Source organism: Mesorhizobium sp. M3A.F.Ca.ET.175.01.1.1, from assembly GCF_004791945.1.
Classification (GTDB): domain Bacteria; phylum Pseudomonadota; class Alphaproteobacteria; order Rhizobiales; family Rhizobiaceae; genus Mesorhizobium.
Genome location: NZ_SRTP01000007.1, coordinates 1 through 115,343 on the forward strand (window position 1 = coordinate 1; position 115,343 = coordinate 115,343).

The following is a 115,343-nucleotide window of genomic DNA, read 5'->3' on the forward strand; positions in this document are numbered from 1 at the left end:
GGGCGAACACCTCATTCGGGTCGCGCCCGGCAAGCAACTGGTCCAGAAGTTCTTTCTCGATAGCCATGTGATGATTCTCTCCTTTCCATCATCATGGCCTCGCGCACAGAATTCCTGACAGTCCCAAGCCACGCTCTCCGCCGGCATGAAGCCCGCGGCGAGCAATGAAGGGATCGCGAAAATGCGCTTCTTCATGCGGTTCCAAACCTCCCATATCCATGCACCTTTGGGTGCCATTCAAAAAAGCCGCCGCACTCCGGCTTGAGGCTACAGGCGCCGCACTCTTCAACATAAGCACGCTTCCAATCCGAAATTGTCGAAGGTGCAAATGACCGGTAGCGCATTGGAACCGTACAGTGCGGGAAGTTGTATAACTCAGTCCGAATGCCTCTGCCGACAGCGAAATCCAGCGCTTTGGCGATGTGCTCGAACCCGGTTGAACTGTCGAAGAATAGTGAACTCCAGTTCTGCCGTCCGTAGCCGATATTTTCGAGCTGCATGATGGCCCACACCTCGATAAAGGGAAGGGCCGTGGTGACGAGCTTGGCGAGGTTTAGCAGTCCAGGCGCGTTCGGCTTCAACAGCACCGTGCGCAGCTCGATCCGGGCGCCGGCCTCGCAGAGTAGTGCCAAATTTGGTCGAAGTTGCGCGAAGGCGCCCGACTTGCCGACGATCTCATCGTGAATCGCGCTATCGCTGGAATAGCAGGGGACACCCCATAGGATCCGCGTCATGTCCAGCGCGCGGAGGGCCGACACGTCGGTGCGGTCGAAATGCTGGCCATTGGTCAGGATATGAAAGTGAACGTCCGGCCTAGCTTCCATCGTCCGGCTGAGGAAGCGCAACAGGTCAGCTTTGAACAGGGTCGGCTCGCCACCTGAGAGGCCGATAGTTGACTGTTCTGGTGCCAGCATCACGGCCGTCTCGAACAAGGGGAACATGTCGACGTGATGTTTCTTTGGAGGCTGGGAGCACATCACGCAGAGCTGATCGCAGCGCTCCGTTACCAGCAAGGTGTTATGCCGCGAATTCGCCCGGATCAGCCGATGCGCCGTTTTACGCGCTGGCACCACGAATATCGTGTCGCCATCCAGCTCGGACGGGTCGACTCCGAAGAATTTTAACGTCCCTCTAATACCCGAATAGGTGGCCGCTTCGCCGTCAACGCGATCCAGGGCCACCTCGTCGGGATGAAGTGGGCCGGTAAGAGAAGAGAGGCCTTCAAACGAGCGCAGCCTCACGACGTATGGCTCTGAAGCTTCGGCATCGATTTTGAGCCTGAGCGGGATCATGCGAGTCGCGGGACCATGTGATCCCCCCAAGAAGGTACTCGTGCCCACTTTGCTACCGAGTTGCGCGCCGGCTCGTCGCTGCGTTGGATCACCTCGAGGATCTTGTCGAACAGCGCCATGTGGCGCCCGCAAAACCAAGTGTCGCTTCGTGGACCATCAACGCGACCTGAACGGGATAGGTCGTCGACAATGTCGGATCCGCAGAAGGGCTGATAGGCGCAGTGAATACAATCCGGCTCGAAGTTGTTGAGAGAGGCTTGGTTGAGGAGCCGCACCTTCTCGCTATCAAGGCCGGTCGCGACCTGGCCGACCGACAAATCGACACGGCCGATCCGCGAGAGCATCCGCGCCTCATCGGTTGGATAGAGCCGCCCGTCATGGTCGACAACGAGATAGTCGGAGGCGAAGAAATTGGGGTTTCGCAGGTCGACGTGCTCGTCGACGCCAGACCTCAGGAACCGCCTCAGGCTTTGGCTGAAGTAGTATTCCTCGACATAACGCCCCGTGCGGTGGTTGCGGTCGATCAGATAGTCGATGAAAGCCGAATGGAAGCTGTTCCATTTGGCGACGGCGTTCGGATCGCTCTTGCGCCTGCGCGCAAACCCCTGATGGTTGATCGGGCGAAGGTAAATCGAGCGCATTCCATGACGTTCGAAATTGTCAACCAGCTCGTCGAAAGCCGGCGGTCGATCGATATCGATCGTTGGTAATGCAGAGACTTTGCTCGGTCCTAGGCGCCGGACCGCTTCCGCCAGATTTCCAAGGAACGCGTCTGTTGCTGCGGGTTCATGTGTACGCTGGCGCTCATGCGTCGCACGATCACCGTCAAGCGAAGTGCTGACGAAGGTGTCGTCGGCCTCGAGGAACGCCCATTCGCGCTCGCCTAGCCGCTGCAGGTTTGTACATACAACGAATTGGCTGCCGGGGAAGGTTGTGCGGGTAAAGGATCGAACACGTTCGAGCAGATCGATCCGCAATAATGGCTCGCCGCCTTGAAACTCGATTTTCACCCGTGGTCCCGTCATGCTGCCAATAAGCCGGAGGACGTGTTCGAGCGTGTCTTCGCTCCAATCGAAGCCCGACGCCGATTCCGGCGCGCGGGAGACCTGGCAGTAGTCGCAGGTCAAATTGCAACGCAGCGTCGGCACCAGAATGAGATAATCGAGCGCTCTCTGCGTGGCTTGTCGAGCGGTCCAGCGATACGCGAACCCGATCCAGTCAGCGTCACCCTGCTCTTGAAAAACATGGCCATTGGTTTGCAGGAAGGCTTGGTCGGATTTAGAAAGGGCGCCGGTCGCATAGCGGTCGAGAAATGACCGATCACCGAAGAAGAATCCGCCGGTGTCGTCGGCAAAGAAGAGCGTGCCCGCGCCCGCATCCCTGAATTTCAGCGGCCAAATCGTCATCTGCTGGTGACTGCCTCGATCAGGCTCCGCCGCAGAGGCAGGGTTTCGACATAGATTTTCTCGCGGTAAACAGCATACGAGATCTGCTTCCTAAGGTCGTTTAGGTCTAGGGCGGCAGCGGGCGCGACCTGAACGCCGGTGCTCGACGCGCGGAAATCCAGGTTCGGGTATTGGGATTGAAGGCGTAGTAGCGCCCCGTCCACAAACCGGTGCAAAGTGGGTGGAATCTCAATTGTTACTTGATCGGATTTCTCGCCCATTACCCCGTATCCCCCGAAACGCCCAGCGCCATTATACAGCCAATCTAAGGGCCAAAAAATGCAGTTGGGCCATAATATATAAGTTAAGCAGACGTTTTATCGAAGTGTGGTTTTTCTGTCGAACGTGGAGCCGAGGGTCTCTCACTCGCTGTGCGCGGTTGGCAACGTGTTGGAGGCTTTGTGGGCTCCGTCGCCAATCCGCCTCAGCCGACGACGGCAGATATTTGTCGAATGCTAGTGGCGCCAAAGACATTCCAACAGGGCGCCGGTATCTGGCACGAGGCCTCAGCGGTCAGGATCGACTGAGAAGTGCAAACGCCGGCATTTTTTTGTAACTGACCAGGTAACAGGAAAGGCCCCGACATTATCGGGGCCTTGATTGGTGCGGCGGTTTCTCACCACCCTACGGTTGCTCCCGTCTCACGACCTGGGGATAGCTCGCCAGCTTGGATTTCGCGTGACTGCCCACTCTCTAACCCGCAGAACCGCGAGAATGTCGAAGCCAATTTTCAGTGCTGTTTTCATTTGAGCCTCCATCGTTGCATCAAGGTCGGGAAACCAGAGAATGCAAGGCCAGAGAATGAGCAGCCACGTTGCGACGTCCTGAATGGCGATACCCAGAGACACGAGTGCCGAGCTCTGAATTCGTCAACTGAAAAGTAAGTTGCTGATCCGCGGTATGCAAGGCTTACCCGCGGCCGTGCCTCGCGATCCAGGCCACCCGGCAACGATCCAACAGTATCGTCTCTGCCCAACCGTTGGCCATTTTTCCCCAAAACGTCTCTGTCTGGGATTTTCCCAAAGTGAGCCGAAATAGCGTCGACGTTTCCGAGGCTTAGTTTTGGCATTTGGTCTACAGTTCGAGTCCCTTGGGAACCACCATTCAGTCCGCCAGTTTTGGCGGCTTTTCGACCGTCTCAGAATAGTGTCGACGTTTCCGTGGGTTCGCGGCGCCTTGACGGCAACGCTTGGCGGAGACGCCGCCTTCTCTGCGCAGAATGGCTCGATTTTGAGCCTTCGTCTCTGCGGGCCCATTTCCGTAGCCAACTATTTGGAAAAGCGATGCTCGCCTGATGCTCGAATCAAAGGCCGAGGAGGGCAGCCTGATCGGTCCAGGCGAGGGGGAGGCCGGAGAGGCGCGACAGCCTGTGGGCCGTGAGTTCGATCGGCTGGTTGCCGGCGATGATCCTGGACACGATCTTCGGCGACAGAAACGCCATGGGCAGCAGCCTGCTGACCTCGGAGACAGTGGTTGCGTTCAAGCTGGCGATCTCCGTCAGGCTTCGGCCAGAGCCATCGGTGAGTTGATGAAGGTACAGCTGGGAGCGGTGGACGACGTCGATCAACGCAGCGTTCGGTTCAGCGCTGTTGGACAAGGTATCGCCTAAAACGATGCGCATCTCCACACCGCGTCGCTTGATGTCGAACGGGCATGTGATCGACAGCTTCTCAGCACCGCCATCAGATCGCAAAGCTCTATCGAGCAGATGTTCGGCAAGTGCCCTGCAATCGAGGTCGATGGTCAGGGCCTTCTGACCAAGGGCGATGCGGCGGGCGAGTTTCTGCAGCAGCGATCGCTTAGCGTCAGCAGTTTCGGAGCTCCAAGCAGCCGTGGCCTCGGCCGCGCGACGCATCGCATATTGGATCTCGCCGGAACCTCCCCACCGCTGAATCAAATCAGCGACTTGGCTGTGATCGCTGAGAATACGATTCAGCTGATGCTCAACGACTGATTCAACCGCATCGGCGGGTAGGCGCCATCCGTCGGAGTTGCCGCGTCGCTGATCAACGAACTGTCTTGAGACGTAGTATCGATAGCGAACGCCGCGCTTGTTGGGGCATGCACCGATCGAAGTTTCTCACCATGTTCGTCGAAGAGAAGTCCGGTGAGAAGATGCTGCTGAATGACGTTCGATGTGCTCCTGCGGCGCGGTGCCTGAGATGCCAAGAGCGCCAGCGCCTCATCGAACACCGGACCGGCTATGATCGGCTCGTGCTCGCCGCCGTGGACTTGATCCTTGTGCTTGATCTTGCCGATGTAGATCGGGTTCGACAGCAGATGATAGAGGTTGCCCCGGCCGAATGGGGCTGTAACCGCAATTGAGCCATCCTGGCGTTCGCGGGTTCGCGTTCTGAGTGGCATCTCCGGTGGGACGATGGAGCGCCCTGCCCTACAGCGGCTGCTGCAGGACATCCGCGACAGGAAGGTGGATGTCGTGGTCGTCTATAAGATCGACCGCCTCACCCGCTCGCTGATGGACTTCTCGAAGATCGTCGATATCTTCGACGCCAGTTCGGTGTCCTTCGTCTCCGTCACCCAGGAGTTCAACACCACCACATCGATGGGCAGGCTGACGCTCAACGTGCTTCTGTCCTTCGCGCAGTTCGAGCGCGAGGTTACAGCCGAACGCATCCGCGACAAGATCGCAGCCTCCAAGAAGAAGGGTATGTGGATGGGCGGTGTCGTGCCACTAGGCTATCGCGTGGAACACCGCAAGCTTGTCATCGACGACGCCGAGGCGAAGATCGTTCGACACCTCTTCGACCGCTATCTTGTTCTGAAGTCAGTCCGCGATCTTGCCGCTGAGGCTGCACGCGAAGGCCGGCGGGGTGTGGAGTTGCTGCTCATAGGCCGAAGAACCTCGGGCCGGACCAATGCGCGCCGGTGATCTTGCGCGCGATCGACGATAGCGAGGGATAAACCTTGGCCTCAAAGACGAAGCCATCCTCGATCACGTCGACGACGTGGGTCTTGCCGTTCCAGTCCCGGACCAACCGGGCGCCTGGCAAAACTTGTTTGCGCTTTGGCGCGCTCGTCACCTTGATGTCGTCGGCGACGACGTTAGCTTGGCTGTCGCGGTCGGCGAACTTCTTCTCTACCCGATCTATGGCGGACCTGAGCATGCGACGCGTCTCGGTGGAAAATCCACCGAGACGCTTTGCCTGAAGATGCCAGGCTGCTGCCCTGATCAGAAGTTCACGCCTGGCACCCTTTGGTGGTGAGCAGTTGTAGATCTTTTCCCATCGGGCCGTGAGTTCCTCGCGCGAGAGGTCGCCCAAGGCGGCGACCTCTGCTTCAATGTCGGCCTTGGCGGGCATGAGGCTCAAGCGCCCTTCGTGCTATCATCGATACGATACCGGCGGACCCCGTCCTTCCCGACATCGCTCACCAGGTTGAGGCCGAGCTTCTTCTTGACGACGGCCGACAAGAACCCCCGCACCGAATGCGCCTGCCAACCGGTGATCTCCATCAGCATCTCGATCGTGACGCCCTTGGCTAACCGAAGCTTCTTCAGCACTAGGTCCGATTTGCTCTGCTTGGTGTAATTGCGGGGCGCCGCCTTCGGTGGCTTTGCCGGTGCCGGCTCCGCCTCTGCTTCACGAGCTTTCTTTGTGGGCGACCTCGGTTTCCTCGCCGGCTTTGCCGAGGAAGGCGGTGCATCCCAGATTTGCTCATGCGCCTCCGGCGGGATTTGAAGCTTGTCGTTGTCCGATTCGGTGCCTTGATCGGTGCCGAGTGCCACCATGGTCGTTCTCCTCAGTTTGAGGCGTCGGCCAATCCGGCGCCTGTACTGACTTGAGCCCGCCTAGCGGGCTGGAGAGACCTTGATCTAGGCGAAGGCGAAAACCGCCTGCCTGGTTTACCCACAGCAATGCTTGCGTGCGCAACGAAGTCCAGGGGAAGGTGTGGCAACTCTGCATTTGTGTCGGCTTAGTGGGCAAGTGCTGTTTCGGTCTCGGCGCTGCCTAGTTCACCGCCTGGTTTCTTCGCTTGCAACAGCCGCTCGTGGGTCTCCGTGATAATGATACCGTGTAGTGCTCCAACCGACGGCAGCTGACCGCTGCTCATGTACATAGTTGTGGACCGCCGGATGACAGCTGCAGCTAGGTGGAAAATCTTCTCGAGTTCAGAACGGATTTCTGCTACGCAGTCGACGATTCGGGGAAATCATGTCGAATCAAACAGTCGTCAGCTTATTTTCCGGCATAGGTGGTTTTGAGGTCGGCTTCGCGAAGGCGGGCCTCCAGACGTCGCTGATGTGCGAAAAGGATCCCGTGGCGCAAGCGGTCTTGCGAAAGCATTTCCCGGAGATCAATCTCGTCAATGACGTGACCAAGATGACTGAGCTTCCTGTTTGTGATGTTCTTGTCGGCGGATGGCCGTGTCAAGATCTGAGCCAAGCTGGACGGATGGCTGGCATGCACGGCAGCCAGTCAGGGCTTGTCTCGCATGTGTTTAGGTTGCTCGACGCAACACCGCAGAAGCCAAATGCCATAGTTCTTGAGAACGTTGCGTTTTCACTGAGTTTACACAAGGGCAAGGCTGTAAGTTACGTAACGTCTGAGCTGGCCGCACGCGGTTATCGCTGGGCCTATCGTGTACTCGACACACGTGAATTCGGACTCCCGCAAAGGCGCCGGCGAATCTTCATTGTCGGAATGCTGGAAGGTGACCCCGGTAATCTCCTCTTTGATGGTATCGATCAAGTCGCTTCCGAAGGTCGGCCGGCAACGAACATCGGTTTCTACTGGACGGAAGGCAATCGCGGCGTAGGCTGGACCATCGACGCCGTGCCGCCATTGAAGGGGGGGTCGGGCCTCAGCATACCGTCTCCGCCCGCGATTTGGACAGTAGAGACCGGGCTGTTTCAAACACCTGGGATCGAGGACGCGGAACGTCTCCAGGGTTTCGCTCCTGGTTGGACCGCCTCTGCGCAGTACGTGACGAAAGGCGACCGTCTCCGGTGGCGCCTCGTCGGCAACGCAGTGAGTGTTCCGGTCGCGACATGGGTAGGAAAGCGACTTGCGACTTCGGAAGGACGCGGGCTCGCATACCAAGAAAATGGCACCGAGACGCATTGCCAGCACACCGCGGCGTGGGGTGGGCCGAAGCAAGCGTCTCGCTATATCCCCAGTGCCGGCCAGGGTCCACGCGATAACCAACGCGTTTCCCTCGTGAGTTTTGGCCTGAAGGACGCGAAGACGTTGTCAGTACGAGCCGCCCAAGGCTTTCTTCGCCGGTACATAAAGAGCGGACTAACAAAGAACCAGGAGTTCGCTCGTGCGCTCGCCGCCCATTGTGGCTTCGAAGAGGTCCCAACTTAATTGCGGTGATATTGCCGATTCATCCGATAGCGCTCAAGTCCCCTGATTAGCGAAACCATGAAAGTCCGCACGCGCCTAAACTTCTCGGTCATATCCTGGGTGCTGAATTGAGAGCCCACGGTCTCGAACGTTTCAGTGCCATGAGCTAGCGTGTTGCGCATTTGCCTAATAAGGGCGAGATCGGACCCGCCAAGACAAGATCGTGGAGGTCGCCACGGGCTCCCGATACGAGTGACGAACCGCAACAACTCTTCGTTGTCGACATTTCCAGTAAAGGGCAAGCGATGCAGATCCGATCTCCAATCGACGACGCCTGGCACAAACCTCGCTACATCACGAATGAGCCCTTCGTAGTTGGTACCCTGAGTAAGGCGATCCCGAAAGTGCGCACGAGCGATCTCTTCCCGCCAATAATCCTTCAAGGCTGCGAAGCTGCCGACGTTTGCGAGGATTTCCTGGCGCAGCTCAACTAGTGCCTCGCGGGCTCCGAACTCGATGCAGTTGTAGATCATGATGAAAGCGGAAGCACGAGATGCCGTGATCGCGGCTGTCGCTCGATAGAATCTGCGTCCGGGTACATGGTGCAACCGTTCGAGCGACTGCAAGGACCTCAAATATTCAGACACATCCCGAGCGCGGACGCGGAAGCGCTCCTCAACGCACATTTGAGCGACCCAGTAAGCTGTCACGAACGTACTCGATCCGGCCTCGAAGTTTTGGGGCACTATTGCTTGCATCCGTTCGAACGAGCTCTTCGAATTGCCCAGAACGAAGCCACGTGTCGGATGGCGCCTTGAGCGCAGGATTATCTCGCAAAGCCAGCGCCGTTCCAACGGCGATAGCCTCGAAACGGACGCGGGGAACGCGCTTTCCGCCATCGGGCCGATACAGGGCCTTCGGATAGTACTTGCGGATAAATTGCATTGTCCGCTCGAATTCCGCCTTCATCTGCAAGAGGCGCGCTTCGTCTGCGGACTTGTTCAACTCGTCCATGTTGGAATCCAAGAATTTCCTTACATCATGACGAAAAGACAGATAGCGATCACAATAGATGAAAAAGCGAGTAACTAACTCCTGCCGCTCACTACGGGCGTCGACACCTTTCGCCATATAGGGGGTAAGGCTTTTGAAGAGGTCCGAGGCAGCCTCTTCGATCACTAGATCAAGAAAGGGACCTCGATAGACACCCTTGCGTATCTCCGCGTCCTCAAGTCGCTTGCCGGACGTGTTAAGCCGTCTAAACAACTCAACCCGAGTGCTTTCGTCCGTCCCTTGATCAAGAACGAACGAACGGATTGGCGTATTGTTAAGGCGTCGTTGCACCGAAGGCGGCAAATCGGAAAAGCGATATCCGTTCAAAACGTCGAGCTTCTCCAAGCCACTTAGGGCGAAGCCGTCTTGTAGGTATCGCACCAAGCTTCTGATTCGCTGTGAACCGTCGACGATCTCAAGGCGCCCCTCGACATCGTAGAGAAAAATCGGTGGAACTGGCACTCGCAGAATAAGGCTTTCGATGAAGTAGGAGCTCTGTTCCTCGTTCCACGAGAGGCTTCGCTGGTATTCGGGAACGTAGATTTCGCCTTCTGCCTCGGCCTCCTCGCGGAACTTCGACACCACCAGTTCAACGGAAAAGTCTGTGACGACGTACCGCGCCTCTCGACGTACGTCATCGACGATCGCTGCAACCTCGTCCGGATCGGCTAATTGCACCAAAAGATTAGACATACCAATTGCGCCCCTCAGTATGGATTGCTGTCCGACTCTGGCATTATTACCAGCTAGTTGAGCCAAGCGCAGCGCAAAGACATTCTCTGGCGACGCAGCAATTAAGGAATGGATCGTGAAGGCTTATGCCCGGGATGGACGGATATTGGACGCGGAGTTCGATCTCGAAGAGACGGGCGGCGGGATTGATATCGTGCTACATTCAAATGGGGGTGTTTCCCGTGGCAAACCTGCCTACAATCCGGACTACATTGAGGCCCTAGAGACTATATTGGGGCGCCTCGCAGCGCTTGATGCCTCGCTTGATGGGATCTGGGTCGATAGTAGAGCACTTTCCAACCTTAATCAGGACGAACGCCAGGTCCGGCTAGAGGCGAGCACCTATCCCGTTCGATTGTCGGAAATCACCGATATCAAGCAACTCAGATTGCAAATACGGCGAAGCGTTTCACAGATTGGAATGGCGGCTGGCCAGACTCCCGGGACGGGAAACAAACGAGTGCGTCTCGCGATATCGTTCGAATCGCCTCTCTCGCATTCCGCCGTTGAGATTGAGCTAAGGGGGGGCCTCTTGACGGAGGAGATCTTGGTCGGCTTGCTTGCGACTCAGGGTGAGAACGGCGATGAGCTGCCCCAGCTTACTAATGCCCCTGATCTGAGAATCCCGAACGTACGCAGGGAAGTTTGGAACTTGGTACGCGATGCGACCCCAATAATAAAACATCGGATCAGCCGGTATGTAGAGCGGGGGCCAATCGGAGATACTGTGAAAGCGGCGAATGGCTACCGATGTCAGATATGTGACGTGCTGGGCCAGAGATGGGACGCCTTTATCAAACCGGACGGATCACCCTACGTCGAAGCCCATCATGTTGTATTGGTGTCTACTCTAAGGGGGGACGTGCTGGGGCCACAAAACATAATCACGGTGTGCCCAAACCATCATCGGCAGCTCCACTTCGGTGGCGTCGTCACTCGGGACCTTCAGAATGAATTCGAGTTCGCCTTTCCCAATGGGGTGACGTGTCGGATTAGGAAGTTCATAGCCGAGGCTAGTTGACTGAAAACGCCAACGGCCGCCCGGCTAATGTTCCTGCGAAGCACGCGTCTGTCGCAGCCTTCGCAGAAGGGGATCTAGGTAGCCCCCAGACTTCACGTCGCATTCCCAAAGCACCATTACGTCCCATCCCAGAGTCTGGAGAGCAAGCGTAACCTCGGCATCACGATCTCGATTGCGCCTGAACTTGTCGGTCCAGAAAGCCACTCTAGTCTTCGGCGTTGTGGCGTGGCGACAGTTCGTGTGTCGGTGCCAGAAGCAGCCGTGGACAAACACCGCAAGCTTCCGGCTCGGGAACACGATGTCTGGGCTTCCTGGCAAATACTTGACGTGCAGACGATAGCGCAGGCCGGCGGAGTGAACAGCTTTTCTCACCGTCATTTCGGGGAGAGTGTCTTTCCGCCGCACAGAGCGCATCATTTTGCTGCGTTGCTCACTAGCAGAGGGACGGTCTTCGTCGTTGTGACCGCTGATCATGGCCAGTTCGCTTGCTATAGGAGCAGAGGGGATGCGGCAGGCTGATGCTACCATAAATTCCCCATCTGTATTGTTCCTCTTGTTCGCAACCATGCCAATATCCGACGGTAGCACACTTACTCTCTTTGTTTATTCCCCGACATAATTCCTGCTCGTGCCGGTCACACTTGCGTTGTACCGAACAAGCGTGGAAAGTGTTGTGGGGCCTGATGAAAGCGCAAACTAGCCCCAGGTTGAAGGGTTCCTTTTTCAGGGTGGCGGTGCTGACTGGTCAGGTGGCGGGGGGCTTGCTGCCTCAGGAAGAGTGGGAGAGGAGGCTCGTCGACCACTACCTCCGGTCTGACGGGCCTTACGGTGGTGCAGCGCTTAACTGGTTGGATGCTACGCCCGCCGAGCTCGCCACCGCAATTGGCAGGGAAGACCTGTCGGAAGATGAAGTACAACGAGCGTTCTTGATGCATTTTGATCGCCGGCGGATCCACGACTGGTTGTCCGGCGCGCGCCGACCCGCACTCCACGACGCGCCTTATCCCACCTACTTTCGTTACCTCGTCCTCACATGTCTCGTGTCTGCGACAGATGCGGGCGCCGGTTCCACGCATAACTTCCGGGCCCGGTTGGGTCAACTTCTTGGGTTGGAGGATCAATACAACTCGGTCTCTGGCGTGAACGCCCTCTGGCGCGAACTAGTCCGTTGGTCGGACCGAAAACGGGCACTAGGCGAGCAATTTCGCAAAATTGTTCTTCCGAGCTATGGCAACGCAAACTTGATCGGATACGCCGTCAGGATTGCGTTTCCATCATGGCGCGATCGGAGCTCACTCACCCAGGTCATGCGGGACCTTTCTCCTGACGTTCGTAGGTCCCCTGAGCGACTTTCGCAGGCGCTCACCCGGCAGCGCAATCGGGAACGTTTGACAGACCCGGTTCTAGACGCCTTGGATGAATTCGAGCGGGCGGTGCGATGCCGTCAGCGTATGCTGCTTGGTCACAAATTCTGGCGATTGTCCAGGAGCGTAGAGACGAAGCTCTATGGGCAAGAAAAGGGACCCACGCGTGAGCGGTGGCGCCTGGAAGTTCGCTTTGGCGGGTACGAACAAGACATTGCACAGCTTTCCCTTTTTCGTGGGAGCGGCGTTGTCGACGAAAATCCTTCGTGGGAGGGAGCTCTCCAGGAACTCGGTACCGTTCGGCCGGGCGAGGTACCCAGAGAACTTGCCGAGATGCTCACCCAAGGTGTGCTCGTGCTCACTGAGGAGCCCGGCCTAGTTTGGATGCTGGATGACCAAAGCCCTCCGGACGACGTCAGGGCTGTGGTCGTGGCGCGAAGTGACAGTTTCGCGATGAGCTGGCCACTCAGCACAACCTGGCGACATCTTGAGGGTCAGTGGATGCTCTCAGCGCCGTTGGACGAGATCACGCTATCCCGATTGCGTCGGAAGATGGGGCTTGAGCCCGCCGGAGGCACACGCCTCGTAGATCTTACTTTCGGGGGCGGTGTGAGGACGGACCGCTGCACTTGGCTGGGTCGACCTGGCTTTCTCCCTTCCATCCATGCCTCTTTGTCGAGCGCGGTAAATGTTCGCAGGGTGGAAGGCGCTGACGGGGTCGTCGCTATAGAGGGCTGTCCGCCGTCGTGGCAGTTCCGCGCTGAGACCCCCATTTCGGGCCGTTGGCGAGTCAAGGCTGTCGAGCGGGAGTTTGAAACCGAAAAGGTGGTTCGGTTTGAAGCCGTGGCCCCCGAGCGCCTCGGATTTCCCGAGGCACCGGCTGTGCAGGAGGCAGAGCGCGAAGTTGTCGTGATGCAGCGTTCGATACGACCGATACTGGCGACAAGCGTCGGGGTCGCGGGGCCGCCACCTCCGCTTGAGGATATGCTGGAAGCTATTTACGCCGGTCCCATTCATGGGTGGTCGGAAGCTGATCTTGTGCGGCTACTTCGGCCGCAACTGCCGCACGATCATTTCGTTTGGGATTTTCTTCGTGGTCTCGCGGAGGCCGGCTGGCTCGAGCCTTATACTTTGAAGAGTTGGCGGGCCCGTATTTGGCGATTGCGCTCACCTTATCTTCGATATGCGGAGGGCGGTCGGGTGATAGCCGGCGGCGCGCTGGGCACCTTAGCACGTCGACGCCTCCAGGATGCAGCACAGCTGTTGGGCGGCGAGGTTTCATACCTTCCTGGGGTTTCAAATTGGTCAGTCTCGCTACCGGTAATCGACAAGGTAGTGGCGGCGGATCTTGCACGGGAAACGGGGTGGCCGCTTGAAGTCCTGGGACGCCCCACGCTTTCGCCGGCGCCCCGATGCTGGCCGGAGGAGCCTAGGTCAGGTGAGGGGCGACGGTTAGCCGGGGTATGGTCTTTCGATGCAGGAGTGTTCGCCTCACCCAATCGCGCTCGCGCCAACGACCCGGTGTGTCTTGAGAGGCTTGTACGCGAACGAGGAGATGACCGCGACATCTATCGTGTCGTGGGAAAGGGAGAGGTTTTCCTTTCGAGTTCTAGGACCACTGCAGTCTTGGAGGCTCACCGCCGGCTTGGCAAACCTTTGTTCGAATGGGAGATGGGCGAGTTCCGTCGTCGTGGGCTAACTGGTCACCTCCCGCTGGAACTAAGCCGCTGGCTGGTGACATGCACAAGCCGTGCCTCAGGACCCCTTCCGCTCGCCGGCGGGGGTTGGACATACGTCTATCCCTGTGACACCGAAACGGCCGCTTGGGTCGCAAGCACTCTGGGAGATGCCGTCAGCGTCCCTTCCAACGCGCCAAGTCGGGACCTACTCAATCGCGCGGTCGAGCAACGTCGGCTTGGCCGCCGTCTAGCTTGGTACGAGGTACCTCATCCTTGACTAACTCCGTCTATTTAGGGCGCCCGGCCTTCGACCCCAATCCGATCACACGGATCGACCCAATCGCTCACGCGGAAAATGGGCGTTGGAAGGTCTATGTCGATTGGACGCAAGCCTTTCCCAATGAGGGACGCGTGTTCGCGCCTAGGCTTCCGGGCTTTGCCAGTGGCAACTTGCTCACTTTTGGCGCCGAGGCGAATACTCGCGGTCCCCAGGAGAGGGATCAGTTCATCATCTTAGATCCCAGTCGTGTTTGCGAGGTTCTGGATTTCCGGAACGTCGACGCGGAGGTCGCGCGGGTCCAGATTGTCGAGCGCGGTCTTTCTCGCCTACTACCGGGGACGGATACAGTCGTCGCCGCGCTCGCGGAAGGTGTATGCGTTGTGGTGAAGCTGGTCCGACATCCGGCGGCGAAGCTCTTCGTTGCAGACATGGCTGGCCTTGAGCGTCTCGAGTTGCGTAGGTTTGACGACCGCCTCTTCCAAGGCGATCGGATCGACGGGCACTGGATTTCGGTGCCGGAAGTGTCTGTCGGCCCGGTCGTTGGCGCACTCAACTGGTGTCGCGATGCGGACTTCTTGGATTCCGTGCTCAAGCGCATCCGCAAGCTCGTGCCCCAAGGGCCAGCACCTACTCGCGCCCAAATCTCGCACGTCGTAACACAACTGACGAAAGCCGAGCTTATGCCTGCCGACGGCAGCGATATCGACCCGATGCTCGCCAGGCTCCGAGCATTCGGTCCAGCTCTAAGCAGAAACATCCGAAATCTCGACGAGATTGTCGAAATCGTGGAGGCAATCGAGCCCATTCAGCAGCGCCTTGAATCGGAGCTTTCCGGTCGTCGGAGCGAGCTTGAGGCAGAGATTCGTCGTGATCTTGAGAATCGGGCTCGAAAAGAGATTGAGACGTCGCAGAAGGACCTCCTGGCCAGCCGTGCTGCTTTAGAACGCGAGGTCAGTGATCTAAGGCCCGTGCTAAAAGAACTTGAGGAGGCCGCCGATCTCGCCCGGAACAACGTCGCTGATGCACGAGCTTCTATAGTATGCGAGCTCGGCCATGTCCTGGAACAGCTCGGTGACGCTCCCCCGGACGTGGATGAACCGATCCGCGCGCTCTCATCACGGTTGGCATCACGCCTCAAAGAAACCGCTGAAGGCTTCGAGGTTATCTCCAGCAGCGGTGCTCCTTGGACGAGACCGAGCTTCGCAAGAGTAAGCGCAACGCCGTGGTCAGAGTTTTCCAAGGCCTTGGACTCCGCCGCCCTACGCTCCGGTCATGCCCGCGAGGATCTGATCCTCGCCGACGCTGCTGCTCGGTCGGGCAAGCTTGTCCTGTTGCCTGAGGCCGTTGGGTCCCACTTCGCGGAGTGTTACGCACGCCTGATGACAGGTAGTGACCTTGTACGCCACGCACTCGATCCATCGATGATTGCCGTAGACGACTTGTGGCGACAACCCGGATTCGGCGCGCCGACGGCATTCGCGAGAGCTTGGGCCGCTGCGCGGCTCGACCCGACGCGCTACCGCCTGGTGCTACTCGACGGCGTCCACAGAACGCCTACCGATCTATGGATGCCTACCTTTGCGGACATTCTGGAGGGGGAAAGACGCCCTACAAATCTCCTGGTGTTCGCTACCTTGGGCGGCCCGTTCATCGATGGGGCGAGAGTTTGGTCGGGGATGAAAGCGGCGACCGTACCGCTCTCGCCTATTCGACCGACGCGAGCCACGCCGGAGTTTCTTTCACGCGTGGTAGGTAGACCGTTGGCCATGTCCGTTTTCGAGGCAAACGTCGCGCCGGTTCCGTCGAGGGAAAATATCCTCAAGCTGGTGTCGGATGTTGAGGATGACGACGACGCTGCGGTTCTGGGAACCGTGGTGGCCGTCTATCGCGCGGCTTGGCCGCTCGGATCGGAGGAAGCTGCCGTTGTGGCGATGGCGTTGGCCGGGAGGGGGAACCGCCTCGGGAACGGTCTCCCGCCGAGTGCCTTCGACGCACGACTGGCGGCAGGAGTAAGCTGGTTGGCCAACGCGCTACAGAGCGAATTGTAGGGAGGGACGGGCATGTTAGACCCGTTGGGCGGGTTCGATCGGATCCGAGAGCTTTACATATCGTACCTCGATACGGCCTTCCGTGTCCGCCGAGACGCGTTGACCAAGCGCAGACAGGAACTGCTGCGTACCAGTGGCGCTTTGGTGACGGCTCCTTTCATCGAGCCCGTGCCCCGCTACAAGGCGGCCGACCACGCGTTTGCCGACTTCGTAGATATGGCAGAAGGCAATCCACTATCCCACTTCTCGCATGACGGCAGAAAAGCCTTTGCTGAGTTGGCCGTCTCCGGACTCTTCCCTGGCCTACCTGGGGATGAGGACGTTCTGCGGAAGGGCGTCTTTAAGCCATACCATCACCAAGTGGAAATGCTGGCTCGGGGTGTCCATGCGGGACGGCCAGGTATAGTTACCTCCGGTACTGGTTCTGGCAAGACCGAGTCCTTCATGCTCCCGATCCTCGCCACCATGGCGGAGGAGGCCGTAACGTGGCCTGAGCCGCAGTCGGGCTATCTGAGCGGAACCTGGTGGAAAAACACTCCGAACTCCTTCCGGCTGCATCGGGAATACGAGCATCCCGACCGTCCTAAAGCGCTCCGCGCGCTAGTGCTTTATCCGATGAATGCGCTCGTTGAAGACCAATTGACGCGACTACGAAAGACCTTCGATTCGCCTGAGGCACACAAGGTTATGGATCGACGCTTCGCAGGCAATCGAATATTCTTCGGCCGATACACCGGCGCTACGCCCGTGGCGGGCTGGTTACAGCATCCCAGACGCGCGCATCAACGCTCGGAACAGGAGGCTTCGGCTCGGCGTACGAAACGTGTCGCCGACGCCTTTGTCAGCTACGCCGAGGATCAGGCTCTCGCTCAAGCTCACGATTTAGCTCATGGAGACGAAGATCCTACACGCTATCTCTTCCCCTCGGTCGACGGCGCCGAGTTGATCTCTCGCTGGGACATGCAGGCCTCTCCGCCGGATCTTCTAGTGACCAACATCTCGATGCTGGGCGCCATGCTCTCTCGCGAGATTGAGCAGCCCATCTTTGATCAAACTAGGGCTTGGCTTGAGCGAGACGAGAACGCCTATTTCTTTCTTGTGCTCGACGAGTTGCACCTCGTACGGGGCTCAGCCGGAACGGAGATCGCGGGGCTGCTGAGAGCGCTCGTGCATCGCCTGGGCCTCGACCAGCCCGAAATCCGTCACAAGCTTCGGATCCTCGCGTCCAGCGCCTCACTGCCCCTACAAGGTGACGAAGGAGAGCGGAGTCTCAAATACCTCTTTGACTTCTTCGGACCGCTGGGCACTTATGCGGCGCCGGGGGTTGAAGGTGCGGCTTCCAAGGAAGGCTGGGCGGCCGCCATCGTGCCTGGGCAGCCGGAGATCGACCAGGTGGAGGCCAGGCTGCCACTCGACAAGTCGCCCTTCGAGGCACTTGTGGATCTGATCTCGCCGAGTGGCGACTACGTGGGGGTCGCGGAGCGAAGTAACGGCCTTGACGAAGTGATCGCCCGATGCGCGCGGATTCTGCTTCCAACCAATGCCGCCACGAATACCCCAGCCATCGTCAAGCTTGCTGTCGAGGCCTCTGCAGCTCTTTTGGCAGCAGCCTGCCGTGTGGATGGCGGGACCCAGATGCGCGCAACCGCCGCCGACGAATTAGCGCGTCGTATCTTCGGCGAACCAGCATCAACTTCGATGAAGGCGATGCGAGGCCTCACGCTGCTGCGCGGCCTGGGCGAGCGCCTGAAGACGCTATACGGCGTTGGGGTAGGCGAGGGCATCACGAGTTTCCGAGAGCACATCTTCATCCGAAGCATCGAAGGTTTGTTCGCGACCCCCGTGCGAACCTTAGCCGGGGGCGTCGAATTCGACGGTGTGACGGTCGAGCGCGGCACAACTTATAGTCGTGAGGGCGAAGAGCTCCGCCGCATTTTCGAACTCGTCTACTGTGAATCCTGCGGAGAAGAGTTTGTCGGCGGGCGCAGAGGCGAGAACTCTGCGAACCCAGGTCTGCAGGTCGAACTTCTACCGGCATCCCCGGACCTCGAATCTCTCCCAGAGACTGCAGGTGACGGCAACTACGAGGATCTTAGCTACGAGGACTTCGCGATCTTTTGGCCATCAAGGCGAGTCGCCAAGAAAGGCGAGAATGATGCCGAGGCATGGGTGGAAGCGATGCTCGATACCAGAAACGGAGTCGTCAGCGCCGCTGGCAAGGTCGGCGCCGACAGGATCGAGGGTCGTATTTTCATACTCCCACGCCGAAATGGGGGGGCTGAGCTTCGTGTCCCCGGTAGCGCAGGGCCAAACTGTTGTCCGGCCTGCGGTGCCGACTACCACCCTCGGAGTGCTCCGTTCCGGCGGTCGCCGATACGGAACTTTAGGACCGGCTTCGCCAAAAGTTCGCAACTCGTGGCGACGGAAGTTTTCGAGCTGCTTCACGCAGGCAGAGATGTTGCCAAAGCGGTAGTCTTTTCGGACAGCCGCCAGGATGCATCACGCACCGCACTAGATATCGAACGTAGACACCACCAAGACAGTCGACGTCAAATGTTACTTGAGGCGCTCCGTGAAATCGCTGCGAAGCCAACAGAGCCGATTGAGGAGGTAAAGGCGCGCCGGCTTGAGGCGCTAGCTCGGGACGATGACGTAGAATTCGCAATACTCGATGCGAAGTATGCGGAGCTAAAGCGGCGCGGAGACGCCGATCGTATCCCGCTTGCATCCGTGGTAGAGACGGCGCCTGCCGTAGACACGCCCGCCAGGCGTGACGTCAGTCCGCTGTTGTCGCGCATGGTCGACATAGGGATGCACCCCACCGATGAGATCGGGATCGCGAAGATTCCGGGGAACGTCCCCGCCGCACAGCGATCGTCCCAGTTTGAATGGCAGAACCTGTTCCACCTGAATGGCCATCGAACGGAGTGGACGACGAATGGGGACAGCCTGGCGGTCGGTACCGCGCGGCTAGCCGTCGTCCAAGAACAACGCCCCCTCGTGGACGATGTCCTCTTCTCGAAGACCTACTTCGCCCTTGAGGAGACGGGGCTGGGTTACCCCAGCCTCTTCGCCCGCAAAGAAGCGGATGCTGACCGGATGGATTCCTACCTGCGCGTCTTCGCCGATGCGTATCGTGTGCGCGGCAACAAGTGGGTCGAGCGAAATGACCGTCGGAAGGACTGGCCAAATGCGCACGCAATCGGCACACGTCGGATTCTGGACTTCGCTAGCGCGAGCTCAGGGGGCGACCGTCTGGCCGAGCTCGACGACGTCCTCACGAAACTGAGGTCGCTCGGACATCAGAACGGCTTCATCGAGCCGGAGAAGCTGACGATCCGGGTAGTGGGCAACGATCATCCCTACTTTGAATGCGGGAACTGCTCGCGAGCCCACCTCCACCGGGGCACTGGTTTTTGCACTCGCTGCCTAGAGTCACTTCCAGGGGAGCCGACGGCTCGCGTCTCCGAACTAAGAGCTCGAAACGTGTTGGCCAGACGTGTGGAGCGCAGCGCAGCGGAAGGGCTGGGCGCTTTTCGCCTTCGTTGCGAAGAACTGACTGGGCAGACCAGTTCTCCTGCCGAACGTCTTCGGCGCTTTCGAGGCATCTTCGTAGATGGCGCAGACACGTCGGGGACCGAGCTCAATCGCAGGGCCAAGGAGATTGACATGCTCTCGGTTACCACCACGATGGAAGTAGGGATCGATATTGGGGCGTTGCAGGCCGTCTACCAGGCCAATATGCCGCCGCAGCGCTTCAACTATCAGCAGCGCGTCGGTCGTGCTGGTCGCCGCGGTCAAGCCTTCTCGCTTGTCGCTACCCTGTGCCGAAGCCGCAGCCACGATCTGCACTATTTCGCTCATCCGGAAGCGATCACGGGCGACCCCCCGCCGCCGCCCTTCCTTACAATCGATCACCTTGACATTCCTCTGCGTTTATTAAGGAAAGTCTGGCTGGGTGCTGCATTCGCTAGGCTGCGAGACGCAGCAGGTATCAATTGGCCGGGGGACGACGTCAAACCCGATATCCACGGCGAATTCCTTCCTTGCCAAGTATTCTATGCCGACGACTCTGATTGGCCAGAAGAGCTCGAAAACGCTCTCGTCTGCACGGATGGTGTCAGACGCAGCTTCGCCCGCGTTCTGGGCCTCGGCTCGGCCGAACGAGAAAAGGCCCTGCTGGCGGTCGAGACGGCGTCCGAGTTGATGGCCAACATCCTGTCACTTGCTCAGGCTGGGAGGGCGGCAGAAGGAACGCTCGCGAGCTTTCTGGCCGAGCAGGGGTTTTTGCCCATGTACGGTATGCCAACGCGCGTCCGAGACCTCTACGTCGGCGTCGAAGAGAACGATGTTGGCGAATCTGACTGGGATACCATTGATCGCGAGATGGATCTAGCGATCTACGAATTCGCCCCGGGTCGTTCTTTGGTGCGAGACAAGCGAAAACACACTTCTGTTGGATTCACGCCGCCACTAGGGAGGATCCGTGTTGGGCATCAGGGGCGCGCCTCGATCATCGGAACGGGAACATCGTGGTGGGGAGACACGGCATACATCGCCACTTGTACGATGTGCTCTGCCACAAACAGCTCGGAGACAGGAGTCTTCCAAGCCGTAAACTGCGGCGATTGCCAAGCCGAAATTTCACCCGACGACTTCGAGCTCTACTACCTGCCAGCCGCCTTCAGGACCTCGTTCCAGCCCAGCGCTGTGGATGAGAACGAGAGTGTCCTGACGGTCTGGCGAGAAACGTCCAGCGAGATGGAGAGGCTTGAGGCGAAACCTGTCGACGGGACGAACGTCGCGTTGGCGGCCGGCAGCTCTGCGCGGATTATCCGACGCAATCGAGGTCCGATCGGTGACAACGGGAAGCCTGGAGGTTTCGTCATCCTTGAGGCAGTTCAGAAAGACATCAAGGTTAGGGAGGCGCCGGCTGCTTGGGTGAGCCGTATTCCCCGCCAAGCTGTAGTACCTGATGTTTTGGATAACCCGAAGCGATGGGAGCGGGCCAACGATCCAAGCGGCGCGCCGGTCGAGGCCGAGACTGTCCGGCTTATGTCTCGGAAGAAGACTGACTCACTCTACCTGCTGATGAAGGAGATCCCGCAGGGTCTCGCTTACGATCGGATTGGAAACCGAGATCCATACACCACAAGCATGCGCGCCTCTGCTATCTCCGCGACGCATCTTCTAGTACAGCGTGCAGCCTTGGAGATGGATATCGGTCCCGAGGAATTTGAGGTGCTTGAGCCTCGCCTCCGGGATGGACGCCCATTGCTGCAGATCGCCGACTTTCTTGTTAACGGGGCTGGCTTCTGTCGGCGCCTCGCGAGCGCAGACGGTGATGCGCCGCTTGTCTCACGGTTGCTGGAATCGTTGGTGTATGATCAGAGCGATCGGCTTGTGCAGTCATTCCTCCAGGACGACCACCGTCAAGCCTGCGCCCGGTCTTGCTACCGGTGCATGCAGCGCTACAACAACCGCGGCTACCACGGGCTACTGGACTGGAGGCTCGGAATGGGTTTCATCCGAGCGATGCTCGAATCCGGCTGGACAGCAGGCCTCGACGGGCGCTGGGCTACCCCAGAACTCATGGATTGGCCCCGCTTAGCCTGCGAAGCCGCCGAGGAGGTCCGGCGGCTCGACCCAGACAATCGTCAAGTGGAACATCACGGGCCATTAGATTTACCGGTGCTGTTGAGGCCTCACGGTGATGGCCACGAAGCTTTTGTCATTGTGCACCCGTTCTGGCGACTCGACCACGCCTCAGTCACCCAAGGCCCGCTTGCTGACACCGTCCGATCGGTCCGCAGTCGGGCCCAACATGTCTATTTCGTTGATACGTTTGACGTGGCACGCAGGCCAGTGAAGGCCATCGAGCAAGCTCGGTTACGAACTCCAGATAAAATCTGATGACAAGGTCTGAGCAGCGAGCAAATTGGACGAGCCTCTTAGGGCGGGTACCCACGTGAGAAATGTTCCTGACATTCAGTCTGATCAGGCGCCGTTAACGGCAGCTATGCACCTAAAGTCAGTCACCGGGGCCGATTTCGAAACTTCGCGAAGCGGACACATGCCAGCAGCGAACCGTGAATCGTGGCCGCCCAGCTAGCTTACATTTGGCTAGAGATGCTGTGACAACGGGCCTCGCATGCCGCCACAGATCATGCAGCGGTTGTCGCACTGGTACTGCGGGCGCAAACCGGGTGCCTATGTAGAGGAGGGCGGCTAATCGTTCACATTTAACGAGCATGTCGATTGAAGCTTGCTTGTTACGAGTTAACAGATGGGCTGTGATTGCGACACCAACGTCGTAGGTAGTCAATAGCCAGCCATCACGAGGTAATCCACATGACCAACAAGCTTCTCGAGGGCGCCACACGAAGGACTCTGCTTACTGCCATAGTGGGCGCTGCGGCAGTCATGTTTATAGATCCGCTTCAAGCGTCTGCCGCCGATACTAGCGGTATCCACGGCTTTTTTAATGACGACAGAAATCAATTTGTGGACGTCTGGTTAAATACCAGCGGCGCCCTTACCGTTAAAGTTAGCAATGGCCGACCATGGAGACCAATGTGGGTTGTAATGCATGTCGCGTTCATGTTGGGGGGGCAGGTTGTAGGGAGAAAGGACTATCACGTGTTTTGCCCATCACCCGTTCCGGGTGGTCACGGGAACGAGCGCTGGTTCAAGTATGCGAACCCCGGCTTCGGCGGTGTGACGGAAATTAGCGTTACAACGAACAAAGAAGCCCCTTGGGGGCATCCGTCGGGCGAATGGGAAGTCGATATTTCGGGATCCTCGACGTTTTAGGCCATTTACCTCCTCCCTAGGTTCTACATCAATTGGTTCAGCGTAATCGCTTCCAAACAGTAAACGAAGCACGGGGTGAGGCCCGCGCTTCAAGTCAAAAGATCTTTGTTTTTATCTAGTTGCTTCTTTGACTCTTGCTCAAGCCCTGCGACCTGAACTTTCGGCGCTGAAACCGCAAGGGAGACATGTTGGTCAATCAGACAGGAAGCTCCGATGCACTGATTGAAAATTGCCATCACGAAGAGAGCGCGATAAAAAAGCATCGACATTTCAGCACTCCTCGGCAGAATTAAAAGGCGCTTCCAGTTGTCGAAAGAGGTCTTCGCCGCGGCGGGTTATACGGACCGCCTTGGCCCGAGTTTTGGCATTCGGACGACCGTGGGCCTTTTTACTCTCGACCATGCCCATGGCTTCAAGACCGATAACGACACTGCGGACTGTGGAGGTTGGCTGCCCGATGAATTCGTACAACACGGGCAATACCCACCAACGGCCAGGCCCCACTCCTGCGCCGGGAGGTGCCATCTTCCACTCTTTGTAGACGAGGTCGGCCCAAGGTCTGATGCGAGCGATTTGGCTTACTGCTGCCTCTATTTTTGCTTTGTTGATGTCCAACATCAGCGTGCCGAGTAGTATCTCAGTGATAATAAGTCCAGAGCGCGACCTGTGTACTGGAAGGTCAGAAATCGACAGTCCGAACATGTGGTTGTGTTGTTCGGCAATCCTGGGTTCTAGCGGACCCTTGACAAAAGCTTTATATTTGGAAGCAAGCAGTCTCAGCTTCCTGTTGAGGTCAGCCCGGTCGGATGCCAATCTCTCACTGAAAGAAGAAAAATCGGACGCATCCAGTACCGGCGGATCTGACACGGCGTCAGAAGGTCGTCCCGGTCGAGGTCGACTCCCATGCATGCAGAGCACCTTGGGTTCTCATTCGCATCGCGCCCACTAACCTGCAGACAATTAATCTCAAATCAAGGCCATTTCGTGTGAGCTTGTTAAGTCCGAAGGCAAGCCGAGTCTCTCGGCAGGGGTTACTCCATGGGCATTCTCCTGGATCCCGAAAGCGGAAGGGTAGGCTTCGGCCCGAGGCTCCAGTCATCATCGCGCCTCCATGTTGACATTCCTTGAGGCAATTGGCTGGCCGAAAACTGCCGTTCGGTGGGCAGCGCTCCATCTTCTTCACCGATTTAGGCCGATATAGCGAAAATTCACCGGACTTATGTCGCTCGACACGCTAACAAATGGGGAATTTCGGCGGGGATTGCCGGGGAACATGAAAAAACGCGTCATCTTCGTCATGAACCGATGGGATAGCAGCAAAGGAGGGATACAGACCGTCAATCGCGAGTTGATGCTGGCACTAGCCCGAAGCCGTACGGACCTCGATTGCGTAGCTGTCGTCACTACCGCGGAAAAGGCAGAGGTCGAGCAGGCTTACCTCAACGGCGTGACCCTCATTCACGGGGAACGGGCGGATGACTGGACTCCCGTCCTCATGTCCGAGGAGCTCCGTGCTATCGACAAGGCGTCGGTGCTTGCTGTCGTGGGACATAGTTCCTTTTCCGGTGTCGCCGCGAGCGAACTACGTCGCTTTTGGTTCCGGACGCCTGCGCCGTTCAGTTCATCCATATGGATCCGATGCGGACGGAGGCGGTCAAAGAGGACAAGAAGGATAAATTCGTCGCTGCGCGCGAGGAGAAGCTCAAGGCCGAGCTCGAAATCGCGAAGATCGCTGATATCGTGTTCTGCGTGGGGCCGCGCCTTTTCCGTGTCACCCGCGACATGTTTCTAGCGCATGGCCTTGAGCGTGGACATGTCTATCGTATCGATTGCGGCATGTTTCCTGATCAACAGATCCGCGACGCTCCGCCCGAGCAACCCACGGTGGTTTGCTTGGGACGAACTGAAAGTACCGAGGTCAAAGGGCTCGATATATTTGCCTACACCGCCGGCATGATCGATCAGCAGTGGGCTACCAGCCCGTTGACGAAAGGAAAACACATCAGGCCGCGATACATCGTGCGCGGCGCTGAGGACAATCCGGAGGAGCTTCAGGCGAAGATGAAGACATGGGCCGCCGAGGTCGGCGGAACACCTGAGATTGTTGTTCGGCCGTACACGACCAGCAAGGCCGACTTGAGCGCGGATTTGCGGGGCGCGACCGCGTTCCTGATGCCTTCACGCGAAGAGGGCTTTGGCTTGGTGGCGTGCGAAGCGATGTCATTCGGCGCGCCAATCATTGTGTCGCAGCAGAGTGGGATCGCGGAACTTATTCTCGAGACGGCACAACAGACCGGGCAGAATTTTTCCCGCTGCGTTGTCGAGATGTCGGGAGATCCAAAGGATATCGCAGCGCGGTTCGCGAGCGCGGCGCTTCCGCTTCTGGTCGAAGGCGCTGGGGACGAACTGCTCTACCCGCGCTTACGTGGATACCTAGCCTCCGTATGCTCTTGGGACAAGGCTGCAACTACGTTCATGGAAGTCGTTGAGGCCGCCAGTCAGGCCCGGTCGGCAGCATCAACGAGCTCCGCCACTTCAGAACCTGCGGTCTCAGGCAGCGGGCCCCTCCCGGCAACTTCGAGCGCGCCAGCCACAATCGAAAATGTTCTTGCTGCTGAGAGAGAAGGGCTTATGGCCAAGCAGGGTGTCATCGCCGTCGGTATCAAGCAGGCGATCGTCGTGACGGTTGAGAAGGGCTACAAACCCAATCTTCCCGACAAGCTCGACGGCTTCGAGGTGGTTGTGCGGGAAGTTGAAGAGGTGAAGCTAACATCAACGGAGCCCAGCAGCGGTCACGAACTCTTCGTCAACGGTGAACGGCGGGCAACCGTCGGCCTGTTTGGCATCGACTCCGCTGGTAAGCTTTTTGCGATCACTGTGGCACATGCGTTCCCCGGCAGCTTCCACGATATGATCGAAATCCAGGTCGATGGCCGGCGCATCCCGGCCACCCTCGACATCTTGGAAGAGCACACCGACTGGGCGATCCTCCGTCTGGACACCGGTGATCTGCCGGTTACCCACCGACCCTCGGCGTATCGTCGACCAGGCGCGAAAGCGTTCATCGAGATGCCCGGCAAACAGATCGAGGGCACTGTCGATTCCGTCGATATGACAATGGATTTCGCAGTTGGAGACGCCGAGATCGGCAAGCGAAGGTATGAGGACGTCTTTGAGGTCGCGCTCGACTCCGGGGTCGGCCGCGGAGCTTCGGGAGCGGTGGTATCCGATGAGCAGGGAGAGATGCTTGGCGTTGTCGTAGGGGCGATGGTCAAGGAGGGCGGCGCGATGAGCGTCCTTGCCCGAGACGCGAGTGCGGTTCTCGAGCGCAACAAGCTTTTGCCGGTGACGATCGACGACATGGGCACGCAGCCCCATATCTGCATACTGCTCGACAGCGACGAAGCCGCGAGCGCCGTCTTCGGCAAGCTGGCGCGCGTCAGCCGGTTCACGCGTTCTGGTCGTCTTTACTTCCGTGGGAGAACCTACACCGGAGCCCGCCTCACCTGCACGATATTGCGCGAACTTGGCAGCGTTGCCTCCGCAATCGCCATGACCTCCATGCTAATCGACAACAAGCCAGATGTAGTCTTCATAGTCGGCCGCTGCGCGGGACTTCGACCTGGCCAGGAGGTTGGCGACGTAGTGATTTCGTCAGAAGTTCTCGCCTTTGAACCGAACCTTTCTGGACTTGATATCCGACATTTTCGCCCCCACGTTTCAGTGACGCCGATGGTATTGCAGAATCTCGGATATCAACTCGCTGCTCAGGGCAGGCTAGGGCGCGTCCATGTCGGCCCGCTTGCTTCGGTCAGTATGGTCAGGGAGATGAGCGATGTTGGCGCGTTGGAGACGATCTCGCGTAGCCTAGCGGCGCTCGATGTTGGCGCTGCAGGTGCGGTGCGGGCTGCCAACGCGATTTCAAGCGAGCTGCCAGTTGTCGTCGTCAGCGTTATTGCAGACCTTTTGCACGAAGGAAAAGTTGACCGACCTGATGTCGCATACCAAGCGGCCTCAGTCGTCCTTGAGATGATCTCGCACATCAAGGTCCAGGCGCGAGCGAGGCGTCGAAATTTGATAATTGGCGAGCCTGCGATGTATTAGTGCTCGAACGATAGCGATGGGACCAACCTTCAAAGTCACCAACCAATTCGATTAGATCACAGCCAACGCGGCTAGAGAGATTTCCAAGGCCGTTGCCGCGGATGAGGCCGGACGTTCTGTGACCTCTACATCGTTCAGCAAGCATGAAGTATCTCATCGATCTTGCTCTGCAATCGCTGTCGTATCGCTTGAGCCCCAGCCGTCCCCAGGCGCGCGAGCCTGCAACGAGGAAGAGTAAGTTGCGGATGAGCGAAAAGGCAGCTATTCGCGCTTGCCATCAGAAAGCCGCCGGTCGGCTATCGACCCCTATTTCAGACTACTAGTCTGATCAGGATTAGACGAACGACAGCCTGTGTGTTAAGTTCAAAGTCGGCCTCACGGCCGCCGAGGCGCTTATCGTCCGCTTTCTTGCCGCCCTAAGACCGGCTAGTCCGGTCCCGCTGCATTTCAAGCCATGAACGAACCGGCCGACCGAAGTCGACCGGGCGTTGCCTTCGTACTGCGCCGCTTTCCTGGCATGGCGCCGCCAGAGAAAGCGGAACCAAGTGAGTACCACCTATCACCTGGCGCTAGAGCAGTCCCAGAGCCGCAAAATCTCGTCTTTTGGCCATGCAGAAATCATAGCGCCGATCGTCTGAAAGACCTTTGTAGGCCATGATTTCAAAGGCTGGTGCTTGATCGATTTGGTAGTAGCGCGCGACCTGGTCGTTCGTCATTGTCAAGCCGGTTTTGGCGACGTACGACTTTATTGCGTCGAGCAGGCTCGGATCTTCGTACCCGGCATCAACGCATTGCGCTGCAGCAGGTCCCACATGAAGGATCATGAAAGCCCGCTGGATGTTTTCCTCAGAGTATCCTTTCTGTTTGAGCTCGTCCTTTAGGGCGTCGATCGGTTTCGGCTGTTCCACAGCGGGTTTGCTCCCAGGCCCGCATTCTGTTTGCCTAAAAACATGCCAGGTCCGGCCATTCAGGGTGCCAGCAGATTGGGCGGCGTTATACTTGGCGTTGCATTCCGCCATTGTGAGCGCATGAGCTGGTTGGCAAGGCGCTAAACCTCCCGCCACTAGGGCTAACCAAAAAGCTGACTTGGTGACCACTCCTGTCACGAGACCGAATGGATTTTTCCGGAGCTGTCTACTGTCCTGGGCAATAGCCGTTTTAGCCGAATCTACCTGTCGCCGCAGGCAGCGCCGCATCGAGTTTTCGTCGTAAAACCAAACAGTCATGCTCACCTCTGTCTTCGTAGGGGGGATGGAGCCGCTCGGGCGGCAGAAAGCGATAATGACGAGTATACTCCGTGGAGTATACTCCGCAAACAGCTGTTGTGCGTCCGATGGACATCAGGCAGCTTTTTGCCCGCAATCTTCGTGCGGCCCGAGATGCAAAGGGGCTCTCGCAGGAGGCGCTTGCCCATGAAGCAGGCCTTGATCGGACCTATATCAGCGCGCTGGAGCGCAGCCGCTATTACGCGAGCCTGAACGCGATCGAGAAGATCGCAAGAGTGCTGAAGATCGATCCTGCTGAGCTGCTGCGCAAAGAGCAGGACCTTACACCCGGCAAGTGAGGGGCACCGGCGGCGTCCGTTGGAAGGGCGTCCTATTACCTCGGCAGCAAGGTTCCGGTAGTGGCACTTATTGAGAGCGAGGTCGCTAAAGCTCATTGCGCGTCGGCCGTTGCAGCGAGGGCCTTGCGCCAGCTTGTGAAGGTCTGCTCCAAAGCCTCGCTGCTGAGATGAGCAAGAGGGGCGAGCGCGATCGGCTCGATTTGGTCGGCAGCAGTGCTCAGAGACAGAAGTATTGCCGAAACGCCTTCCAACGTTCTGAGCTCGGGTTCAATGTCGAGCAAGGTTTTCCGAATAACATCGATCTCGCCACAGTGAGAAAACTTGCTCTGTCTCTTCGCCAAGGCGGCACCTCGTTTGCGAACAGACCAATGCTTGCTTTTTAAAGGAAGTCCAGTCGCGCTTTCATTAAAAACGTCAGCGTACGAGAGCCAATCGCATATAATATGCATGGCCGTCGCGCTGCTCCCGACGAGAACCGCGACAATCAATGTTGATTAGCGAATTGAGATGTATGAGGAGAATTGGCTATCTTTGGGATTGCAAAGGCGAAAGTCGCTCGATCTTAAATAGTTGCGGTCCAGACTGAATCGCCCACGACATTGACGGCGGCTTTTGGGCCTTCTATTGGCGCTTTATACCTAATCTGCGCTCAAACGCCGCGAAATGCACAAATCCAAGGAACCGGACCATGACTGACGAAAATCAAACTAACCTGATCGAACTGACGGCTGACATCGTTTCGGCCTATGTTCAGAAAAACGCCGTGCCGGTTGCTGGATTGCCCGACCTCATTGCGAGTGTAAATTTGGCTCTTGCTCAGGTGAACAATCCCCCTCCAGCGCCAGCAGAATTGCAAAAGCCGGCGGTCAATCCGAAGCGGTCTGTGTTTCCGGATTACATCGTCAACCTCGAAGACGGCAAAAAATACAAGTCTCTGAAGCGCAACCTACGCACGGCATACAATATGTCGCCGGAGGAGTATCGTGAGAAATGGGGCTTGCCGAAGGATTATCCGATGGTCGCGCCAAACTATTCGGCGACGCGCTCTGCTTTGGCAAAAACGCTGGGGCTTGGGAGAAAGACAGCACCGGCGCCGGTGAAGAAGGCAGCGCCGAAGCGGAAAGCTAAAGCGTAAGCCTGTTTGCGAGCGAAACGTCGGGGGCCGCCCGAGCGTTGCTCGAGCGGCCGCAGTCTTTTGATGGGCTCAGGTTTTAGAGCCGTCCCTCCCTTTCTGCCTTGTCAAGCCAGAACTCCCTCAAATCGACGACCTGGTTGTCGTCGATATCGAGGACCTCCACGGTTCCAAGGAGCATCTCGGGCGTGCGTTGATATACGATCGTGGAGCGGATCCAAACCACCTCGTCGAACCGTAATAGTGGGCTTATGCGGAAGGTGGCGACGAAAGGCTCATTGGTTGGCTCCCAGTCGGGGAAAAGCGGTCCCCATGTCCGTTTGTCGGGTAGGTCGGGCCGTCGAGTCATATCCTTCAAGTCATCGATAAGAAGCCTGCGATCGTTGCGCCTATAGCCGAAAATGTCCCGCGTGGCGCCATCGATCGAGGGTTTGAAGCTATCGAGATCGAGCCTCCAATACCCTACCATGCCAGGTTTGCGAACGATTGTATCCAGATAGTCCATGGGTGCCTCCTTGGGCTGAAAGAAGGGGGTTGCGGGTCAATTGCGAACCATTCGCTTGATGGAATAGTAGCGGTCGCGCTGGTGCCGCGGCTTGCCAACGCCGAGGACAACGAGTTCGTGACCGGGCACCGGCGTGGTCTCGGCGATCCACTTGAGGTACTGAGTCAGGGCATCGATCTGATCGTCGTTCGACCCATGCGGGAAGGAAAACGCCTCGTCGAGGAAGGCATCGAGGCCAGGCATTGCCTGCCAAAGATGGACCTGCTGACTGTTGATCTGGTTCATGACGGCCAAGAGCCGCTCCAGCTTGGAGGCGGTAGGGTTCATGGCAATGACATTGGCCCCGAGACCCTGCAGCTCGGCCATGAGGGCAGGGCCAAGGGAGGCGGATTCGACCAAATGATGGGTCGGCCTGTAGAGATCGTTCAGCGCTTTTGCGGTGCTCGACAGCTCCGCGTAGTCCATGCGTTTGCGCACGATTTGTCGGAGACAGCTAACGCTTTGGTGCCTCACGAACACTAAGGCCACCGAATAAGATGACTTTGGGTTGGTCGAGGAGGCGACATCCCAGGAGATAATGGTCGGGCCGCCTTGGGGCATACTTTGCACCAAGGGGAAGTCGCTGTGCTTGAGCAGGCCGCCGTCAATGGCGACAGGGCGGTTTTGGTACTGAGTGGCAAAGACATGGGCGGCTGTTTCCCGCTTAAGTTTTGCCAGGACATCCGGCGTATAGATCGTCGGCTGAAGCAACTCGCCTTTCGAGCGGCTGTAGACAAAGTTACCGACTTGATGCCGTTCGTCCTCTTCCGCTTCCAGCGGGAGCACCAATTTGTCGAAGCCATCCGCAATGAGCTTGCCAGACAGGTCGTCTGGATGCGTTCGGTGGGTGATGAGCAGACGCGCACCGGTTTGGGGATTGTTGCGCCGTGTCTTGAGCGTTGTTTCGTAACTCAGTTCCACCCCGTCTCGCATCGCAACGGAGAAGCCCTCTTGGGCCGAGATCGGATCGTCCATGATCAGGAAGTCGGCACCTCGTCCGGTCATGCGGCTCTCGAAGCTGCCGGCAAAAAGGCCACCGCCGGCGGTCGTTTCGAAGTCCATGGCGGATTGGTTGTCTTCCCGCAGGCGGCATTCTGGAAAAATCGCCCGGAAGAAGGGGCTGCGCATGATGGCGATGACCTTCTGCGCCGTCTTTTTCGAAAGGCTGAGCGAGTGGGTGACCAGCATCACCTGCTTGGAAGGGTTGCGCCCCAGATACCAGGCAATGATGCAGACGACACAAAGGGTCTTGAGATGGCGCGGCGGCATGTTGACCACGGCCTCCCAGGCGCGATTGGTGAGGATGTGCGCGCCAATCCAAAGCAGTAGCAATTCGATGTAGGGAAAATGCACGTAGGTGCCTGGCAGCAGCATGCGCAGGCACCGCACGCCGAAGACGACCGGGTCATTGCGGGAGGCTAGTCTCAGATCTTCCTTCGTGGGTTCATTGCTCATGATCGCTATCTTTCGTGGTCTCATCTGCTGCGGGGGTGGTGGGTGCGCTGGTGTTGCTGCGTCCAAACAGCCGTCTTTCGACGAAGCGCTCGAGGAGTTCGGCTTCCTCGGCGCTCACCGCCTCACTTTGCTTGGCATCGCTATCGTGCTGGAACTGCTGCGGCAGCAGCTCCTTGATCTCTTTCAAGGCGCGCACGTCGCCTTTCATGGCTTTGGCGACGAGCGTCTTGACGATCACGGCACGTTTGGTGAGCTTGAGTTCGCGTCCGTTCTCGCGGACCACGACCGACTGCTCGAGCTCGGCGAGGATGCCAGTGGCAAAGCTTTTGGATTTGGTCTTCGGCCGACCTTTTGGATTGCCGGATTGGCCGGGTCGAAACCGACCGTGCTTGGGCGGCTTGCCATAGCCGACGTCTTCATCGTCGTCCTTTTCGCCGCTCATGACGGCGCCCTCGCCGCAATCGTCGAGGTTGCGGGGAGAGGGGATGTTCGGGAGACGAGGGAAGATCGGCCTAGCCGACTTTCAAAAAATAAGGGCATGGCGCTAGTCCTTGGAGCGGCCTTGAAAAATCCCGCGAGACAATAGGGAAGGGCGCGCAAATCTCGCGTCGCAGGGGCTTTATAAGATAAGTTTAAGCTGTTTGACGGAGTGACGATCACCCGCCTGACACGGCGGCTTCGCACAATGATTTTCGAAGCTTGATAGCATGCAGGAATTCTGTTCCAACTGCGTACTGGTTGGCCTTTCTCATGGGTATGAATTTCTAAGAGGCAAGCTTCCGCGGCCGATCGACCACATCGATGGGCGGCTGGTCGAGCTGGCTGATGAAATTATGCCCCGGCCAGCCGGCCGAGGCATCGCTTGGGCGGACGACCCCCGGGGACTTCATCCAAGTCGATCGCCAACCGGTGAAGGGCGGCGCCCTACGAGGCCTCGGGCGGCGTTGGGGCCTTTGTGGCCTCTAGGAGCAAAGGCGCCAGCGGGTCGCGGCTGTCCTTCCGGGCGGCCTTGGCAGCCTTTTCGGCCGCGCTGAAGAGGATGCCGTCGCTGAACCGGACAGCGTCCTTGCCGGTCTCCGCCTGCCAACGGCGGATAGCCAGGTCGACAAAAGTCGGTTCGATCTCGATTCCGATGCAGACCCGGCGCGTGCGTTCGGCAGCAATCAGCGTTGTCCCTGAACCCAGGAAAGGGTCAAAAACGATATCTCCGGGGACACTGGCATCTCGGATCGCGTCGGCCACCATGGCCGATGGTTTTACGGTCGGATGTTCGGCAAGCAGGTGCCGCTCCGGGCCCATGACGTTGACACCGCGATAGTGCCAAACGTTCGAGCGCGAGCGGCCGTGCTTGCCGAGTTCGACATTGTTACGGTGGGGCACACCGGGTCGTTTGAAAATCGCGATCAGTTCGTGCTGCGAGCGAAGGAAACTGCCCATACCCGCATTTGTCTTGACCCAAACAGCCACATTGAGAAGCTCGAGGCCAAGCGACTCGCCAGCATCGATCAAGACAGCGATTGAGCGCCAGTCCATGCACACATAGGCAAGCGCGCCTTCTGACAGACGGGTAAAGAGCGTCTCAAGCGTATCGCAGAGAAAGGCTTGGAACTCCGGGCGGCTCATCTCCCCGGAAGCCATCGCGAACTCACTATGCGCTGGCTTGCCTAGCCCTGACACGAAACCCTGGATCCGAACGTTGTAAGGAGGATCGGTAAAGCTAATCGCCGCCGTTCGAGATTGAAACAAAGCACCTAAGAGTGCTTGATCACGAAAATCCCCGCAGCCGATCCTGTGACCCTTTTCAGCTTCGCCGAGGATCCACAAGTCGCCAGGCCGTGACACAGGAATGTTGGAGACCAGGTTTGCGTCGATATGCTCCTCGACGCCGGATGGGTCATCGACGACCTCGATGGCGGTCTCGATCTCAAGCGTATCAAAGCCGGTTAGTTCAACGTCGTAGCCAAATTCGAGCAGATGGTTCAGTTCGCGGCTCAGCGCCTCTTTGTCCCACTTGCCGCCTTCAGCCAGACGGTTCATCGCTAGGCGAAGCGCTCGCCTATCGACTTCAGCCAGATAAGAGACGTCGATCGTCAGCACATGTGTGAGCTCGGCGCCGGTGGCGGCTTCCAGTCTCGCATGCCCGTCGACGATAAAGCCACCTTGCTCGATGAGCAGGGGAGCAAGCACACCATACTTGCGCACGCTCGCCAAAAGTTTGCGGCGCTGTTCGCGCGGATGGTTGCGCGCGGCAAACGGCGAAACCTTCAGCTCAGCGATCGCGGTGAGCTGCACTTCGACATGATTTTTCATGGGGACGGTACCTCCACTGCGCATGGAGGAGCCCATGCCCCCATATATAATTGGCAGCGGACAAAGAGGCCGCGCTCAAAGGCAGTCCAGGTGCAGAATTTTGCGCTTTTGGAAGGGAATTTTGAGCGGCGTTGCGCAAGAGCAACAAACCGGCCTGTTTTGAGGCCCTAGCGGCAAGTTCGGCAGCCTCACGTTGTCAGTGCATTTCTAGAGGGCAAAGCAGCCGACATTGGACAATGAGCGCCTCACGTCTCGCTGTCTTCTACAATGGAGGCTGGCGGTGGTCGATAATGGCTGTCGCCCGAAATCACAACGTTCGAGCCGGAAATCTGAAACCTCTCAGTAACCAGCGCAATGCGCGACGGCGTTTGGATACGAGCATCGGCATAAACGAAAAAGCACTCCTGGCTTGGCGAATATACGACCCGGCCTCGTGGCCAGTCCTCATATTCGCTCGACAGCAAAGCGGCCGGGAGGTTTCTCGCGCGTAGCCAAGCCGAGCCACGCCGTTTCATCTTCTCCCAAAAGACATAATGGCCGCCTGGATGGGTCAGGAGCTCGCCGTAAGTCTCGGCGCTGGCAAGGTCGAGTGTGTCGGCGAAAATTGCATCATGTCCCTCCCGATCGACCAGAAGCCAGAAATACCCCACCTGTCCGGCCCTGCCACTAGGGTGGTCGCTAACAATCATGTCACCTGACATCTGCCGACCCCAAACTTCACACAGCCGCGGCGCCTCATGCCTGCTTTTGCAAACCCCTTGCTTTTGGGACGAAGTCAAGGCCTCTCCGACAAGTCTGGCCAGGTCAAAGTCGCATAATACGCATTGTCGAATTTCTCGCCTTACGTCGTCTAACCAGGCGCCTCAATTCAATCCGGTCATGAAGCGCCTCAAACAGCGGTCTGGGCCAATCCAAAGTTCGACCGACTGGAATGACGACTTCCACCGCCCTGCAACCCCATCTCCGAAGCGTTGCCGACGCAAATTGGTCGGCGTTCACCGGCCCCCATTGCGCGCTCTCATTTTGTCGCTATGATAAAAAGTGCCATAGATGGAATTAGTATGAAAAAAAACTTCACAACCGAAATTGCGACCACCAAGGATGTCGCCGACGTAGCCAGCCTGCTGAGTTGGGCCTTCGGTTTCAGCAAGGCGCGGTCGCAAGAATACATCGCCAATATCGGGATCGAGACGCTGCGGCTCATGCGCGACGAGGGCGGCCGTCCGGTCGTGTGCGCGGGTCTGCTTCAGACGGCGCATATCTTCCACGGCAAGGCCGTGCAGGCGGCAAACATTATGCATGTGGCGATCGCGCCGGAGCGGCGCGGCCAGGGCATCGCCGTGCCTTTTGTCGATGCTCTCTGCGATGAGGCGAGGAGCAAGGGCGCCGCGATAGCCACGCTGTTTGCCTCGACGCGGCCGGTGTACCGCAAGGCCGGCTTCGAGCTTGCCGGCCATGAGATCGTCTATGAAGCGGCGACGGCGGCATTCCCTTCTGCGAGCCGGCTCGCCTTCGATCGCGTCGAGCTCGACGATCCGCGCCTGGCTGGCGCCTATGACGCCAAGACGCGTGGCGAATCGGGCTTGCTCGCACGCGCCGCCGCCCACTGGAACGAGTTGCGGCGCGCCCCGACTGATGCGCTCGCAGCCTATCTTGCTGAAGGCGAGGTCGCCTATTTGATACTCGACATGGGCGACAAAACCTGCCTGGTGGTACGGGATTGGTTTGCCGCGTCGCCCGAGGCGGCGCAAGGCTTGCTTTCCTTTCTTGCCCGCTTTCGCTCGGTCTATCCGGCGGTGCGCTGGCATGGCGCCCCGCAGGACGATCTGGTGGCGGCGATGCCGGACAAGGGCTGGCGGCTTGCGCGCCAAGAGGAATGGCTGTTGCGAGTGCTCCATCCAGCGACGGCGCTGCGCCAGCGCGGCTATCATGTCGACCAGGCAAAGCTCGCGCTGCACATCGGCCATGCAGCGCTCGAAATCGAAATTCGGCAAGGCGTCGCCGCGGTGCGCGAGGGGTGTGATGCATCCGGCCCGGCCGTGCGCGTGGACCCGCCGGCCTTCGTCCAGCTCTTCACAGGCTTCCGCAGCGGATCGAAACTGGCGCAGTATGGCCTCGTTGCCGGCGACTCGGCTGACATACGCCGCTGTGACCAGTTGTTCGCCGGACCGCCGCCCTGGGTGGCGGAGCATTTTTGAGTATGGTTCTGGACATGCTCGTAGCGGGAATCTTCTGAGGGGTCTTGCATGACACACGCGCTGATAGCCTCGTTGAGAGCAGCGGCGGGCGATATGACGCCGGCGCTGGCGCGCGTCGCCGAGACGGTGCTGGCGCAGCCCGACGCCACCTTGCGCCAGAGCATCACCGAGCTTGCCGAGACATCCGGATCGTCCGAGGCGAGCGTCATGCGCTTCTGCCGCGACCAGGGCTTTTCCGGTTTTCAGGACTTCAAGCTGGCGCTGGCGAAGGAACTCGCGACCGACGAGCGGGCGAGGGACAACGGCCTGCCTTCCGACGACATCCAGCGGCTGGTGGAGACCGCGATCACCTCGCTGCGCGAAACCGAGCAGCTCATCGTCCGGGAAGATATCGCCACCGCCTCGCGCAAGCTGCTGGGCGCGACAACGGTCGAGTGTTTCGGCATCGCCGCCTCCGCCGTCACGGCGCAGTATCTCGCCTACAAGATGACCCGCATCGGCAAATTCAGCCGCGCGCTCGGCGACGCGCATCTGGCCGTGATGGCGGCGGGAACCGCGCAGCCGGGAACGGTGCAGGTGGTGATTTCGAGTTCCGGCTCGACGATTGATGCCGTGCGCGTGGCAGAGCTTGCCCGTTCCAAGGGCGCCTTTGTCATCGGTATCTCGAACCGCTCGAAGAGCCCACTGATTGCCGTCTGCGACCTGGCTTTGATCGCATCCTGGCCGGAGACGCCGCTCACGGGCGGCGCCTTCCCCTCGAAGATCAGCCAGTTGCTCATCGTCGATGCGCTGGTGGCCGAGATGACCAGACAGGATCCGAAGCGGCTGGTCGAGCTCAGCCGCACGGCGGAGGTCGTGAGTGACCGCAGCTTCTGATTTGCCTGTGCTCGCCATCGATATTGGCGGCACCAAGATCGCGACAGCCGAAGTGAGTGGCCGCAGGATCGCAAACCGCCGCCAGGCGCCGACGCCACGCACCGGCAAAGGCGACCATCTGATCGCGGCCATTGCCGGGCTTGCGCCGAAAAGTGGTTTTGGCGCGGTCGCCGTCGCTACCACCGGCATCGTGCGCGACGGCGCGCTGACGGCGCTGAACCCCGAAACCCTGCCGATCGAGGACGGCTATCCGATTGCCTCGGCGATCGAGCGCGCTTTCGGCATGCCGCCGCTTGTCGTTAATGACGCCCAGGCCGCCGCCTGGGCCGAATTCACCATTGGCGCCGGCAAGGGATTTCGCAACTTCGCCTTCTTCACCGTTTCGACCGGCATCGGCTGCGGGCTGGTGATAGATGGCCGGCTGGAAAGCGGCGCCACCGGGCTTGCCGGCCATGTCGGACATACGCGCTCCGAACCAGGCGGCATCCTGTGCGGCTGCGGCCGGCGTGGCTGCCTGGAGACGGTCGCCTCGGGTACGGCCTTGGCGCGGCTGGGCAGCGCGCGCCTGGACCGCAAGGTTGCGGCGCCGGAGCTGTTTGCGGCTGCGGAGGAAGGCAACGCTGCCGCTGCGGGAATCATCGCCGGCGCGGTCGTCGCGTTGGTCGACGCCTTTGCCGACCTGACGGCCTCCGCCGATATCGACTGCTTTGCCGTCGGCGGCGGCGTCGGCCTCGCCGGCGGTTTCATCGAGGCGCTGCAGGCTCGCTCGCTCGACCTGCCGCGCGTCTACCGGCGTCCCATTGTCGCCGCGCGTGCGGGCGCCGATGCCGGCCTGCTTGGCGCGGCGATGCTGGCGCGTTCGACAAAGTCTGACGGAAATTTTCATCGAATATAGCTTCTTGACAAAAATTTTCATCCACGCTTGGTTAGGGGGGTAGTGCTCTTCCAGGAGATGACCCGGTGCAGGCCAAGCAGAGCGATTTGCTCGCCACACTCGATGGAACGCTGGTCGTGTCGTGCCAGGCCGAGTCCGGCCTGCCGCTCGACGCTCCCGGCCACATCGCCGCGATGGCGCGCTCCGTCGTGTTGGGCGGCGCCACCGGCGTGCGCATCGAAGGCGCGGCCAACATCGCCGCCGTCCGCGCCGCGGTCGAGGTGCCGCTCATCGGCCTGATCAAGGTCAGGCGCGACGATACCGAGGTCTACATCACCCCGACGCTCGACGACGTCGCCGCCGTCATCGAAGCCGGCGCCGATATCGTCGCTATCGACGCCACCAGCAGGCCGCATCCGGCTGCGTTGAAGGCGATGTTCGCCAGCATCGCGGCGAGGGGGCGGCTCTCCATGGGCGATGTCGCCACGCTCGATGAAGGCAAGCGCGCGCTCGACGCCGGCGCTGACCTCATCAGCACCACCATGGCCGGCTACACGGACTACTCCAGCGATCAGCGGGGCCCCGCCTTCGCCCTGATGGAGGAATTTGCCCGCGCCGGCCTGCCTTTCGTCGCCGAGGGGCGCATATGGTCGCCGGACGAGGCCGTCCGCTGCTTCGAGCTCGGCGCCCGCTTCATCGTCGTCGGCGGCGCGATCACGCGGCCCGATGCCATTACTCGCCGCTTCGCCGACGTGGTCGCCGCTTGGGGCGCCCGTCCGCAACTGAGAAGGAATCCGACATGATCAAACGTCGCCGCGTCGCCGTCATCGGCGCAGGCTTCATGGGCTCCATGCATGCCGGCATCTTCGCCGGCATGATGGGTGCGGAGCTCGCGGCCATCGTCGACCCCAACCGTGCGCTGGCCGAGGCGGTGGCGGCAAAGGCGACGGGCTGCAAAGTCTATGACAGCCACCAGGCGCTGCTGGCGGCCGAACGCGATCTCGACCTCGTCTCGATCTGCACGCCCGACAACCTGCATCTGGCGCCGGCGGTCGCGGTTGCCGAAGCCGGCATCAACGTCTTCGTCGAAAAGCCGATCTCCTCCAAGGTCGACGACGCCCGGGCCATCATCGCTGCCTGCGAGGCGGCGGGCGTAAAGCTCGGCGTCGGCTACCTGCTGCGCTTCGATCCGCGCTACGCTGCCGCCAAGGAGCTGATGACATCGGGCAAGATCGGCGAGCCGATCCACATCTATGCCCGCCGCAACAGCGCTCGCACCGAAGGCCCGAAGCGCTATGGCGGCAAGCTGCCGCTGGCGCTGCATGTCACCGTCCACGACGTCGACATGGTGCTGTGGATGCTGGAAGGCCAACAGCCGGTGTCGGTCTACGCGCAGCAGACCGACAAGCTGCTGGGTAGCTCCGGCACGCAGGACAGCATCGCGGCAATCGTGCGCTTTTCCGGCGGCACGGTCGTCAATTTCGAGAGCGCCTGGTCGCTGCCGTCCGGCGCGCGCCACATGATCGACGCGCGCATGGAACTCCTGGGCACTGATGGATCCTTCGAGGTCCAGTGCGGCGACAGCGGGCTCTATTTCGCCAGCAACGAGGGGTCGAGCGAGATCGACACTCAGCACTGGCCTCTCATCAACGGCCGCGTCGACGGCGACCTCGCGCGCCAGCTCGGCGGCCTTATCGACTGGCTGGACGGCGCGGCCCTGCCGATCGCCACCGGCCGGGAAGCCCTTCGTTCGCTCGAACTCACCCTTGCCATGATGCAGTCGGCGCAGAGCGGCGAAATCGTGCGCCTCGGTTGAGCTCAATCAAACGAACGGCGCTGTTGCAACGAGGCCCGACGGCCCAAGAATGGGAGACGAAACATGCTGAACAGACGCAATCTACTGATTCTTGGCGCGGCCGCCGCCGCGCTGTCGCTGGCCGCGCCGGCGTCCGCTGAGGACAAGCCGTTCAATGGCGTGCAGATATCGGTGCTGCTCGAGGGCCACCCGACCACCGACGCCATCCAGAAGATGGTGCCGGAATTCAAGGAGAAGACCGGCATCGACGTTGCGATCGAAGTGGTGCCCGAGGCGGACATCACCGCCAAGGAACTGCTTGAATTCTCATCCAAGTCCGGCCGCTACGATGTCGTCCAGAACAACATCATCTACCTGCCGGGCTTCGTGAAGTCCGGCTACATCGTGCCGCTCGACGATTTCCTGACCAAGCACAAGGAGAATTTCGACAAGGCCGATTTCGTGCCCGGCTATTTCAACACCAATGTCCTCGACGGTAAGGTCTACGGCCTGCCGGTCTATGGCGAGAGCACCTTCGTCATGTACCGCAAGGACCTCTTCGAACAGTACGGGCTGGCCGCGCCGAAGTCCTTCGAGGACATCGAGAACGCGGCGAAAACCATCTCGGAAAAAACCAACAAGCAGATCGCCGGCATCACCATGCGCGGCCAGCAGGGCATCCAGGGTGTCTATGTCTGGGCGGGCTATCTGTGGGGCTTCGGCGGCTCCTTCTTCGATGCCGGCGGCAAGTCGGCGCTGGCGACACCTGAAGGCATCGCCGCGCTCGACGCTTTCACCAAGGTCCTCAAGGACTACGGCCCGGTCGGCGTCGCCAATTTCGGTTGGGAGGAAAACCGGCTGCTCTTCCAGCAGGGCAAGGCGGCAATCACGCTCGATGCGACCGTCAACGGCGCCTACAATGAAGACCCGGCCGTCTCGACGGTGGTCGGCAAGGTCGGCTATGTGCCGGTGCCGATGAAGTCGGCTTCGCCCAAGGGCGGCTCGTCCTCGCTAGCCGTGCATTCCATGTATGTCTCGGCCGAATCGAAAAACCAGGAAGCGGCGGCCCTCTTCGCCGCTTGGGCGACCGCCAAGGAACAGCAGCTGAAGTCGATCGAGACCGACCCCAACTCCGGCGTGACCTCGCTCTCGGCGCTCAACAGCGACAGCTTCGGCAAACGCTACGGCGCCTTCAAGGAAGGCATGATCGCCGCCATCAACGCCGGCAACCCGCAATATCTGCCGACAGTCGAGCAGGCGAACGAGATCATCAACAACACCGGCATCGCCGTCTCCAAGGCGCTCGCCGGAACCGCAAGCGCCGCCGACGCGCTGAAGGAAGCTGACGAAGCCAACAACGCTGCGCTCGCCCGCTAAGGGTCGAGTGGCGTGCCCTGCCGCGTGCGCTCCCTGTGCGCGGCAGGGTGAAATTCTCAGGTTGATCCGATGAGACCCGTGGCCGCAGCGTCCGATCCCACAAAGCATTTCTTCCAGCCGATCATCGTCTGCCTGACGGTGGCTTCGGTGGCGCTGACGCTGTTCGTCATCTGGATATCGCTGCACGATCTTTCGCTGATGCGGGCAGGGCGGGAAAAATTCGTCGGGCTCGACAACTACATCCGCTTTCTCAGCGATCCGCGCGCCATGGCCGCGCTCTGGCGCTCGGTGCTCTTCACCACATTGGCGACGGTGATCGAGATCGCGCTTGGTCTTGCGGTGGTGCTCTTCCTCGACCGCGACTTCGCCATGAAGCGGCTGGTGCGCACGCTGCTGCTCGTGCCGATCATCATGACTCCGGTTGTCGTCGGGCTCACCTGGCGGTTCCTGTTCGACCCTGCCACCGGCATGGCGAACTATCTTCTGTCGTTGGGCGGCATTTCCCAGGTCGACTGGCTGGGCAGCCCTCAGATCGCTCTCTTTTCGGTGCTGATCGCCGACATCTGGCAGTGGACGCCCTTCGTCATCCTGCTGGTGATGGCCGCGCTGGAATCGGCGCCGACCGATCCGCTCAACGCCGCCCGCGTCGACGGCGCGCGCGAATGGCAGGTCACCTGGTATGTGCTTCTTCCCATGCTGCGCCGCGCGCTCGCCATCGTCGCGCTGATCCGGGCGATCGACAGCATCAAGGCCTTCGACCTCTTCTACATCATGACCCGCGGCGGCCCGGCGCTGTCGACCGAGACGCTAAACTATTACGGCTACATCGTCGCCTTCACCAATTTCGACATCTCCTACGCATTGGCCATTGCCATCATTCTGACCGTGTTCACCAATGTCGCGCTGCTCACCATGTACAGCGTGCTCTTCCCAAAGACGGGGGACCACTGATGGCCAGGCGCACGCTGTTCTATCTCGGGCTGGTCCTGCTTCTGCTGGCGGTGCTGTTCCCGCTCTACTGGGTCGTCGTCACATCCTTCAAGACGACGCGCGACGCCTTCGCCATCCCGCCGGTCTGGTTGTTCAGCCCGACGCTCGACAACTATCGAACAGTGTTCGCCAATCGCGGCTTCCTGAGCGCGTTCGCCAATTCTTTCATCGTCTCGATCCTGTCCAGCGCGCTGGCGGTCGCCATCGGGTCGGTAGCCGCCTATGGCCTGGCGCAACAGCCGGCGGAGCTGCGGCGCGCTCGCGAAAAATTCATCCTGAGCCTGCGCATCGCGCCGGCGCTGCTCTTCGTCATCCCGATGTACTATCTGGCGACCCGCATCGGCGCGCTGAACAAGCACTGGCTGCTGGTCGCGGCCTATGCCTTCGTCAACGTACCCTTTGCCATCTCGCTACTCATCACCTTCTTCGACGACATCCCTAAGGAATTGCGCGATGCCGCGCGCGTCGATGGCGCGCGCGAGTTTTCGATCTTCTGGCATGTGTATCTGCCGGCCGCGCGCGGCGGCATCATAGCCACGCTGATCCTGTGCGTTCTGTTCACTTGGAACGAGTTCTTCGTGGCATTTGTGCTCACCGGACGCGACACACAGACGCTGCCGGTCTCGATCACCTCGTTCCTCACATTCCAGGGCATCCAGTGGGGCGCGCTCACTGCCGCCGCCACCCTCATCATGCTGCCGATGATCGTGCTCGGCGTTCTTGTGCAGGGACAGATGGTGCGCGGCATGACCCTTGGCAGCGTGAAGGGCTGAAGAACCGATGGCGAAACTTTCTATAAGGTCGGTCTCGAAATCCTATGGCGCGGTCCAGGTGCTGGACGACGTCTCGGTCGAGGTGGAGGAGGGGTCCTTCGTCGTGCTGCTCGGCCCGTCCGGCTGCGGGAAGTCGACGCTGCTCCACGCGGTGGCCGGCCTCAACCCGATCGACTCCGGCACGATCGTCATCGGCGACCGCAACGTCACCAACTTGCCGGCGCGGGACCGCGACGTGGCAATGGTCTTCCAGTCCTATGCCCTTTACCCGACCATGACGGTGGCGCAGAACATCGCCTTCCCGTTGAAGATGCGTGGCCTCGATCGCAGGACATCCGATGAGAAGGTCGCGGGCGTCGCGCGCCTGCTGCAGATCGAGCCGCTGCTGGCGCGGCTGCCGCGCGAGCTCTCCGGCGGCCAGCGCCAGCGCGTCGCCATCGGCCGGGCGCTGGTGCGCGATCCGCGCCTCTTCCTCTTCGACGAACCGCTCTCCAATCTGGACGCGGCATTGCGCACCGAGCTTCGCGCCGAGATCAAGCGCCTGCACCAGTCGATCCGCCGCACCATGGTATATGTCACGCATGACCAGACCGAGGCGCTCACGCTTGCCGACAAGATCGTCGTGCTGAAGTCGGGCCGCATCGAGCAGACCGGCACGCCGCTGTCGCTCTACGACGATCCCGACAACGCCTTCGTCGCTGGCTTCATCGGCACGCCGCGCATGAACTTCCTCAAGGCGGTCGTCGTGGACGACGGCAAGGCGCTGACAACCGGCGAGGCGAGAGTGGACATCTCGCATCTCAAAACGAAGCTGGAGAACGGCAAAACGGTGACTCTGGGCATCAGGCCGGAACATCTCGACGAAAAGCAGGGCGTTGCGCTGCCGCTTGCCGTGGACGTCACCGAGCGCCTGGGCTCGACCTCCTATGTGCATGGCGCGCTGCCGAGTGGCGAGACCGTCGTCGCTGAACGCCGCGAGGACCAGCCCCGCTTCGGCGAGACAATCACGCTGCACTTCCAGCCGACGCGGGCCCGCGTTTTTGACGCTGACGGAAACCGCATCCGCTGACGGAAGGTACACCGTCTGGTAGGGCCCTTGTTCCCGACTTAGGCCCGGCAAGTCCTATTTGCGATCGGGACAGATAACTGTCGCGAGTCTTTACCATGGGCGCGCAACGGGCGCGTGTGACGACGTTCGGGCTAATGATCTCGAGGTCGTGCTCACTCTGCCAAGAACTTCCGCAGCACGTTGGTGGTTAATCTCGCGATGTCGTTGTCATAGCCATTTGACCCCAGGCTACCTGCCCAGCAGATGGAGCCCGTTGAGAACACCTTGCCCCCTCCGGGATGTTCAACAAGAACCACGTCGGCGCGCACGTGGGGGTTTTTGGAACCCTGCTGATTTGGTGCGACTTCCGTGACGCTGTCGAGGCTTGGGAAGAAGAGATCGTTATGTCTGGACGACATCAACACGACCGTGCTGTCGGGCGTCCCGCGCGCTGGATCTACGTGATCGAGCTCATCGCCGGCCGCGCCACCCAACAAATAACCGTGCTCACCCACCGTTTCGCTCGCAATACCCTCGAAAACCCACGCCACCGCTTCGGCATGGCTTTCCGGCGTGCGCGTGAAGCCCGAGGCCGGCCCCCATCCGGCGGCGGCCATGCCAATCCCAAGGAACGGATTTTGGTCACGGCCGCGGTGCCTGTAGGCGCCGCCCATCTCGCCGGTCGAACTGTGATAAAGCTCAGCCGCATGGGAGGTCCAGTTGCGCTGGGCCGCATAGCCGCGCCGCACCTCGATGGCGGTGCGCAGCTTGTTGACGTAACTCGTGACCCAGAAAAATCCGTTGGCTCCGAGATACATCAACTTGCCGCCGTCCTTGACGTAATCTTCGAAAGCGTCGAACTCGGCCGCAGTGGGGTATTCCGGGTGGCTTCCGGTGAGGACCACGTCGTAGCCGTCGAGCAGGCTTTTGCCTAAATTATCGACGTCCTCATCGGTCGCCACGTCGAATTCGATGCCGATGCTGTCCAGCCAACCGGTGATGAAGAAGTCGCCGGAGAAATGTCTCGGTCCGCCCGCCAGCCAGTTGATGTAGTTTGGCTGCACGTTGGTCAGGGGGCGCAACCGCGAAGCATAGATCACCCCGCTATCGTCCGAATGCCGATCGTACAGCGATCTGCCGAGTGAAGGTATCTGCTGAAGAATGGTTTCCGCCTTGTCCAGCACGATCGGAAAACTCATCATCTTTTGATGGGCGATTCCGCGCTCGCCCTCCCAAAGATGCTCGTTGCCATAGGCGAGGTAAGTGTTCGTTGGAGCGACGAACAGGACCCGTTTCCTGACCGCGCCCGGGCGAACATAGAAGGGAATGTAGTAGCTGGTTTCACCCTGGATCAGGCGAACGGCATATATCCCGCTTTCGGCGGGAGCTTCGACCTCGAAGTCCGTTTTCCATTGCGCGTCATCGAGATCGTCATCATGCAGATGCAATGCATTCCACTGCGCCGGGTCGTCGGTCCAGCGGATGGTCTTCTTGTCCCATGCAGGACCAAGAACCGCTCGAGCCGGCCGGTTGAGTAGCCGTCCGTGCCGCCCGGCTCCGGAGAGGTCCACCGCGATGTCGCTGTCCATTTGCCTGGAGAAGTCCCATTGCAGGATAGGCTGCTTCGGCGACGCTCCAAATACAGTGACCTCGGATACGCATCCGTTGAAGCAGTCCGTCGCGCGGCCGTCTTCGGCATGCGCGGCGCCGACACGAAAACGTGCGGCGGATCCTTCCGCTACGACGACCGGCGTCGACCAGCAGCGCGTGCCGGTCTGTTCTTCCGCGGTCAGGCGCAGTACCGCTTCGCCGGGGTCATAGACAGCCTTCAAGAGCACCCAACGCCCCTTGGGCAGCGGATCGGGTGAGGACCCCATCGTGACCGCGCCGTTCGACGACCGCAGATATAGCGCCAACCGGCCGGTCCGATCGAGTTCAAGCATCATGCGAGTGACAGAGCTATCGTCAGAGAGGCTGAACAGCGTCTGGCAAAGACGACCTGGAGCGGTCGGTTTCACCCACAGGCTGACCCCAACACCCTTGGCGAAATCGACCCTCGGCAAGGCAGCATCGACGAACGATCCCGGATGAAGTGCCTGCACCCGGCCGGTGTGCTGACAATTGCTGTTGGATGACACTGGTTCTTCGGCAACCGAGAGACCGGCGGCGCCTTCTTTCATGCCTCGCACGCGCACCAGTTGCGATCTGTAGATGCCCGCAGCGCTGACTTTGATTTCGACATGGTCGCCTGCATCGACGGAAAGCTTATCGGCATAGCCGATCAACATCTTGATCTTCTCCCAACTTGGGTTGCGGCAGACAGGCGGCCAGTTTAGCGCGACGACGAAGATCCGCTTCGGGCAATGAGCGCGTCCGCTATGACCGCGGCTACGAGCACGCCGCCCTGAACGAGCAAGCGCAATTGCGTGCTGGCGTTGATCAGGAACATTCCGTTGGCGATCGAGCCGATGACGAGGGCGCCAAGAATAGCTGCCCAGACACTGCCACGACCGCCAAAAAGGCTCGTCCCGCCGATGACCGCCGCCGCGATTGCCTCCAGCAAGAGACTTTGGTCAGCCGATGCCGGGGAGACGCCCAGCACCCGGGCCGCAGCCACGACCCCGCCGAGCGCCGTCAACATGCCGAGAATCGAAAAGGCCGCCATCTTCATCCAGTTCACAGGGATGCCGGCGCGGCGTGCCGCCTCGCGATTGCCGCCGATGGCGTACAGCCAAATGCCGAACGGAGTTTGGGTTGTGGCGTAGGACAAGATTGCGATCAGGCCCGCGAGCACGGCAACGGTCAGAGGCACGCCTCGGTAAGCATTGAAAATGGCGACAACCGCCAGACTGGCAAAAATGATGGCGACGCCAATGGCCATGGAGCTCATCAAATTCGATGGCAAACCGTAGGCCACTCTTTGGCGGTGATCGTTCAATCGCATGGCAAGGCCTATCAGCCCGACGGCCGCGGGCAAGGCATAGCTGACGGTCGTTGGCAGACGATAAGCGGCCAGGAACTGCAAATCGGTCCCGGCGAGAGGAACAAGGCCGCTTTCTGCCGGAAGCAAAATCAGCAAGACACCTTGCAGCATGAGCGAGAAGCCGAGTGTGACGATGAAGGCCGGTGCGCCGCTATAGACGATCATCGAACCCTGCAGCAAACCGTAGAGGCCGCCGACGGCAATCGCGATGATTAGCGCGATCGACAGCCCGACGTCCATGTTGACGACGAGCACGCCGACAATGCCGGCGCACACGGCCGCGAGACCGGCAACCGAAAGATCGATCTCGGCAACGACCAGTACGAGGACAAGCCCGAGCGCCACGATGCTTGTGGTCGCGATCTGATCGGCAAGGTTGGTCAGGTTGCGCGCTGAGAGAAACACTGGGGATTGCGAGGCAAAGATCGCCCAGATGAGACCCAGCGACAGCAGGACCGGTACGACACGCCATTTTGTCGATAGCGCCTCAAGCAGGTTCTGCCTGAAACTGATTTTCGCAGGCGCCGTTGTGAAAGAAACTTGTCGTCCCGTGGTGTTCATAGCCTGCATCCCTTCAATGGTCTGTGCCGGTTATGGCTGCGACCAGGCTGCTCCTCGTCCATTCCGCGACTGGCCGCTCGGCGGCTTTGCGCCCCAGGCGCAGGACCACGATCCTGTCTGCAATGTCCAACACATCACCCAGGTCGTGAGAGACGAGGATCACGCCCAGACCCTGCTCGCGAAGGCGCGCGATGAGTGCCATGACCTCCGCCCGTTGCGCCACGCCAAGCGCGGCGGTTGGCTCGTCGAGCAGAATCACTCGCGGTTTCGACAGAACCGCGCGCGCGATGGCCACAGACTGGCGCTGGCCGCCAGAAAGCCGTCCCACGGAGACACTGTAGTCCCTGATCTTCACGTTGAGACTGGACAGGGCCGCATGGGCTCGAGATTCCATCAGCGGTCGCGAGAGCTTTGCACCCCGAAGCAGCCCTGAATGCATTTCCCTTCCCAGGAAAAGGTTCTGAACGGTATCAAGATTGTCGCAAAGCGCGAGGTCCTGATAGACCGTCTGAATGCCCAGCTCCGCCGCATCCTGCGGCTTCCTCAGCGATACCTCTCGCCCGTTAAACAGAATCCTGCCCTCGTCGGCGGTAACGATCCCGCTGATGATCTTGACGAGGGTCGACTTTCCGGCGCCGTTGTCTCCGGCCAGCGCCACGACCTCTCCCTCCCGGACGTCGAAATCGACGCCCGAAAGGGCGGTGATGCCGCCATAGTGCTTCCCAATTCCCGCCAGGGACAGGATTGGCGCGTCGTCGTTCACGGCGACCATCTTGTTGCTACCGCTTCTCTGCATCAGCCGCGACAGAAGGCGGAGTCGGCGGCCACGCCTTTGGCGCAGATCTGTTCCTTGGTATAAAGACCGGTGTCGACCACCGATTTCTGAATGTTATCCTTGGTGATGACGCTGTTCGGCGCGTCCACCTCGGGAATGCCTCCCTTGTAGCCGTTGTCGAACGTGGTCGCGACGAGATCAGCCGGTATCTTGTCGCCCTTCATCGCGTGCACGGCCAACTGGACGGCCAGCTTGTTCATCGCGACATAGTCCACAGTCATGTCCATCTCCTGCAGGCCGGCAGCAACGCGCTGCACTCCGGCAAGAGTGGCATCATACCCGCCAAACAGCTTGATCCCCTTGAGCCCGGCGGCTTCCACCGCAGCCAGCGCCGCACCGCCGGTGTCGTCATTCATCGAGAAGATCGCATCGACGCCATTGTGGGTCTTGGTCAGGCACTGATCCATTGCAGTCTGAGCATTGGCCGGGAGCCAAAGCAGCGCATCCGCCTGACAAACGACCTCCAATTTGCCGGCCTTGATCAGCGGATCGAGATATTCGCCAATGCCCTTCACCTGGTCGCCGTAGAACGGAAACTTGGGATCGCCGTAAATCTTCGCCAGCCGGACAGGCTTGCCGGTCTTGGCGTTCATCTCCTCGATTACCTTGGCCGCCGCCTGCGCCTGCTTCTGGCCGATTTCAACGAAAGGGGCGGTCAGGTAGGCGTAGGCAGGCCCGCCAGTGCAAGCGTGAATGGTGCATATAAGTGGGATCCCGGCTTGCTCGGCCAGAGCCAAGGTGCCCGCGGTCTGCATTGGATCGACGGCAACCATCACGATTGCTTTGGCATCGTTGGCGATAGCGGCCTGAACCTGCGAGGTCTGTTGCTGCACGTTGTTTTCGGAGTTGAGAATCTCGACCGTCATTTTCGGCACCAATTCCTTGGCGGCCTTCAAGAAGGCTGGCTTGTCGAACTGCTCGAAGCGGACTGTCGTGAAGTCCGGCATGATAAAGTAGATCTTGCCGGTAAGCTCTTCTGCGGCGGTGGGTGGCGTGAGTGCCATGCATGCCGCGAACCCGCACATCAGCGCTGACATACGAATCTTCCCAACGAATTTCCTAAGCATTACGAGATCCTTCCATTTTCGCTGTTCTCTCTCTGGTCCGCCGCATCATCCGAGTTTCGGAACATCACAGGGCTTGGAGCATGGCTTCGGCCGTGCTCCGTCATTTTGGGAGATTGCTATTTTTGAAAGTTCCGGCCTCCGCCCTTGGACGCGCTCCCATCGCCTTACGCATCGATATCGGCCGTTTCTGCGACGGTCTTCGGTGAATGCGTGTAAACGTTTTCAAAATGGCGCGCTGGAGCGACGGTGTCAAGCGCAAAGAGGTTGGAGTGTTTCAGGCCATATAGGCTTCGTCCGCGAGAACACATAGCGGTCGGCGAACGACCATCGCACGTGTGCTGCAGTGCTGATTGGCGTATCAGTGTGCGGCGTCCGGCGGATCAGCGGGCTCGCGTACCAACCGTCCATCCGATCACGGCTTGCGCAATAACGTCCGCAACGTCGGCATGGCTCGCATCGTTGATGAGATCGTGATGGGTATTGGCGAACAGGTGATGCTTTGCGCCTGGAATTCGTGACGCCCAGCGCCGCGCGAGATCAGGAGGGCAAAACATGTCCTTGTCCCCGCTGATCATGAGCGCGGGAAGGCTGAGTTCAAGCAATCCGGCCTGTATCTGCTCACAGACCGGCGCCGAGAGGACGCTTCTTAGATGGACGAAGGCCATCGATGCATCGAACTTGAGTGGGTCAAATTCCAGTTCGTCTAGATAGAAGGGGTCAAGCGACATCACGCCTTGCTCAGCCTGGCGCTCTTGCTCTTGGCTGATCCCCTCGACAGGCATGCCGCCGAGCACCACCCCACGGAAGGGGCCAGCGCCGGCAATGACCACCGCAGCTGCCGTCATCGCGCCCATCGAATGTCCTACCAGCGCCATTGGAAGCCCGGGGTCTTCCCGCTGCGCTATCCCTGTCAGGCGCTCGGCATTCGTTCTTAGATAGGCCATGGAGCCGGGATTGCCCCGCTCGCCATCCGAGAGCCCGTGTCCGATTGCATCAAGCGCCCAGACGCCGATTCCCTGTGCATTCAAGGAGTTCGCGAAGCGATGGTAGAGGCCGCTATGTTCGCCATATCCATGCAGAAAGACGATCTGCGCAGTGGGCTTCAGCGGAGCCCAGTGGCGGTAGTAGACCTGTCCGGAAGCGCCCTCAAACCTTGGCATCGACCACCTGTGGCGGGTTACTTCGTTTTCGGGGCAAGCCCGTTGAGGATCATGTCCATAGGAATGTCTGCGCTTGGATAGCCGCCGACAAGGATCACATTGGCATGCACGCGATAGTCGCCCGTCTGGACAAACAGCTTGCACCGATCGCGAAGGTCGTAATAATCCGGGATGTAAGGCACTTCGTAGATGTGTTTCTCATCGAAGAGCCTGGACAGCATGGCGAAGCCATCAGGATTTGCGCCGCGCATGTCCTTGGTGACGATGCAGGCCTCGATGTCGCCGACGTCGCAGATCACGGGAACGAGATCGTCGATCGACGGCACGCCGGTAACAACTTCCAGGTCGAGGATCTCCACATCAGGCGCCAACGAACGCAGCGCCTTGGCTGACGTGCCACTGCCGGCATCGGCAATGAATATCAACTCGCCATGGCGCAGGTCGGCCAGCGCCGCTGCCAACCTTTGGTTCAGTATTCTCGGCCTCAGAAGCTTCGTGGTCATCGTGCGTTCTCGCGGGTTCGATCGTCCGGCGACTGAAATCGTTTACACAAAAATTCGGTTTTGTCGATATCCTTGGCAGGAACTCTTATAACTTGGCAGGCAAGTCTGGGGGCATGGCCGGCTTGACCCAAGTGGCGGGAGGACGTCTTTCCAGGCGCGATTGCGATCTGATCGATCTTACGTGCAAGATGCCGTCGATTCTGGCGATCTTGCCGGCTCAACGCTATGACATGGTCACGGTGTGTCGCATCGCCCGCAACTCTGATGGATTGTCATGAGAACTGCAAAGAATGAAGATCTCACCGAACCAGGCGGCCACGGCGGCCAATGGCAGGCCGTCTATGAGGGGCTTCAAAAGGGCATTATCTCCGGAAAGTATCGTTCCGGCGTGCGGCTCATCGAAGACGACATTATTGAAGCCACCGGGGCAACCCGCCATGCAGTCCGCAAGGCATTTGACGAACTTGTTCGCCTCGGCCTCGCCGTCCGCTACCCGCATCGCGGCGTGCAGGTGCGGAGCTTCAGAGAGTCCGAGATCTGGCAAATCTACGAAGTCCGTGAGTGCCTCGAGCTGAAGGCAATAAGCTACTATACCGAGCCGGCGGCAAAGGAGCTCGTGCGAAAATTGAAGGCCATTGTCTCGGATCACGAGAGGGCGATCGCGAACAACGATCTTGCTGAAATGTATCTGCAGAACAATCTTTTGCACGAGGCTATATATCAACGGTGCGAGAACGAGTTCCTACTCGACGCCATTAAGCATCATTCGCTTCTCTCGCACCTGATTCATACTAATTCGGTGCAAAGCAAGGATTTGCGCTCCAAAGGCGCCAAGGATCACTTGACTATGATTCAAGCGATAGAGAAGGGCGACCAGAAAACCCTGGCTCGAACGCTTCGAAACCATATCCGGACCTTCCGGGACTATTATCTTCAGCATCTGACCTCTTAAAGCGCGTCTCGCTGAAACGAATCCGGGCGACGCGCTTCAAGTCCTCATGTCGCTCGCCAAGAGCGGCCGCGCAATTCTAGGCGCCGCGCCATAGGAGCATGCCGGCTGGCCGGCCTTGGCTTGTCGGTTGACATTATCGATAAAACAGGCGGATAATATTATCGATGAAAAGGGGAAACACGAAATGCAATATGGCGCGGACAACCGCATCATCAATGGCACGATCGCGGCGGCTCTGGCCACGCTCCGCCATGGTGAGGTGATCTTCATTGCCGACGCGGGCGGCGTCATCGCTTCATCCGTGCAGGTGCCGATCGTGGACCTTGGAATTGCCCCAGGTCTGGTCTCGATCGAGCAGCTGCTGCCGCTGCTGCGCGACAATGGTGACATCGAGCGGGCTGTCGTTGCCGAGCCGATGGAGGCGCAGAGTCCCCAGAAATACAAATTCGTCGTCGACACTTTCGGGAAGGAGCGGGTCACTACCGTTCCATACCGGCCGTCTATGTATGCGATCCGCAACGCCAGCAAGTTGATCATCCGCACAGGAGATTACAGCGTCCACGGCAATATCGCCCTGGTCGGAGGCTATGCCAGCGCCGACGTCAAGTTCATTCGGAACACGGAAGTCGGGGACATCAGGATACTACCGGACTGACATGACACACGGCCGATGTTCTCGAGCGTCGGCTCTCCAGTCGAGTGAACCGTTCTGGTCAAAATTTGCCGAAGGGCCGTTCAGATGCCGTTCTTCGAAACCGCGCATGGGAAAAGCTACTACCGGTGCTGGGATGCGCGGAAGACAGTCGGCGGTGTCGTGTTTCTCCATGGTTTTGGCGAGCACAGCGGGCACTACCATCGCCTTGCGGGCGCCTTCAACGCCAGTGGCCTCGCCATGTGGGCGCTTGATCAGCAAGGACACGGCCTTTCCTATGGCGAACGTGGCGCGGTGGCGTCGATGGATCCCCTCGTCGACAATGCCGAGCGTCTGATCTCGATCGCCGCCAGCGAAGCTCCCGGCCTGCCGCTGGTTCTCGTCGGCCATTCTCTCGGCGGCATTGCCGCTGCGCTGTTGATCGCTCGTGGCGAGCGCCGGTGCCTGGGGCTGGCCGTCACGGGCACGCTGATCCAGCCGGAGACCGTTGCCATACCCGCGCCGCCGGAAGTCACCCGCGACCCATTCTATCTAGACATGCTGGCGACCGATCCATTCGCCTTCAGCGTAACGCTAGAAAGCACGGCGGCGCGGCGGGCGGCCATGCACAAGGCGCGCGGGGAGCTGGCCGCGACTCTCCCCAAGGTCGACCTTCCCGTGCTGCTGATCAATGGCGACCAGGATGTGATTGCCCCCGCCAGGTATGCCCGTGCGGTCCGCTCGCAACTCAAGAACGCCACGGTGCTCATCGTGAAAGACGGCTTCCACGACATCATCAACGACGTGCCCCACTTCGCCGTCGAGAGGCGCCTCGTCGCCTTCGCGAGGGCGGCGATCAAGGGCCGAGGGCGGTAGAAGGAAAGGCCTCTTTCAAGGTTTGGTAAGGCGCGGCTTGCAAGCCGCCAGCAAAAAAGGGAGCAGCAAATGGGTGGATTTCGAAACGAACTGCATTCGCTCGCCGTCTTGGTCGCAGGCTTGATAGGGATGGCGATGTCGGCCGGAACCGCGCAGGCCACAGATACCGTGTCCATCGCGACATCGATCGAAACACTCGACGCTTTCGTGCCTCAGTTCGGCTCGCAGGTCGGCATCTTCGCCAGGCATGACCTCGACATCAACTACGTCAAGGGCGCCAACGGGTCAGCCATGGTAGCCGCGGTGGTTGGAGGCTCGGCCGACATCACGCATGTCGGCGCGGCCCTGATCTTTCCGGCCATCCAAAAGGGTGCGGCGCTGACGGTCCTGTTGGGCAACTACGACATCGACTACACCTTCATCGCGCACAAGGACGCCGGAGTCGACGTCAAGAAGGGATATCCGGCTTTCCTGAACGATCTCAAGGGCAAGCTGATCGGCGTCGCCGGTCGCGGGGGCGCAACCGAGCTCTACGTGCGCAAGATGTTCACCGACGCGGGCATGAATCCCGACAAGGACATCACCTTCATCGCGATCGGCACTGGCTATGGCGCGGCGGGCGCCTTCACCAACCGCCAGGTCGATGCGATGGCCAGCATTCCGCCGAGCTCGACGTTGATCGGTCCGGACAATCTCGATGTGCTGGTCGATCTCAATGCCACGCGCAACAAGGTGTTTGATCCCGAGTATCTCTTCACGGTTTTCACCGCCAATTCGGATTTCATCAAAAACCGCCCGCAGGTTGCCCAGAATTTCTGCAAAGCGGTCATCGAGACGATCAGCTACATGAAAGACCCTGCGAACGAACAGAAACTGGTCGATTTCACCGCAAAGACGCTCAAGCTCGATGCGGGCAAGGCCAAGGCGTTGATCGACGTCTACAAATCGGGCTTCAATGCCAAGCTAACCAAGGAGCGCTGGGAAGGCATGAAGAAATATGCCGCTTTTGTTCCAGACTGGACGATGAACGCGTATGAGCCCTGCGCGAGCCTGACTTCGGGCTGAGGTGGCCGAGTTGGTCGCCGCGGCAGGTTCATCGGGCTTAAAAGGGAAGGCCGGTCGGCCTTCCCACCGGAATGTCGCGCGGCTCAAGCGACTTGCTGGACAAATCGGCGTCGGAATAGCCTTTCTGGCGTTGTGGCAACTCGTCTACATGTCCGGCGTCGTCAAGCCGCTGATTTCGCGAAGTCCCGGGCAGGTGTTCTGGTTTTTCGTCCAGATCGCCACCGATGGCACGCTTCTGCCAGCGCTCTATTCCACGGTCGAGGCAACAGTGGTCGCTTTCGTGCTGGCCTCATTCGTTGGAGTAGTCATCGGCATCGGCCTTGGTCTGTTTCCCAAAGTTGAGGAACTGCTGGACCCCTATATCAGTGCGTTCAACGCGATGCCGCGGATCGCCTTCGCGCCGGTATTCATACTGCTTTTCGGCGTCAGCCAGGCAGCCAAGATCGCGCTTGCCTTCAGCGTCGTGGTTTTCATCCTGATGGTCAACGCGCGCGCCGGCATTCGCACCGTCGACCGCGATATCAGGCTGATGGTGACGGTCATGAATATTTCCAAGCGGGATATGTTCATGAAGATCCTGCTGCCCAGCGCCGTACCCTCCATTTTCGCCGGACTGCGCCTTGGCATCATCTATTCGCTTCTCGGCGTCGTGACCTCCGAGATATTGGCGTCCCGGGTAGGGCTCGGCCAACTCATTGCGGGATATGCCGGTACTTTTCAGCTCGAAGGGGTCTACGCCGTCTGCATCGTGCTGGCCGTGATCGCTTCTTTGCTCAATGCCGGGATGGCTCTGCTCGAACGCTATCTGCTCGGTGCGCGAGCGCTCTAAACCGCGAGGACCAGGGACGATGGCACCAAGCATATCGCCTGCCGCGGGAACCGACGGTGTCGCCGCCAGGATTTCCGACGTCGTGATGGAGTTCCAGACCACGTCGGGACCAGTGCGCGGGCTGGATGATGTGTCGTTGGAACTGCGAGAGGGAGAGTTCCTGGTTCTCGTCGGACGTAGCGGTTCCGGCAAGACCACTGCGCTCAATGTCCTGGCCGGGCTCCACACTGCAACGATCGGCGAGGTGAGCGTACTTGCCCAACCGCCCGTCGCCGCGCGTCCACAGCTCGGCTACATGTTCGCGCGCGATGCTTTGCTGCCATGGCGAACTGCACTCAAGAACGTAGAGTTCGGGCTGGAAGTGCGCGGTTTCGCAAAAAGCGAAAGACGGGCCTTGGCCCGAGACTATCTGGACCTCGTCGGTTTGAAGCGCTTTGCCGATAATTATCCAAGTCAGCTCTCCCAGGGCCAGCGGCAGCGTGTGGCGCTCGCTCGCACCTGGGCGCCTTCGCCGAAGATACTGTTGATGGACGAGCCTTTTTCGGCGCTCGACGCACAGACGCGTGAATCGCTTCACGAGGAGTTCGTGCGCATGTGGGCCGCTGACAAGAAGAGCGTTGTCTTCGTCACCCACGATCTGAACGAGGCGATCACCTTGGCCGACCGGATCCTTGTTTTCAAAGACGGCAAGATCGCCAAGGAATTCTCGATCCCTTTCGCTCGACCTCGGGACCTCGTCGATATCACCGCGGACCGGACGGCACGCGACATCTATCATGAGATCAGGCAACTGCTTTATCAGCATTAGCCGGCCGATAGCCGTCCCCGGGGTGGGCGGCGTGCACTGGTCAGCAGCTAACCCGGTGGATGCGTGGCCATGTAAACGTTTACGCCATTGGCGGATTGAGTTAATGCGGACTCTCTGGCCGAGACCCCATTTCTGGATTGCCGCGTCCACCGTTCGGACCAAGCGCGCCCTCGGTAAAACGAGTTCAGTCGAGGCGCATTAAGATTGTCGATTCGGGAATGTATGTGCCTTCCAGTACCGCTGCACCCTTTCTCGGCGGCAGCATCTCGGCCACGCGGACGATGGTCAGCTTGGGGGCAGGCTGCCGAAGCCGAGCAGGTTGCTTGCATCGCGCAGGTCCGGGAGCGTTACGATACCTTCCGGAAAGGCGGTTGGCGAGGGGCCGCCTCGAATTCCGAGGAATGCGATTCCCAGCTCACAGGCAGCGGAACATTCCGTGATTGAATCGCCGACCGCCACCACGGTTTCGCGCGAAAGCCCCATGTGCAACATCCGCGCGAAGGCCTCGCGTTTTTTCGTCGGCGCGCCGATGACCAGCTCGAAATAGTGATCAAGGGCTCGCTGACGGATGACCTCGACCAGTTCTTGCTGCGGGGTTCCGGAAACGACGAAAAGCCTGGAACGCCCAGTCGCTTTTTCAAGCAGTTCCCGCGCGCCGGGAATGAAAGGCGCAGCGAGGATCTTCTCAAAAACGATTTCTGAGAACCTCTTCGACAGCAGCGCCAATCGCTCCTCGGTCGGGGCGCTACCCACTATCTGTTTGTCGAAATGGTCGAACTTCTCCCGGCGTGAAATACCGCCATGCAGCCGCTGGTAGCTCAGGATGGGTTCCCTCCACTGCTGTCCATAGCCGGAATAGATTTCAGCGAACGCCTCTGCTTTGATCTCGGCAGAGTCAAGGATGACGCCATCGAAATCGAATATGATAGCGGCGGGTCGAGAGGGCAGAAGCGGCTGACGGGGCATGACGGTGCCTATGTGCACACTCGACTTCGCGGGTGTGAAGCGCCCGCGGACCTGGATTTAGACGGCCGCGGCCAAGCGCAACTGTTTCAGAGCGCGCGGCGGGCACGCGGATTTTCTTACGATCAGGTGCGAATCAAGCCTGACGAAGCGAGGGGGCTCACCGTTCGACAGCGAGCTGTGGAGCATTTCGGCCGCCAACCGGCCCATTTCCTCGGCAGGCACGGCTATGGTCGTCAACGGGGGGTCCAGCTGCGCTGCATATTCTGCATCATCGAACCCGACGATCGAGATGTCCTGGGGAACACGGATTCCGAGCCGCCGACTTTCGCTCAAGGCTCCAAACGCCATGACATCGGTGTTGCAGACCACCGCCGTGGTCTCCGGGTATTTGTCCAGGATTGCGCGTATTGCCTCGGTTCCGTCCCGGATGGTGAAATTGCGAATGATTATGTTCGCTGCCCCATGGAGATTTCTCGATCCGACGAAATCCTTGTAGGCGGCGATCCGAGCGCGCTGGCGATCGCTACCCCTCGGGCTGCCGGCAATCATGGCGAAATTTCTGTGCCCCAAATCGGCAAGGTATTCCATCGCGCTTTGCGTAGCCGCGTAATTGTCAAATCCAATGCAGGGCACGATCTCGTCGGGCAGATATGAGTAGGTCGTCACCACCGGGATATGGGGTTGCTTGAGATAGCTCACGAGCGCCGGGTCCTCGATCGCGCCAACCAGAAGAAGCGCCTCGGCGCCGCGATCTACCAATGTTTTGACCTTCTCAAAAACGTTGGCGTGTTCGAAGCCGGTTGTTGCAACGATCGTCATGTAGCCGTGCTGCGCGAAGCTATCCTGAAAGTGGTTGATCATCTTCGCAAAGATCGCATAGTCCAGCGTCGGGATCGCCGCCCCCACGATATGGGTCTTACGAGAGCGCAGCGCTTTTGCCGCCGGGTTGGCCGCGTAGCCGAGGTTCTGCGCAGTCGCCAGGACCCGTCGGCGAACATCCTCGCTGACGAGGTCAGGCAGATTGAACGCCCGCGATACGGTGGCCACCGAAACCCCCGCCTCGCGGGCAACGTCGAAGACCCCTGCCTTCTTCTTCAACTTGGGTTGCTTGGCTCTTTTGCCCGGCATAAGCCGCACCATTTCGTTGGCTTTTGTTCACCTAGGGCTTTTGTCCTCGACTTCACCTCGCTTGACAAGCCATAAAACGCTCCAATATGTAATCGTTTACAGAAATTTCTATCTTGATGTGGGTTTGGGCTTGACATCTTTGTTCGGCTCGCGAAGAATGAAAACGTTTACATGAGTTGGGAGCGTCGAGGCCGGCTTTTGCCCGTCTCGCATAAAAGGGAGAATCCACAATTGACCGCGTCGATCAGACTGCCAGTGTCTCGTCGCAACTTCCTGAAGGCCACTGCCGGCCTTGCTGCCGCCTTGGCCGCCTATCGCGCCTCGTCAGCATATGCGGAGGAAGTGACGCTCAATATCCTCAATAGCAATTCAGTCTGGGCAGGGGCACTCACCGACCAGGTGGCGAAGGCATATACAGCCGCGAAGATCACCGGGGAATCCAACCCTTACGAATCTCACTACGAAAAGATGCTGATCGAACTTTCACAGGGTTCGGAAACGTTCGACATCATCACCACCGACAGCCTCTGGGTCCGGCAGCCGCAGCGCAACAAGTGGGCGCCCACGATGGAGGACATCAAAGCCGCCAACCCTGACCTTCCCGAGATCAAATATGGGAACGTCACAGAGGGATCGCTGCAATATTCCATCTACCAGGGCAAGCACTACGGCCTGCCGCTCGCCATGACGATTCCGGTCTTCATCTATCGCAAGGATCTGTTCGAGAAAGCCGGTATCGACAAGGTGCCGGTCACCTGGGACGAGTATGTCGCGGCTGCCAAGAAGCTGCACAGCTCAGACATTGCCGGAAACACGCTTTGCCTGGGAGGACAAGACGCTCACATGTCCGGTGACTGGATGACGCGCGTCATGGGCATGACGAAGCTTGCGCCGACCGACGACGGCTGCTTCAACGACGCCAATGAGCCCGTCTTCAATTCCGAGGGGCAGGGCGAGCATGCCATCGAAAGGCTGAAGGAGGTCTTGCAGTATTGCCCGCAAGGGGTGTCCGGGTTCGACTACCCAGAAGGTCAGTCCGCGATCGGGCAGGGAACCGCTGCCATGATCATTTCCTGGTCGGACGCGCTCTCCGGCATTGAGGGCGGACCGCATGCCGGCAAGTTCGGCTACGCGGTGGCGCCGACCGAGAAGTTCCAGCAGTCGATGATTGGCGGCTGGACAGTGGTGCTCAACGCCGCCAGCAAAAAGCAGGCTGACGGTTACAGGTTCCTGGCCTGGCTTGCCGATGGCGGTTACAAGTATTTCTCGGAAGCGGGTGAAACCTCGATCTGCTACAAGCCGGATCTCGAAAATCCGGACATGATCAAAAAGATTCCGGGGCTCCATGTCTTTGAGGATTTCAAGACCCGCGGGACCCAGCCGATCGCGATCCCGCCTTATCGCCTGACCAATGCGGTGGAAGTGCAGCGGGCAATCTACGAGGAAGTCCTCGCCGGCGTGACTGGGCGAAAGACCCCGAAGACCGCGATGGTCGATGCCGTGGATCGGGTGGGAAAGCTCGTCAAGGGCTGAAGTGCCGCCCGCAAGCGCCTGGATATACCAGCGCTCGTCGAACAAGAACGCGCTGTGCGGGCAGATGCCCGCTCGGCGCCGTCGGGATCAAGGACCATGACAGTCAGCTTAGAGGGTTTGCCCGTCGCGACCGATCGAGCCAAGCGTGCCGGAGAGCGTTACACCGGCATGATCCTGCTCGCGCCGACCATGATCATCATGACGGTTGTCGGGCTCTTTCCGCTCCTGCACTCGCTCTATATGAGCCTCACCGGCTATCGCCCCTCGGATCCGGACAAGTTCCAGGGATTTGTCGGCCTCGCCAACTACGCCGATGCAGTGTCGGACGCCCAGTTCCTGCATTCGATCCTGCTGACGCTGCTGTTCACCGTCTTGTCCGTGGGGCTGTCTCTCACCTTGGCCGTGCTGCTGGCGCTCCTCTTCAATGTCAGGCTCCGCGGTTTCACGCTGCTGAGGACCATCATCATCGTCCCGATGCTGATCACGCCGATCGCCGTCGGCATCACCTGGCGCATCATGATGATGCCCGACCTTGGCGTGCTCAATTACGTTTTGAGCCTCGTCGGCATTCCACCGCAGCCATGGGCCGGCGAGAAGGCCAGCGCCATGGCCTCGATGCTGCTGGTCGATGTCTGGCAGTGGACCCCCTTCATGTTCCTGATCATCTTCGCCGGCCTCTCGGCCCTGCCCAAGAGCCCCTTCGAGGCGGCGGCGATCGACGGCGCCTCGCCGATCCAGACCTTCTTCATGGTCACGCTGCCGATGCTGAAACCGGTGATCGTGATCGCGAGCCTGCTCAGGATCGTGGATGCCATCCGCACCTACGACACGGTCTATATCATCACACGTGGCGGTCCCGATTTCGCCACCGACCTGCTCAGCATCTACCTGGCAAGGGTCAATTTCCGCTTCTTCAGCCTCGGCTATGGTGCTGCGCTATCCTGGCTGACGCTCCTCATCATCCTCGCCGTGGTTCTCATCTTCGTGAAATACACGGGCTTCATGCGCATGGTGAACGAAAAGGAGGCCCGCTGATGTCAAGGTCGATCACGCGACGCGGCTCCATCCTCAGCGACATCGGCTACTACGTCCTTGCCCTGATGGCGACCGCCTTCTTTGCTTTCCCCATCGTGTGGATGACGCTTTCTTCGCTGAAATCAGATGTCGACATAGCGGCTTATCCACCGAAGTGGATTTTTGCTCCGACATTAGAGAGCTACCGCAAGCTTTTTACGGAGCTGAATGCGATGGATGCCTTGATCAACAGCGCATTCATCGTCTGCCTGGCTACTCTGTTTGCAATGATCGCAGGGACGCTCGCCGCCTACGGACTGGCGCGTTTCGACGTTAAGAACAAGAACTTCATCGCCTTCGAGGTTCTGTCGATCCGCATGCTGCCGCCGATGGTGAGCGTCATCCCGCTGTTCATCATCGCCAAGCAGCTGGGCATCTTCGACACGCCGTGGCTGCTGATCGCCGTTTATACGTTGAACGGATTGCCGTTCGTGGTCTGGGTGATGCGCGTCTTCATCCAGGAGATTCCGCAATCGATCGAAGAGGCTGCCTTGATAGATGGATGCAGCCGCTTCGAATGCTTCTGGCGCGTGACCTTGCCGCTGCTTTTGCCCGGCTTGGCTGCGACGATGGTGATCATATTCATGTTCGCCTGGAATGAATTCCTGCTGGCCAGCATTCTGACGTCTTCCGAGGCGCGCACGCTGCCGGTGATCGCGGCGAGCTCGATCAAGGCCAAGGCGATATCGTGGGGATTGGGCTCGGCGGCCGGCGTGCTGATGTCGTTGCCGGTCGTCGTGCTCGTCCTGTTGATGCAAAAATACCTGGTCAGGGGCCTGACGCTTGGCGCCGTGAAGGGATGAGGAACGACAATGGGTATCGAAGTCAAATCTGTCTACAAGCGCTTTGGCGCCTTCACTGCTGTGAACGGCGTGTCGGTCGACATCAAGGACGGCGAATTCTTCGTCATGTTGGGTCCCTCCGGTTGCGGCAAGACGACGACATTGCGCATGATTGCCGGACTGGAGCTTCCCAGCGACGGCCAGATCAAAATCAATGGCCGCGACGTGACATATGAGGAACCTCGTCACCGCGATATTGCGATGGCGTTCCAGGACTACGGTCTCTATCCGCACCTATCCGTGTTCCAGAACATTGAGTTTCCTCTGAAGGTGCGCAAGATCGCCGAGGGAGAGCGCAAAAAGAAAGTGCATGCGACCGCGGAAAAACTCGGAATTGCCGAGTATCTGGATCGCAAACCGGGACAGATCTCCGGCGGGCAACGGCAGCGCGTCTCCCTGGCGCGGGCGTTGGTGCGCAATCCCCGCGTCTTTCTGATGGATGAGCCACTTTCGAACCTCGATGCGAAGCTGCGCGCCACGATGCGCACCGAGATCAAGAAGCTGGTTACCAGCCTCGGCATCACCACCGTCTACGTGACCCATGACCAGATCGAAGCAATGTCGATGGCCGACCGGATCGCCGTCATGCGCAAGGGTGATATGGTCCAGGTGGCAACGCCGCTGGAGATCTACGACAGGCCAAGAACCGAGTTTGTGGCCGATTTCATCGGTTCTCCGCCCATGAACCTGTTCCCTGCTCATTTTGACCGCAAGAAGGGAATTGCCGCCTCCGTCCAGCCCTTTGCCGACAGTCTGTCAGGGGAGGTCGCCGACAAGGCAAGCAGCTTTGCCGACGCCCAAGGACAATTCTTCGTCGGGGTCCGCCCCGAGCATCTCTTGATCGTTGGTGACGGCGTCGAAGGCGCCGCGTCGGCAAGCGTCGATTTCGTCGAGCCGCTTGGGCAAACCACCAATGTCTATGTCGACTGCGGTGGTCACAAGTTCATCGTCGTCACCGATCGAACTGAGGCGAGGGTCGGCGACGTGGTCGGCGTGCTTGTTGCGCCAGGCAAGAGCCGGCTCGTCGCGCCAAACTGACCGAGGAAAATGGATCGATGGACGTCCGTGAATACGACAATTGGATCGACGGCGGTTGGGCAGGCGCCGATCGGAAGGTGGAACGCAAATCGCCAGCCCATGGCAGGCTGCTAGCCCGTTTCGCGCAAAGCGACGAGCAGGCGGTAAGGGCTGCTGTCGGGGCCGCCCGCAAAGCCTTCGACACGAGATCTGTCTGGTCATCGATGCCTGGCGCCGAAAGGGCCAAGGCCCTTGGGCATTGGGTCGATTTGATGACCCGTGACCTAGAAAGGTTGGCCTTGATCGAGGCAGAAGAGGTGGGAAAGCCGATCCGCTTCGCCAGGGCAGAGATTGAGTGGTCAATTGAGCTGGCGCGCTATGCGGCAGCGCTTGCCTGGCAACTCCCAGGAGACCTCGTCTCCAACATCGGTGACGCAAATCTGGGTCTTGTCACCCGTGAGCCGCGCGGCGTGATTGCAATGATCACGCCATGGAACTTCCCCATGGTGACTCTGTTCCAGAAGCTGCCCTTCGCGCTCGCGGCCGGCTGTACGGTTGTGGTCAAGCCATCGGAGCTGACCTCTGGTTCGACGCTGGAAATCGCCAAGCTGGCGACAGAGGCCGGCATCCCAAATGGCGTCATAAATGTGGTAACCGGCTCGGGCCGGACGGTCGGCGAGATCCTCACCGGGCATCGAGATGTCGACATGATCTCGTTTACCGGATCGACCGCGGTCGGGATCAGGATCGCGCAGCGCGCGGCCGAGCAGGTCAAGCGCGTTGGCCTCGAGCTAGGCGGAAAGGCGGCAAATATCGTCTTTGCCGATGCCGACATCGATGCGGCGCTGGATGGCATCCTACTCGGCTACATCCTCAATCAGGGCGAAGAATGCGTCCAGGGCACCAGGCTTCTTGTTGAGGATAGCGTTGCGGAAAGCTTCCTGGAGAAGCTGGTCGAGCGCTCTAAGAAGATCCGCCTCGGCTTGCCGACGGATGAGGACGCGGACGTCGGAGCGCTGATCCACGAGAAGCACATGGAACAGGTGCTGTCATACATCGAGTCCGGTTTAGAGGAGGGCGCGACGCTTCTGCTCGGTGGCAACCGTGTCACCGAAAACGGCCTCGGCATGGGCTATTATGTTGCCCCTACCATCTTTTCCAACGTCACCCCCGACATGACCATCTTTCGCGAAGAGATTTTCGGCCCGGTGCTTGCGGTCACGCGTTTCAAGAGCGTCGAGGAAGCAATCGCGCTCGCCAATGACACGAACTATGGTCTGGGCAACGGGCTATGGACGAAGGACATCGACAAGGCGATACGCGTTTCGCGGGAACTTCGCAGCGGGACGGTCTACGTCAACACATTTCTCGAGACCGCGGCCCAGATGCCGTTCGGCGGCTTCAAGCAAAGCGGGATCGGTCGTGAAAACGGGTTGGACGGCCTGCTCGAGTTCACCGAGGTGAAGTCGACCTTCATCAAGCTTGGGAAACGCACCCACGCCCTGCCGCACACCCTGACAACCTCGGCAAGATCGTAAGGAGTGCCCCGGTGACGGACAAGAAGGCGTTCGATTATATCGTCATAGGTTCAGGCTCGGCAGGCTCCGTGATAGCGTCCAGGCTGGCCGAGGACCCGTCGACCACGGTTCTGCTCCTGGAAGCGGGTCCCTCCGATCAGCACATATATATCCGGATGCCGGCGGCCCTTGGTTTTCCGCTGATGAACGACCGCTTCAACTGGTTCTACAATTCGGAGCCGGAACCGCACTTGCAGGGGCGGGTCATACATGAGGCGAGAGGGCGCGTGCTGGGCGGCTCGTCCTCCATCAATGGCATGAATTGGGTCCGCGGCAATCCTTGGGACTATGACAACTGGGCGTCGATCGGAGCTGACGGATGGTCCTATGCGCAATGTCTGCCCTATTTCAAGAAAGCCGAGACATTCGACAAGGGAGCGAACGCTTATCGCGGCGGCTCCGGTCCGATGCGGATCGAGACCTGCAAGGCGGAAAATCCTCTTTACCACGCCTTCCTGAGGGCGGGGGTGGAGAGCGGTCTGAAGCATGTTGCTGATCACAATGCATATCAGCAGGAAGGCGTTCACATAACCCAGCGCAACGTCCATGACGGAATTCGCTGGAGCACCTCGCAGGCCTATATCCATGCCCAGCCCCGCAAGCCCAACCTCACCGTGCTCACCGGCGCTAGGGTCACCGGCATCGAAACGAGCAACAAGCGCGTCGTTCGGGTTGCTGTGACCACAAAAGCCGGCGCCCAGCAATTTGAGCCGGAGCGCGAAACAATCCTGTGCGGGGGAGCGCTAAATTCCCCACAACTGCTGCTGCTATCCGGCATTGGCCCTGCCGATGACCTCAGAAAGGCCGGGATTGCGCTGAAACACCACCTGCCTGGCGTCGGTCGAGGGTTGAAGGATCATGTGGCTGCCCCTGTCATGTATCGCGCTACGAAGGACGTATCGGCTGCCAAGGAACTCTCAACCTTCGGCAAGGCGAAGCTCGGGCTTCAGTGGCTCCTCTTCAAGAAGGGGCTTGGCGCGACCAATTTCTTCGAAGTCGGCACCTTCATGCGCACGAGGGAAGAAGAAACCATACCGAACGTGCAGTTCGAGTTCGTGCCGATGCTGGGCGAATTCCAGCACGGCAACGTCAAGCTCGAGAACGGCTTCCAGTACTTCCTGAGCCTGATGAGGCCCAAGAGCGAGGGACGCGTGTGGGTAGAGTCGGCCGATCCAAGGGCGGCGCCGAAATTCCTGTTCAACTATCTCGAGCATCCTGACGACATGCTGCAGGCTGTTCAGGCCGTGAAGGCGATCCGCAACGTGGTCCGCCAGAAGGCATGGGACGAGTTTCGCGGCGTTGAAGAAATGCCCGGCCCCTCGATCGCCAGCGACGAGGATATCGCCAATTGGCTGCGCGGGATTGCCGGCACCAACTACCATCCATGCTGCACCTGCAGAATGGGCGAGGGGGATGACGCGGTCGTCGACAAGGAAGCAAAGGTGCACGGCATTGAGGGCCTCAGGGTCGTCGATGCCTCGATCATGCCTGAGATCGTCAGCGGCAACCTCAACGCCCCGGTCATCATGATGGCTGAGAAGGTCGCGGACGCCATTCGCGGGATAGCGCCGTTGCCCGCCGACCCGCAGCCTTACCACACCGCCTAAGGCGCGCGAGCATCAAATGCAGCAATCGCTTGATCTACGGCATGAAAACGATTACAACTATGGAAATCCATGGTTAGCAATGTGGTTCCGGACCGCTGGTGGCTAACAGGAAGTATACAGCGAAATCTATAGCTTGCGGCGACCGAGTCATTCCATGCGGAATGAGGTCGCGCCGCAAGTTCAACGGTCAATCAGTCGCGCAAAAGGAGCAAAGACGTGAGTGAACTAAAAGGCATCTGCGTGCCGATCTGCACGCCATTCAAGGACAATGGCGCTGCGCTCGACGAGGGCGCATTGGCGGCAAATATCGACTCGCTGATCGAGGCGGGAATTCACATCATCGCCGTGAATGGCGGGACCGGAGAGTTTCCTTTCCTCACCGAGACCGAGAAGCGGCGCATCGCCGAGATCGCGGGCAAGCGGATCAATGGCCGGGCCAAGCTTATCGTCCAGACGTCTGCCCTGCGCACCGAAGACGCGATCGACAACTCGAAGCACGCGCGGGACGCTGGCGCGGACGCATTGCTCATCCTGCCGCCTTTCTTCGAGGGGCCGAGCGAACCGGGAGTGCGCTACCACTACGAGCAGATTTCCAAGGCCGTCGCGACCCCCATCATGGTCTACAACATTCCCCAGTATACCGGCTTCGACATCACGCCTGACGTCTTCAAGCGCTTCAGTGAGATCGACAACGTCAAATACATCAAGGACAGCACGTCGAACATGATGCGCATCGATCAGCTCTCGGCCCAGGGCGCCAAGGTGTTCAACGGTTGCGACTATCTGAATTTCTACAGCCTTGTCAGCGGCGCGCCCGGCGTGTTCACCGGGTCCGGCAATGCCGTACCGAAGCAGCTGGTCAAGCTCTACGATCTCGTTCAAGCCAAGAACCTCGCCGAGGCGGCCGCTCTTTGGCTCAAGCTGCGCCCGCTGTCGCTGCTGCTTTGGACGTCTCCTTTCAACCCCGTCGCCAAGGCAGCGAGCACCAAGACGGGACGCCCCGTCGGCGAGTGCCGGCTTCCTGTCCTGCCGCTCACCGAGGCGGAGGTGAAGCTGGTCGACCAAGCCCTCGACGCCGCCGCCTGAGGTGAGCGCCCTTGCCCCGGGGACACCGTCTCCCCGGGGCGGGCCTGGATGCCGCCGGTCCGCTGCGGCATGCTTGGCAATTCACCGGTCGTCATTCGGCCGCACCTCGGAACGCTCGCAAGCGACTGAACAAGGAGGACGACACATGCGGTTATCGCGGATGATAAACGTTGTCGGCGCCCATGCCGAGGGCGAGCCCAACGACGTCATCACCGGCGGCGTCATCGACGTCCCTGGCAAGACGATGTTCGAAAAGGCGCGCTGGCTGGAGACAAAGGGCGACGATCTTCGCGCGTTCCTTCTCCATGAGCCGCGCGGCAAAGTCACACTTTGCACCAACCTGGTCCTGCCCTCGTCTCACCCCGACGCCCAGATGGGGTACGTGATCATCGAGCCGGCGTCCTATCCGCCGATGTCGGGGACAAACACCATCTGCACGGTCACCGTGCTGCTTGAGACGGGCGTCATCGCCATGCAGGAGCCCGTCACCAAATTGACACTCGAGGCGCCGGCGGGGCTGATCGAGGTCGAGGCGCAATGCCGCAACGGAAAATGCGAAAGCGTGAAGTTCCGGAACCAGCCATCCTTCGTCCTGCATCGCGACCGGATGATCGAGGTCGCTGGCATTGGATCTCTTCGCGTCGACGTCTCCTATGGCGGGATGATCTACGTGATCGTCGATGCAGGCGACTGCGGCTTCGCGATCGAGCCATCGGAAGCGCGCGACCTGTCGGACGTCGGGGAAAAGATCAAGCGCGCGGCGGCTGAGCAGCTGCCTTCGATCCATCCCGAGAACCCTGCAATTCACACCATAAACCAGACACTTTTCGCCGGTCCGCTCACGGTCAGCGACGGGGTAAAGTCATCGCGCAACGGCGTGATCGTCTCGCCTGGCCGCCTCGACCGCTCGCCCTGCGGCACCGGGACTTGCGCGCGGCTGGCGCTCCTCCATGCCCGCGGCGAGATCGCGCCCGGCGAAAAATTCATCCACGAATCGATCATCGGGACAAAGTTCGAGGGCGAGATATTTCAGACTTCCAAGGTGGGCAACGTCGATGCCGTCTCCGTCGCGATCAGCGGGCGGGCCTGGATCACCGGCTTCCACCAGTTCGTGCTCGATCCGAGTGATCCGTTCCCCACCGGATACACGCTTTCCGACACCTGGCCTAACGCCTGATCGACACCCTTCAATGCGATCCGCAGGAGTTTAACATGAATGTCCACACAGACTTCCACGCCGAAGCCAAGACACTGAAATTCGAGACCAGGGCCTTCATTGATGGCGCCTATGTCGCGGCCAAATCGGGCGAGACCTTCGAGACGGTGAATCCGGCAACAGGCAAGTTGCTGGCCAACGTGGCTGCCGGCGGGGCGGAGGACGTCGATCTCGCGGTCAAGGCGGCGCGCCGCAGCTTCGAAGCCGGCACCTGGTCGGGCCTGCCGCCGCGAGAACGCAAGAAAGTCCTGCTGCGCTTTGCGGATCTGATCGAGAAACACAGCGCCGAGCTGGCGCTCATCGAAACGCTCGACTGCGGGAAGCCTATCAACGATTCCATCAATGTCGACTTGCCCGACTCCATCGAGACATTGCGCTGGCATGCGGAGGCGACCGACAAGATCTACGACCAGGTGTCTCCGGCGCCACGCGACGTCGTGTCGATGATCGTGCGCGAGCCGATCGGCGTCGTCGGCGGCGTGATCCCCTGGAACTTCCCGCTATTCGTCGCCATGTGGAAGCTGGCGCCCGCCCTGGCCGGGGGCAACTCCCTGGTCCTGAAGCCGGCCGAGCAGACATCCCTGTCATTGATCAGGCTGGCGGCGCTGGCATCCGAGGCAGGCATACCTGATGGCGTGTTCAACGTCGTTCCTGGCCTGGGACCGACTGCCGGTCAGGCCATAGGCCTGCACAGAGACATCGATTGCGTCAGCTTCACGGGATCGGGAGAGGTGGGTCGGCTATTCCTCAAATATTCGGCAGACTCAAACATGAAGCGCATCATCCTCGAATGCGGCGGCAAGAGCCCTGCCATCGTGATGGGCGATGTCAGGAATTTCGCTCCGATAGTCGAGAACGTCGCGACCGGGATTCTTTTCTGCCAGGGCGAGAACTGCTCGGCCGGCTCGCGCCTCATCGTCCATGAGAGCATCAAGGACCGCCTGCTCGAGGAATTGAAGCCAGTCTTCCAATCCTGGACTGTTGGCGACCCGCTCGAGCGCACAACGCGCATTGGAGCCATGATCGAGCAGGAGCATCTTGCCAAGGTGCTCTCCTACATCGAAACCGGACGCAAGGAAGGCGCCAGGATCGCCCTGGGCGGAAGCCAGATACTGGCGGGTACGGGCGGCAGCTTCGTCGAGCCGACCATTTTCGATGGTGTTTCCAACAATATGAAGATCGCCCGTGAGGAAATCTTCGGCCCGGTGCTGTCGGTGATCACTTTCAAGGATGAGGCTGAGGCGGTGCGCCTGGCAAACGACACCAACTACGGCCTCGCCGCGTCCCTCTATACCGACGATCTCAACACCGCCCACCGCGTCGCCAAGCAAATCCGCGCAGGAACTGTTTCGGTGAACTGCTATTCGGAAGGTGACTTTGCCGTGCCGTTTGGCGGCTACAAGGAGTCCGGCTTCGGCGGCAAGGACAAGGGCCTGGCCGCGCACGATCAGTACACGGAGACGAAAGCCGTGTGGATCCAACTGCGCTGACGACATCGCCTGGCCAGCGTCTGCGCTGGCCAGCACATTCCCGATCGGGAACTGAACGCGCCTGCGGCTTCGCAGGTGGATCCCCATTGCTTTGAGGTAGGCTGATGACGTCCAAAGAAACGCTAAGGGCAGAGCGGCTTGCCGCGCTGCGGCTGACGGCCGCCGGGCGCCCAAGGCGAACCGCCAACCCATTTTTTGGCGTCGGCCCCATCACCGACCTCACCGCCGACGAGGTTGATGCGCGGCTCCTGCGTTTCGAGTTCGATGCCTGGCTGGAACGCAACTACAGGAAGCTCGACGACAGAGGCAACGATATCGGCCCCTTCACCACCGCGGAGATCGGCCGCAGCATGCATCGCGGCTATCCGGCCGACAAGATCCTGCTCGACATGATGCGCGAGATACATCGCTACTTCGGGTTCCCCAAGTCGAACCAGATGGCGGTCGGACTTGGAGGAGGACATAGCGGCTTCACCGCTTGCGTCATGCACCTGATGAACGCGAGCAACGACAAGCAAGGGGTCTACGTCGATACGCCAGCGCCGGAATCGGAAGCGGCAGGCTCCGGCGGCTTCTTCCGCCAGTCTTGGGGTGCCCAGCTTGTCGAACTGCATCGCTATTCAAAGCGAGGCGACGAACGGCGCGTACACTTCTCGCCAACAGAAGGGACCATTCCATCCGCCGGCTATCTGCGCGGCTTGGGGATCGAACTCTTCATCGGCGTCGGTCATGAAACGACTGGCGCCACCACCTACACATCGCAGGATATCTCCAACCTCCTGGAATGGCTCCGCAGCGACCCAGAAAACCATCACGCCGTCCTGGACGCCACATCGCTGCTTGGAGCAATGCCTTGGGGCGACCACGTCGTGCGGGAACTTCTGGCAAGGACCTGCATGTTCATGCCGTTCCAGAAGGCGATCGGCGGCGTCTCCGGTTACTTTGTCGCGACGTTCACGCCGCAAGCGCTGCGGCTGATCGAGCGCAACCAGCGGGATCCTTCCTGGGCAATTCCTCGCCAGCTCAAAATCGCTGTGCCAGCGGACCCCAAACGGCCTTTGAGCGGCGATCGCTCGGTCGCGGTCGGACCGCTTTACGATCCGCAAGGCGACAAGATGCTGGGCGGCGTTATCAATACCTACTCCGCGCTCGCATTCGCAGAGACGACTTTCGGCCTACTGCGCTCCGAGAGGCGGCTCGGCTCGGTGGAGAATCTCAATCGACGCTCAACAGCCAATCGGGACGCCATCAACGACTGGGTGTCGCGCAGTCCGGTGCTTCGGCTCAGCGTCACCGAGCCTGAACGCCGCGGCGCCGCTGTGACGCTGTTGGAGGTGGTGGACCCAGCCTTGGAGAGTTCGGGTCTGCACGCACGCATCATTGCGCGCTCCAAGCAACTGCTTGGCTACGAAGGGATCACCCATCCTGACGGAAATCACGAGCCCGGGCTAGACGTGGCCCGTTACGTCAACGCGTTCCCGGGCACGCCGGGCGACTATCGCGCCTGGATCGGTGGGGTTCGCGCCCCAGACGATGTCGTCGCGCTGCTGGACAATCTGCAATATGCCTATCTCAGGGCCAAGGTCGCGGTGATCGAGGAGGAACTCGCCAAGCTCGGAGAACGCTTTCCTTCGTCACCGAGCACAATCGAGAGCGGCCGCAACGGCAATGCCAGCCGAACCTATACCGTGCTTGTCGCTGATCCGATCGGATTGCGATTTGGGCCAGAGGGCACGCCTGACCATAGCGAGGTGCGCGCGCACATGGAGGCAAGGGGAGGCGTCTTCCACCTTGGGGCTGTCTGCCGTGAAGCGCTTGAGCCGGGCCGCGTCCATTTCTCCTATCAGCCGGACCTAAGCACCGCCGACGAGATCCTGCAGCAGACCGACAAAGGTCAGTACGACGCCGTCATTGCGGCAGCTACGGCAATCCCGGAAGGAGCGGTCTTTTCAGAGGGCGGCGTGCGCATCGGCGCGGGCACCGGCAACATGCAGTCCAGATCCTGGGGAGGACCCAACGGCGGCGGCCCTGCGCCTTTGATGAACACGCCAAGCTTCAACAGCCGGGCCACGGCGCAGATGGCGCTCAAGGCGATGCTGAAGGTGGTTCCCGATCTTCCCGTCGATGAATTGCATCAAAGGGTAGTCGACGGGCATTTCGATACCGCGAGGAACCTCCGCGAATTCCCTACCGAAAAGATCGAAGGCAAGAAGGTCGCCATCATTGGATATGGCAATATCGGCAGGGAGTTGGCCAAGCTTTGCAAGGCGTTGCGCATGCGTGTCTGTGTGCATGCCCGCGCAATTCACCGCGAGTGGATAGAGGCCGAGGGCCTCAAATATGCACCGACGCTTCAGGACGCCGCGCGTGGCGCCGACTTCATAAGCCCCCACACCGGCCTCGGCGCATTCGACCAAGCTCGAGGACGCTTCGCAAATGTGGGACTGATCGACGGCGAGATACTCTCACTTCTCAACGATGGTGCCGTGGTCATAAATTACGACCGCGGAGAGATCATCGATGCTTCGGCGCTGGCAGCCGCCCTTGATTGCGGAAAGGTCCGCCATGTCGCGGTCGACGCCGACATCTTCTTCGACGGCCAGACATCCTCCTTCGTCGGCCCGCTGGTCCCGTATCGTCAGCTGGCTCTCAAGTTTCCAGGCAAGCTGGAGCTTCTGCCGCACGCGGCCGCCGACACCGATCACCCTCTCGAGTGGCCGGCGCCAAACAGGCCGTCGATCAGATTCTCGACGCTATTCTCAACCGTCGGATTGTCAACCGCAAGGGCGAACTGCCCTCGGGCTACATCGACGGTGGATCCCGCACGGTTCCCGGCATCGGAAAGCCTTCGCGCGATCAGCTTGCCGCCGTCATTGCCGACCGGCCAACGCTGGAGGAAGGCAGGGCACTGAGCGAGAGACTTGCCGCGATATTCGGTGCCTTGTCATGTGCCGAAACAGAGGCGCAGCAATCCCTTCTCACGCAATACGGCAGTCAGCTGGTGGAAACCGGCGCGCGCCTCAATAGCCTTCTTGAGGAGAGGGGGCTCTGATGCAGGCGCGCCTCTCGCTTGGCGCTGCCCGTCGAGGGGACGACGAGGCGCTGCCGGACTTCGAATTCTTCCGCAGGCTGGCCGATGCGGCTGCCGCCGAGACGCTGCCGAGATTTCGCACAAGAGGGTCGCATAATGCCAAGAACACGACCGACATCGCATATGGGCCTGTGAGCGAGGCGGCTCACGCGGCCGAAAAAGCCATCCGCGGGACCATAGCCGCCGACTATCCAATGCACGCAATGCTGGGCGACCAATTCGGGCCGTCAGGATCAGGGCCGATCCAGTGGGTCATCGATCCGATCAATGGTGCAAAAGCTTTCCTGTGTGGCCTTCCGGTCTGGGGGACCCTGATAGGCCTCACGATAAATGGCCGCGCAACGATGGGCATGATGAGCCAGCCCGAAACCGGGGAATGCTTCTGGTCCGATGGAACGAGATCGATGTGTCGCTCCGCCCTTGGCGAGACTGTCTTGAGAACGAGTGGAGTTCAGCTCCTGTCTGACTCGATTTGCCACACGAATTCTCCTGAACCCTTTGCACGCCGTCCGGGCAGGGGCTTTGCTCGACTCGCCTCGTCGGTCAAATTCACGAGGTACGGCGGCGACTGTTACGCATTCGCCATGCTCGCGGCCGGCCAGATCGACCTTTGCGTGGAACTTTCCTTGCAAGCCTGCAACATCGCAGCGCTGATCCCGGTCATCGAGGCCGCCGGCGGCGTGGTCACCCGCTTCGACGGGGGCCGCGCGGAGCGAGGTGGAAACATCCTGGCATCGGCAAACGCCATCCTGCATGAGGCAGCGCTGCGGGTGCTCAATGACATCTGAACGACGGCCACCAGATTTGGGAATGTGTGGCAACGACGCGGTGCCAAAAAAAAGCAACGGCAGCCGAACCGAGGGGGGATCCCGCCTATGGGGCTGGTTCTGGGTGGTTGTCGCGACAGCGGCCATGTATCTGCTTGTCTGGGTGACTCGGTAACCGCAACGACTATCGTTCGATTGGCCGCTCGCTCACAGGACCATCAGCTGCTTCCACATCGCGGGCGCAATGGCGATGCCGCGCTCGGCTGCCAACTTGCGGGCGGCAAGTCGGCGTTCGCCAGGAAGGCGCGTCTGTCCGGCGTCGGCCATCGCTGCGACCAGATCCTCGATCCGTTGCGTGAACATCCTCAGTGAGCCGTTTCCCCTGGTCGGATCGATCAGGATAATGGTTTCGCCCGTATGAGCCGATTCCGCGCCGGGATGAGCCGACCAGTCGACCTGATGGGAAAAGTTGCTGCTGGTCAACGCTCCGGCAAGAATGTCGATCATCATGGCGATGGACGAGCCCTTGTGCCCGCCGAACGGGAGCAGCGCTCCACCCTCCAGTATCGCTTGCGGGCTGCGGGTAGGCAGCCCTGAGGCGTCGAGGCCAATCCCCTCGGGAAGGAGCTTGTTTTCGCGCGCGGCGACCGCCACCTCGCCATGCGCCATCGCCGCTGTCGCCTGATCGAACAGCAGCACTTGCCCATCCATCCGCGGCACGGCAAAGGCCATCGGATTTGTGCCATAGAGCCGCTTGCGACCGCCATGAGGGACGACATAAGTGACGCTGTTGACGACGCCAATCGCGACCAGGCCGACTTCGGCGAATGGCTCGACATCAAGCCAAAGTGGCCCGTTGTGGTGGGCATTGCCGATCGCTAGCACGCACGCGCCGGCCGATCGGGCCTTGCCGATGGCTCGCGGCATGGCCGACTCCAGCGCCGGTCTGGCATATCCGTTGCCCGCGTCGACGTAGAGAAAGGCACTCCCCGCGTCGCGGATGTTCGGGACGGAGCGGCCGTCGACAAAGCCGCTCCTGAGATTCTTCACATAACCGGTCATCCTGAACAGGCCATGGCTTTGCGAACCATCGCGTTCGGCGCTCGCACAGTTCGTGGCCAGCACGCGAGCGACCGCATCCGACGTTCCGTTGCGCAGCAGAATGGATTCGAGCGTAGCGACAAGATCGGGGAAGCTGCGGTAGATAGGGGGTTCGTCTGAGGGCGGGTCTCTCATGATGATCACGAGTTGTCAGCAACCCGTCCCGCTGCCTGTGATTTCGGGGCCGCCAACGAGCACGCCAGGTGCCCATTGGCGGCCGAGTGCCTGGCACGGCCTGGGAGCGGATCCATGCTAGGGCACCCAACACCATGGCGCGAGCTATTCATTGACGTAACGGCGCGCGCAACCATGGCCAAGTGAGATCAAGACCTCGTGCTCAATCGTCCCGCAGGCCTTCGCGAGGTCGTGGTCGCGAACATTGGGGCCAAGAATTTCAACTGGGCTCCCCGGCACCAGCGCCCAGTCTGGAACGGCCGAGACATCCACTGTCAGAAGATCCATCGAGACGCGGCCGACAACCTGGGCTGCGAAACCTTGAACAAAGACCGTGGCGCGGCTTGAACCGGCTCGGGAGTAGCCGTTGGCATAGCCGATCGCGACGGTCGCGATCTTAGCCTGCTCGACCAGCCGATATGTCGAGCTGTAGCCGACCGGCGAACCGCGCTTCATCGTGTTGACCTGGATGATTGGGGCTATCACGCTGGCTGGTTGCAACATTGGGTTTTTCCGGCCGGTCAGCGGATTGATCCCGAACGTCGCCTTGCCAGGGCGCACCATGCCGAAAAGATAGTTCTCTCCCAGATAGACGCCAGCCGAATTGGCCAGCGACAGCTTCGCTGCAGGCAGCCCGCTGACTGCTTTCAGGAAAGCCTTCCGCTGGAATTCGCACCGGTCGAAATCGAGATCGTCGGCAGCCGAGAGGTGGGACATATAGAGGAGGGGCGGAATTCGCGAGAGCAGCGACAAGTTCTCGCGAAGCCACGCGGCATCGTCCGCAAGCAGACCAAGCCGGTTCATGCCGGTGTCGAAATGGATGATCGAGTCGAGGGGGCGCCCGATCCTATTCGCTGCCCTGTGCCATTCCTCGATCTGGTTGCGGCTGTTGAGGACGGGAATAAGGTTCGAACCGACAAATGCCTCGGTTTCTTCGGGCAGAAAGCCGCCCAGCACACAGATCGTTGCCCCCTGGAGCACGGTTCGAAGCGCCACGCCGTCATTGGCAGTTGCCACAAAAAAGGTTTTGGCGCCAACTTGCCGCAGCGCAATCGCGCACGCGATCATGCCATGCCCATAGGCGTCGCCCTTCACGACAGCCGCGCAATCGACCCCCCCAGCGATGGCGCATAAGCGCCTGTAGTTCTCTCGCACAGCTTCAAGATCGACGACCATCTCGGCCTGGTTGACCAGGCCTTGAAGTGCTTGCCCGGAGGGTGAGGAATGACTTCCATTCATGATCGACGAGCCCGTTTTAGCGTAGGAGTTTTGTAAACGTTTACATTCTCCAGCTCAATGGGAATTATGACTTTTTTTGAGCTGCTGAATCCGCTCAGCCGCTCTTGGCGATGCTACGGGCACAGCCGTTGCTATCGCCTTGAACGACACCCGTTTGGGTTCGGGCGCAGCGTTCGCCAATTCATTGTGGATGTCGCAGTCAGACGGCTTAGATCTCGACGAAGCCCAACACGCTCAAGCCTTCGCGCACCTCAGGCGCGCTCATGAAGAGTTCCCAGATCAGCCCGCTACGGTGGTTCTCGATCATCGCTATGATCGGCCCCTGATTTATAGCCAGATAGGTTCGAGCAAACCAACTTAGGTTCTCACTGAAGCTGTCGACAAATCCAAAAATTCCCCAGATGCGATGAAGCGGCTTTGTGAGGAAGCATCTCAACGCCCGCATGGATTCCACCGGCGCGTAGGGAAGACTGGACAAGGCTGCGCTTGGAGTAATAACGCCCCTGTCATTGTCCGGCGCGTGCGCAACGTAGCCATATGGGCCGTGGCCCGAGGTTAGTCCCCAGCAATCGGGGCCATAGCCGGAATGCCCGTGCGGGTTGCGAGCGCAATGTGCGTAATTGATGCGAGTATGGGCCACATTCTGTTGCCAGTAATGCGCATATCGGTCCCTCAGGCGCCGGGGGTCGAGCCCGCAGAATGAATACTGGGCCAAAAACAGGGGCCCTCCATAGTCCGGCCCAAGTGGAAGCGTCGTGCCGTAGAAACTCTTCCCGTTGCACATCTGGCCGTCGCGGGCGAACCCCCGGTGATAGGCGCTGGCCCTGATCGGGTGGGTGTCAGAGCCAGCTGCCAGCACATAAGGCAGCAGTCCTTCGTTCCATCCCGAGACGGGGCAATTCATCGCCCACCCGCAGCCAGGACTCCAGTGCCAGTAGAGCATTTCCTCGTCGCGGCAGTACCACTTCCATTCGATTGCTCGCCACAACCGACCGATCTGCTCTCGCAAGCGCACTTCCGCGACAGACTTTCGGCTGAAGTACTGGCGCGCACAAAACAGGCCTTGGAACAACAGGGCCGTCTCCACGCAATCACCACCGTCGTCGTTGCGAGCGAAGCGGATGGTCTTCCCGCTCCGGCCATTGACGAAGTGTGGAAACATGCCGTGATATCGGCTGACCTTTTCCAGAAAAAGGGTTATGCGGCTCAGATGCTCGATCGCGTCATCGCGAGCGATCCAGCCGCGTTCGACGGCCACGATCATGGCAATCACCCCGAAACCCGTGCCGCCTATGGCAGCGAGGTCATTCTCGGACCGGGGCGCAAGCCGCTGTCGGTCGCGCGCCATGCCGCTTGCGGGGTGCGCGCCGTCCCAGAAATATCCGAACGTCTGACGCTGCACAATTTCCAACAGCGCTTCGTCTGCCAGGTCACTGAGGTCTTTCATCCGTTGGGGCGTCGGGAAGGGGCTGCATCAGGGAAGTGGGCGTGGATGATAGTCGTTTGCGGGCCGTCTGGCCAAAACTGGGGATCTCTGTCCCCGGTGCCAGTCGAGGAAAGGCCCTACCTGGAAAACGCGCCAGCGCGTGCTTCAAAGATCGGGATCGCCATCCGCTACCGCGTCTTGTCGAGCAGTGCTGATAGGTAGTGTTCAGCCGCTGAAGACTGCGCCTGCGCAATCAAGCCGCGTTCAGCGCTTTGTTCGGCAAGCATCGACATGGCGGGCGGGACGAGTTCTGCAAAGATGAGAAGAGCCAGAAAAGCGCAGGAAAATTTCACAATCAGCAACAAGACAACGGGCGTTTGATCCTGAGAGTTCATGGCGCGCCTTCGCAATCTCTAACAAGCAGCCAACTCACGGGCTTACATGTAGCCGGCGAAGCCCCGAAGGCTGGAATAGTAAACGCTTACATGAACCTGTCAACGGCTCCTGAATGATGCGCCGTTGCACCGCCAAGCTCCGAAATCGCGAGATGCGTCCAACAAGTTTGTGGTATCTGTTGCGTGCGGCATTGACCACCGCCGCGGTTAACGGGCCGCTGGGATCCGATGTGATTGCTCCGCACTTTCAGTTTCGACTGGCGATATGAAGCGCAGCGGTTCCAGCTAGTGCAAACATGGCTGCCAGCAGCAGGTAGATATTGGCCAGGGAGGTTGCCTCGGCCAGCGTCCCAAAGCTAGGCGCCGCAGCAAGCGCGATTAGATACCCGGTCGCGAACACGACGACGATGCCGGATGCGCCGCCGCGTCGTCCTGCCATGCTCAGCAACGTGGGGAAGATATTGGCCACGCCGATGCCAAGCAGGACAAAGCCCGATAGCGCTATTGGTGCGACCTTGGCGAAGGCCACGATAGCAAGGCCGATGATTGCAAGGCACGCCGAGATCGCAAGAAGTTGCCTTTCCCCAACCGAGGTCCTCACGCGATCGCCAGCCAGCCGGCAGAGCGCCATTGAACTTGCAAATGCGCCATATCCCACCCCCGAGTAACCGAGATCCAGCGCAAGATTGCCAGTAAGGTAGAGAGGGCTCCAGTCACGGACCGCTGCGTCTGTCGACATGCACACCCCAGCAAGCAGGCCGGCGACGATGAGCAACCACTTGGCGCTGAGTGGCCGGGCTGCCACCGTCCCGTGAGGTGGACCTGCGGCAAGGAGCTTGCCTTGGTTCGCCTCAAAAAGCGCCGAAAGCAACACAACGGCAATCAATGCGCCAAGAGAGCCTCCTGCATTCTTGACAAGCAGGCCTCCCAGAACCGCTCCGGTAAGGCCGCCGAGGCTCCACATGGCGTGGAAAGAGGACATAAGGGCTCTCTCGGAGGAGCGCTCAGCCTCAACGGCCTGCGCGTTCATGGCGACGTCCATGGTATTGCCCGCTAGTCCAAGAACCAGCAGGACGAGGGCGAATACGAAAGGGACATGCGTGAACGTGGCCAGGACGACCGTCGTCAGAAGTATCGGGCCTGCGACGCGAACCACCTGTCTGCTGCCAAAACGCGCAATCAGAGATCGACTTGCCAGCATGGCCAAAAGCGAGCCGACGACAATCATGAACAGTGACCAGCCGAATTGGCTTTCAGATATGGAAAGGCGGGCCTTGACCGTCGGTATGAGCGAAGACCATGTGCCGAAGGCACTGCCGTGTACGAAGAATGTCGAAAAGATCGCCGTGCGGCTCCTGCTGGCATTTGGAGACGCGACGGCAGCCTGCCCCGAGGAGCGTATCGGACTTTCCAACAAGGTCTGGTCTCCGGTGACGTGTCGCGCAATCAGCGACACCGTCGATCGTTCGAAAGGCTCGATCGACCTCTGTCGTAACGGCTCTTTCTAATCGCACCTACAGCGGATAAATCTGATTTGTAAAGGTTTTCATTATGGCGAAGCGCGCGACTCGAAGGCGCTTGGCGATCCTTCTCGACGAACAGCTCAGCCGTCGTCGCCGCGGGCAGGGCAGCTGGCCGTGCTGATACAAGTGCGCCCCTACTTTGGGCAAATGATCAGCGCGCCGGTCTTTGCATGCTGGCTGCGGTAGATCTGGGCCGTTCGCTCGGTGGTGCGCTTTGCCTCCGCGCACAGCAGATCGAAAGCTTTGGTCAATGGAGAGCGGACGGCAGATGGCTGGGACAGATGGACTACGTCAACTTAGCTCCCTCTCTAACAAACCGTTCGAAAACATATTGCTTTGCACCACGAACGCTTTCTTCGAGTGAAGAGCCGAGGGCAAGAAAGGCCGCGACAGCGGTGGAGAGCATGCAACCGGTACCCCTCATCCTGTGCTTCAGGCGCGCTGCTTCGAACCGGATGGCCGGACCGTCTGGTGGAAGAAGCAGGTCAACCGCTTGCGATCCCTGCGCATGTCCGCCCTTGACCAGCACCATGGTTCCAACATTGCTGGCTAGTCGCTTGCCCTGCTGGCAAGCGGCTTCTTCGTCCAACGCCAGCACAGAGCGAGTCAGCGCAGCCAATTCGGCGAGATTAGGCGTGACCAAGCGGCAGGCCGGCATCAGATCGCGACGAAGCGCGTCGATTGCGTCCGCCTCCAACAACAGCCGTCCCGAAGTCGAGGCCAGCACCGGGTCGATGACGATCGGGACTGGGCGGTTGTCCGCCAGTACAGAGCAGACTGCCTCGATTGCCGCCTCCGTCCCCAGCATGCCGATCTTGACGGCCGCGACCCGGCTGGCGGCAAAGGCAGTGCGCATCTGGGCGGCGATAAGGTCCGGCGGCATATGCTCGATGTGCTCGACGGCAGAATGCGTCTGTGCGGTAACGGCCGTGACGGCGAGACAGCTGCGGAGGCCAAAGGCGGACACGGTGTCGACATCGCGGGCTATCCCGGCCCCCCCGCTGGAATCCGAGCCCGCGACTATCAGCACGTGTTGGGTCATCGCCATGGGGCCGTGGCCGCCAGCCATTCCAATGTACGTGCCTCGGGATGAACGTTGCGGGTTATGTCGGTCACGACGGCGGCGCTTGCGGCTCCTTGCGCGAAGACACCGGCAATCCGCTCGACGGTGAGTCCGCCTATGGCCACGAGCGGAAGCCTGCCGATGCGCTGCTTCCACAGCGTGATGCGGTCCAGCCCTTGGGGGGCCCATTTCATTGCTTTGAGAATGGTCGGATAGATCGGCCCAAGCGCGACATAGTCGGGCTTGGCTTGCAACGCGGTCTCGAGTTCGGCCTCGTCGTGGGTGCTTAGGCCGAGCTTCAAGCCCGCCCTGCGGATCGCTTCCACATCGGCCTCGGCCAAGTCTTCCTGGCCGAGATGGACGAAATCGCAATCCTCTTCGATCGCGATACGCCAGTAGTCATTGACGATGAGCTGGCAGCCATGGCCTTCACATATCCCCTTCGACACCCGGATCTCTCGGCGCAGCGAAGCTTCGTCGAGGTCTTTGATACGTAGTTGCACCAGCTTCACGCCAAGCGGCACAAGACGTTCGACCCAGGCGGCGGAATCGACGATCAGGTAGAACGGATCGAGTTTCATGAGAATGCCGCCATCCCGATCACCGGAGTGGAGGGGACGGCCACGTCACGCGGCTCAAGCGGGCCGGCACAATAGGCCTGGCGACCAGCCTCGACCGCCTTGCCGAAGGCTGCCGCCATGGCGATTGGATCGCCGGCCTTGGCGACTGCTGTGTTGAGGAGCACCGCGTCGTAGCCGAGTTCCATCGCGGCCAGCGCATGCGACGGTCTGCCGATGCCGGCATCGATGATAAGCGAGACGCCGGGGAAATGACCGCGCAGGCTCCGCAACGCCTCGGGGTTCTGCGGTCCACGCGCCGAGCCGATCGGTGCGCACCAGGGCATCAAAAGCTCGCAGCCGGCGTCGAGCAGCCGCTCGGCGACAACCAGATCATCGGTCGTGTATGGGAAAACCGCAAAGCCTTCGGCGTTGAGGATCCTCGCGGCTTCCACCAATCCGAAAACATCCGGCTGCAGTGTATCGTGGTTGCCGATCACCTCGAGCTTGATCCAGTCCGTGCCGAACACCTCACGTGCCATTCGGGCCGTCGTCAGCGCCTCCTTGACCGAGTGGCAGCCGGCGGTGTTGGGCAGGACGCGAACGCCAAGCGACTGGATAAGCGACCAGAACTGGCCGCCTGATTTGCCGCCCGCGCTCTCGCGGCGCAGCGATACAGTTACGACCTCGGTGCCCGACGCCTTCACGGCCTCGGCCATCACGGCAGGCGACGGGTAAAGCGAGGTGCCAAGCAGAAGGCGCGACGAGAGTTTTTGTCCATAGAGTTCAAGCATTGGATCACCCTCCCTGCATCGGAGACAGGATCTCGATGCGATCACCTTCGGTCAGTCGGCAGCGGTCGCGCTCCTTGGCCGGAACAACCTCGCCATTGAGGGCTGTGGCGAGCCAGCCACCCTCATAATCGAGTTCGGTCATAAGCGCGGCAAGCGTCTCGGCCGCAACATCACGGTTCTGGTTGTTAATGATGAGCTTCAAGAGAAAACTCCTTTGGTGCGCGGTTTCCCAGGATCATGTCAGCCGCCAGTCGGGCCATCGCCGGCGAAAGCAGAAAGCCGTGGCGGTAAAGGCCATTTATGCGAAGACGCTTTCCGTCTCGCTCGACCCGTGGCAGGTTGTGGGCGAAGGCGGGACGCACCCCGGCGGCTGTTTCGACCAGTTCAGCCTCGCCGAAGGCCGGATGTAGGGCATAGGCGGCACCGAGCAGCTCCATGGTGGATCGCGCGGTGATCGGGCCCGCGGCATCGCTTTCGATCATCGTCGCGCCAACCATGAAGAGGTTTTCAGGGCGAGGCACCACGTAGATCGGGATGCGCGGATGCAGCAGACGAACGGGCCGGGCAAGCGAGATATCGCCTGATCGTAGAATGAGCATCTCGCCGCGGACGCCGCGCAGCTCCGGCCGCCTGTCGGCGATACCGGTGCAGTCGATCTCGTAGTTCGGTACGGTCGCGACAGCGCTGCGGCCGAATTCGAGCCTAACGCCCATGCCGATCAGCTTGTCGCGAAGCGCAAGCAAGACCTTGCGCGGGTCGAGATGCGCCTCCTCGCCGAAGAACAAGCCGCGCCGGAACCGGCCGGCGAGGGCGGGTTCCAGCGCAGCGATCTCATTGGCGTCGACCGGCCTGAAGCCGGATGTGCGGCGGCCGAACCGGTCCAACTCACCGGCATCGCGTGCAGGCGCCACGACCAGGGTGCCCCTGCGCGAGACATGGCCGGGCAATGCTGCGTCCCACCAGTCGGCCGCGCCGCGTCCGAGCGTGAGCACCGCCTCTTCGGCGCTCTCGCGTTCGCACCAGGGCGCGAGCATGCCGCCGGCTTGCCAGGAGGCATTGCCGGCGATCTCCATCCGCTTCTCGGCCACTATCACATCGGTGCCGCGCGTTGCCAGTTCGTGCGCGAGCGTCAGCCCGGCAACGCCCGCTCCGCGGATGAGCACCTTCATGGCGTGTCCGTGCGCTCCGGGGCGCGGTCGACGGGCATGTAAAGATCGCCGCCGTCCTGGTACTTCGCCGCCATGGCCGCGAGCCCTTCCTTCTGCGCTTCCGCGCGGATGTCGTGCGAGATCCGCATCGAGCAGAATTTGGGGCCGCACATGGAGCAGAAATGCGCCACCTTGTGTGCTTCCTTCGGCAGGGTTTCGTCGTGGAAGGCGCGCGCCGTCTCGGGATCGAGCGACAGGTTGAACTGGTCCTCCCACCTGAACTCGAAGCGCGCGCGAGACAGCGCGTCGTCCCTGACTTTGGCGGCCGGATGGCCCTTGGCGAGGTCTGCGGCGTGAGCGGCGATCTTGTAGGTGATGACGCCGGTCTTGACGTCGTCGCGGTCGGGCAGGCCGAGATGCTCCTTCGGCGTGACGTAGCAAAGCATCGCCGTTCCGAACCAGCCGATCATCGCCGCACCGATGCCGGATGTGATGTGGTCGTAGCCCGGCGCGATGTCGGTGGTGAGCGGCCCCAGCGTGTAGAACGGCGCTTCGCCACAGACTGCGAGCTGCTTGTCCATGTTTTCCTTGATCTTGTGCATCGGCACGTGGCCGGGGCCTTCAATCATCACCTGGCAGTCCTTGGCCCAGGCGATCTTGGTGAGCTCTCCAAGCGTTTCCAGCTCGGCGAACTGGGCTCGGTCGTTGGCATCGGCGATCGAGCCGGGGCGAAGACCGTCGCCGAGCGAGAACGCCACGTCATAGGTACGGCAGATGTCGCAGATCTCCTCGAAATGCTCGTAGAGGAAGCTCTCCTTGTGGTGGTGCAGGCACCACTTGGCCATGATCGAGCCGCCGCGCGACACGATGCCGGTGACGCGGTCGACGGTGAGCGGAATGTAGGGCAGCCGCACGCCGGCGTGGATCGTGAAATAGTCGACGCCCTGCTCGGCCTGCTCGATCAGCGTATCGCGATAGACCTCCCAGGTCAGCGCCTCGGCAATCCCGCCGACCTTCTCCAGTGCCTGGTAGAGCGGCACCGTGCCGATCGGCACCGGCGCGTTGCGCACGATCCAGTCGCGGATGTTGTGGATGTTGCGGCCGGTCGAGAGGTCCATCACCGTATCGGCGCCCCAGCGGATCGCCCACACCATCTTCTCGACCTCTTCAGCCATCGACGAGGTGACGGCCGAATTGCCGATATTGGCGTTGATCTTGACCAGGAAGTTGCGGCCGATGATCATCGGCTCGCTCTCGGGATGGTTGATGTTGGACGGGATGATGGCGCGGCCGCGCGCCACCTCGTCGCGCACGAATTCCGGCGTGACGAAGTCCGGGATCGCCGCGCCGAAGCTCTCGCCATCGCGTTGAAGTTTCGAACGCAACTGCTCGCGGCCGAGGTTTTCGCGGATGGCGACGAACTCCATTTCCGGCGTGATCATGCCGGCGCGTGCGTAGGCAAGCTGGGTGACGGCACGGCCGCCAGTGGCGCGCAACGGCCTGTTGCGCACCGGGAACTCCGGCGTCAGGCGATCAGCCGAGACGAAGCCGTTGTCCTCGGGCCTGATCGTGCGGCCCTCGTAGCGCTCGACATCGCAGCGTGCCTCGATCCACGCCTCGCGCAACCGCGGCAAGCCGCGCTCGATCTCGGTCTTCCCCGTCGCGTCGGTGTAGGGACCGGACGAGTCGTACACCGTGACCGGCGGTTCGCCGGCGCTCGGATGAACCGAGATCTCTCGCATCGGGACACGCAGGCCCGGGTGAAGTTGGCCCGGTTTGTGGACTTTCTTCGAAGCGGGCAATTCGCCGACAGTGACGGTCGGGGTGTGGGCATTCATGAGTGAGCCTCCTTGCTCGAGTGCAACGGAGACCCAGTCCACGCGAAGAGGAGGAAGTGACGCTTCGCCTGGAAGACGGGCACTGCCCGAATACCGAAGCCGGATTGCCGACCCGCGAAACCTCGCACCGTCCCTACGCCAGTATGAACTGGATCAGGTTCAACGGGTCACTGCGCGCAATAGCAGTATCTCAGCCCCTTGCCGGGACTCCCCTGGTGAGGCGCTTAAGATGGACGATGGGAGGTCGCGCTGTCAACGCTTGCAGCGCTTGCCGCCTTAAATGAGCCCTGCAAGTGGCCGTTGGTATGCGTCAGGGACCGCGTCGAGAAAGAAATTGCGACGAATGCCAGCGCGATGACCCCGAAGCTGGCGGCGAGCGAGGAGATTTGAGCGATCAGCCCCAGCAATCCTGGTCCCAGCAGCAGTCCGGCATATCCCATCGTCGTCACAGTTGACATGGCACGAGCAACGGACGTGCCGCTCACACGACCAGCGGCCGCAAAAAGAGTAGGCACAATGTTGGCAAGGCCGAGACCACACACCGTTAGCGCCACGAGAGCAACGGTAAGATTGCCGCCCATGAGGATTATTGCGACCACTGAAGCTGCGCAAACCACAGCGCAGTAGCGCAACGTGCGCATCTGACCGATTCGGTTGGCGATGGCATCACCGAACAAGCGTCCCATTGCCATCATCGTCGCGAATGCAGCGAAGCCGTAGGCTCCAGTGCTCTCTGCTGCACCGGATCGCGTCACGATGTAGATGGCGCTCCAATCCATCATTCCGCCCTCGGCCAGCATTCCTAGAAATGCGAGACCGCCAAGCAGGTAGAGATGGGTCTTGAAGACGCCCTGGAGCTGAGCATCCTTCGTCTCGACAGGGGCGGGAGGGGTGTGGATCCAGCTTGACTTGTTCCAACCAATCCAGGCGACGGGAGCAATCACTGCAACACCAATTCCCGTCACCCCGAGGCAGAGGTTCAGAGCGCCGCCGCGCGACAGTATTTGACCCACGACCAAAGCGCCGGCCAAGCTTCCAAAACTGAACACGGCATGGAATGACGACATTACCTGCCGGTGCAAAAAACGCTCCAACGCTGCGGCGTCAGTGTTCATCGACACGTCGAGCGTTCCAAACCCGGCACCGGCGAAAAACACAATCACAGCCAGCCAATGGGCGCTCTCGGCATAAGGGAGAGCCAACAGCGCGGCGCCGAACGTGAGCGAACCCAGTAGGCTGAGCACACTGCTTGGAACAATCGTCGCCAAGCGGCCGACATTGGTCATCATTGCGATCGCGCCGAGAGCGAAGCAAATTAAAACCAGTCCAAGCTGACCCTTATCCAGATTCATCTGAACGCTGAGAACAGGAAGGGAGGACGCCCAGGCTCCAATACCGAGGCCGCCACCCAAAAAGAAGAGGCTGCAAAACAAACGGCTATTTTGGATGGCTAGCGGGATTGTCGAAAAATCGTTCACTATCATAGCTCTCCGGCTTGGCTATATCGTCGTCCGGCTCCCGCGGGTATGCGGGCGAAGGGGGCGTCGCCGCCGCTGCTGACTAAGCCGGTCTCGATGTGCACCGATTTCGTCCCGATGTCACAAGGTAGGTATTCGGTCGTTCCGAACAATTTCGCAGTCCACCGATCGCCGACGCAAAGCGACGCAAGACTTGAACGCCTTTAGTTTGTGCTGGAGCCAACGCGCAAGGCAGAGCTACTCCATTGGGCTGGCTGGTACGACGATTGCATGGGGAGCCGGGACTCGTGTTCCGACAGATTGTGACCCGCGTGACGACTTGGGCGCGCCAGGGTTGGCGAAAGGCCAGGCTCATCTGTTGGCGGTACGAACTCGATCTCCACGAAGGTGGCCATCTAGCGCATCTCCAGGGAACGACTCCGGCCGGGTTATGTTGCCCGGATTTCCTCTCGAAGCAGTATTTCGCTAGCTGTGCGCATCATCGCGTCACAAATGGTCGTCATGCGAAATTGCTGAAATAAGGAGCAGAGACTAAACCACCCAATAAAAAGGCGCGACCAGCCGCTGCCAGTGGGAACAATGAGCGCCGTCTGCTCAAACCGTCAAGTACTTTAGAAGATCGTCAGAGCCGTCGAATCGGATACATGTAGAACATTAGCAAATGAATTGGGTGAGAAATTGGTAAATCACCAGACTCGTTTGGGAAGCATATTGGCAACGCCAGCTGCGTTATATATGTTTGTCTTCTTTGTAGCTCCTGCAATTGGGCTTTTCATATATAGCTTTTGGTCGTCCGAGGCATACCGGATCGTTCCCGATTTCCAATTTTCCAACTACTTGGATTCTCTGACGTCAGCCGTCTTTTGGAAGGTGACTTTAAACGCAATTCGGATCGGGTTGATTACCGCCACCATATCAGTCCTGCTAGCCATCCCGGTGGGTTACTATCTGGTATATGTGAGCCGTTCCCAAATTATCCTTTATCTGATTTTGATCACTTGGTTTTCAAGCTACCTGGTTCGCATCTACGCTTGGCGCACATTGCTCGGCACCAACGGCCTGTTGAATACCGTGCTTCTCGAGATGGGAATCATCCACGAGCCTGTAACGGCTTTCATTTTCAACTCTTTCGCCGTCACCATCACACTGACGCATATCTACCTGCCGTTTTGCATTCTCCTGGTGGTTTCAGCGCTGAGCGAGATCAAGCGCGACCTCGTCGATGCATCGCGAGATCTTGGCACCTCGGCGCTGGGGGCCTTCTTCCGCGTCATCGCCCCAAATGCGGCAAACGGGCTTGTCGGCGCCTTTATGCTGACATTCATCCTGGTGGCAGGCGACTATGTAACCCCACAGATGCTTGGCGGATCGTCCGGACAGACGACAGGACTCTTAATTGCGGATCAGTTCCGCAAGACCGGAAATTGGCCGCTTGGCGCTGCCCAGGCTTTTATCATGTTTGCGGTCTCCGCCACTCTCTACGTCGCGGTCATGACGATCGGGCGAGCCACGGGGATGATTGCCAAGCGACGCGGCGCTGTAGTGTTGGAGGAGGCGTAGATGCTTCTGCGGCTTGTCGTTTGGATCATCCTCGCCTTTCTATTGGCGCCGCTGGTCATCATCGTTCTTTTCAGTTTCCATGCCTCACCTGCGTTGTCGTTCCCATTCGCGGGGTTCAGCCTTCGCTGGTACCATGACCTCTTTGGCAATCAGCTGCTTATCGAGGCAGTCCTCAAGAGCCTGACCGTCGCGGCCCTGACAGCCTTGATCACCCTTTTGCTTGGCGCATCCACGTCACTTGCATGGTTGCGTTTCGGTCAAGCTGGGCGCTTCCTGATCGAAGCTTTCACGATAACGCCGATTGCCCTTCCAGGCCTGTTCGTGGGCGTGTCTCTGCTGGTGCTATTCGCGCAGGCAGGTATCCAGCTATCCACCGCTACGATTGTCATCTCGCACGTGGTCATCGCTATTCCAATTCTCGTGGTGGCGATGAGGGCGCGACTCAGCCTCTTCGATCCTTCCCTCGAGGAGGCCGCGCGGGATCTCGGCGCAAGTAGCCTGCAGACCTTCGCGAGGGTGACCTTGCCCCTGATGGCGCCAACGCTGATCTCTTCAGCGATTCTGGCTTTTGCCGTGTCCTTCGACGAGTTTGTGGTGACGTCCTTCGTTGCCGGCACCGAGACGACCCTTCCAATGTACATCTGGTCCATGATGCGCCGCACCGTCACACCGCTCATCAACGCGGTATCCACGCTCGCGCTGGCATTTTCGATCGCCATTCTCATTGCGGCCTGGGCCATTGGCCAACTTCGCCGCAATTCCTCCATTGCTGGCCGCACGATACCTTGAGGAACTAACTGACCCATGAATACCGCCCCTCCAATCATCGAGATCTCCGCCGGCAAGAAGGTCTTCGGAAACTTCACCGCGCTCAGCGATATCAACCTGTCGATTGCCGAGGGAGAGATTCTGACGCTTCTCGGGCCCAGCGGCTGCGGGAAAACAACATTGATGCGCCTCATTGCAGGCTTCGAGGCGCTGTCTTCGGGCACCTTGCGAATTGCCGGAGCAGACGTCGCGAGCATGCCGCCGGAAGCCAGGCCCGTGAACATGGTTTTCCAGCGGTACGCGCTGTTTCCCCATCTCGATGTCTTCGAGAATGTTGCCTTCGGCCTCAGGGTGAGAGGTCTGCCTAAGGACGAGATCAAAGACCGCGTTCAGAAAATTCTGCGCATCGTGCAAATGGAAAGTTTTGCCAGCCGCTACATCGACCAGATCAGCGGTGGCCAGAGCCAACGCGTAGCGCTCGCGCGAGCGCTGGTTAATCGGCCCAAGGTCCTGCTGCTCGATGAGCCGCTGGCCGCGCTGGATCTAAAGATCCGGCAGCACATGCTTGGCGAAATGAAGCGAATCCACGCTGAAACAGGCGCGACATTTGTCTACGTCACGCATGATCAGGATGAGGCAATGATCCTGTCGGACCGTGTCGTGCTCATGGAGAAGGGGCGCGTCGTTCAGGTTGATCGGCCGCGAGATATGTACGCCAAGCCCAAATCCCTGTTCGCCGCAAAGTTCCTTGGTGAAACCAATCTGTTCGATGCGCGCATCACGCAAGCCAATGGGGCCAGCGCTACCGCCGTCACAGCTTCCGGGATCCAATTTCACGCCGATGGTTTCCCAGATGCAAGCGCGCACGAAAACGTCGTGATCTCGATCCGTCCGGAGGCGCTCAGCTTCCGCGTCGAGGATTCCTTGCAGAGAGCCGAGGGAACGGTAGAGGACATCGTTTTCATTGGCAGTCGATCGTTCTACACGCTGCGCCTCGACGACCAATCGCGTGTGCGGGTCCAGGTACAAAATGACGCTCGAACTTCATTGCCGAGCCTCAACGCTCGCACATGCGTATGCTGGGATACCGCAAACGTTGTCATGCTGCCTGCAGGCTAGGCAGCAGCGGGGTTTCATCCTTCGCATAGCGAAGCAGACACTGCGACGATGGGCGGCGCCAATTTCCACCATGCGAAATTGTGAAACTGCCGCAGACCCCGGAGACTCCAACCAGTAGTCAGCTCTAAAACAGGGGAATCGAAATGAGAAAAATCTGGTCTACAAACGAAATCATGCAAACCGCAATGGGTCGCCGGGCGTTCCTGGGAGGGGCTGCCTCCCTAGCCGGCAGCGCTGTGCTGGGCCCGCTCTTTTCAGGCGCGGCGCGAGCCGCTGGTGGCGATATCCAAATTATGGCCTGGGAGGGCTTTGAGCTTACCGATGAACTTGCCGAGTGGCGAGCAAAGAACGAGGTCAATGTTCAGGTCAGTGCGATCGGCAATCAGGACGATGTCACGACCAAGTTCAGCGTTCCTAATCCGCCGCCCTTTGATGCGGCCGAATACAATCAAGGATACGCTGACCTCTATATTGACATTCTCAAAATCACAAAACCCCTCGATAGGGCCCAGCTCTCGAACTACAGTAAGGATAACCTCTTCGACGTCTTCTATGAGAAGCCGACCTGGTTCAGGGACAGCAAGCTATTCGGCGTGCCATATCAATGGGGACTGAACGCGCTCGTCTACAACCCGGCTCTGATGGCAAAGCCCGAATCCTACGAGGATTTGCTCAAGCCCGAGTTGAAGGGCAAGATCGCTCTCGTAGACGATACCCTGGCTACTTGGCCAATTGCCGCACGTATGGCCGGGTTGGGCGATAAGTTTCCGAATGTCACGCACGACGAGATGAAGGCTATTTTCGCTAATTTGACCAAATATCGCGACCAGTCGCGAACCATCAGCCTCACCTACGGCGATCTGGTATCACTATTCGTTTCCGGAGAAATTGCGGCCCTGTTCTGCGGCTGGACCGGAATTCCTGTTGAAACAGCCAAGCAGAACTTCAAGACCGAATATACAATCCCGAAGGAGGGGGCTGGAACTTGGTGCGATGCCTGGTTCACCCCGCCGGCCGTGGATAATCCTGAAGCAGCGCATGCCTTCATCAACATGGCGATCTCGCCCGAGGTTCAGGCCAAGGTGGCGGCGCGCAACGCCTCCGGAGTGGTATCCTCCAAAGCCGTAGACCTGTTGCCTGCCGAAACGAAGGCGCTGTTCGACTATTCTGACGTTCCCGGCATCTTCAAGTCGTCGCCGCTCTTGGGCATCCCGCCGCTGAAATCGGACACGTTCGCCACCTATGCCGACTGGGTGGCCGCCTGGAATGAGTTCAAAGCCGGCTAACGCAACCCGCAATTGTTGCCACCCAAAAAGAAGGCGACGACCGAGAGGTCGTGCCTTCTCTTTTTTGAACACTTTGCGCGGCACGATAGGTGCTCTGTCACCTGATGGCTTACGAGGATGGCGGCTGCGGCGCTCGCCCATCCTTGTAAGCCTTAGCATCGACTTTGTCTAAAACCTCGGAGCTAGGGCGTGCCGGGAAAAAGGACTTTGCGGACGAGCCGCTGTAGGCGCGACAAAATAGGCGGTTTGCGCGATCCTACTTTCCTTGCTTGATGAAATCCGCTGTTCTTTCGCCGATCATGATGCAGACTGCGTTGGGGTTGCCTGAAATGAGGGTTGGCATGACGGATGCGTCGGCCACGCGTAGACCCTCGAGACCGTGAACGCGGAGCCTTGGGTCCACGACCGCCATATCGTCATGGCCCATGCGGCAGGTGCCGGCGGGGTGAAGCGCTGCATGCGCGGCCTCTTGGCAGAACCTTCTTACTTGGATCGGCGTCGTTGTTCCGGCAGAGGGGATTTGCCTCGATGCTACGTAGCGCCGGATGGCCGGCTGCTCCATGATGTCGAAGGCCCCCATGGTTCCTTCAACCACCGCATCGAGATCATAGGGGTCGGAAAAATACCGCGGCGCAACGCGCGGGTTGTCATAAGGATTGGCGCTTTTGAGAGTCACTTCCCCTCGCGACCGAGGCCGGATCTGCCCGAGGTTTATCGTGCAGCCGTTTCCGCCAGGGACGGCGTCGATCCCTTCCTCAATGCCCGCCCCCACGACCATGAAATATTGGACATCCGGGATCGCTTCGCTCGTATTGCCCCACCAGAACGCCCCGCCTTCGATCAGGTTCGAGGAAGCCGGGCCATCCCTGAACAGCAGATAGTTCAGCCCAGCCGCGGCTTTCCAGAGCGGCTTCTTGTATTTGTCGTAGCTGTGGGGCCCGTTCAACTGATAGACGAGCGATATCTCGATATGGTCCTGCAGGTTCTGTCCGACACCCGGCAGATCGGCAGCCACAGGAATTCCATGTCCGCGCAAAGCGTCGGCCGGGCCGATTCCCGACAACATCAGCAATTTCGGCGAGGCAATCGCACCCGCCGACAGGATGACTTCGCGATTGGCCATCAGCACCCATTTGCGCCCCTTCGCCACATACTCCACCCCGACGGCCCGCCCCTTCTCCACGATTATACGCGTGACCCTCGAACCGGTTCGGACCTGGAGATTAGCTCGGCGGCGAGCGGGTTTGATGAATGCCGTTGCGGAGCTGCTGCGGCGGCTGTTTTTGGCTGTGATCTGGTATAGGCCGCAGCCGGCCTGGTCACCCGAATTGAAATCAGGATTATAAGGCAGCCCAGCCTGCTGGCACGCCTGCAGCCAGGCCCGTGTGAGGGGATGAATGTGGTCGATGTCGGAAACACCCAGCGGTCCGCCTACGGCGTGGGCGTGGTTACAGAACCGGTTGTTGTCTTCAGACCGCAGAAAGAATGGCAACACATCATCATAGTTCCAGCCATCGGCGCCGAGCGCTTCCCAGCGTGCGTAGTCGGACGGGGCCCCGCGTATGTAGATCATGGCATTGACTGAACTGCCACCGCCCAGCACTCGGGCCTGGACCATGGTCGGCTGCTGGCTGCGCGTTTGTGCTGCAGTGGGCTCCCAGTCAATCCGTTTCAAGAGCGACCCTTGCGCGGTCTTGTAGTAGGCACCCGGTATGTGGATGTATGGGTTGAAATCGCGCGGTCCCTCCTCCAACAGAAAGACCGAGGCATCAGGATCTTCAGAAAGCCGCGCGGCGATCACGCATCCGGTCGAGCCGCCGCCAACGACTATGTAATTACAGCTTGTCTGCATAATTTCATTCCGCGGTCGGATCCCCAAGAGCGCCGAGCCATACGTTGTCATGGGGACGAAATCCTCTGATCGAACTCCAGCGTGCGGTCCGGTGCAGACCCATGCCGGATTTGGCGCGGCAGATCTCCATCTCCTTTTGAACATCGATAGGACGCTATGTCGGAGTTGGCCCTGCCAATCTCGCACAGTAGGCAAGCATCGAGGCCGCATGACAAGTTCGCAACATATGGAACATGGAAGCAAGGTGACGCGCCGAGCGAGAAAGTTTGCAGTGGTGTCGGCGCTCGGCGGCTTGCGTAGCCGGCGCCGTGCCAACCAATCTCCCGACGACCCCGACTGCCAGGTCGGCCTTGCCGCATCGGTACCCAGCGGCGCTTCGCGATGTGGCGCAGAATCGACATCAAGTTGCGACAAGAATCGTCTGGACGCGCACTTCTTTCGGCTCCCGCATTGTGGTGTGGTCGGGGCAGGTAACCCTGATGATGGACGACAAAACCGTGCCGAACCAGACGAGAGACCTTTCGTTTGCCGACGACTTCATCTTCGCCAAGCTCGTCGAAGATGTCCGTGACTATCCCGTTGACGATGCTGTCGTTGTGAACATCAGTCCCAGCGCGATGATCACCGGGGACGAGCATCCGGCGATCGTGCCTGCCTGGAAGTCGACATGGCTGAAGGGCGGGCAAATCAAGTTCGCGGAACGGGCGGCGCTTCTGAAGGTGCGAAAAGCCACCAATCTTGGCGGCTGCATGTTCCGCGGCTGGGACTGGCTAGGCAATCGAATCAAGAGCTTCCCACGCGATACGCCGCTTTTCATTTCCCCGCAGGATGAGATCGGTACGGTGAGCACCGATCCTCTGGTATTCACCAATGAGCGCGTAGCACCGGGATCGCCCCAGACGTTCACTCTCAAGTTGAACCTTTGGTGGTCGCCGGGAGACACTGACTGCTTCATCCACAATGAGCACCGCTTCCTTGAAACACATACACAAATCCACGGCTCCGGCCGGATGCAGAAGTTTCGACTGCGGGACGAAACCACAATTTATGAAGACGTGGTGATGCCGGTCGGTTATTCGCATGACCCCTTCTGCAGGGTCACCGGCAAGAATGAGTGGACCTACCCTTGGCACCGCTACTACGCGGATACCGATTCTGTGTGGCTCGCCGTAGAACTCCACCCCTGATCGCTTCGGACCAGTCTCTGGAAATCGTTGACGCGCCTCGCGACGGTCGGCGATCAAGCATCGGCGCCGAGATCTGTTCGAACTGGTTAAGCGGCGGGCTTCTCAACCGAGTTGGTTAGAGTGAAGGAAAGAACATGAAGCTCGACAGCATGCGTGTTGAGGGGACTGAAAACGGCATCGCGGCGATTGAGGACAACTCGGTGCGGCTGCGGGCCAAAGCGAAGACGGACTGGTTCTTCGCTCCGAGCGGCAAAAGCCGGGTCGCGAATGTCACGCGAGTGGTGCGCGAGATCGACGAGCAGCATTTTGCACTGTCTGCTAGGGTTTCTGTCGAATTCGCGTCCGCTTACGACGCTGGCGCGATTTTCATCGCATGTGACGATAACAATTGGGCAAAGATTGCGTTCGAATTTTCCGCCGCGCGCAAGCCGACCATTGTGAGCGTGGTGACTCGCGGCACATCCGATGATTCGGACGGACCCCGTCATTTCGGGGACCATGTGTGGCTACGCGCTTATTGCGATGGAGAAACAATCGCGTTCCATTTTTCGGAAGACGGCAAGTACTGGAATTTCCTGCGCTGGTTCACTCTGCCCGGCGTCGAAAGGCGGCCGGTGCGTATAGGACTGGGCGTTCAATCGCCGACTGGCGAGGGGACGACCGCTGTTTTTTCGGACGTCCAGCTTTCTGTGGCCAAGATCAGCGATCTGCGCAACGGACAATAGCTGACCATAATTGGCCGTTGACTACAGCGGCTCAGCCCGCTTGGTCCCTCATCATCGATTTCGATCGGGACCAACGGCGACCGACTTTATGGCCTCCGCGTTCCCTGCCAAGGCGCCAGTGATGCGAGGTGGCAGGACGCCAGTAATCGTGGTCCGAGTGGTTACGGATGTAACGCAACACGTTTTCGGGATGGTCCGTTCCAGTTCGCAAGAAAAAGCGATCCTTACGGATCGACCTCGAGCGCGGTCGCCGCACCAAAATGCAAGCCGCCTTGGCTGCGCACCTGGCTCGATGCCAATTCGCAGCCGCGAGTTGCGGGCTTCGCCACAACGATCGGCATCCGACCGCGCTTGTCGCCCGTGGCGGCTTTTGAACCCCACGCAAATCAATGCGTTCTGACGCGCGAACGGGTCCGGCCGACTGAAAACAGCAGCGGCAGGCCGGTCTTGTTCATTCGAAGCCACCGCTGCGAAACGCTCTTGACAACTTCAGCGCTTCGCGGGATGTTCATTCAGTAATAGTTACTTTCACTGAGTGAAATAAGGATTGGCAATGGCAACTGTGCTTCAAAAAGACGAGATCAAGGGGATCATCCCGCCGCTCGTCTCGACCTTCAGACCCGATGGTGATCTCGACCTGGAGCTGTTCAAGGGTGAGCTTCGGTTCATGGAAGGCGCTGGCATTCACCTTGCCGTGGTCGGCGGAAGCACCGGTTCGGGGGATGAGCTTTCCGCAGAAGAACTCGGGCTCTTGGTCGAAACAGCCACGGCCAACAGCAAACTGCGCGTAATCGCTGGGATCATCACGACCACCACCCGCGACGCCATAAAGCGTGGTCTGCTCGCCAAGCAGGCCGGCGCCTGCGCGCTGATGCTTGGCCCGCCAATCTACAATACCCCCTCGGGGGATGGGCTGGACAAGTTCATCCAAGACGTCGGGAGGGCGACCTCTCTGCCCATTATCTACTACAACCATTTCTTCAACCCGCCGGCGGTCATGCAGCGCGTTGCCCGTCTGCCCGAGGTCATCTGCGTGAAAGAAGTGGCGCTGGAGCCGGTGACGGAACTGGTCCAGACGGTTGGCGACCGCGTGGCCATCGCTGCCGGCGCGGACAGCGTGAACATTGCGAGCTTTCTGTTCGGGGCGCAGGCCTCGATCTCCGGCATCAATACGGTCATTCCAAAGCAGTACGGGGAAATCTTTGCCGCGCACACCGCCGGCGATTACGTCCTCGGCCGCAAGCTGACGGACAAGATCGCACCTCTTGCAAGGGAGATGACCAAGAGCGTCAATTTCCCTGCCCGTATCAAATTCGCCATCAACGCCCAGGGCCGCAAGGTGGGTGAACCGCGCAAGCCCAATGGCGACCTGGCCAAGGAGGATCAGGAAAACATCCTGAAGGCCCTGAAGCATGCCGGACTGCTCGCCTAAGCCGTTAGCGGCGGCAACCTGTCCGTTCGTCGAGTAAATAAGCCAAAGCAAACCATCAAAACAGAGGGAATAAGGAAATGAGGAAGGACGTGTATCCCCCCAAGGCAGGTTCGACGCTTATCGGGCGGCGCGATGTGCTGAAGACAGGCTTGTTGTTGGGCACCGGCATAATGCTTGCCGGGGCGGGCCTTCGCCCGGCCCTGGCCGACGAACCGAAGCGGGGAGGGACGCTCCGCGTCGGCCTAGGCGCAGCCGGGGCGAAATCGTCGCTCAACCCCTTCATCTCGACAGGCGATATGGATTTCGCAGTCGCTCAGTCGATCTTCGACCGGCTCACCGACTTCGACAAGGATGGCAATCTCTACAACAAGCTGGCGGATGACTTCACTCACAACGCCGAGGGCAACGTCTGGAAAATCAAGCTCAAGAAAGGTGTGGTCTGGCATGACGGCGCGCCTTTCACGGCCAAGGACGTCGTCTACACCATCCAGTACATTCTCAATTCCGACAACAAGGCCGACGCCTATCCCAACCTGGCGCCGCTCCTGGAGCCGAAAGGGGTGCGTGCACTCGATCCCCATACGGTCGAAGTTGCGTTGAAACAGCCCTATGCGCTGCTTCCGCAAGTGCTGGGCAGCAAGGTCATGTTCCTCATGAAGGACGGCACGACCGATTTCGACAAGCCGATCGGGACCGGGCCCTTCAAGTTCGTGTCGTGGTCCCGCGGCCAGCGGGTGACGCTCGCGCGCAGCGATAACTATCGCACACCGGGCCAGCCATATCTCGACGGTGTCGAATTCATCGCGATCAACGACCCGACCGCGCGAATGAACGCGCTGGTGGCCGGCCAGGTCGATGCCGTGGCTCAGCTCGATGGAAGTCTTGCGCGCCTGATTGAAGCAAATCCCGCACTCACCCTGCTGCGCTCGAAGAGCGGTGCCACGACCGACCAATTCATGATGACGAACCTGAAACCCTTTACGGACGTGCGCGTCCGCCAGGCGTTCCGGCTCATGATCGACCGCCAGCAACTGCTCGACAACGCACTGTCGGGATATGGCAGGATTGGCAACGACCTGCATTGCATCACCGATCCAGACTACGCCTCCGAGCTGCCGCAACGCGCTTACGACCCGGATCAGGCGAAATCTCTGCTCAAGCAGGCGGGCTTTGACAACAGCCAGGCGATTACCCTCTACACCTCGGATGCCGCTCCAGGCATGCAGGCGTCGGCTACGCTCATCGCCAACCAGGCCAAGAAGATCGGCGTCAATATCGAACTTCTGGTCGTGCCGCCCGACAGCTACTATTCCGGGCCGAACTTCAAAAAGACGCAGATGGGCAGTTCGGATTGGGGACAGCACACTCTCGAATCTCAATTCGGGCAAGGCTATGCGAGGGGGGCCTACTGGAACGAACCGGATTGGACCAGCGACGAGTTCGATAAGTGGGTAAGCAAGGCGAGGACCACATTCGACGGCCCCAAGCGCCGCGAATATTACGTAGAGGCTCAGAAGGTCCTCTGGAATGAGGGAGCTTACATCATCTGGGGCTTCCGTGATCTTCTCGATGCCTCCAGCGCCAAGGTCAAGAACATCGTTCCCTCCACCCAGAGAAATCTTGGCTATTATCAGTTCGAAAGCGTCTATTTCGCGTAGGCTGCAAGCCGCCGTGGCCGGCCAGGCTGCGGTGGCACCCCTTTTGTGAAGAGTGACCTCCTTGAACAAGCCTTTGCTCCAGCTTCTTTTGACAAGAATAGCCCTGGCTGCCGTCACGCTGTTTGCCGTCTCCATCGTCGTCTTTGCCGCGACCCTATATCTGCCAGGAGATCCGGCCCGGGCTGCGCTCGGTGCCAAGGCTGATCCTTCGGCGGTTGAGGCGCTCAGGCGCGAGTTCGGCATGGACCAGCCTGCAGTCGTGCAATATGCGAGCTGGATCGGGGGCGCACTCACCGGCGACTTCGGCCGGTCGATACCGTCCGGGCGGTCAGTCTGGGAGGCGATTGGGCCGAGGGCTATTAACACCCTGATACTGACGGTCACATCGCTGCTTCTGCTGATACCGCTCTCCTTCGTGCTCGGCATTGCAGCGGCGCTCTTCAAAGACAGATTGGCTGACCACCTGATATCGGTTCCGACGATCGTGATCGTCGCCCTGCCTGAGTTCGTCATCGGCACGGTGTTGATCGTACTTTTCGCAGTTTATCTTCGTTGGCTGCCGCCGGTATCGCTGATCAACGACAGTCTCCCCCTTTCATCTCAATCGACCCTTTTCATTTTGCCGGTTCTGACACTGCTCGGCACCACACTTGCCCAGGTCGTACGGATGGTGCGGGCGGTGGCACTCGAAGTGCTGAGCGCCGAATACATCTATATGGTGCGGCTGAGGGGCATAAGCCCCGCGCAGGTATTGCTGCGCCATGTTCTTCCCAACACCATCACACCGACCATCCAGACGATCGCGTTGAACGCAGCCTGGTTGGCTGGTGGAGTGGTGGTCACCGAGTCCGTCTTTCAGCTGCCTGGCATCGGCAGCGCGCTCTCGGAAGCTGTCATCAACCGTGACATGCCGACAGTGCTCGCCATCACGCTGATCATCACCGCCACCTATGTGCTGATCAACCTGGTGTCCGAAGCGCTGATCCTTCTTCTTAATCCAAGGCTGCGCGTGGCGCGCGGTACGACCTAGTCGAAGGGATTGACCGTATGCGCCGCTCCGTCCTGCGCCTGACCTTGGCGAAGCCAGCAGCTCGCATCGCTCTGGTCCTGGTCGTCATCATCGTTGCTCTTGCTTCGCTCGGACCATTTTTCAGTCCCTACGCCTTCGATGAAATCGTCGGCGCTCCATTCGCGCCCATAACCCAGGGGCATTGGCTTGGAACCGACTTCCTTGGGCGCGACACTTTCAGTCGCTTCCTCTATGGCGGAAGGACTGTGCTCGTCGTCGCGCTTTGCGCGACAGTCGCGGCCTATATCGTGGCGGTGCCGCTTGGCATCTACTCGGGCCTGCGGCGAGGCTCGCTCGATATTCTTCTGATTGCCATTTCCGATGTGATCTATGCGCTGCCGCCGGCAATCTTTCTTCTCGTCCTTCTCGCTTCGACGGGGCCAAGCCTGCCCACAGTCATCATAGGGATCGTGATCCTGCATTCGCCCCGCATCTTCCGTATCGTGCGACTGATCACCATGGATATCTCCAAGAACGAGTACGTTGAAGCTGCCTTCGCGCGCGGGGAAAGCTGGGCCGCAATCTGCTTCCTTGATATCCTGCCCAACGTGCTGACCCCCGTCCTGGCCGACTTCGGGGTGCGGCTTTGCGGGTCGATTATTCTCTACGCTTCCCTAAGCTATCTGGGCCTGGGCCTGCCACCGCCGGCGGCCGACTGGGGTCTGATGATCAGCGAAAACCGCATTGGCATCACGATCTCGCCATGGATCGCACTCGCGCCAGCTCTGGCAATTGCTGCCTTCTCCGTTGCCGTCAACGTGCTTGCCGACAGCTTTGCGCGCTCGGTCGGTCGGTCGAAAGAGATCTGAAATGACCGAAGCAATCCCGCTCGTTGTGCAATCGCTTTTCATGCATGATCTGAACGGCCGCGAAATCGTTAGCGACGTCTCCCTTCACGTGAAGCGGGGTGAAGTCCTGGCCATCATTGGTGAATCGGGATCTGGAAAGACGTCGGTCGCCTTGAGTTTGCTAGGCTTTGCGCGGCCCGGAATGCGTATTTCGTCCGGCAAGATTTTAATTGGCGGCACAGACATCCTCTCGCTCTCGAGCCGGAGGAAACGTGCCTTCCAGGGCGGCAAAGTATCGCTGGTTCCGCAAAATCCGACGACGAGCTTCAGCCCCCGTATGTCAGTCGGCAAGCAAATGGCCGAGCTTCTTGCGGCGCACGGCCATTCGGGCACCGGCATGAAGCAACTGATGCGTGACGCGTTGCGGAGCGTCGATCTACCAGACGATGAAAAGTTTTCGAGACGCTATCCCTTCGAACTGAGTGGCGGTCAACTGCAACGCATCGCAATTGCCATGGCCTTCGTCACGTCTCCGCAGGTCATCGTGATGGATGAGCCGACCACCGGCCTTGACGTATCCACCCAGCAGACGATCCTTGAGCTGATAGCGAGGCTGGTCAAGTCCAGCAGCGCCAGCGTGGTCTACGTCACCCATGACCTTGCCGTCGTGAACGTCGTGGCCGACAGGGTAGCCGTCACGCTTTCTGGCAGGATCGTCGAGCAGGGGAGCCGCAAGCAGGTTTTCGTCGAACCGAGCGCCGATTACACGCGCATGCTGCTCGACGCCATTCCACGACTGGTAACCGATGGTCCAGCGGCGGCGCCCGAGGCCGAGGGTGCAATTGAATTCCAGAACATCCTCGAGGTGAAGAACCTGCGCGCGGCTCATGGTCATGTCGAGGTCGTCCACGGCGTTTCATTCTCGGTTGGCAAAGGCGAATGCGTGGGTCTGGTCGGTGGGAGCGGCAGCGGCAAAACCACAACAGGCCGATGCGTGACAGGTTTGCATAGCAACGCCTCGGGCAGCTTGTTGTTCGAGGGCCATTCGATGCCATTCGCCGTCTCAAGCCGCTCCAAGGCAGATCTCAGCGCCATGCAGATCGTGTTCCAAAATCCCGATCGCTCTCTCAACCCGAAGGAATCTATCGCCCAGAGCATCGCTCGTGCCGTTCGCCTAACGGGACTGGCTGATAGAGCACGGGTCGGCGCCGAAGTCCGGTCGCTTCTCGACCGCGTCCGGTTACCGCAACGAGTTGCCGATCTTTACCCGGCAGATTTATCCGGAGGTGAGCGTCAACGCGTAGCCGTGGCCCGCGCGCTCGCGGTCAAACCGAAGCTTCTGGTGTGTGACGAAATCACTTCGGCTCTCGACGTGTCAGTGCAAGCGGCCGTGGTCGAGCTTCTGCTCGATTTGAAGAGGGACGGCCTGGCGATGCTGTTCATAACGCACAACCTGCCGCTGGTCTCCGAAATTGCAGAATCCATCATAATCATGAAGGACGGAAGCATCGTTGAGGCGGGACGAACGAATGACGTCCTGCGTTCGCCGAAGCACTCTTACACAGGAATGTTGCTGGACGCCGCACCGCGACTTAATTGACGGCCGGCTCGACTTGGAGCACCAAGTGACGATTGCTACGGGATTCGCTGGAACGATCTTGCCAAACGACCTGTTCACCGATGAGGAAAAAAGTGCCCGCTTCGACGCTGTCGATCGGGCGGTTGCAGTTTTGCGCGTTCTTGAGCGGTCTGACCAACCTATGTCGCTGTCGATGATCGCACGAGAGGTCGGGCTGGGACAGCCAACCACGTCACGTTATGTGGCCAGCCTCGTTGGGCATGGGCTCATCGAAAAGGTGAATGGAAATCGCTATGTTCTGGGCATTGGGCTTTATATCCTTGGGCAGAAATCACTCCACCGCAGGGACGTCAGAACGGTAGCCCACCCCTATCTGGAAACCTTGCACGAGCAGTTCAACGAGACCGTTAGCTTCGCCCTTTGGCTGCGCCGCGAGGTTGTCGTCGTGGACTGTATCGAGGCCATGCAGACGCTGCGCCAGGGAGCATCAGTGGGAGTAGTCAACCCATGGCACGCCACTTCTCTCGGAAAGTCGATTCTCGCATGGCTTGATCCGCATGAAGTGGACGTTCTGCTGAAGGAGCCGGGGCTGCCCCGTTACACGTACAACACCCTCACCACCGTCGACCAACTGCGTGCGGAATTTCCGCTTATCCGGGAGCGGGGCTATTCGGTCGACAACGAGGAGTCCGCCATTGGAGGGCGCTGCATCGGGGCACCCGTCTTCGATCAATCGGGGCGCCCGCTCGGCGCAATCAGCATCAGCGGACCAGTCGCGCGCGTTACTGACGAGGATGTCCTCTCAACCGGAGCGCGAATCGCCGAGATCGCGGGTCAGATATCCCGCGCAATGGGGCATTCGGGACGGCCATCCCGTGAGACCAGGCAATCCTGATCTGGTCTTGCTCATTGCCTTCTGAAGCCAAGCAGGCACGTCTCCCGCGATAGAACGTCCGCTGGGAAACACGACGGTCCCAAGCTGGCGCATGTCACTGGCCCGCAGCTTCCTGAACAGATTGATCTCGCTTCAGGAGGCCCCTCGTTTGCTGCCCTCCTTGAACTGTGGCGGTGCGGCGCCTCGAGGCGGCCTTAGCCACAGCCTCCGCGGCGCGAAGGGCAGCTACGCTATCTGACCCCCGTGCCAGCCAAGTCAGCCTTCGCTCCCCGGCGCTGACAAAGTCCTCGACTGCAGCAACGTGCGAATCCCCGTCGCGAACCGGCACGAGCTCGTTCTTGGCTGCATGCCGACGCATGAGCGTACCCGAAGCCTTGCCGTTCAGCGTACCGTGGGCGATCAGCGTGCCGCGATCTCCAGCCACCACGACCGTGCTTTCCAGGTCGGCGATCGCAAAACTCTCGAATGCATGAAACAGGCTGCCATCGTTCAGTTGAAACGAATAGGAGATCTGGTTGGGTCTGCCATCGGCAATAGTGCAAGTGGCCGAAACTTCACGCGGTTCTCCGCCCGTCAGGAACCTTGCAAGGTCAATGTCGTCGACTGACATGTCGAGATAGATGTCGCCTTCGCTGTCGAGATCGTCCTTTCTGCGCTTGGCCGCGGGCTTGTACGGTCCCTCGCGGGTAAGAAGGATCGATTGCACCTTCCCGATGTCACCATCCAGGATCAGTCTGCGCATGGTCTGGTGGATGGCCGACGCACGGAACGGATGATGTACCGCAAGCACTATCCCGGCGCTGTCGCACAGACGCACAAGCTCAGCGGCTACTTTGCTGTTTTCGGAGATCGGGCCGTCGCAAAGGACGTTCTTGCGAGCTTTGGCCGCAGCGGTGATGTAATGGGCCCGTCGCCTCAGACGTGCACTGACATAGGTGAACTCGACGTTAGGATCGCCCAGGGCATCCGACAGGTTGGTCGTCCATTGCGGAATATCGAGATCCTGAGCGAAATGAGCTGCATCCATCTTTCGGCGGCTGACCACCCATAACGGAGTGTGCCCCTGCGCTCTGATGCCCGCGACCATCTGCTCCGTGGCAATGGTTCCGGTCCCCATAACTGACCACCCCGTCTTGCCGTGAGTTGCCATGCCAGGCGCTCCTGATCTGGCCCTGAGTATGGGCGCATTCGCCTCTTGCAGCCAACTTCGCACCTCGTTGAAGTCTGCATTAAAGTGACGTACAGATAGCGTCTGTTCGCGTCATAGGGGAGGCGATCAAAGATGAACCACATCGCAGGGGATACTGCGGCGCTCGCGGCAAATTTGAGGACCTTGTGCGATCGCCACGGGTCTGTCGCCGCCGTTTGTCGCAAATTAAACGTCAACCGGCAACAATTTAACAAATATCTGTCCGGCGCCCATGTGCCGTCCAGCGCCAATCTGCGCACGATCGCGAATTTCTTCGGGCTGAGCGTGCCGATCCTTTTCTCCAACCCTGAGGAGTTCAGGACGCTAATTGACGGCAATTTTTTTCATGCGATGTCAACCGCGCGTCATCTGCCGGAGTTTGTCAACTTCCTGTCGAATATTGTCTTCGACGGAAGCGTGCAGGATTCGGAGATCCTGGGTGTCTATGACCGGTATCAGTTTTCGTCGATCTATAAAGGCTTCATTCTAAAATCGGCATTCTGCCTTTATCGGAATAACAATTTTCTCCAGCATTACTATATCGAGCGGTTCCCGAGCTTCGACAGGCCGGGGAGAACGGAATACGTCTTCAAGTACTACGGGTTCAGCTTCCCAGTTGCGGACCGGCTGTTTACGGCGGACTTCGAAGGCATCCAGAGCAATGAGCTCACCTTCGGCGTTTATGCCCAGGTCAAGCGAAACGCGAAGCGCTTCATGTTCGGCATCGCCAGCGGCATTGCAGCCAATGCCTTCCGGCAGCCCTATTCGACGAAGGTCGCCTTGCACTACAAAGGGCCGGGGCTGCTCCAGCGCAGTCACCTCAAGGAGCTTACCGTGATTGACCGAAGCGACCCGGGCATCCCCAGGGAGGTGCTGCAATATCTGGGCGACGGTTCGGACATGATCCAGATGTGATATGCTAACTGACTAACTGCATTACTCGTCGGCTCTATGCTCGGCCTTGGGCGAACCCGACTTTGCTCCCGGGTCAGTCGCTTTTGCCGATCTGTCCATGTCTCGGATTGCCAACAAGCCGATCACGGTGTGATTGGTGCCCGAGACGTATCAGACCCTGCAGGTGACAGCAAAGAGAAGGCGGGCAACTGGTTGCCCGCCTTTCAATGTGACGAAAGTCCTGGGAGGACATCAGACGAGCAACAAACCCTCAGACTCAACTCGCCGATGGAGGCTGGAGCCCAATTCGCTGCTGTTCTTTATATGCATGAGTTACTCCCTGAGCCTGTGGGGGCGCAACTTCGCACGGACAAGGTTTGTGAAGCGACAATATGCATGACGGGCGCCTTCTAACGTCAGCTGGAATCGGACTTCCATGTCCAACGGGTATTTGCGTCATCGCAACAGAGCGCCGGCAGGTGATGGCAAGCCGATAGCCGGACCGCCCAAAACCTGCATGAGCAATCAGAGCTATTGTGTCCACTATGAAAATGGCCGGCAAAGCTGTCGGTTCTTGCAGTGAGTTTCCGGCAGTCTAGGCGTTCAGGACAAGCTCGTTCAGAGCCAACCGATGCAGCGACGGAGTCGCCGCGGCAAGGACTGGGCCTCCTTCCTCAGCTCGGCCGCCGTCGAGACGCGTGATCACGCCCCCCGCCTTCTCAATGATCGGGATCAGCGCCACGATGTCGTAGGGCTGCAGGGAAGGTTCAACCGCCAAGTCGATTCGGCCCGCCGCCAGCATGGCAAAGGCGTAACATTCCCCACCGTACCGGGTCATCTTGACGGTGCTGTTCAGCCGCTCGAAGCCAGCTTTGAGATCGCCGTGAAAATGTTCGGGCGAGTTGGTGTGAAGAATGGCGTCGGACAGCGTGTCAATGCCCCGCGTCGTGAGTGGCTGTGGCTCGCCGGCGCGCTGGCGCCATGCGCCTGTCGCATCCGCCCAGAACCGCTCGCCGATATAGGGCTGGCTAAGCATCCCCATCTCGGCGCGCCCGCGAACCGTCAGACCGATGAGCGTTCCCCAGACGGGAATGCCGCAGATGAAAGGCCGCGTTCCGTCGACGGGATCAAGCACCCAGCGCCAGTCACTGCCGCCGCCCGTTTCGCCGAATTCCTCGCCAAGCACCGCATGGTCTGGAAACTCTGCCGTTATGGCTGCACGCAAGGCGATCTCGGCTTCTCGATCCGCCTCGGTCACCGGATCGAATCTATATCCGGGCTTCGGCTTGGTCTCGACGGCAAGCTCGACCAGATAGCGCGGCAGAGTCTCGGCATCCGCCAGATCAGCGAGACGGTGCAAGAATGTTGAATCCGGTAGCTTCGACATTGTTTCCTTCCGATTATGCAATGCGGCTGCGTTAGGGGCGGGCGCTCGGACCAATTCTATTCCTCGCATCTGCCATTCTTCCTGAAATAAAGCCGTGCCTGGCCGCGATGAAGTCGGCTGCCCGCTCCGCGATCATAATGGCGACGCCGTTGGTGTTGCCGGAAACAAGATTTGGCCCGGCTGAATTGTCGCAGACACGCAGCCCATCGATCCCGTGAACGCGCAGTTCGGGATCGAGAACGGCCATATCGTCGCTGCCCATCTTGCAAGTACCCATCGGATGGAGTGCCGCATGCGCCTGACTTTTGACAAAGGCTAGGACTTCCGCCCGACTCCGGACAGGCCCAGGCGCATATTCCCTCGAAAGGTATTTTGCGATGACTGGTTGTGACATGATCTCTCGCCCGAACTCGACACCCTCGCACATGACGTCGAGATCGTATTGCTCCTGCAGATAGTTCGGCCGGATGATCGGCGCCTCAAGAGGATCTGCGCTCCTCAATTCGACCCAGCCGCTTGAGCGTGGCCGGGTCTGGCAAATGTTTAGCGTCGTTCCGTTGCCGCCGGGAACAGTGTCAAGGCCCGCTTCGACGCCGGCGCCCGGCATGAAACAGCACTGCAGGTCAGGGCGGTCGTCATTGAGCGAGGATCGAAAGAAGGCGCCGCCCTCGACGACGTTCGTCGTGCAGGGGCCCCTTCGGAAGAGAAGGTACTCAAGGCCTGCCAGGAATTGCCAATGCGGCTTCTTGTATCTGTCGTAGCTAAACGGCCCGTTCACCTCATGGATCAGCGAGACCTCGATGTGATCCTGCAGGTTCCGTCCCACTCCTGGCAAATGCTGGGTGAGGGGAATGCCAAGCCGCGTGAGTTTGTCGGCATTGCCGAGGCCGGAGAGCAAAAGCAACCTTGGCGTGTTAATGGCGCCGGCAGTCAGGATCACCTCGCCACCAGCGTGCAACACCGTGCGCCTGCCGCTGACCAGCGCTTCGACCCCTATGGCGCGCTGTCCCGCGAAGATGATCCGCAGCACGCGAACGCCGGTTTTGACCACAAGGTTCCGGCGATTGCGAGCAGGTCCAAGGTAGCTGACCGCGGTGCTCCCGCGGCGGCCGCCGCGTGCATTGATCTGGTAGAAGCCGCAGCCTTCCTGGTCGCCCGAGTTGAAATCTGGATTGTATCTCAAGCCCGCCTGCTGGCATGCCTGAACCCATCTGCGGCTCATGGGATGAGTAAACTGCTGGTCCGAAACGGGGAGGGGGCCGTCGGTGCCATGCAGGTCATTGGCGAAGCGGTCGTTGGATTCGCACCGCTTGTAGTAGGGAAGGACGTCATTCCAGCCCCAACCCTCGGCGCCCGCGTCGCGCCATTCGTCGTAGTCGCGCGGCTGGCCCCTTAGATATACCATGGCGTTGACGGAACTGCCGCCACCCAGCACCCGCGCCTGAACCATGGTTGGCTCGGGATCGCCTAGGTGCTCGGCATTGGGAGTCCATCGATAAGGTTTGACGAGATTGCCCTTGCTGGTCTTGTAAAAAGTGACCGGAATATGGATCCAGGGACTGCTGTCCTTAGGCCCTTCCTCAAGCAGCAGCACCGAGGCATCCGGATCTTCGCTCAGACGCGACGCCAACACGCAGCCCGACGATCCCCCGCCAACGACTATGAAGTCAGCCCCGCTTCGCATGCGAAATCCAGTCTCCAAGATGTGAGTAACCACGAAACCCAGTCACCAGGACGGCTTCTGCGCTGTGTTCGCTTCGTGACACGTTCATTTGCAATCGTTGGTGCCTGGTCGCGAACCGTTCAGGCGGCCTGAAGACAGCGTCCCGCGTCCGAAGCCAACCGACGAACTGCGCTCGCTGCACGCGCGACGACCTCTCGTCGGAGATTGCCAGTCTGGACACTCGCGATGATGTAACTCGCCACCTCGTCGACCTGGGGACCGGACGCCAACAAAAGAAGGTCGACGCCAGCTTTCAGCGACGCCACCGCGGTTTCTGCGACGGTGCGGCCGCGCAACGTCCCGGGCAGATCGAGATCGTCCGAAACGATCAGGCCCTGAAACCGGTGGGTCTCGCGAAGCAACGCCACAACCTTCGCTGAGGTCGAGGAAGGCTCGCCCGGATCGATCGCATCCACGGGTATTGGTCCGGTCATTATGGCCCGCACACCCGCCGCAATGGCCGCGTCGAAGCATCTAAGATTGGGTTTGAGATCATCCAGCGCGGCGGTGACCGTCGCACTGGCGCTGTCATGGGGATCCTCGGGAACATGGGGGTGACCGGGAAAGTGCTTCGCCGTTGCCGCGACACCCTGGCTCTGTACTCCGCGAATGAACGCAGAGGTGGCGCGACTGACGAGATCGGCGTCCGCGGAGAAGGTGCGGTCACGCAGCCATGGGTTGCTCCCGGTCACTAGGTCGAGCACCGGTGCCAGGAAGAAGTTGATGCCGCATGCCCTTGCTGCGCGAGCAGCCTCGACCCCAAAATGCTCTATTTCGGCCTCCTTCATTTCCAGGACCTCGCGCGGGTGAGGAAGCTGGGGGGCAAGCTTGTGGAGGCGGTGGACCCCTCCCAGCTCGTAGTCGATCGCGATCAGCACGTCGCCAGCAAGCGACTGGGCGCGGTTGTGATAGTCAAAAAGAAGCTCGCGCGTCTCCGTTTGCTGCCTGTCTCTAGACATGCGACGCGCAACGTATTCCTCGCGCGTCGAGCCGAGCAGCGAAGCGACGCCGCCGGCATCGAAGAAAGACCTCGAGGCGTCCGTAAAATCAGCCCTTTCAAAGGCGGGCAGAAGTACTGCATAAGCGTCGCGTGCGATCTCATCCACCGTTGTGCATTCCTTGTTGTTTCCGCCCTCAAGGCTTCGTCCGAACGAGATAGCTCAAACGACATCGGACATTCATTCACAGTGTTGACGGCTTGCCTGCTCAGGAGCGGGGGAACGAAACCCATGACTTCGAAGCTGAAGATCTGACGCTGATCTCGGACAGCAGAACGCCCCGCAGCCCTTCGTACACATCCGGGATCGGCACGGGGAGCACTTCTCGCCAGTTTCGGCCGGCTTCCAGCGCCGTCGCATAGTCGCTGTACAGGACCGCAAGGGCCTCGAGGTAGCCTTCAGGAGACCCCGCCGGCAGACTGGTCGCAAGTTTCGCGTCCGAGGAGATGTCGGCGTGGCCTCGACGATAGGTAAGGTCGCTTTCGCCGAGCCGGGACATTGTTAGCGTCTCCGGTGCCTCCTGACGCCACTCGAGAGTGGCCTTGGAGCCGACGATCTTGAAACGCAGGCCGTTGCGGTGGCCTGGAGCGGCAAAAGAGGACCACAACACACCGTTGGCGCCGCCCTCGAATTCGAGCTGAACGACATCGGTGTCGTCCAGGCCGAAGGAGTCGACGGTTTGCAGCAAATTGGCGTTGAGTGCGGTGCACCGGAGACCAGAAACAAATTCGAGGATGTTAAAGGCGTGTGTTCCGATGTCCCCCAGCGCGCCCGTCGGTCCCGCCTTTTCGGGGTCGCCTCGCCATATCCCGCCTTTGCCCAGTTTCGAGGGGTCGTTAACCAGCCATTCCAGGAGATACTCCACATGCATGAAGCGAACCTGCCCGATCTCCCCCGCGCGGACGCGAGCGCGAGCATCTCGAACCATCGGATAGCCTGTGTACGTGTATGTCACGGCAAAGAACGTCTCGTTTGCGGCCGCGATCCGTTGGAGCTCGCGCGCCTGCTCCGATGAGTGGACCAGCGGCTTTTCGCAGATGACAGGGATACCCGCCTCGAGAAAGGATTTGCATGGCTCGAAATGAAGATGGTTGGGCGTTACGATGATCGCGACTTCGATGCCGTCATCTCGTGCCGCTTCAGCGGCTGCCATGTCAGTGAAGCTGAGGTAGGTGCGGTCCCGAGCCACCCCAAGCGCCTCGCCGGCTTCAATGCTGGTTTGTCGGTCGGACGAGAACGAGCCTGCGACCAATTCGAACCGATTGGTTAGCCGCATGGCAGTTCTATGCCGGCTTGCAAAAAAGGAACCTCGCCCTCCTCCCACCATGCCCGCGCGAAGGCGACGTCTGCCGGGGATGTCGTCTGTGAGAAGGTTCATGGATACCCTTGCGCGTTCCGGCTCGGCTCTGGGCTGACCGGGAGAACCGGTAGACCGGCACCGAATCCGTTCAATCGGCAGCGGCTGCACCGAGACGATTGAAGGCATCCTTCCACTCCGTGAAAAGAGCGACAAGTTCGCACGTCGCCAATCAGTGACGCACAGTGATGCGATCGGTTACGCAGTTCGATCAATCGAATGAGAGCCGAGCGCTCCTTTGCGATCGCCGCAACGGCATCATGCTGGCTCGACAACACGCCAAACGCGCAGGCATCTCCTGCAGGCAGCAGCGGCGACCGACACGATGAGCTGAGAATCCGTCCTGCCGATCCTGAAGTTCATTCCAAGGCTCGTCGGCAGCATCAAGCGTCGTCGCCTGCCGCGCGCGCTCATGTCATAGGTCGGTTCACGACGACATTGCGGCGTGGGGCGCTTGGGATCTATATCCGATTTGCATTCCCCGAACAGAAAGTCGCCCAGGTTCGTCCTAAGGATTTCTGGATATGCTTACAGAAGAACGCCAGGCCGTCATTCGCTTCAGGTTGGCCGAGCATGGCAGGGTCCTGGCCAAAGCGCTTGCGCTCGAGTTCCGTGTCTCTGAAGACACTGTGCGCCGCGACCTGCGCGATCTTGCCAGAGCCGGACTTTGCCGCAGGGTCTATGGCGGAGCGTTGGTCAGGTCATCGGAGGCCAAAGCCGGGCCTGAGCGGTTGAGGACCTCGACCACGGATCTCGCGCGGCTGGCTGCCGCCGCAGCGAAGCTCGTTCAACCGAACGCGACGATCATGATGGACCACGCAGCCCTCAGCGTTGCTTTCGCCGCCGCTTTACCCCGCCACCTGTCTTTGACGATTGTAACAAATTCCCCAAATGTCGCGGCTGCACTGGAAGGGCATCGTCAAGCCGGCGTCGTTCTTGTGGGCGGCCTGTACGACCACGGCAAAAGATGCTGTCTTGGAGCTGCCGCCCTTTCGCAATTGGAGCAGTTTAACGCCGACGTCTTCCTTGTCAGTGATTGCGCGGTGCATGCTGCGGTCGGATTGACCGCATTCGATCTTGCCGACGCTGAAATCAAACGCGTGATGTGCCGGCGAAGTGCCGCTCGGGTGGTTTTGGCTACCGTCGACAGCATGTCGAGGGTCGCGCCCTTTCAAGTTTCGGGACCTGGAGAGATCGACCATTTGGTCGTAGGGGGCCAGCTAAATGCCGACACCCTCGAATTGTTTAGCGAGCAGGGCACGATGATCCACTGCGCATAGGACGGTCTAATCGAAGCCTCGACGATCGACGACCTAAGAACCTACAACAAGATCCTGCATGAGCGTTTTGAGATCACGAGCGACATCGTAGCTGTTCATCTGATGCTGCCTGTTGCAAAACAGCTCGCAACTCCACCAGCCATCGTAGCCGGTCGATTTCACTGCAGACACCCACTCTCCCAGGTTCAATACGCCCTTGCCCGTTTCGACATCGCGGAGAATAGGCTCGTTGGGAACTCCGCCCGCAAACGGCAGCGAGTCGCAGATGTGTACGCCGTAAATCAAATCCTTGTCCAATCGCGAGATTTGTTCGGGTCCATCGCCTGAGGTGTAACAGTGCCAGAAGTCGACAACGAGACGTATGTTGTCGCGGGCTGCTTTCCTGATCGTACGAAGCTGCCTGTCAAGCGTGTTGAGCGGCGTCCAGGACAGCGCTTCATGGTAGATGACCAGGTTGCGCTGGGCGGCGATGTCGGCGACCGCGGCCAATCCAGACGCCGTGATGTCGATCTGCTCTTCTATGGGCAGGCCGACAACGCCTCGGTAGAGATCGGGTCGCCGAGTAACGCTGCTGGGATCGAGAGCCTCGAGACTGATAGGACCCGTAATGACCTGAATGCCCTTTGATCCGACCGCCGAGGCAAGATTCGTCAACTCTTCGGCGTCCTTCAGCAAGTCCCTTCGGGCGTCGCCGTAGCGTTCCACATCGAGAAGAAATCCAACGCCGGGAATGAAGGTCTCACCGATTAAGTGACGCAGGTCCTGCGGGCTGAAACCAGCGTCCAGGAAAGCCCGAATCTTTGCGCCGGAGGCTTCCAGCCCGTCGAAACCGATCTCATGTGCGATATCGAGGTCAAGCGCAAGCGTGCCATATCGCGCCACGAGTGCATGCAGGACAATCTGATTGCTCTTCGACATGAGGTCCACCTTTGCAAAGTGGTTGACACTACCAGCAAGCAAGCCATACGCCATGTTGAGGCGGAATTGCGCGATAGTGCGAATTCTTGCGCGATTTGCAGCACTTATCGCGCTACATCGCGTCGAAAATCTTCTGGAAACCGGATGCGTCTTTGCGCTTGACTAGAGCCCGCCTCGGCATATTTCGCCCATCGGCGGCCGGAAATGGACAACCTCTACTGTCGCAACTCTTCTCGGATAGCGCGCCACATTGCTTCGAATAATCCTACCCTGCGAACTTGTCGCGGGCGATCCACAGCTGCTTACTAAGAGCATGGACGAGGGCATATCTCGCAACCGCCTCGTCAGCCAAAAGACAAGAGGGTCGAACAATGAAACTGACCGGTGGGCAGATCGTCGCAAGAGCGCTCAAGGAATATGGCGTCGAATATGTGGCTGGCGTACCTGGACATGGCATCTGGGCCCTGTTCGATGCTTTTCTCGAGGAAGGCTCGCAGCTGCCCTTTATCCAGGTCATGCATGAACAGAGCGCTGTCCACATGGCGGACGGCTATTTCCGCGCCAGCGGCAAGCCCATGGCATGTTCGACGTCGGTCGGACCCGGCGCTACCAACACGATCATTGGTCTTGCGACAGCCTACTGTGACTCAACTTCACTGTTCTATGTGTCGGGCTCGCCGCAGACCTACATGCATGGCCATGGCACCATGCAGGAGATCGAGCGCCAGCAGGACAACGCCTTTGCGCGCATCACCGAGCAGGTGACCAAACGCGCCTGGCAGGCGCAATCCGTGCAGGTTCTGCCGACCATCATGCATCGCGCCTTCAACGAGATGCTTACCGGCCGTCCAGGCCCCGTGCATGTCGAGGTGCCGATGGACGTGCAGGTCGAAGCGGCGGACGTCAGCATTCATCCGCTGGACAAGCGCCTGCCGATCGGTGTGACCTACCCGGATCCGAGCGCGATCGAGGCGGCGGTAAAGCTTCTGTTGAACGCCGAACGGCCGGTCATCGTCGCCGGCGGCGGCGCCATCACAGCCAACGCTTCAAACGAATTGACCCGTATGGCCGAGCGGCTCGGCGCGGCAGTTTCGATCACCTGGAACGGCAAGGGCGCCATCTCGGAAGATCATGAGCTCTTCATCGGCGCGGTCGGCCAGACCGGCACGACATGTGGCAACAAGATCACCGCATCCGCTGACGTCGTGATCTCTGTCGGCTGCCGCTTCACAGATTGGTCGGCGTCCTCCTACGCCAAGGGCGTCTCGTTCTCGATCCCCCCGGGCAAGCTGATCCACATCGATCTTGACCCGCGCGAGATCGGCAAAACCTATCCGACCGAGGTCGGCATCGTTTCCGACGCAAAGGTGGCGTTGGAGGCAATCCTGGCGTTGATCTCGGAGGCGGATGCCAAGAAGGCCCTGGCCAAACGCGAAACGTTTCTGGCCGACGTCCAGAAGGCGAAGGCCGACTGGATCGCCCAGGTGTCGCCGCGCGAAAACAGCCGCGAAACGCCCTTCACATCGCAGCGTCCGCTGGTCGCTTTGCGCAAGGTCCTCGACCGCAATGGTATCGTGGTTGTGGGTTCGGGCAACACCCAGGGTTCGGTGAAGCAAAGCTTCCCGGTCTACGAGCCTCGCACCCATCTGACTTCCGGCTCCTATTCGCCGATGGGCTGGGCGGTCCCGGCAGCGTTGGGCGCCAAGCTCGCATGCCCGGATCGTCAGGTCGTGGCGATCGTCGGCGACGGCGACTTCATGATGTCGCTGCCCGAAATGGGCACTGCCGTTATGAACGGCATCAATGTGGTGTTCCTCGTGTTGAACAACTCCGGCTACATGTCGATCCGTGGTGGCCAGCGCAAGTTCATGGGACGCCACATCGCTTCTGAATTTACCCATCACTCCGGCAACGGCCAGCCTTACTCTGCCGATATCACGGCTTCCGCCCGCGCCTTCGGGCTCGAGGCCTGGAAAGTCGAGAAGGATGAAGACCTTGAAAGCAGCTTGAAGGCAGCCTTGGAATGCGGCGGCCCGGCTCTTGTCGAGGTCATTGTCTCACGCGACGCGGCGGGACCGTTCGCGACCGGCTGGTGGGATTTCCCGTCGCCTGCTTACTACGAAAAAGAACAAGCCGGATACGCCGAGATGCGCGCACGCGAGCAGCATCTCTAGCAAGCAGGAGGGCGGCGAGCGCCCTCCCACATCGCCAACCATCACGTTCGGTAGTGCGGCGCGCACGCGCGTACGCAAAGCAAGAGATATTGCCATGATACGCACCTTCAAGCCCGCCAAAGGCAATGTCGCTGACGATGGTCAGCCGGCCGTCACCGCGACGGTTCAGGCCTTGCTGGCCCAGATTGAGAAGGGCGGCGACAAGGCCGTGCGCGAATTGTCCGTTCGCTTCGACAAGTTCGACAGGGATGACTATCGCCTGACCAAGGCCGAGATCGACGGATGCATCAACGCGTTGACCAAGCGCGAACGCGAGGATCTCGATTTCGCGCAGGACCAGGTGCGCAGGTTCGCCGAAGCCCAGCGCGAGACCATGCTAGATCTGGAGATCGAAACGCTGCCGGGAGTTGTCCTGGGCCACAAGAACGTACCGATCCAGAATGTCGGATGCTACGTGCCGGGCGGGAAGTATCCGCTGCTTGCATCCGCCCATATGACCGTCTTGACCGCCCGAGTGGCTGGCTGCGAGCGCGTCATCACCTGCGCCCCGCCGTTTCAGGGCAAGATCGCCGAGAAGATTGTCGCCGCCCAGGCGCTCGCAGGTGCCGACGAGATCTACTGTCTCGGCGGCGTCCAGGCGATCGCCGCCATGGCCTACGGCACGGAGACGATCGCTCCCGTCGATATCCTGGCCGGCCCCGGCAATGCCTATGTCGCAGAAGCCAAACGGCTGCTGTTCGGCAAGGTCGGCATCGACCTTTTCGCCGGCCCGACCGAGACCCTTGTAATTGCCGACGACAGCGTGGACGGCGAGATCGTGGCGACCGACCTGCTTGGCCAGGCCGAGCATGGCGTAAGTTCTCCCGCTTTGCTGATCACCAATTCCGAGAAGCTAGCCCGCGACACGCTGGATGAAATCGAGCGGCTGCTCAAAATCCTGCCGACTGCGGCTGTCGCGGCCAAAGCGTGGGAGGATTTCGGCGAGATCATCCTGTGCGATACGGTCGACGAGATGGTGGCCGAGGCCGATCG

At 59.8% G+C, this 115,343-nt stretch carries 95 protein-coding genes, 5 pseudogenes and 1 riboswitch (1 of these 101 running past the window's edge); of the genes and pseudogenes, 53 read left to right on the forward strand and 47 right to left on the reverse strand.

The window, feature by feature from the left end; genetic code table 11:
• From EN818_RS33240 to EN818_RS32725, 6 genes and pseudogenes are all read right to left on the reverse strand, one after another.
• Positions 1–195 (reverse strand): annotated as a pseudogene (locus tag EN818_RS33240) (hypothetical protein); the annotation flags it as partial.
• Positions 192–1,292: a His-Xaa-Ser system radical SAM maturase HxsC gene (gene hxsC / locus EN818_RS17460; RefSeq protein WP_135905028.1), complete on the reverse strand. Its 1,101-nt coding sequence runs from the start codon at positions 1,290–1,292 to the stop codon at positions 192–194. The pseudogene EN818_RS33240 and the gene hxsC, both read right to left, overlap by 4 nt.
• On the reverse strand, positions 1,289–2,698 hold the full coding sequence (gene hxsB / locus EN818_RS17465) for a His-Xaa-Ser system radical SAM maturase HxsB (RefSeq protein WP_135905026.1): 1,410 nt from the start codon (positions 2,696–2,698) through the stop codon (positions 1,289–1,291). The genes hxsC and hxsB overlap by 4 nt, the downstream gene beginning before the upstream one ends.
• Entirely contained in the window at positions 2,695–2,958 is a 264-nt protein-coding gene (locus EN818_RS17470; RefSeq protein ID WP_135905024.1) for a hypothetical protein, read from the reverse strand. Before EN818_RS17470 ends, hxsB begins: the two co-directional genes overlap by 4 nt.
• Positions 2,959–4,040: 1,082 nt before the next feature.
• Complete coding sequence (locus tag EN818_RS17475; RefSeq protein ID WP_135905022.1) at positions 4,041–4,592, reverse strand: hypothetical protein; 552 nt, start codon at positions 4,590–4,592, stop codon at positions 4,041–4,043.
• 77 nt (positions 4,593–4,669) lie between these two features.
• Entirely contained in the window at positions 4,670–5,101 is a 432-nt protein-coding gene (locus EN818_RS32725) for a hypothetical protein (RefSeq protein ID WP_189523812.1), read from the reverse strand.
• On the opposite strand from EN818_RS32725, the pseudogene EN818_RS17485 reads away from it, so the two are divergent.
• Positions 5,097–5,531, forward strand: a pseudogene (locus EN818_RS17485) (recombinase family protein); the annotation flags it as partial. The gene EN818_RS32725 and the pseudogene EN818_RS17485 overlap by 5 nt on opposite strands.
• A 52-nt stretch (positions 5,532–5,583) precedes the next feature.
• On the opposite strand, the gene EN818_RS17490 reads toward EN818_RS17485, so the two are convergent.
• Both EN818_RS17490 and EN818_RS17495 read right to left on the reverse strand, forming a co-directional pair.
• Positions 5,584–6,057, reverse strand: a complete 474-nt coding sequence (locus EN818_RS17490) for a DUF2924 domain-containing protein (RefSeq protein WP_135905018.1) — start codon at positions 6,055–6,057, stop codon at positions 5,584–5,586.
• A gap of 5 nt (positions 6,058–6,062) precedes the next feature.
• Positions 6,063–6,485, reverse strand: a complete 423-nt coding sequence (locus tag EN818_RS17495) for a DUF3489 domain-containing protein (RefSeq protein ID WP_135905016.1) — start codon at positions 6,483–6,485, stop codon at positions 6,063–6,065.
• 424 nt (positions 6,486–6,909) lie between these two features.
• Here EN818_RS17495 and dcm point away from each other — a divergent pair, with 424 nt between their 5' ends.
• Entirely contained in the window at positions 6,910–8,064 is a 1,155-nt protein-coding gene (gene dcm / locus EN818_RS17500) for a DNA (cytosine-5-)-methyltransferase (protein ID WP_135905014.1), read from the forward strand.
• On the opposite strand, the gene EN818_RS17505 is transcribed toward dcm, so the two are convergent.
• Complete coding sequence (locus EN818_RS17505) at positions 8,061–8,576, reverse strand: hypothetical protein (protein ID WP_135905012.1); 516 nt, start codon at positions 8,574–8,576, stop codon at positions 8,061–8,063. The genes dcm and EN818_RS17505 overlap by 4 nt on opposite strands.
• A gap of 142 nt (positions 8,577–8,718) precedes the next feature.
• Complete coding sequence (locus EN818_RS17510) at positions 8,719–9,789, reverse strand: DUF262 domain-containing protein (RefSeq protein WP_135905010.1); 1,071 nt, start codon at positions 9,787–9,789, stop codon at positions 8,719–8,721.
• A 115-nt stretch (positions 9,790–9,904) separates the two neighbouring features.
• Between EN818_RS17510 and EN818_RS17515 the strand changes: the two genes are divergently transcribed.
• On the forward strand, positions 9,905–10,849 hold the full coding sequence (locus EN818_RS17515; RefSeq protein WP_135905008.1) for an HNH endonuclease signature motif containing protein: 945 nt from the start codon (positions 9,905–9,907) through the stop codon (positions 10,847–10,849).
• A 24-nt stretch (positions 10,850–10,873) separates the two neighbouring features.
• Here the strand turns inward: EN818_RS17515 and EN818_RS17520 are convergent, their stop codons facing one another.
• Positions 10,874–11,416 (reverse strand): very short patch repair endonuclease, encoded by a 543-nt coding sequence (locus tag EN818_RS17520; RefSeq protein ID WP_348631413.1) that lies wholly within the window; start codon positions 11,414–11,416, stop codon positions 10,874–10,876.
• A 2,887-nt stretch (positions 11,417–14,303) separates the two neighbouring features.
• On the opposite strand from EN818_RS17520, the gene EN818_RS17525 reads away from it, so the two are divergent.
• The 3 genes from EN818_RS17525 to EN818_RS17535 all read left to right on the forward strand — a co-directional run bounded on the left by EN818_RS17525 (position 14,304) and on the right by EN818_RS17535 (position 23,033).
• Entirely contained in the window at positions 14,304–16,220 is a 1,917-nt protein-coding gene (locus EN818_RS17525; RefSeq protein WP_135905006.1) for a hypothetical protein, read from the forward strand.
• Positions 16,221–16,319: 99 nt separating this feature from the next.
• Entirely contained in the window at positions 16,320–22,133 is a 5,814-nt protein-coding gene (locus EN818_RS17530) for a DEAD/DEAH box helicase (RefSeq protein ID WP_189523811.1), read from the forward strand.
• 438 nt (positions 22,134–22,571) lie between these two features.
• The gene (locus tag EN818_RS17535; RefSeq protein WP_135905002.1) at positions 22,572–23,033 is read left to right on the forward strand and encodes a hypothetical protein; all 462 of its coding nucleotides are present in this window, start codon (positions 22,572–22,574) and stop codon (positions 23,031–23,033) included.
• Between the two features lie 89 nt (positions 23,034–23,122).
• On the opposite strand, the gene EN818_RS17540 is transcribed toward EN818_RS17535, so the two are convergent.
• Both EN818_RS17540 and EN818_RS17545 read right to left on the reverse strand, forming a co-directional pair.
• The gene (locus EN818_RS17540) at positions 23,123–23,302 is read right to left on the reverse strand and encodes a hypothetical protein (protein ID WP_135905000.1); all 180 of its coding nucleotides are present in this window, start codon (positions 23,300–23,302) and stop codon (positions 23,123–23,125) included.
• Between the two features lies 1 nt (position 23,303).
• Positions 23,304–23,900 carry a hypothetical protein gene (locus tag EN818_RS17545; RefSeq protein ID WP_135904998.1) on the reverse strand — a complete coding sequence of 199 codons (597 nt, stop codon included), beginning with the start codon at positions 23,898–23,900 and terminating at the stop codon, positions 23,304–23,306.
• A 484-nt stretch (positions 23,901–24,384) separates the two neighbouring features.
• Between EN818_RS17545 and EN818_RS34435 the strand changes: the two are divergent.
• Both EN818_RS34435 and EN818_RS34440 read left to right on the forward strand, forming a co-directional pair.
• Positions 24,385–25,445, forward strand: a pseudogene (locus EN818_RS34435) (glycosyltransferase); the annotation flags it as partial.
• Positions 25,446–26,393: 948 nt separating this feature from the next.
• Positions 26,394–27,137, forward strand: coding sequence for a hypothetical protein (locus tag EN818_RS34440; protein WP_348631414.1), 744 nt, complete (start codon positions 26,394–26,396; stop codon positions 27,135–27,137).
• Positions 27,138–27,706: 569 nt separating this feature from the next.
• On the opposite strand, the gene EN818_RS17555 is transcribed toward EN818_RS34440, so the two are convergent.
• Positions 27,707–28,363 (reverse strand): hypothetical protein, encoded by a 657-nt coding sequence (locus EN818_RS17555; protein WP_245518841.1) that lies wholly within the window; start codon positions 28,361–28,363, stop codon positions 27,707–27,709.
• Positions 28,364–28,470: 107 nt separating this feature from the next.
• Between EN818_RS17555 and EN818_RS17560 the strand changes: the two genes are divergently transcribed.
• Positions 28,471–28,701, forward strand: coding sequence for a helix-turn-helix transcriptional regulator (locus tag EN818_RS17560; RefSeq protein ID WP_135904992.1), 231 nt, complete (start codon positions 28,471–28,473; stop codon positions 28,699–28,701).
• A 92-nt stretch (positions 28,702–28,793) separates the two neighbouring features.
• On the opposite strand, the gene EN818_RS17565 is transcribed toward EN818_RS17560, so the two are convergent.
• Positions 28,794–29,042, reverse strand: coding sequence for a hypothetical protein (locus EN818_RS17565; protein WP_135904990.1), 249 nt, complete (start codon positions 29,040–29,042; stop codon positions 28,794–28,796).
• 347 nt (positions 29,043–29,389) lie between these two features.
• On the opposite strand from EN818_RS17565, the gene EN818_RS17570 reads away from it, so the two are divergent.
• Complete coding sequence (locus EN818_RS17570; RefSeq protein WP_135904988.1) at positions 29,390–29,836, forward strand: MucR family transcriptional regulator; 447 nt, start codon at positions 29,390–29,392, stop codon at positions 29,834–29,836.
• A gap of 76 nt (positions 29,837–29,912) precedes the next feature.
• Here EN818_RS17570 and EN818_RS17575 read toward each other — a convergent pair whose 3' ends face one another.
• From EN818_RS17575 to EN818_RS17595, 5 genes are all read right to left on the reverse strand, one after another.
• Complete coding sequence (locus tag EN818_RS17575) at positions 29,913–30,338, reverse strand: hypothetical protein (protein ID WP_135904985.1); 426 nt, start codon at positions 30,336–30,338, stop codon at positions 29,913–29,915.
• Between the two features lie 36 nt (positions 30,339–30,374).
• Positions 30,375–31,832 (reverse strand): hypothetical protein, encoded by a 1,458-nt coding sequence (locus EN818_RS17580; protein ID WP_189523809.1) that lies wholly within the window; start codon positions 31,830–31,832, stop codon positions 30,375–30,377.
• The gene (locus tag EN818_RS17585; RefSeq protein WP_135904981.1) at positions 31,822–32,274 is read right to left on the reverse strand and encodes a DUF5681 domain-containing protein; all 453 of its coding nucleotides are present in this window, start codon (positions 32,272–32,274) and stop codon (positions 31,822–31,824) included. Before EN818_RS17585 ends, EN818_RS17580 begins: the two co-directional genes overlap by 11 nt.
• Positions 32,275–32,756: 482 nt before the next feature.
• Positions 32,757–34,142, reverse strand: a complete 1,386-nt coding sequence (locus tag EN818_RS17590) for a DNA methyltransferase (RefSeq protein WP_189523808.1) — start codon at positions 34,140–34,142, stop codon at positions 32,757–32,759.
• A 245-nt stretch (positions 34,143–34,387) separates the two neighbouring features.
• On the reverse strand, positions 34,388–34,843 hold the full coding sequence (locus tag EN818_RS17595; protein ID WP_135904977.1) for a hypothetical protein: 456 nt from the start codon (positions 34,841–34,843) through the stop codon (positions 34,388–34,390).
• A gap of 360 nt (positions 34,844–35,203) precedes the next feature.
• Between EN818_RS17595 and EN818_RS17600 the strand changes: the two genes are divergently transcribed.
• From EN818_RS17600 to EN818_RS17640, 9 genes are all read left to right on the forward strand, one after another.
• Complete coding sequence (locus tag EN818_RS17600; protein ID WP_135904975.1) at positions 35,204–36,340, forward strand: GNAT family N-acetyltransferase; 1,137 nt, start codon at positions 35,204–35,206, stop codon at positions 36,338–36,340.
• Between the two features lie 48 nt (positions 36,341–36,388).
• The gene (locus tag EN818_RS17605; RefSeq protein ID WP_127421059.1) at positions 36,389–37,216 is read left to right on the forward strand and encodes a MurR/RpiR family transcriptional regulator; all 828 of its coding nucleotides are present in this window, start codon (positions 36,389–36,391) and stop codon (positions 37,214–37,216) included.
• Complete coding sequence (locus tag EN818_RS17610; RefSeq protein ID WP_135904973.1) at positions 37,200–38,111, forward strand: N-acetylmannosamine kinase; 912 nt, start codon at positions 37,200–37,202, stop codon at positions 38,109–38,111. Before EN818_RS17605 ends, EN818_RS17610 begins: the two co-directional genes overlap by 17 nt.
• Positions 38,112–38,176: 65 nt before the next feature.
• A complete protein-coding gene (locus tag EN818_RS17615; protein WP_135904971.1) occupies positions 38,177–38,893 on the forward strand; it encodes an N-acetylmannosamine-6-phosphate 2-epimerase in 717 nt (238 codons plus the stop codon).
• The gene (locus EN818_RS17620; protein ID WP_135904969.1) at positions 38,890–39,906 is read left to right on the forward strand and encodes a Gfo/Idh/MocA family oxidoreductase; all 1,017 of its coding nucleotides are present in this window, start codon (positions 38,890–38,892) and stop codon (positions 39,904–39,906) included. Before EN818_RS17615 ends, EN818_RS17620 begins: the two co-directional genes overlap by 4 nt.
• 63 nt (positions 39,907–39,969) lie before the next feature.
• Positions 39,970–41,262, forward strand: a complete 1,293-nt coding sequence (locus EN818_RS17625) for a sugar ABC transporter substrate-binding protein (RefSeq protein WP_135904968.1) — start codon at positions 39,970–39,972, stop codon at positions 41,260–41,262.
• A 69-nt stretch (positions 41,263–41,331) separates the two neighbouring features.
• Entirely contained in the window at positions 41,332–42,213 is an 882-nt protein-coding gene (locus EN818_RS17630; RefSeq protein WP_135904966.1) for a sugar ABC transporter permease, read from the forward strand.
• Positions 42,213–43,025, forward strand: coding sequence for a carbohydrate ABC transporter permease (locus EN818_RS17635; RefSeq protein ID WP_135904964.1), 813 nt, complete (start codon positions 42,213–42,215; stop codon positions 43,023–43,025). The genes EN818_RS17630 and EN818_RS17635 overlap by 1 nt, the downstream gene beginning before the upstream one ends.
• Before the next feature lie 7 nt (positions 43,026–43,032).
• Entirely contained in the window at positions 43,033–44,094 is a 1,062-nt protein-coding gene (locus EN818_RS17640) for an ABC transporter ATP-binding protein (RefSeq protein ID WP_127404878.1), read from the forward strand.
• Positions 44,095–44,246: 152 nt separating this feature from the next.
• Here the strand turns inward: EN818_RS17640 and EN818_RS17645 are convergent, their stop codons facing one another.
• The 6 genes from EN818_RS17645 to EN818_RS17670 form a co-directional block, all read right to left on the reverse strand.
• The gene (locus EN818_RS17645) at positions 44,247–46,361 is read right to left on the reverse strand and encodes a N,N-dimethylformamidase beta subunit family domain-containing protein (RefSeq protein ID WP_127404877.1); all 2,115 of its coding nucleotides are present in this window, start codon (positions 46,359–46,361) and stop codon (positions 44,247–44,249) included.
• 44 nt (positions 46,362–46,405) lie between these two features.
• Positions 46,406–47,617, reverse strand: a complete 1,212-nt coding sequence (locus tag EN818_RS17650) for an ABC transporter permease (protein WP_210236478.1) — start codon at positions 47,615–47,617, stop codon at positions 46,406–46,408.
• A gap of 13 nt (positions 47,618–47,630) precedes the next feature.
• Entirely contained in the window at positions 47,631–48,380 is a 750-nt protein-coding gene (locus EN818_RS17655) for an ATP-binding cassette domain-containing protein (protein ID WP_210212543.1), read from the reverse strand.
• Between the two features lie 32 nt (positions 48,381–48,412).
• On the reverse strand, positions 48,413–49,489 hold the full coding sequence (locus tag EN818_RS17660) for a sugar ABC transporter substrate-binding protein (RefSeq protein ID WP_189523807.1): 1,077 nt from the start codon (positions 49,487–49,489) through the stop codon (positions 48,413–48,415).
• A 410-nt stretch (positions 49,490–49,899) separates the two neighbouring features.
• A complete protein-coding gene (locus tag EN818_RS17665; RefSeq protein WP_127404873.1) occupies positions 49,900–50,679 on the reverse strand; it encodes an alpha/beta fold hydrolase in 780 nt (259 codons plus the stop codon).
• 17 nt (positions 50,680–50,696) lie between these two features.
• On the reverse strand, positions 50,697–51,182 hold the full coding sequence (locus EN818_RS17670; protein ID WP_210212542.1) for an RbsD/FucU domain-containing protein: 486 nt from the start codon (positions 51,180–51,182) through the stop codon (positions 50,697–50,699).
• Between the two features lie 274 nt (positions 51,183–51,456).
• Here EN818_RS17670 and EN818_RS17675 point away from each other — a divergent pair, with 274 nt between their 5' ends.
• From EN818_RS17675 to EN818_RS17700, 6 genes are all read left to right on the forward strand, one after another.
• Entirely contained in the window at positions 51,457–52,134 is a 678-nt protein-coding gene (locus EN818_RS17675) for a GntR family transcriptional regulator (RefSeq protein WP_127404872.1), read from the forward strand.
• A gap of 127 nt (positions 52,135–52,261) precedes the next feature.
• Positions 52,262–52,789 (forward strand): RbsD/FucU domain-containing protein, encoded by a 528-nt coding sequence (locus EN818_RS17680; protein WP_135904957.1) that lies wholly within the window; start codon positions 52,262–52,264, stop codon positions 52,787–52,789.
• An 84-nt stretch (positions 52,790–52,873) separates the two neighbouring features.
• Positions 52,874–53,641 carry an alpha/beta fold hydrolase gene (locus tag EN818_RS17685; protein WP_135904955.1) on the forward strand — a complete coding sequence of 256 codons (768 nt, stop codon included), beginning with the start codon at positions 52,874–52,876 and terminating at the stop codon, positions 53,639–53,641.
• Positions 53,642–53,710: 69 nt separating this feature from the next.
• Positions 53,711–54,706: an ABC transporter substrate-binding protein gene (locus EN818_RS17690; RefSeq protein WP_127404869.1), complete on the forward strand. Its 996-nt coding sequence runs from the start codon at positions 53,711–53,713 to the stop codon at positions 54,704–54,706.
• Positions 54,707–54,716: 10 nt separating this feature from the next.
• Positions 54,717–55,535 (forward strand): ABC transporter permease, encoded by an 819-nt coding sequence (locus EN818_RS17695; protein ID WP_210212541.1) that lies wholly within the window; start codon positions 54,717–54,719, stop codon positions 55,533–55,535.
• A 19-nt stretch (positions 55,536–55,554) separates the two neighbouring features.
• Positions 55,555–56,343 (forward strand): ABC transporter ATP-binding protein, encoded by a 789-nt coding sequence (locus tag EN818_RS17700; RefSeq protein WP_186815533.1) that lies wholly within the window; start codon positions 55,555–55,557, stop codon positions 56,341–56,343.
• A gap of 285 nt (positions 56,344–56,628) precedes the next feature.
• On the opposite strand, the gene EN818_RS17705 is transcribed toward EN818_RS17700, so the two are convergent.
• Together EN818_RS17705 and EN818_RS17710 are read right to left on the reverse strand one after the other, a co-directional pair.
• Complete coding sequence (locus EN818_RS17705) at positions 56,629–57,309, reverse strand: HAD hydrolase-like protein (RefSeq protein WP_135904953.1); 681 nt, start codon at positions 57,307–57,309, stop codon at positions 56,629–56,631.
• A gap of 57 nt (positions 57,310–57,366) precedes the next feature.
• Positions 57,367–58,407, reverse strand: coding sequence for a substrate-binding domain-containing protein (locus EN818_RS17710; RefSeq protein WP_186815532.1), 1,041 nt, complete (start codon positions 58,405–58,407; stop codon positions 57,367–57,369).
• A gap of 261 nt (positions 58,408–58,668) precedes the next feature.
• Here EN818_RS17710 and EN818_RS17715 point away from each other — a divergent pair, with 261 nt between their 5' ends.
• The 11 genes and pseudogenes from EN818_RS17715 to EN818_RS17765 all read left to right on the forward strand — a co-directional run bounded on the left by EN818_RS17715 (position 58,669) and on the right by EN818_RS17765 (position 73,758).
• Positions 58,669–59,970: an extracellular solute-binding protein gene (locus EN818_RS17715; protein ID WP_186815531.1), complete on the forward strand. Its 1,302-nt coding sequence runs from the start codon at positions 58,669–58,671 to the stop codon at positions 59,968–59,970.
• A 96-nt stretch (positions 59,971–60,066) separates the two neighbouring features.
• Positions 60,067–61,005: a sugar ABC transporter permease gene (locus tag EN818_RS17720; RefSeq protein WP_127404864.1), complete on the forward strand. Its 939-nt coding sequence runs from the start codon at positions 60,067–60,069 to the stop codon at positions 61,003–61,005.
• Positions 61,005–61,847 carry a carbohydrate ABC transporter permease gene (locus EN818_RS17725; RefSeq protein WP_127421266.1) on the forward strand — a complete coding sequence of 281 codons (843 nt, stop codon included), beginning with the start codon at positions 61,005–61,007 and terminating at the stop codon, positions 61,845–61,847. Before EN818_RS17720 ends, EN818_RS17725 begins: the two co-directional genes overlap by 1 nt.
• 9 nt (positions 61,848–61,856) lie before the next feature.
• Positions 61,857–62,924, forward strand: coding sequence for an ABC transporter ATP-binding protein (locus EN818_RS17730; protein WP_127404862.1), 1,068 nt, complete (start codon positions 61,857–61,859; stop codon positions 62,922–62,924).
• Between the two features lie 17 nt (positions 62,925–62,941).
• The gene (locus EN818_RS17735; RefSeq protein ID WP_127404861.1) at positions 62,942–64,441 is read left to right on the forward strand and encodes an aldehyde dehydrogenase family protein; all 1,500 of its coding nucleotides are present in this window, start codon (positions 62,942–62,944) and stop codon (positions 64,439–64,441) included.
• An 11-nt stretch (positions 64,442–64,452) separates the two neighbouring features.
• Complete coding sequence (locus tag EN818_RS17740) at positions 64,453–66,087, forward strand: choline dehydrogenase (RefSeq protein WP_186815529.1); 1,635 nt, start codon at positions 64,453–64,455, stop codon at positions 66,085–66,087.
• 216 nt (positions 66,088–66,303) lie between these two features.
• Positions 66,304–67,173, forward strand: coding sequence for a dihydrodipicolinate synthase family protein (locus EN818_RS17745; RefSeq protein ID WP_135904951.1), 870 nt, complete (start codon positions 66,304–66,306; stop codon positions 67,171–67,173).
• Positions 67,174–67,318: 145 nt separating this feature from the next.
• Positions 67,319–68,350 (forward strand): proline racemase family protein, encoded by a 1,032-nt coding sequence (locus EN818_RS17750; RefSeq protein ID WP_127421261.1) that lies wholly within the window; start codon positions 67,319–67,321, stop codon positions 68,348–68,350.
• A gap of 35 nt (positions 68,351–68,385) precedes the next feature.
• A complete protein-coding gene (locus tag EN818_RS17755) occupies positions 68,386–69,879 on the forward strand; it encodes an aldehyde dehydrogenase (RefSeq protein ID WP_127404834.1) in 1,494 nt (497 codons plus the stop codon).
• A gap of 104 nt (positions 69,880–69,983) precedes the next feature.
• A pseudogene (locus EN818_RS17760) lies at positions 69,984–72,931 on the forward strand (NAD(P)-dependent oxidoreductase).
• Positions 72,931–73,758, forward strand: a complete 828-nt coding sequence (locus tag EN818_RS17765) for an inositol monophosphatase family protein (protein ID WP_135904949.1) — start codon at positions 72,931–72,933, stop codon at positions 73,756–73,758. The pseudogene EN818_RS17760 and the gene EN818_RS17765 overlap by 1 nt, the downstream one beginning before the upstream one ends.
• A 186-nt stretch (positions 73,759–73,944) precedes the next feature.
• On the opposite strand, the gene EN818_RS17770 is transcribed toward EN818_RS17765, so the two are convergent.
• From EN818_RS17770 to EN818_RS17825, 12 genes are all read right to left on the reverse strand, one after another.
• Positions 73,945–74,973 (reverse strand): Ldh family oxidoreductase, encoded by a 1,029-nt coding sequence (locus EN818_RS17770; RefSeq protein ID WP_135904947.1) that lies wholly within the window; start codon positions 74,971–74,973, stop codon positions 73,945–73,947.
• Between the two features lie 144 nt (positions 74,974–75,117).
• Positions 75,118–76,251 carry an alanine racemase gene (gene alr / locus EN818_RS17775; RefSeq protein WP_135904945.1) on the reverse strand — a complete coding sequence of 378 codons (1,134 nt, stop codon included), beginning with the start codon at positions 76,249–76,251 and terminating at the stop codon, positions 75,118–75,120.
• 208 nt (positions 76,252–76,459) lie between these two features.
• Positions 76,460–77,698: a glucoamylase family protein gene (locus EN818_RS17780; protein ID WP_127404839.1), complete on the reverse strand. Its 1,239-nt coding sequence runs from the start codon at positions 77,696–77,698 to the stop codon at positions 76,460–76,462.
• A gap of 167 nt (positions 77,699–77,865) precedes the next feature.
• Complete coding sequence (locus EN818_RS17785; protein ID WP_128314448.1) at positions 77,866–78,072, reverse strand: hypothetical protein; 207 nt, start codon at positions 78,070–78,072, stop codon at positions 77,866–77,868.
• Positions 78,073–78,319: 247 nt separating this feature from the next.
• The gene (locus EN818_RS17790; RefSeq protein ID WP_189523805.1) at positions 78,320–79,528 is read right to left on the reverse strand and encodes an MFS transporter; all 1,209 of its coding nucleotides are present in this window, start codon (positions 79,526–79,528) and stop codon (positions 78,320–78,322) included.
• A 353-nt stretch (positions 79,529–79,881) separates the two neighbouring features.
• Entirely contained in the window at positions 79,882–80,643 is a 762-nt protein-coding gene (locus tag EN818_RS17795) for a hydroxymethylpyrimidine/phosphomethylpyrimidine kinase (RefSeq protein WP_135904941.1), read from the reverse strand.
• The gene (locus EN818_RS17800; protein WP_135904939.1) at positions 80,634–81,239 is read right to left on the reverse strand and encodes a thiamine phosphate synthase; all 606 of its coding nucleotides are present in this window, start codon (positions 81,237–81,239) and stop codon (positions 80,634–80,636) included. The genes EN818_RS17795 and EN818_RS17800 overlap by 10 nt, the downstream gene beginning before the upstream one ends.
• Complete coding sequence (locus EN818_RS17805) at positions 81,236–82,009, reverse strand: thiazole synthase (protein ID WP_127404844.1); 774 nt, start codon at positions 82,007–82,009, stop codon at positions 81,236–81,238. The genes EN818_RS17800 and EN818_RS17805 overlap by 4 nt, the downstream gene beginning before the upstream one ends.
• Positions 82,010–82,013: 4 nt before the next feature.
• A complete protein-coding gene (gene thiS / locus EN818_RS17810; protein WP_127404845.1) occupies positions 82,014–82,211 on the reverse strand; it encodes a sulfur carrier protein ThiS in 198 nt (65 codons plus the stop codon).
• Entirely contained in the window at positions 82,195–83,178 is a 984-nt protein-coding gene (gene thiO / locus EN818_RS17815; protein ID WP_127404846.1) for a glycine oxidase ThiO, read from the reverse strand. The genes thiS and thiO overlap by 17 nt, the downstream gene beginning before the upstream one ends.
• Positions 83,175–84,995 carry a phosphomethylpyrimidine synthase ThiC gene (gene thiC / locus EN818_RS17820; RefSeq protein ID WP_135904937.1) on the reverse strand — a complete coding sequence of 607 codons (1,821 nt, stop codon included), beginning with the start codon at positions 84,993–84,995 and terminating at the stop codon, positions 83,175–83,177. The genes thiO and thiC overlap by 4 nt, the downstream gene beginning before the upstream one ends.
• Before the next feature lie 112 nt (positions 84,996–85,107).
• Positions 85,108–85,219: riboswitch (TPP riboswitch) on the reverse strand.
• Positions 85,220–86,473 (reverse strand): MFS transporter, encoded by a 1,254-nt coding sequence (locus EN818_RS17825; protein ID WP_189523804.1) that lies wholly within the window; start codon positions 86,471–86,473, stop codon positions 85,220–85,222.
• Between the two features lie 711 nt (positions 86,474–87,184).
• Here EN818_RS17825 and EN818_RS17830 point away from each other — a divergent pair.
• The 4 genes from EN818_RS17830 to EN818_RS17845 all read left to right on the forward strand — a co-directional run bounded on the left by EN818_RS17830 (position 87,185) and on the right by EN818_RS17845 (position 91,206).
• Positions 87,185–88,033 (forward strand): ABC transporter permease, encoded by an 849-nt coding sequence (locus tag EN818_RS17830; RefSeq protein ID WP_245518838.1) that lies wholly within the window; start codon positions 87,185–87,187, stop codon positions 88,031–88,033.
• Positions 88,034–88,822, forward strand: a complete 789-nt coding sequence (locus EN818_RS17835) for an ABC transporter permease (RefSeq protein ID WP_135904933.1) — start codon at positions 88,034–88,036, stop codon at positions 88,820–88,822.
• A 15-nt stretch (positions 88,823–88,837) separates the two neighbouring features.
• Positions 88,838–89,920: an ABC transporter ATP-binding protein gene (locus EN818_RS17840; RefSeq protein ID WP_135904931.1), complete on the forward strand. Its 1,083-nt coding sequence runs from the start codon at positions 88,838–88,840 to the stop codon at positions 89,918–89,920.
• 143 nt (positions 89,921–90,063) lie between these two features.
• A complete protein-coding gene (locus EN818_RS17845; protein ID WP_127404851.1) occupies positions 90,064–91,206 on the forward strand; it encodes an extracellular solute-binding protein in 1,143 nt (380 codons plus the stop codon).
• A 256-nt stretch (positions 91,207–91,462) separates the two neighbouring features.
• Here EN818_RS17845 and EN818_RS17850 read toward each other — a convergent pair whose 3' ends face one another.
• On the reverse strand, positions 91,463–93,058 hold the full coding sequence (locus EN818_RS17850; RefSeq protein WP_245518840.1) for a GMC family oxidoreductase N-terminal domain-containing protein: 1,596 nt from the start codon (positions 93,056–93,058) through the stop codon (positions 91,463–91,465).
• Between the two features lie 479 nt (positions 93,059–93,537).
• Here EN818_RS17850 and EN818_RS17855 point away from each other — a divergent pair, with 479 nt between their 5' ends.
• The 9 genes and pseudogenes from EN818_RS17855 to EN818_RS17890 all read left to right on the forward strand — a co-directional run bounded on the left by EN818_RS17855 (position 93,538) and on the right by EN818_RS17890 (position 102,391).
• The gene (locus tag EN818_RS17855; RefSeq protein WP_245482207.1) at positions 93,538–94,245 is read left to right on the forward strand and encodes a hypothetical protein; all 708 of its coding nucleotides are present in this window, start codon (positions 93,538–93,540) and stop codon (positions 94,243–94,245) included.
• 134 nt (positions 94,246–94,379) lie between these two features.
• Complete coding sequence (locus EN818_RS17860) at positions 94,380–94,970, forward strand: DUF1349 domain-containing protein (RefSeq protein ID WP_245518837.1); 591 nt, start codon at positions 94,380–94,382, stop codon at positions 94,968–94,970.
• Positions 94,971–95,523: 553 nt separating this feature from the next.
• Positions 95,524–96,402, forward strand: a complete 879-nt coding sequence (locus EN818_RS17865) for a dihydrodipicolinate synthase family protein (RefSeq protein ID WP_127404853.1) — start codon at positions 95,524–95,526, stop codon at positions 96,400–96,402.
• 77 nt (positions 96,403–96,479) lie between these two features.
• Entirely contained in the window at positions 96,480–98,060 is a 1,581-nt protein-coding gene (locus EN818_RS17870; RefSeq protein WP_245482209.1) for an ABC transporter substrate-binding protein, read from the forward strand.
• Positions 98,061–98,121: 61 nt separating this feature from the next.
• Positions 98,122–99,090: an ABC transporter permease gene (locus EN818_RS17875; protein WP_135904927.1), complete on the forward strand. Its 969-nt coding sequence runs from the start codon at positions 98,122–98,124 to the stop codon at positions 99,088–99,090.
• A 17-nt stretch (positions 99,091–99,107) separates the two neighbouring features.
• A pseudogene (locus EN818_RS34445) lies at positions 99,108–99,179 on the forward strand (hypothetical protein); the annotation flags it as partial.
• Between the two features lie 156 nt (positions 99,180–99,335).
• On the forward strand, positions 99,336–99,938 hold the full coding sequence (locus EN818_RS17880) for an ABC transporter permease (protein WP_245518835.1): 603 nt from the start codon (positions 99,336–99,338) through the stop codon (positions 99,936–99,938).
• Between the two features lies 1 nt (position 99,939).
• Positions 99,940–101,517, forward strand: coding sequence for an ABC transporter ATP-binding protein (locus EN818_RS17885; protein WP_245518834.1), 1,578 nt, complete (start codon positions 99,940–99,942; stop codon positions 101,515–101,517).
• A 25-nt stretch (positions 101,518–101,542) separates the two neighbouring features.
• Entirely contained in the window at positions 101,543–102,391 is an 849-nt protein-coding gene (locus EN818_RS17890) for an IclR family transcriptional regulator (protein ID WP_245518833.1), read from the forward strand.
• Positions 102,392–102,485: 94 nt separating this feature from the next.
• Here the strand turns inward: EN818_RS17890 and EN818_RS17895 are convergent, their stop codons facing one another.
• Complete coding sequence (locus tag EN818_RS17895) at positions 102,486–103,541, reverse strand: Gfo/Idh/MocA family oxidoreductase (RefSeq protein ID WP_245482194.1); 1,056 nt, start codon at positions 103,539–103,541, stop codon at positions 102,486–102,488.
• 132 nt (positions 103,542–103,673) lie between these two features.
• Between EN818_RS17895 and EN818_RS17900 the strand changes: the two genes are divergently transcribed.
• Entirely contained in the window at positions 103,674–104,495 is an 822-nt protein-coding gene (locus tag EN818_RS17900) for a helix-turn-helix transcriptional regulator (RefSeq protein WP_127227974.1), read from the forward strand.
• A 574-nt stretch (positions 104,496–105,069) separates the two neighbouring features.
• On the opposite strand, the gene hisN is transcribed toward EN818_RS17900, so the two are convergent.
• From hisN to EN818_RS17920, 4 genes are all read right to left on the reverse strand, one after another.
• Positions 105,070–105,861 (reverse strand): histidinol-phosphatase, encoded by a 792-nt coding sequence (gene hisN, locus EN818_RS17905; RefSeq protein ID WP_127404811.1) that lies wholly within the window; start codon positions 105,859–105,861, stop codon positions 105,070–105,072.
• Positions 105,862–105,892: 31 nt separating this feature from the next.
• The gene (locus EN818_RS17910) at positions 105,893–107,545 is read right to left on the reverse strand and encodes a GMC family oxidoreductase N-terminal domain-containing protein (RefSeq protein WP_135904923.1); all 1,653 of its coding nucleotides are present in this window, start codon (positions 107,543–107,545) and stop codon (positions 105,893–105,895) included.
• Between the two features lie 119 nt (positions 107,546–107,664).
• Entirely contained in the window at positions 107,665–108,690 is a 1,026-nt protein-coding gene (locus EN818_RS17915; protein WP_127404793.1) for a glycoside hydrolase family 3 N-terminal domain-containing protein, read from the reverse strand.
• A gap of 100 nt (positions 108,691–108,790) precedes the next feature.
• Complete coding sequence (locus EN818_RS17920; RefSeq protein ID WP_348628207.1) at positions 108,791–110,068, reverse strand: Gfo/Idh/MocA family oxidoreductase; 1,278 nt, start codon at positions 110,066–110,068, stop codon at positions 108,791–108,793.
• Positions 110,069–110,463: 395 nt separating this feature from the next.
• On the opposite strand from EN818_RS17920, the gene EN818_RS17925 reads away from it, so the two are divergent.
• Entirely contained in the window at positions 110,464–111,219 is a 756-nt protein-coding gene (locus EN818_RS17925; protein ID WP_127404795.1) for a DeoR/GlpR family DNA-binding transcription regulator, read from the forward strand.
• A gap of 33 nt (positions 111,220–111,252) precedes the next feature.
• Here the strand turns inward: EN818_RS17925 and EN818_RS17930 are convergent, their stop codons facing one another.
• Positions 111,253–112,137, reverse strand: coding sequence for a sugar phosphate isomerase/epimerase family protein (locus EN818_RS17930; protein WP_127404796.1), 885 nt, complete (start codon positions 112,135–112,137; stop codon positions 111,253–111,255).
• Between the two features lie 371 nt (positions 112,138–112,508).
• Here EN818_RS17930 and EN818_RS17935 point away from each other — a divergent pair, with 371 nt between their 5' ends.
• Complete coding sequence (locus EN818_RS17935; protein WP_135904921.1) at positions 112,509–114,311, forward strand: thiamine pyrophosphate-binding protein; 1,803 nt, start codon at positions 112,509–112,511, stop codon at positions 114,309–114,311.
• A 94-nt stretch (positions 114,312–114,405) separates the two neighbouring features.
• On the forward strand, positions 114,406–115,343 hold the 5' portion of the coding sequence (hisD, locus tag EN818_RS17940) for a histidinol dehydrogenase (RefSeq protein WP_135904919.1). 373 nt of this gene lie beyond the right edge of the window; 938 of the gene's 1,311 nt are visible here — the first part of the coding sequence; its start codon is at positions 114,406–114,408; the stop codon falls past the right edge of the window.

Coding starts and splice junctions, on each gene's coding strand:
- EN818_RS17475 (WP_135905022.1), bottom strand. CDS start 4,592: ATGCGTCGCGCGGCCGAGGCCACGGCTGCTTGGAGCTCCGAAACTGCT.
- EN818_RS17785 (WP_128314448.1), bottom strand. CDS start 78,072: ATGAACTCTCAGGATCAAACGCCCGTTGTCTTGTTGCTGATTGTGAAA.
- EN818_RS17670 (WP_210212542.1), bottom strand. CDS start 51,182: ATGACCACGAAGCTTCTGAGGCCGAGAATACTGAACCAAAGGTTGGCA.
- EN818_RS17935 (WP_135904921.1), top strand. CDS start 112,509: ATGAAACTGACCGGTGGGCAGATCGTCGCAAGAGCGCTCAAGGAATAT.
- EN818_RS17860 (WP_245518837.1), top strand. CDS start 94,380: ATGAAGCTCGACAGCATGCGTGTTGAGGGGACTGAAAACGGCATCGCG.
- EN818_RS17770 (WP_135904947.1), bottom strand. CDS start 74,973: ATGAGAGACCCGCCCTCAGACGAACCCCCTATCTACCGCAGCTTCCCC.
- EN818_RS17575 (WP_135904985.1), bottom strand. CDS start 30,338: ATGGACTATCTGGATACAATCGTTCGCAAACCTGGCATGGTAGGGTAT.
- EN818_RS17765 (WP_135904949.1), top strand. CDS start 72,931: ATGCAGGCGCGCCTCTCGCTTGGCGCTGCCCGTCGAGGGGACGACGAG.
- EN818_RS17555 (WP_245518841.1), bottom strand. CDS start 28,363: ATGACTGTTTGGTTTTACGACGAAAACTCGATGCGGCGCTGCCTGCGG.
- EN818_RS17865 (WP_127404853.1), top strand. CDS start 95,524: ATGGCAACTGTGCTTCAAAAAGACGAGATCAAGGGGATCATCCCGCCG.
- EN818_RS17835 (WP_135904933.1), top strand. CDS start 88,034: ATGCTTCTGCGGCTTGTCGTTTGGATCATCCTCGCCTTTCTATTGGCG.
- EN818_RS17900 (WP_127227974.1), top strand. CDS start 103,674: ATGAACCACATCGCAGGGGATACTGCGGCGCTCGCGGCAAATTTGAGG.
- EN818_RS17690 (WP_127404869.1), top strand. CDS start 53,711: ATGGGTGGATTTCGAAACGAACTGCATTCGCTCGCCGTCTTGGTCGCA.
- EN818_RS17870 (WP_245482209.1), top strand. CDS start 96,480: ATGAGGAAGGACGTGTATCCCCCCAAGGCAGGTTCGACGCTTATCGGG.
- EN818_RS17910 (WP_135904923.1), bottom strand. CDS start 107,545: ATGCGAAGCGGGGCTGACTTCATAGTCGTTGGCGGGGGATCGTCGGGC.
- EN818_RS17925 (WP_127404795.1), top strand. CDS start 110,464: ATGCTTACAGAAGAACGCCAGGCCGTCATTCGCTTCAGGTTGGCCGAG.
- EN818_RS17755 (WP_127404834.1), top strand. CDS start 68,386: ATGAATGTCCACACAGACTTCCACGCCGAAGCCAAGACACTGAAATTC.
- EN818_RS17665 (WP_127404873.1), bottom strand. CDS start 50,679: ATGCCAAGGTTTGAGGGCGCTTCCGGACAGGTCTACTACCGCCACTGG.
- EN818_RS17495 (WP_135905016.1), bottom strand. CDS start 6,485: ATGGTGGCACTCGGCACCGATCAAGGCACCGAATCGGACAACGACAAG.
- dcm (WP_135905014.1), top strand. CDS start 6,910: ATGTCGAATCAAACAGTCGTCAGCTTATTTTCCGGCATAGGTGGTTTT.
- EN818_RS17850 (WP_245518840.1), bottom strand. CDS start 93,058: ATGCAGACAAGCTGTAATTACATAGTCGTTGGCGGCGGCTCGACCGGA.
- EN818_RS32725 (WP_189523812.1), bottom strand. CDS start 5,101: ATGCCACTCAGAACGCGAACCCGCGAACGCCAGGATGGCTCAATTGCG.
- EN818_RS17930 (WP_127404796.1), bottom strand. CDS start 112,137: ATGTCGAAGAGCAATCAGATTGTCCTGCATGCACTCGTGGCGCGATAT.
- EN818_RS17620 (WP_135904969.1), top strand. CDS start 38,890: ATGATCAAACGTCGCCGCGTCGCCGTCATCGGCGCAGGCTTCATGGGC.
- hxsB (WP_135905026.1), bottom strand. CDS start 2,698: ATGACGATTTGGCCGCTGAAATTCAGGGATGCGGGCGCGGGCACGCTC.
- EN818_RS17505 (WP_135905012.1), bottom strand. CDS start 8,576: ATGATCTACAACTGCATCGAGTTCGGAGCCCGCGAGGCACTAGTTGAG.
- EN818_RS17605 (WP_127421059.1), top strand. CDS start 36,389: ATGACACACGCGCTGATAGCCTCGTTGAGAGCAGCGGCGGGCGATATG.
- EN818_RS17805 (WP_127404844.1), bottom strand. CDS start 82,009: ATGCTTGAACTCTATGGACAAAAACTCTCGTCGCGCCTTCTGCTTGGC.
- EN818_RS17635 (WP_135904964.1), top strand. CDS start 42,213: ATGGCCAGGCGCACGCTGTTCTATCTCGGGCTGGTCCTGCTTCTGCTG.
- EN818_RS17650 (WP_210236478.1), bottom strand. CDS start 47,617: ATGAACACCACGGGACGACAAGTTTCTTTCACAACGGCGCCTGCGAAA.
- hisN (WP_127404811.1), bottom strand. CDS start 105,861: ATGTCGAAGCTACCGGATTCAACATTCTTGCACCGTCTCGCTGATCTG.
- EN818_RS17520 (WP_348631413.1), bottom strand. CDS start 11,416: ATGGTTGCGAACAAGAGGAACAATACAGATGGGGAATTTATGGTAGCA.
- EN818_RS17645 (WP_127404877.1), bottom strand. CDS start 46,361: ATGTTGATCGGCTATGCCGATAAGCTTTCCGTCGATGCAGGCGACCAT.
- EN818_RS17780 (WP_127404839.1), bottom strand. CDS start 77,698: ATGAAAGACCTCAGTGACCTGGCAGACGAAGCGCTGTTGGAAATTGTG.
- EN818_RS17920 (WP_348628207.1), bottom strand. CDS start 110,068: ATGCCTTCAATCGTCTCGGTGCAGCCGCTGCCGATTGAACGGATTCGG.
- EN818_RS17510 (WP_135905010.1), bottom strand. CDS start 9,789: ATGTCTAATCTTTTGGTGCAATTAGCCGATCCGGACGAGGTTGCAGCG.
- EN818_RS17795 (WP_135904941.1), bottom strand. CDS start 80,643: ATGGCGATGACCCAACACGTGCTGATAGTCGCGGGCTCGGATTCCAGC.
- EN818_RS17585 (WP_135904981.1), bottom strand. CDS start 32,274: ATGAGCGGCGAAAAGGACGACGATGAAGACGTCGGCTATGGCAAGCCG.
- EN818_RS17470 (WP_135905024.1), bottom strand. CDS start 2,958: ATGGGCGAGAAATCCGATCAAGTAACAATTGAGATTCCACCCACTTTG.
- EN818_RS17800 (WP_135904939.1), bottom strand. CDS start 81,239: ATGAAACTCGATCCGTTCTACCTGATCGTCGATTCCGCCGCCTGGGTC.
- EN818_RS17750 (WP_127421261.1), top strand. CDS start 67,319: ATGCGGTTATCGCGGATGATAAACGTTGTCGGCGCCCATGCCGAGGGC.
- EN818_RS17570 (WP_135904988.1), top strand. CDS start 29,390: ATGACTGACGAAAATCAAACTAACCTGATCGAACTGACGGCTGACATC.
- EN818_RS17640 (WP_127404878.1), top strand. CDS start 43,033: ATGGCGAAACTTTCTATAAGGTCGGTCTCGAAATCCTATGGCGCGGTC.
- EN818_RS17540 (WP_135905000.1), bottom strand. CDS start 23,302: ATGTCGATGCTTTTTTATCGCGCTCTCTTCGTGATGGCAATTTTCAAT.
- EN818_RS17630 (WP_135904966.1), top strand. CDS start 41,332: ATGAGACCCGTGGCCGCAGCGTCCGATCCCACAAAGCATTTCTTCCAG.
- EN818_RS17705 (WP_135904953.1), bottom strand. CDS start 57,309: ATGCCCCGTCAGCCGCTTCTGCCCTCTCGACCCGCCGCTATCATATTC.
- EN818_RS17675 (WP_127404872.1), top strand. CDS start 51,457: ATGAGAACTGCAAAGAATGAAGATCTCACCGAACCAGGCGGCCACGGC.
- EN818_RS17730 (WP_127404862.1), top strand. CDS start 61,857: ATGGGTATCGAAGTCAAATCTGTCTACAAGCGCTTTGGCGCCTTCACT.
- thiC (WP_135904937.1), bottom strand. CDS start 84,995: ATGAATGCCCACACCCCGACCGTCACTGTCGGCGAATTGCCCGCTTCG.
- thiO (WP_127404846.1), bottom strand. CDS start 83,178: ATGAAGGTGCTCATCCGCGGAGCGGGCGTTGCCGGGCTGACGCTCGCG.
- EN818_RS17845 (WP_127404851.1), top strand. CDS start 90,064: ATGAGAAAAATCTGGTCTACAAACGAAATCATGCAAACCGCAATGGGT.
- EN818_RS17600 (WP_135904975.1), top strand. CDS start 35,204: ATGAAAAAAAACTTCACAACCGAAATTGCGACCACCAAGGATGTCGCC.
- EN818_RS34440 (WP_348631414.1), top strand. CDS start 26,394: ATGGGCACGCAGCCCCATATCTGCATACTGCTCGACAGCGACGAAGCC.
- EN818_RS17490 (WP_135905018.1), bottom strand. CDS start 6,057: ATGCCCGCCAAGGCCGACATTGAAGCAGAGGTCGCCGCCTTGGGCGAC.
- EN818_RS17535 (WP_135905002.1), top strand. CDS start 22,572: ATGACCAACAAGCTTCTCGAGGGCGCCACACGAAGGACTCTGCTTACT.
- EN818_RS17580 (WP_189523809.1), bottom strand. CDS start 31,832: ATGAGCAATGAACCCACGAAGGAAGATCTGAGACTAGCCTCCCGCAAT.
- EN818_RS17725 (WP_127421266.1), top strand. CDS start 61,005: ATGTCAAGGTCGATCACGCGACGCGGCTCCATCCTCAGCGACATCGGC.
- hxsC (WP_135905028.1), bottom strand. CDS start 1,292: ATGATCCCGCTCAGGCTCAAAATCGATGCCGAAGCTTCAGAGCCATAC.
- EN818_RS17855 (WP_245482207.1), top strand. CDS start 93,538: ATGATGGACGACAAAACCGTGCCGAACCAGACGAGAGACCTTTCGTTT.
- alr (WP_135904945.1), bottom strand. CDS start 76,251: ATGAATGGAAGTCATTCCTCACCCTCCGGGCAAGCACTTCAAGGCCTG.
- EN818_RS17595 (WP_135904977.1), bottom strand. CDS start 34,843: ATGTCAGGTGACATGATTGTTAGCGACCACCCTAGTGGCAGGGCCGGA.
- EN818_RS17560 (WP_135904992.1), top strand. CDS start 28,471: ATGGACATCAGGCAGCTTTTTGCCCGCAATCTTCGTGCGGCCCGAGAT.
- EN818_RS17590 (WP_189523808.1), bottom strand. CDS start 34,142: ATGAAAAATCATGTCGAAGTGCAGCTCACCGCGATCGCTGAGCTGAAG.
- EN818_RS17700 (WP_186815533.1), top strand. CDS start 55,555: ATGGCACCAAGCATATCGCCTGCCGCGGGAACCGACGGTGTCGCCGCC.
- EN818_RS17625 (WP_135904968.1), top strand. CDS start 39,970: ATGCTGAACAGACGCAATCTACTGATTCTTGGCGCGGCCGCCGCCGCG.
- EN818_RS17660 (WP_189523807.1), bottom strand. CDS start 49,489: ATGTCAGCGCTGATGTGCGGGTTCGCGGCATGCATGGCACTCACGCCA.
- EN818_RS17840 (WP_135904931.1), top strand. CDS start 88,838: ATGAATACCGCCCCTCCAATCATCGAGATCTCCGCCGGCAAGAAGGTC.
- EN818_RS17885 (WP_245518834.1), top strand. CDS start 99,940: ATGACCGAAGCAATCCCGCTCGTTGTGCAATCGCTTTTCATGCATGAT.
- EN818_RS17895 (WP_245482194.1), bottom strand. CDS start 103,541: ATGGCAACTCACGGCAAGACGGGGTGGTCAGTTATGGGGACCGGAACC.
- EN818_RS17685 (WP_135904955.1), top strand. CDS start 52,874: ATGCCGTTCTTCGAAACCGCGCATGGGAAAAGCTACTACCGGTGCTGG.
- EN818_RS17720 (WP_127404864.1), top strand. CDS start 60,067: ATGACAGTCAGCTTAGAGGGTTTGCCCGTCGCGACCGATCGAGCCAAG.
- EN818_RS17735 (WP_127404861.1), top strand. CDS start 62,942: ATGGACGTCCGTGAATACGACAATTGGATCGACGGCGGTTGGGCAGGC.